This is a genomic window from Rhizobium sp. BK196 (assembly GCF_014193255.1).
Taxonomy (GTDB): domain Bacteria; phylum Pseudomonadota; class Alphaproteobacteria; order Rhizobiales; family Rhizobiaceae; genus Rhizobium.
Genome location: NZ_JACHZB010000003.1, coordinates 393,734 through 506,293, shown reverse-complemented (window position 1 = coordinate 506,293; position 112,560 = coordinate 393,734). Strand labels below are relative to the sequence as shown.

Genomic DNA, 112,560 nt, shown 5'->3' with positions numbered 1-112,560 from the left:
GACACCGATGCCGGTGATCACGGCGGCACTGATTTCGGCAAGGCCCATCTGCTCGCCGAGCAGGAAGCCGCCGCCGAGCGTGGCCAGCACCGGCGTCAGTGCTGTAAAGGCGGCAGCCTGTGTTCCGCCCAGGGTGCGCACCGCCGTGCCATAGGCGACCATGGCAACGAGACCGGAAAGAATGCCCTGGCTCAGCACCTGCAAGCCGACGTCCGGAAGCGAGGCTTGCGGCAGCGAGATGCCGAAGACCAGTGCCAGCGCAGCCATGATCAGGAAGGACCAGACCGCGATCAGCGCGCTCGCCTGAATGGCCGTCAGACCCGAGCGGCGGAAGGCATGGGTATAGCTTGCCCAGAGAACGGCGCCTGCCGGCAGCAGCACGAAGCTCGTCCAGGGCAGGGAAGCATCGGCAAGGCTGCGCACCAGCAGGATCAGCACACCGGCGACGATCGCTATTAGCCCGGCAATCCGCGTGGCATCCGGCCGTTCGCCGAAGAGCAGAATGCCGATCAAGGCGGTGGCGAGCGGCATGGAGCCGCCGAGCAGGATGCCTGACGAGGCGGCCGGTGTGGAATGAATGGCAAGCGTCGTCACCAGGAAGAAGATCGCGCCGCAGCCGGCGACCATGATCGCCAGCAGATGCAGCGGCAGGCCCTTCGGCAACAAGCCGGTTTTCATCCAGACAGGCGAAAGTGCGAGTGCCGGAATGCCGAAGCGGATGAGGCCGATATCGAGCGAGCCGAGCGGCGTCGCAGCGCTGTGGCGCGTCGCCAGAAACCATGTCGACCAGATCAGCACCGTCACGGTGCCGGCGGCATAACCCAGTCCCTGCGAAGGTGACTTCTCATTGGAAAATGCGATCGTGCTCATCGTTCTGTCCTTTCCTCCGTTCCGGATGTCGTCCGGTTGAAAAGAACATTAGCGCCAAGCGCCGAAGCATGTCCTTGCTATCTATGGCTCGAAAAACATGATACGCGCAATGTTCTGCCAATTCATGCCGGCGAGTTTCGCAATTATGCCAAATCTCGATAAATTCGATATCGCCATCCTGAAGTGCCTGCAGGAGGATGCGCGTGCCACCAATGTCGAAATCGCCGAGAAGGTGAACCTCTCGCCGTCACCTTGCCTGCGCCGCATCCGCAACCTTGAAAAGCTCGGCGTCATCCGCCGCTATACGGCCGATATCGACCGCAAGGAGGTCGGCCTTGGTCTCACCGTCTTCGTCGAGTTCAAGGTCGCCCGTCACAGCAAGGAGAATTCCGAGGCGCAGCAGGCAGCACTGCTCGCCATTCCCGAGATCGTCTCCTGCTTCCTGATTTCAGGCACGGCGGACTTCCTGGCGGAAGTGGTGGTCGAAGATCTCTCCGCCTACGAGCGGTTGCTGACGGAGACGCTGCTGACTCTGCCGAACGTCACGGATATCAGGTCGAATTTCGCTATCCGCAGCATCAAGACACATGGACCGCTGAAGCTGCCCGAAGGCAGTTGATGCCCCCGAAAGTCGACGCACCACCATCATGGTCTTCCACGATCTCGATCACGCCGCCGAATATGCCGACCACATCGGCATCGACGCCGTCGCTATGCGTTGAAGCGATGAGATGGAGCTGATCTTGCACAGAACGAACCGGATCAATGGCTCTCTGCATAGGATGCATAGGATGCATAGGATTTTTTGTACGCCGTGTGGGAAATGTCAGATGATGACATGACAGATGTGTATCCGACATTTCCTATAGAGCGTGTAAAACTGCCTATGCATCCTATGCATCCTATGCAGGCATTGAAGACCTCGTCCGAATTGCATCAGAACAAAGCTCTCGATGCGGAGGATTTCAGGCCGGCCGGCCTGAAATCTGAAGCCGGGTCTACAGCAGTGTCCCGCTGAGGATCAGCAGCGCCACCGAGAAGTAGATGACGAGCCCGGTGACATCGACCAGCGTGGCAACGAACGGAGCCGAGGCCGTTGCCGGATCGAGCCTGAGTTTCTGCAACAGGAACGGCAGCATCGAACCCGACATGGAGCCGAAGGTGACGATGCCGACAAGTGCGGCAAAGACCGTCAGGCTGACCAATTGCCAGTGCGGGCCGTAATCGTAGAGCCCGGCCGTCTGCCAGAAGATAACGCGGATCATGCCAACGAGCCCGAGGATGGCACCGAGCGTGACGCCCGTCGGCAGTTCGCGCAGCAGCACCCGCCACCAGTCGGAGAGCTTCAGTTCGCCGACGGCGAGCGCCCGGATGATGAGCGAGGTCGCTTGCGAGCCGGAATTGCCGCCGGAGCTCATGATCAGTGGAATGAAGAGCGTCAGCACGACGGCTTTTTCCAGCTCGCCTTCGAAATGCTGCATGGCGCTTGCCGTCAGCATTTCGCCGAGGAAGAGGGCGCAAAGCCAGCCCGCCCGCTTGCGGATCATGCCGCCGAAGGTGATCTTCATATAGGGCTTGCCGAGCGCTTCCATGCCGCCGAACTTCTGAGCAGCTTCGGTCGTATCAGCAATCATCGTGTCGATGACGTCATCGACCGTGACGATGCCGAGCACCATGCCATGGTCATCGACGACGGGCAGCGCCAGGAGGTCGTGCTTACGGATCAGCCGTGCGACATCCTCCTGCTTCATCAGTGCATTGGCCGAAACCGGCGTGCCCTTCTGAGCAACGGACAGGATCGAGGCATCGGGCTCGCCGGTGATGAGGCGGCGCAGCGTCACCACATGCATCAGCGTGCCGGAGTTATGGTCAAGGACATAGATGGCATAGACGGTTTCGCGCGAGCGCTCGACCTGCCGCACATGGTCCAGCGTCTGGGCAACGGTCCAGTCGTCGGGCACGCTGACGAATTCCGTCGTCATGATGCTGCCGGCCGTGCGCGGCGGATAGCCCATCAGATGCTGGATGGCAACGCGGACGGGTTCTTCTAGGCTGGAGAACAGGCGCACGCGGTCATTGACGTCGAGCTCCAGCAGGACGTCGGCGACGCGGTCGTTCGACATGCCGTGCAGCAGGCGGGCCGAATCCGTGCTGTCCATCAGCGCCAGAATGGCAGGCGCATTGCGCAGCTCAGGGCGGTCGAGAATGTTGACGGCATAGTCCTGCGGCATCCGCGAAAGGATGCGGCCTGCTTCTGCCGGGGCGAGCCCGTTCAGCGATTCCACGCGCTCGGCGATGGTCGCGACACGGCTGTTATTCATGAAGGCACGGGCGGCATAGCCGGCCCGCAGGGGGAAGCGATTGATATTCATTGGCTCGCCTTTCCGTCGATCCGCCGTAGCGTCCGAACGGGCGAGCCTGGAGCGTCCAGGTCAGCGCACGACGGCCGCGTACGGCAAAGGCAATCGACTGCTACTGTCGCTTGGCATCGTGATGATGGCTCCGTTGATATCCGTGCACGACATGCGTCATCCACGTGTCACACTAGGTGGTCCCGAATGCGGAAAAAGTCAAGTTGCTTAAATGCTTAACGCCAGAATGCCGCACCCTCGGCGCGGCATTATAAGTCAGCATCCTTTACGCAATATTTCGAGCGTCGGAAAAGGCCGGTTTTCGGCGTCAGAATCCGGCGAGAACCGCCTTGCCCTTCATCTTGCCGCTTTCGACCATCGCATGTGCCTTTTTCAGGTTCGCGGCGTTGATCGTACCGACGGTCTCCGACAGCGTCGTGCGGATCTTGCCATTGTCGACCAGCTCGGAAATCCTGTTCAGGATCTTATGCTGTTCGATCATGTCAGGCGTGCCAAAGAGCGGACGGGTGAACATCAGCTCCCAGTGAACCGAAGCCGCCTTGCGCTTGAAGGGAACGATATCGAAGGTCTTGGGATCGTCGATCAGCCCGAAACGGCCTTGCGGGGCGAGCACCTCGACAATATCGGCGACATGCTTGTCCGTATTCGTGGTCGAGAAGATGAAGCCCGGCGCGCCGGCTCCGAGCGCTGCAACTTGCGGCGCGATCGGCTGCGAGTGGTCGATAACGTGATGGGCGCCGAGTTCCCTGACCCAGGCTTGCGTTTCCGGACGCGAGGCCGTGGCGATGACCGTGAGGTCCGTCAGCGCGCGGGCGATCTGGATGGCGATCGAGCCGACACCGCCCGCACCTCCGATAATGAGCAGGGCAGGGGCCGCGCCCGAGACCGGATCAGACACGCGCAGCCGGTCGAACAGCATTTCGTAGGCGGTGATCGAGGTCAGCGGCAGCGCGGCCGCCGCTGCGAAGTCGAGGCTTTTGGGTTTGCGGCCAACAATACGCTCGTCCACGAGCTGGAATTCGGCATTCGAGCCGGGGCGATTGATGATGCCGGAATGGAAGACCTCGTCGCCCGGCTTGAACAGTGTCACATCCGAGCCGACTGCCTTGACGATACCGGCAGCATCGAAGCCCAGCACTTTCAACTGGTCGGCGGACGGCGCCGTGCTGGCGCGGACCTTCACGTCGACGGGGTTGACGGAGACGGCCTTGATTTCAATGAGCAGATCATGGCCCTTGGCCTCGGGTGTGGGCAGTTCGACATCGATCAGCGAGGTTTCGGCGGTGATCGGCTGTGGAATCTTATAGGCGACGGCACGCATCTTTTGAAACTCCTGTGTTCATTGCACGAGAGCTAGATGCGACCTATGTTCCGGCAACGCAAGAATGCACAAATTCTGTACGTAGTACCAAAAAGGATACTGTAAATGTCGCTGCCGCGCGCCAAGCTGGTCACGAATTTCCCTGGTTGCCCGGTCGAGGCGACGCTGACTTATCTCGATGGAAAGTGGAAAGGAGTGATCCTTTTCCACCTGATGGACAGGACTTTGCGCTTCAACGAGCTGAGACGCCACCTGCCTGCCATCACCCAGCGCATGCTGACGAAACAGCTGCGCGAGCTCGAAGACTCCGGTCTGATCTCACGAACAGTTTACCCGGTCGTTCCGCCGCGCGTCGAATACGCGATGACGCCGCTCGGCGCCACGCTGAAACCCGTCATCCGGGCGCTTGCCGCCTGGGGTGATGAATTCGTTTTCTGCAGCCCGGAAGGCCGGGAACTGCGTATCGCAAAGGCTCTAAACGAGCCGGCTGCGGAGCTCCAGGCGTAGCGAGGCCGCGAAAACGAAGAGGCCGAGGAAGGACAGGACGGCGCCGACATAGCCGGTCGCCGCAAAGCCATAGCCAGCTGCAATGACAAGACCGCCGAGCCATGCGCCGAGCGCGTTGGCGATGTTGAAGGCCGAGTGATTGGAGGCGGCGGCCAGTGTCTGCGCATCGGCTGCGACATCCATCAACCGCGTCTGCAGCGCAGGGCCGGCGGCAAAGCCGCAGCCGACGAGGAAGACGCAAAGCCCGAGCATGTAGGGGTTGGAAGCCGTTAGAGAAAACATCGTCAGCACAACGATATTATAGACCAGCGAGCCGCCGATCGTGCCGAGCAGCGACTTATCGGCAAGCCATGAACCGATGACATTGCCGGCATTCATGCCGACGCCGAAGAGCACGAGCATGAGCGCAACGGCCGTTTCCGGCAGCATCGCCACCTGCGTCGTCGTCGAGGCGATATAGCTGAACATCGCGAACATGCCGCCATAGCCGACTGCGGCGATGCCAAGCGTCAGAAGGATCTGCGGACGGCGGAACGCGCCGAGTTCACGCAATGCGCTTGCCCCTTCGGCAACCTTGTCATGCGGTACGTAGAACCAGATGAGGGCGACCGTCACGAGACCGATGATGCCGACAGTGAGAAAGGCCACCTGCCAGTCGAGCACCTGGCCGAAAAAGGTGGTCAGCGGCGTGCCGAGCAGGGTTGCGACCGTCAGGCCGAGCATGACGCGGCCGACAGCCCGCGCGCGGCGATGAACCGGCACCATGGAAGCGGCGACGAGCGCTGCGACACCGAAATAGGCGCCATGCGGCAGGCCGGTGACGAAACGCAACACTGCGAAGCTTTCGAATGTCGGCGCGACGGCGCTCAGGATGTTGCCGACAGCAAAGAGCATCATGAGGCAAAGCAGCAGCGTGCGCCGTGCCATCTTGGCGGCAAGCACGGCAATGACGGGCGCGCCGATGACGACGCCAAGGGCATAGGCGCTGATGACATAACCGGCCTGCGGGGTCGTGACCGAAAAAGTATCGGCGACGTTTGGCAGCAGGCCCATGATCGCGAATTCGCCGGTACCGATGCCGAAGCCGCCGGCGGCGAGCGCCAGCTGCACCAGTGCGACGGTCATGGCCGAGGGCAGGGCTGCCTCCGGTTCGGAATCGACGGAATCGTTGACGGCAACCTGGCTCACGGGCGGTCCTCGGAGGGTCTAAGCTTGGCAATGGCCGCTGGCGTTGAGCGCAGAACCGGTCATTTGGAATTGGCAGGCAGAAATGGCGGGAGGTGGAGGTCCTGTGACCTCCAGTTTTCCATTTATTGAACGCAAAGCTGAACGCGTCGAGTGCTTTTTTTGCAGTGCAGCGTCCTGCTATCCGCATACGTCCATTGCAATATTTACGTTTCGGCGATGTGACGGGGCAAACCGTCCGGCTTGAAATCGCAGGTGCATCAACCATCTCTTGAGGGCAGGGACAGAGAGGATAGGAAACAATCACCTCATGAGGCTCGTCGGCTTTTTCAATCGCGACGGCGGTACCTTCAGAACGACGGACATGCAGGCCTATGAGAAGCGCGCGGAGGAGGTCTTCCGCGATGCCGGGCATGATTTCGAGGCGATCGTCTTTTCCGGCAGCGAGATCGTTCCCGCCATGGAGCGTGCCGCACGGCGCGACGATATCGACGGTATCGTAGCCGGCGGCGGGGACGGCACGATCTCAGCCGCTGCATCCATCGCCTGGAAGAACGGGGTGGCGCTTGGCGTCGTGCCGGCCGGCACCATGAATCTCTTTGCCCGCTCGCTGAAAGTGCCGCTCGATATCTGGCAGGCCCTCGATGTGCTCGCTTTCGGTGAACTGGACAATGTCGATATCGCCAGCGCCAACGGAAGGCCGTTCATCCACCAGTTTTCCGCCGGTTTGCATGCGCGCATGGTGCGCTACCGCAATTCCTACAGCTACCGCTCCCGTCTTGGAAAAATGCGCGCCAGCACCCGCGCCGCCTTCGGCGTCGTGTTCAACCCGCCGGAATTCGAGGTGAGTTTCGAGGCCGCCGGTATGCGAGAAACCCGACGCGTCTCGGCGATCTCAGTCTCGAACAATCCCTTCGGCGAGAACGCACTGCTCTATGCCGACAATCTGCGCAGCGGCGAACTCGGCTTCTACACGGCAAAACCGCTGAAACCGCTCGGCGTCGCACGATTGGCGATCGACATGCTGCGCGGCAAGTTCCGGGAAAACGATGCGGTCATGGTCCTGCACCCGGCCGAGGTGCATCTGCACTTCCCGAAGCTGCGCGCCAAGGCGAATTGCGTGATGGACGGCGAGCTTCTGCCGCTGGAGCGTGATGTCACCGTCAAGTTGCATCCCGGCGAATTGAAGGTCCTTGTCAAGCAGGGATTGGCCGTACAGGAAGGCGAGGGAGAGCGGCGCGAGCCGGCGGCCTGACCCTCAGAGAGAGCGACGCCGGCGAATGACATGTGTCTGAATGCGGTTGCGGAGTTCTTCGGCAAGGTGCGGCTCTTGGCAGTTGATGCCAGAGGCCCGACCCTAGAGGCGCGCAAGATAGGTGCGATAGTCGAAATCCGACACCGTGCGCAGGTACGCTATTGCTTCCTTGTACTTCGTATCGCCATACAGCTTCCGATACTTATCGCCGAAGATATTGGCGATGAAGGCCGACTGCCGGAAGGCGTCTACCGCCGTCAGAAAATCATGGGTCAGACGCTTCGCGCCCGGTGGTGCATAGGCGGGCGTCGTTTCCTCGCCGGGATCGAGATCTCCGTCGATGCCGAGCAGCATGCCGCCGAGAATGGCTGCGAGCAGAAGATACGGATTGGCATCGGCACCCGCCACGCGGTGTTCGATGCGCGCCGCCGGCCCGTTGCTGTCAGGAATGCGGATTGCCGTGCCGCGATGCCCGCTGCCCCAGGTGAGGTCGGTCGGCGCGAAGGATCCCGGCTGGAAACGGCGATAGGAATTGGCAAAGGGCGCGAAGACAAGCTGCGCCTCCTGCATGGTCTGTAGCATTCCTGCCGTCACCGATTTTAAAAGCTTGGGCTCGTCGCCTTTGGCATCGAGAATATTGTTTCCATCCCTGTCGATGATGCTCGCATGCACATGCAGACCCGATCCGGCATGGTCCGAATAGGGCTTGGCCATGCAGGTGGATTTCAGACCGTGCTTGCGCGCCGCCTGCTCGGCAATGCGCTTCAGGTAAAGGCAGTCGTCGGCCGCAGCCAGCGCATCGGGCCGGTGCAGCAGGTTCACTTCGAACTGGCCGGGGCCGAACTCCGCCGTCGTCGCCTCCGCCGGCAGGTTCATCGCCTTGGCATAGGCACGCAGCGTCTGAAGATAGCTGTCGAGTGCATCGACAGCGCTCATGTCATACAGCTGGAAACCGTTCGGATCGCCGCGATAGGTAAGGCTTGCAGGCGGGGAGGGAATGCCCGTCTCACGCCAGTTCTCCTCGATCACATAGAATTCCAGCTCGGTCGCGACGACGGGCGTCAGCCCGCGTTCGGCATAGCGTTCAAGCACGGAAGCGAGAATGCCGCGCGGATCCATGAAGCTGCGGCTGCCGTCGAATTCGTGCATGGTGGCGAGCACCTGCATGGATCCTTCGGGCGCCCAGGGCACCGGAGTCAGGCTGCGCTTGTCGGGGATGGCATTGCCGTCGGGATCGCCGATCGTCAGCGACAGGCCGGTGATGTCGTCATTGTCGTCACCCCAGATATCGAGAGACTGCGTGGAGGTCGGCAGGCGGATATCGCCCGCCCAGACCTTCTTTTCGGCCGAGAGCGGAAGCTGCTTGCCGCGCAGATCGCCATTCATGCCGACAATCAAAATCTCGAAACGCGGATCGCCCGCTTCAGCCTCTTTGCCGTTGCTCGCCATGACCTTGAAAATCCTCTCGCAGAAGGCCAAGGTCGTAAACCATCAGTCAAAGCCTTTCAATCCGAAGGTCTAATCATGTCCGATACTTACCCGCTGTCCAATCTTGCTGCGATCGATGCCGCTCATCATCTGCATCCCTTCTCCGACATGAGGAAGCTGAATGCCGAAGGCACGCGCATCATCCAGCGCGGCGAGGGTGTGCATATTTTCGATAACCACGGCAGAAAGTATCTCGATGGCTTCGCCGGCCTCTGGTGCGTCAATATCGGCTATGGCCGCAGGGAAATTGCCGATGCCGTGGCCCGCCAGATGAACGAGCTTCCCTATTACAACACTTTCTTCGGCACGACTTCGCCGCCGGCGACCCTGCTGGCTCAGAAGGTGACGTCCAAGGCCGGGCCGCACTTCAACCACATCTTCTTCACCGGCTCAGGCTCGGAGGCGAACGACACCTGGTTCCGCATGGCCCGCGTCTATTGGGCAGCCGTCGGCAAGCCCCAGAAGAAGACGGTCATTGCACGGCGCAACGGCTATCACGGCTCGACGGTTGCCGGCGCCAGCCTCGGCGGCATGAAATACATGCACGAGCAGGGCGACCTGCCGATTCCTGGCATCGTCCATATCGGCCAGCCCTATTGGTATGGCGAGGGTGGCGATCTCTCGCCTGCCGAATTCGGCCTGAAGGTTGCCCGTGAGCTGGACGCCAAGATCGATGAGCTGGGCGAGGAGAATATCGCAGCCTTCGTCGCCGAGCCAATCCAGGGTGCGGCCGGTGTCATCATTCCGCCGGAGACCTACTGGCCGGAGATCGATCGCATCTGCAAGGCGCGCAACATCCTGCTGGTTACTGACGAAGTCATCTGCGGCTTCGGTCGCCTCGGCGAATGGTTCGGCCATCAATATTTCGGCGTCGAGCCGGATTTCGCGCCGATCGCCAAGGGACTTTCCTCGGGTTACCTGCCGATCGGCGGCGTGCTCGTCAGCGATCGCATTGCCGACGTGCTGATCAACGAGGTCGGCGATTTCAATCACGGCTTCACCTATTCCGGCCACCCGGTCTGCGCTGCCGCAGCGCTTGAAAACCTGCGCATCCTGGAGGAGGAGAAGCTGGTCGAGCGTGTGCGCGACGATATCGGCCCCTATTTCGCCAAGAAATGGGGCGCCCTTGCCGAGCACGATTTCGTCGGCGAGGCGCAAAGCATCGGCTTGATGGGTGGCCTGCAGCTCGCCGCTGACAAGAAGACCCGCACCCGCTTCGAAAAGGCCGATCAGATCGGCGCGCTGGTGCGCAATCATGCTCTCGCAAACGGCCTCGTTCTGCGCGCCACCGGCGACCGCATGCTGGCCTCCCCGCCGCTCGTCATCAGCCATGAGGAGGTCGACGAGTTGGCGCGTATCGCCAGGATTGCGTTGGATGCTGCCTGGAAGGAGTTGCGAGCCTAGGGATAGGCGACGGCGTAAGCGAACTGATAGGTGTCGCCAGGCCGACCGTAGATATAGGGCAGGCTGACGACGTGGATTTCCGGCTGCTTCAAGCCATTTTGCGCGATGACGTCCTTGAAATAGTAATCTGGCCAGGCAGGGGGCGTTTTGCCCTTGTCATCTCGCCAGACGAAAACGACGGGGTGTTTCGCATCGAGCTGGAACGTCGGCTTGAAGTCCGGATAGAAATAGGACTGCACCGGGGTGCCGGGCATCTGCAGCCGCATATTGCCGTCCAAATGCGGATCGTATCCGACGATGAGCCCCGGCTCGCCGCCGATGTCCTTCCGGATCGTCTCGGCGAAGCTCGCGTACGGGATGTTCAGCCGCTGATACTTGCCGAAGAGCGGGCCATAATAGGCGCGCATGGCGAGCACGGCCAGCACTGCACCCATGATGACACCACCGACAGCGATCGATTTGCGCAGCGGCGCCCCTGCATCGACTTCGGCACTTTCGGCCTTCATGCAGATATAGAGCGGCAGGATGAGGAACAGCGGCGTCAGCCATCGGTCGGCGACGTTGTCGACGCCTGCAAGCAGGATCATCAGCGCAATGGCGCCGATCTCGATCAGCAGGATGCGACCTGCAATTCTTGTCCAGTGGCTGGACGCACGCCACATTGCCGGCAGCGATTTGGCAAAGAGCGCCAGAAAGATGACGACCGAGAGGCCGGCGATGCCGATCATCGCGGAGATGAAGCGGAAAAAGCCGGTCGCTACCTGTGACAAAAAGCCATCTTCTTCACCGGTCATCTTGTGCAGCGTGCGATCGACGGCAAGGTCGAGATGTTGCAGGAACCAGAGCGCATGCGGCAGAACGATCGCGATTGACAAGACGATTGTCAGGATTAGCCGCCAGTCGAAGAGCCGCTTGCGGAAATCGGTGTCGACGAGGGCGGCGACCAGAGCGGCGGCGGGGAGAAGCGCGAAATTATACTTCGATATGATGCCGATGCCGGTCGCGATGCCGACGATGGCATAGGAGATTGCCGAGGGCGTCTTCAGCGTTCGGAAAAAGCCGTAGAGGAACAGCGAGCCGGCAAAGATCGTCGCCACCGAATGCGTCAGATCGCGCTGCGCCTCGAAGACGACCTGCGGCACGGTGAGCAGGCCGAGCGTCGCCACCACCACCAGGCTGCTGTTCTTCAATGTCAACCGCGCCGTCAGCCAGTAGAAGACGTAGGAGAGGAACAGCATGGTGCATTTGAGGAACGACAGCGAAAACAGCGACACACCGACGAGCGATGTCATGCCGTACTGCATCCAGTTGTAGAAGGGCGGCTGCGAATTATAGCCGAAAGCGAACCATTGCGAGAGCAGCATCTGCTCCGCCTCGTCGAGCTCCAGCGCATTGGGAATGCTGAGCCGCACGATCAGGTGGAGCAGAAAATAGGCTCCGAGTACCGCCAGGATCAGATGTGGCCGGCGGCTGAAAAGGCTCTTCACGTTCAGCTTTCTCGGGAGAAGATCTGGCGCACGATGTAATTCGGCGAGGCATCGTCGCGGTAATAGGTCCGGGCGATCATTTCAGACAGAATGCCGGTGGTGATCATCTGCACCGAGGACAAGAGCAGCACGACGCCGACCATCAGCATCGGTCGTGTGCCGATATCGTTGCCCATGATGAACTTGTCGAAGCCGAGATAGAGGAGGATCAGCGCTGCGAGGCCGCCGAGGCCAAGGCCGAGCGAGCCGAAGAAATGGCCCGGACGCGCCTTGTAGCGCATGAAGAACATCACAGACAGCAGGTCGAGGATCACGCGGAAGGTGCGTGAGATGCCGTATTTCGAGGTGCCGTGCTGCCGCGCATGATGGGTGACGGCCATTTCGCCGATGCGCGAGCTCGGCACCACTCCGGCAACCCAGGCTGGGATGAAGCGGTGCATTTCGCCCATCAGCTTAACCTGTTTGATGATCGAGGCGCGGTAGATCTTCAGGCTGCAGCCATAATCATGCAGCTTCACACCGGTGATGCGGCCGATGAGGTAGTTCGCGCACCAGGAGGGGATTTTGCGCAGCAGCAGCCCGTCCTGGCGGTTCTTGCGCCAGCCGACGAGCAGGTCGAGTTCGCGCCGTTCCAGTTCGGAGACCATCGAAGGGATATCCTTCGGATCGTTCTGCAGGTCGCCGTCCATGGTGGCGATCAGCCGTCCCTGCGCGGTATCGATGCCGGCCTGCATGGCGGCGGTCTGGCCGAAATTGCGCTGCAGCTCGACGATGCGCAGCGCCAGCCCTTCGCGGTTGACGAACTTGCGGGCATTGACGAGCGTTGCGTCCGTGCTGCCGTCGTCGACGAGGATCAGTTCCCAGCGATGCGGATAATCGGTCATGGCCGCGGCTATACGCTCGACGAGCGGGCCGATGCTGTCTTCTTCGTTGAAGACAGGAACGACCAGCGATAGTTCGAGCGGTTGTACCTGATCATTCGCACCGCGAATGGACTCTACCGTTGTCTGCAACTTTCATTTCTCCTAAAAGGCGCGGCAATGGAAGACCGATGAAAACCAGCCGCCGCAGCCAAACTTAGGAAGCCTGATACATGAAGACCCCGAGTGTTGAAAGCGGGCAATCCTGGTTTCTGCGCAATCGCATGAGCCTTCTGACGGTCGCAATCGTCGCAGCCTATGCGTTTTTCATCGAATGGTTCTGGGGCTGGCCGGTCATACTGGAACAATGGGCCGCTGTCGGCCCGCGTCCGGTCATCGGCGCACTGATACTCCTGACCAGCACCTATTTCCTGCGTACATGGCGCATCTACGATTATTTTCCACGGGAGACGGCGGGCCGTTTTGCAACGCTCTTCCGCGTCACCCAGATCCACAACCTTCTGAACATCATGCTGCCCTTCCGCGCCGGCGAGACCAGCTTTCCGGTGCTGATGCGCACGGAATTCGGCATTCCCCTGACGCGCGGCACTTCCGCCTTGCTGGTCATGCGGCTGCTGGACCTGCATGCGCTGCTCGCTGCCGCCGGCCTCGGCTTTGCTGTGGCCGCCTCCAATGCCGCGCTTGCCTGGCTCGTCTGGGTCATATTCCTCTTCCTGCCGGTCCTTGCCTTCGCTGCCCGCAAGCCGCTGCTGCGCCTCGGTGCGAAACTTCTGCCGCGCAAGGCGCAGGTGCTGCTTCACGAAATCGAGAATGGGCTGCCTTTCGATGCCGTTGCCTTCAGCCGCGCCTGGGCGATGACAATCGTCAACTGGCTGGTGAAGGTGCTGGTGCTCGCCTGGGCACTCGGTCTGATGGGTGTCATGCCGATGGCCGCAAGTTTTGGGGGCGCGCTGGGCGGTGAGCTTTCCTCCGTCCTTCCGGTCCACGCGCCCGGTGGCGTCGGCACCTATCCCGCCGGTATCACCGCCGGTGCGGTCGCCTTCGGCGCATCGAGCGAACGCATGGCGCTGGATGCGCTGGCCCAGGCAAGCGTCAACGCACATCTGCTCATCATAGTCTCGGCCCTGACCGGGACCGCCATCTCGCTTCCGCTCGGCCGCCGAAAAGCCTGACGACATCTCCGCAAATTCTGTCATATTAACAACGTGAGATTGCGATAGTTTCTGATTTCGCTGGAATTCCATGACGAGGGAGGGGCTTCATGGTGGATCTGCGGACTTTCGGAGAAGTTGAGAATGTCGTCCGCAGCCGCCTGCGACGGATGAAGCCGGAGATCGAGCGTTCGCTGACGCAGATCGCCGAGGGCAACCCGCTTGCAGCCGAGACCCAGACGACGAGGCGCATCGACAGACTGCAGGTCAAGGCCGGTCTCAGCCGCGAAGAAGCGGGATTGATATCGTCGGCGATCGACATGATCGCCAGGGATAAGGGTGTTCGCGCCGAAAAAATGCCGGGGCCGGAAGCCATTCTTGGATCGACGCTCGATTTCGTCGGCGTTTCCTTTCTGGAGCGGGGCCGCCGGGCCGCTGATGCGGTCGGCCGTATCGCCTTCCTGAACGAAGGACCGCAGGGAACCGGCTTTCTGGTCGCGCCCAACCTTCTGCTGACCAATCATCATGTGATTGAATCGGCCGCCGCTTCCGGCAAGTTTCAGATTCAGTTCGATTACGAGTATGACGTTGCCGGCCGGGCGCGCAATCCGACGTCTTTCCTGTTCGATCCCGCGCTTTGTTTCGTGACCGACGGTATCGAGGGGTTGGATTTTACGCTGATCGGCATCGGCGAACGACGATCAGGCACCCGCCGCCTCGAAGAGTTCGGCTTCATTCCGCTCTCCGATGCCAGCGACAAGCATATGCTCGGGGAGATCGCCAACGTCATCCAGCATCCCGATGGGCGGTTCAAGGAACTGGTGCTGCGCGAGAACCATCTCGTCGCCCGCGACGAGACCCAGCAGGTTCTGCATTATGTCGCCGATACCGAACAGGGCTCTTCCGGTTCGCCGGTCTTCAACAATGAATGGGAGCCGATCGCCCTTCATCACTGGGGTGGCCCCTGGCTGGAGGTGATGGGCACAGATGGCAAGCCGTTGGCGCGCGAGATCAACGAAGGCATTCGCATCAGCGCCATCGTCAGGTATTTGCGCGAAGCAAGGCTTGCCGGCGCCGCAGCAGAGGCTGTGCGCCGCGCGCTCGCTGCATGGGACAGTGCGCGGCGCCCGGAAACCAATGCGATAGGTGCGCCGCTGAAGTTGACGGAAGAGAGGATCCCGGAGGGTCCGCAGGCGGGTTCCATCCCAAAGCCGGAAGCACCCAATCCACGACACAATCCGGACGGCTCGGTAACCTGGACCTTTCCGATCGAAATCAGCGTGCGTGCGCCGCTGGCCGCCCCGCCTGTCGTGGAGCGGACGGGTGGCGGCCAACCTCGCCTGAAGACTGGTCCTTTGACGGGTGGTGCGGCCGAAGCCGCCAGCTGGGAGACGGAGGATTTCAGCGATCGCGGTGGCTACGAGCCGGGCTTCGTCCCGGGACACAGCATTCCGCTCCCCGATTTCAGCGGCACGGGATGGCGCCCCGCCAAGAACCAGATCCCGCCGGCTGGCGGCGATCCGAACGAACTGCCCTATCACCATTTCTCTATCGTCATGAATGCCGACCGTCGTCTCTGCGGTTTCACTGCCGTCAATATCGATGGCGGACGCATCAAGGCGATCAATCGCGAGGACAAGACCGTCATCGACGAGCCTTCGCTGAAGGATCTTGGCGTCGAATCCATCGGCGCGGATGGCGCAGAGGCAAGCGACGACTTCCGCCCGGACCGTCGCGTCCTGCTTGAGGAACAGATGAACCGCCCATTCTACGAGAAGCAGATCGTGAAGGGCTTTCTCGATACGAAATCGCCGGAGCGCACGGCGCGCATCTTCCAGAAAGGACATATCGTTCTGCGCGGCGACCCGGCATGGGGTTCGGAGACAGAAGCGTTGGCCGCGGAACGCGACACGTTCTTCTATACGAATGCAGCTCCGCAGGTTGGCTTCTTCAATCAGGGCAGCGCGCTCGACCGGCCAGGTTCCAAGGGCAAGCTGCGCTGGAGGGCCGTGGAAACATATGTGCTGCGAAACGCCGTGACCATGAAGCAGCGTGTGAGCGTATTTGCCGGTCCGGTCTTCGACGAAGCCGATCCGCCATATCGCTTCGCCAGCAAGGTGCCGCTGCGCTTCTGGAAGATCGCCGTCTGGAGCGATCGCGACAGCTTGCGCGCGATCGCTCTGCTTGCCGATCAGAAGCCGGTTCTGCAGATCATGCCGGAGGCGATCTCCGCCGAAGCCCTCGGACCGGAAGCCTTTGGCGATGAGGAAGAACTGGCGCGCGTTTCCGAATTCCTGTCGAGCGTCGAGGAGATCGAGGCATTGACGAAGCTCGATTTCGGCGATCAGCTTCGCACCGCCGATATTTGCGCCGGTCGGGCAGCCACACCGGCGATCACCCTCGACCCCGCTGATCTGGAGCCGGCACGCTCCGGAACATCATCAGGCAGAGGCCGGGCGGGCAGGGCGCGGCCGCGGCGCACGCGTTCGTCATAAGGAAGCCACGAGCTCTTCGATACGCCTGAGCAGAAAAACCCGCTCGGGTTCCTGCCGACAGAAGCTCAGCGCCGTCTCGTAAGCTTCGATCGCTTCGTCGCGTCGTCCGAGCCGCCGCAGAAAATCTGCCCGCGCCGAATGCGCGAGGTGATAGGTCGTCAGTTCCCCCTTGCCGATGATGGCATCGACGAGCTCCAGTCCTTTTTTCGGCCCTTCGGACATGGCGATCGCCACAGCGCGGTTGAGCTCGGCGATATCAGAGGGATGGGCGGCAATCAGCAGGTCGTAATAGAAGGCGATGCGCCGCCAGTCCGTTTCCTCTGATCTGCTGGTCTTCGCGTGCTCCGCCGCGATGGCCGCCTGGACCGTATAGATGCCGATCTCAGGCGCGCGCATGGCGCTTGCGAGCAGCGAAAGCCCCTCTGAAATCTTGCTTCGATCCCAGCGTGAGCGATCCTGATCGGCAAGCAACACCAATGCGCCATCGACATCCTGCCGGGCAGCGCGGCGCGACTCCTGCAGGAGCAATAGGGACAGCAGACCTGCGACATCCGGATGCGGCAGCAGGGTTGCCAGTAGCCGCGCCAGCCGGATTGCCTCGGCCGTCAGGTCGGCGCGCACGATCGTGTTGCCCGAGGATGCCGAATAGCCCTCGTTGAAGACGAGGTAGATCACATGCAGCACCCGGTCGAGCCGCTCCGGCAGCTCCGCCCCGACAGGCACTTCATAAGGGATTTTCTCGGTCTTGATCCGGTTCTTGGCGCGCACGATGCGCTGTGCGACGGTCGGCGCCGGCACGAGGAAAGCGCGCGCGATCTCTTCGGTCGTCAGCCCGCAGACCTCACGCAGCGCCATGGCGGTCTGCGCGTCCGCCGGAAGCGCCGGGTGGCAGCAGATGAAGATCAGCCGCAGCATGTCGTCCTCGATCGGTTCCATGTCGCCGATCTCCGTTTCCGTGCCACCAGGATAAAGCCCGTCCTCGATATGCTGCAGCGAGGCATTGAAGCGCGCCCGCCGCCTGAGATGATCGATCGTCTTGAAGCGGCCGGTTGACACCAGCCAGGCGACCGGGTTGTTTGGCATGCCATCGACCGGCCATGTCCGCGCAGCCGCCGCAAAGGCGTCGTGCAGCGCTTCCTCCGCCCGGTCGAAATCGCCGAGCAGGCGGATCAGCGTTGCCAATATCCGGCGCGAATGCTGCCGGTAGATATCTTCGATCACCTGTTCCAACGGCCAGCCCTCACTGCGGCAGGGTGAGCGTTCTTACCGGCCGCAATTCGATCGACCCGACCCGGACGCTTGGAATGCCCGCGACGACTTTGCGCGCCTGTTGGAGATCGGCCGCCTCGATGATGTAGATACCGGCCAGATGTTCCTTCGTCTCGACATAGGGGCCATCGGTCGAAGACAGAATGCCTTGGCGCACTCTCAGCACCGAGGCACTGTCCGGACCTTCCAATGCATCGGAGTGAATCATGATGCCCTCGCGCTCAAGCTCCTCGTCATAGTGGAAATGCGCCCTCACAAGTTCATCGCCTTCGGCCTGCGTGAGCGTGCCGTCCACATCGGCGGAATTATAGATGAGGCAGACGAAGCGCATGGCTATCTCCCATCCCTTATTGAATAGGCCGGCCGGATTTCGACCGATGCATATTTGAGGATCGGGAAGGTGGAAATGATCGACTGTGCTTCCGCCATATCCTCGGCCTCGATCACCACGAAGCCGCCGAGATGCTCCTTGATTTCGGCGAAGGGACCGTCTGTCGCGACAACGGTGCCGTTGCGAATCCTGAGCGTCACTGCCTGTTCCGGCTCGTAAAGCGCCAGCGCGCTCAGCATATGGCCACTGGCGCGCCAGTGATCATCGCTGACGATGCATTCCTGCGTGAGTGCATCCCACTCCTCGCGGGGGACGCGTTTGCTCTTCTCGGTATCGAACCAGATCTGACCCAGAAACTTCATGATATGACCTCCTCAGCCGAATTCGTGGATAGGGCGAACCTCGATCGCGCCGAGCTTTGCCAGCGGAATGCCGGCGGCAATACGGATCGCATCATTGAGGTCCTTGGCGTCGATCAGGATGAAGCCGCCGAGCGCTTCCTTCGTCTCGATGAAGGGGCCGTCGGTGACCGACATCTCGCCGCTGCGCACCCTGACCGTGACCGCTGATTGCGGCGACTGCAGCGCCTGGGCAACGATCATGTGACCGCTCTCGGCAAGATCGCGGTCATAGGCAAGCGAATCCCGATCGAGCTTGTTCTTCTCTTCCGGAGACATGGCCGACAGCGCCGTGCCGTCGAACCAGACCTGGCAAAGATATTTCATTGCTTATCCTCCACGCAGTGCTTTCACAGCCCTTGGACGAACAGCGTAAGCGCTTTTCGACAGGGAAGAAAAATATCTTTTTAGCGGCCTGCGTGTCGAAAGATCGAGACAACACTCGACAAGGCTCCGTCGAAACACATCGAGGAGATGGAGCAATGAGCATGCTTGAATTCGGAATAGCACATCTGATCGTCACACGCGGTGCACGCAAGATGCCGCCGCTCGAGAATGCCGAGGTGATGAAGGTGCTGGTCAGGACCGTGATCGCGCTCGCCGCGCTTGCCGGCCTTGTCCAGGCGCTGCAGCTCGCCGCAAGCGCCTAGATAAAAGGCAGCCCGGCTGCTGGGCTGCCCTCGATATCTTACTGGAATGCCGTTTCGAAGAAGCTGCGCAGCTTACGCGAATGCAGGGCTTCCGGCGGCATGGCGGCAAGCTTCTGAATTGCTCTTATGCCGATCTGCAGATGCTGGTTAACCTGCGTGCGGTAGAAGGCGGTCGCCATGCCCGGCAGCTTCAATTCGCCATGCAGCGGCTTATCGGAAACGCAGAGCAGCGTTCCATAGGGCACGCGGAAGCGGAAGCCGTTGGCGGCAATCGTTGCCGATTCCATGTCGAGCGCGATGGCGCGGGCCTGCGACAGGCGCTTCACCGGGCCGGCCTGATCGCGCAGTTCCCAGTTGCGGTTGTCGATCGTGCCGACCGTGCCGGTGCGCATGATGCGCTTCAGCTCGAAGCCTTCGTAGCCGGTGATCTCGGCAACGGCAGCCTCGAGCGCCACCTGCACTTCGGCAAGTGCCGGGATCGGCACCCAGACCGGCAGGTCGTCGTCGAGTACATGGTCTTCGCGCATATAGGCATGCGCCAGAACGTAATCGCCGAGCCGCTGGCTGTTGCGCAGGCCGGCGCAATGGCCGAGCATCAGCCAGGCATGCGGGCGAAGCACGGCCACGTGGTCGGTGATCGTCTTGGCGTTGGACGGGCCGACGCCGATATTGATCATGGTGATCCCGGCATGGCCCTTCTTCTTGAGATGATAGGCCGGCATCTGCGGCAGGCGGGCAAGTGTGGCATCCGTTTCCGGAACGCTTGCTCCTGCCAGCGTGACGATGTTGCCGGGCTCCACGAAGGCCGTGTAGCCTTCGCCACCTTCTGCCATCAGCTTGCGTGCCCAAGTGCAGAACTCGTCGATATAGAACTGGTAGTTCGTAAACAGCACGAAGTTCTGGAAGTGCTCGGCACCCGTCGCCGTATAGTGCGACAGGCGGGCGAGCGAATAGTCGATGCGCTGTGCGGTGAATGGCGCCAGCGGTGAGGGCTCGCCTGGAGGCGGCAGATACTCGCCATTGGCGATCTCATCGTCGGTCGTATTGAGGTCGGGCGTATCGAAGAGATCGCGCAGCGGAATATCGACGAAAGCCGCCGCAGACGCTTCCACGTGGGCGCCTTCGCCGAAAGCAAAATGCAGCGGGATCGGCGTCGAGGATTCGGACACGACGACAGGCACGTTGTGGCTCTTCATCAGGAGCAGCAACTGCTCCTTCAGATAATGCTTGAAGAGCCTCGGCCGCGTGACGGTCGTCGTATAGACGCCCGGTGCCGTAACATGACCATAGGAGAGGCGGGAGTCGACATGACCGAAGCTCGTCGTCTCGATGCTGACCTGGGGATAGAAGGCGCGATAGCGGCAGGTGATCGGCGCCCCTTGCGCAAGCTTAGTGAAGCTGTCGATCAGGAAGGAGGTATTGCGCTCGTAGAGCTCGGTCAAAGCTTCGACGGCTTTTGCCGGATCATCGAAGGCTTGCGGCTCGAAAGGGGGAGGGGACGAAATGTCAAAAACGGACAGGGGATAGATTCGTTTGCTCATGAGGCATTATAGAGAGTCATTTTTAACAAGCAAACGACGCGCGGAGGCTGAGACCCGGATTTTTCAGATATGCTTCCAGGTCTCAGCGGATGGCAGTGCAGTAACCGCCGCTGCTTTTCAGGCAGGTATAGTTCGCGCCGAAATGCGACTGCTGTGCGCCGCCGCCGCCGGTACGCACGACGACTGCCGAAAACGAAATCGCGAAGATCGCCGCAAACAGCGTTATGATTGTAAACCGTCTCGCCAGAATGAACACGTCCACGTCCTTACCCCGATATACGCCCTTCATGGTGCTGTTTTGCCATGATGCGGCTGAACGGGTGCTGAGATGGCGGTTCATTTTGCGTTCAGTTTCTGAGGCCGGCTAAGGTTCTCAGAGACTGAACGTTTCAGAGGCGAGTCCAGGTCTGCGTTTTGCAGAAGACCTGCATCACGCAGCCCTGCATCTTCAGCGAGCTGCCGGAGATGCTGCCCGAGCCGCTATAAGTCTTGTCGTCGGCCGGATCGGTGATTTCACCGCTATAGCTGCCGCCGGTGCCGGACAGCCTGCCGATCTTCTTGCCGGCATATTTGCCCGTCTTCAACGTGATGCAGTATGCGCCGCCGCAGGGCGCAATTGCCGCCGTATCGCCGGCGCGCGTCTTCCAATTGCCGACAATCGGCTCATCCGCCTGTGCAAGGCCTGCAACAAGTGCCAGCGTGCCGGCGAAAACGAGGGTACGGATCATCTCTTCCTCCATGAGATATGAATGGCGCGAAAATAACTGACGCGAACGTAAAGGTAAATACGCGGGGGAAGGGCCGAAAATCCGGCCTCCGGACAGGGTTTTCCTGCTGATCGCCTGATCGACGCTGATTTCATGGTGAACAAATCCTCAATTTCCAAGTCTGAATTTTTCGTAAAAGGCATGCGAAAATCCTTAATTCGCGGGGATTCCGATGTTTAACAAAAATCCAATTTTACCAAGCGTTTGCACTTTGTTTGCGTCAAATTAAGCATGCATTTTAGGCGTTTTTTGAAAGCCGTTTGGCATAGTGAACCCATCAAACGAGCGGGGTAAGCCCGCCGGACCGGAAAGGCCGGAAGCTACAGAAGATGGCAAGGCCCGAAGGTAAAACAGGGTACGTCTTAACAGGCTAAACAGGGATAGAACCGATGGCACGCTTTGAAATGCACAATGCTGAAATGGCCACCATGGGTGGCGACAACAACAGCGCCGATGTCTTCTGCGAAATGGGTCTGATGTATGCGACCGGCCGTGGTTGCGCGATCGATCTCGTCTCCGCTCACAAGTGGCTGAACATCGCTGCAATCAAGGGCAACGACCGCGCAGCCGAGCTGCGCGCCGATGTCGCTGCGACGATGAGCAAGATGCAGCTTGCCGAAGCGCTGCGCGCCGCCCGCGAATGGATGACGATCCACTAAAAATCGTCCCCTCCGGTAACAAATCGACAAGAGCAAAATAACAACCTCAAAAGAGGGGAGCTGGCGGGGCACCTTGGACGGGGCCGATGCCAGGAGAAGGAAACCGCGACCGGCTTGTCCTCTGCCGGCCGCGGTTTACCGTTCTGGCTTACTCGTTTTCAGCCGAGCTTCTTCAGCACCAGCGGCAGCGCCTCTTCGAGCAGCGCCATGTCCGCTTCAGGCCCGACGCTGACACGAATGCAGCGGTTGAGTGGCGCCACACCCGGCATGCGGATGAAGACACCGTGTTCCATCAATCCGTCGACGATCGCCCGCGCGTAAGCGCCATCGCGCCCGGCATCAACGGCCACGAAATTGGTGGCGGATACCAGCGGCTGCAAGCCATTCGTCCTGGCAATATCAGCGATCCGGTCGCGCGCGGCATGGATTTTCCCGATCACTTCGGAAAGATAGGCCTGATCCTTAAGGGCTGCGAGCGCTGCGACCGTCGCAAGCCGGTTCATGCCGAAATGGTTGCGGATCTTGTCGAAGGCCTGCGCCGTACCCGGCGTCGAAATAGCATAACCGATGCGGGCGCCGGCAAGTCCGTAAGCCTTGGAGAAGGTGCGGGTGCGCACGATATTCGGCAGGTCGACGAGGGACTGGATCGACGGCAGCGCTGAGGCCGGGCCGGTCTCGCTATAGGCTTCATCGAGGATCATCAGGCAAGTTTTCGGCAGGGCGTGCGCAAAGGCGACGATCTCTTGGGCATCCCACCAGCTTCCCATCGGATTGTCGGGATTGGCGAAATAGACGAGCGGTGCGTTCTCGCGCTTGACCGCATCGAGCAGCGCGTCGAGATCCTCGCGGTCGCCGGCATAGGGAACGGTGACCAGCCGGCCACCGAAACCGTTCACGTGGAAATTGAAGGTGGGGTAGGCGCCGAGCGAGGTGACGACGGTGCCGTCGGGCTCGATCACCAGCCGCACGATCTGCCCGAGCAATTCATCGATGCCGCCGCCGATGGCGATATTGGCCGGTGTCACGCCGAGATGGGCGGCGAGCGCCTCGCGCAGAGCGTAGTTTTCCGGATCGTTGTACTTCCAGATACCGCCGACCTGTTCCCGCATTGCGGCAATGACCGAGGGAGCCGGGCCGAAACCGTTTTCATTGGCGCCGATGCGCGCTTTGACCTTCAGGCCACGCTGGCGCTCGATGGCCTCGGGGCCGACGAAAGGAACGGTGGAGGGCAGGGCGCTGGCGAGTGGCGTGAAGCGCGAGAAGGCAGACATGCGAGGGTAATTTCCCGAAACTGTTGAAAAAGCCGCGCAACAATAGGCTCTCGCTTTGCCAAGGCAAGCAAGATTATTTCACGCTCGCGACTGCTCAGACGCGCTTGCCGTTGCGGCGCGCGTCGATCGCTTCGGTATTGCCGATCATGAAGTCGGCGCGCACTACCTTGCGCAGGACATCCAGTTCGATGAGGTTGATGAAGCGAACACCGATGCGTTCGTGATGGCGGTAGACCTCGGCACAGCCGATGCGATAGGCAAGCCCCAGGATGTTCAGGTAATAATGCTTGGGCAGGCCGGCCGTGGTGGACACGACGAAGGTCGCGCCGCCCTGGGAAATCTCGAGAATTTCGGCGCTGCGTATCGAAATTCCGGTCAGGCAGGGACGAACGGCGACGATACGGGCCGGCCGCTTGACGTTGAACTCCTCCCAGCGAATGTCGTAGACAGCCGACTTCACCGTGGCGAGGTGCGTTGCGCGGAGCATTTCCATTTCGCATTCTCCGTCAGACAGTTCAAATTTCGGGCTGTTCGACGGAGAGGCTCACACGAATGCTTTTCACATTCGTCAAATATAAAATTACAGTTTTAACGAGTTTGAGATTTGTGCGGTAGCGGCACATCTATTGTACCCTCTTGGGAATAAACCGGCGGACGTTAGGCCGGCATGCGAGCAATGGCCCTCAGCAGGCATCGGGCGCAACCGGAAAGGTTCGCCTAAACAATATCCACCAGAGGCTCATGGCGAGCGGCCAGTCCTTTCGTGTCGACAAACGAGGGATGTTGCAGGGGCCGTAAGCCGCGAGTCCCAAAATGGCACCATGGAGAAGCGCCAGGGAGGCATCCCTTTGCCTAATTGATCGCCGTAGGACGTGCGGGCGTCGAGGCAGCCGGCGCAGGCAGTGAGCGCTATCATCATCGTCTTCGATCTCCCGCTTTGTCCCTTCTGCGCTATGTCCTGCCTTCCGGATCGCGGTTGATTCTCTTTGGGCAGATTTTTCCCGAACTCTTTCAATTGCCGGGCGTTTTCTCTTAACGATGCGCTGCTTCCAATGATGAAAGCGAGGAAACTGAAATGACAGATGTCAAAGTTCCCTGGGAATCCTGGGTCGTCGTGTGCGATGGGGCAAAAGCCTTGATCCTGCAGAATGCAGGTGACGCCGAGCTGATGAACCTTCAGGTCCGTGAAACTCTCACACAGCCCAATCAGCCGACCCGTGAGCTTGGTACCGACAAGCCGGGCCGCGCCTATGCCCCGGACGGGCTCAGCGGCAGCGCCATGGAAGAGACCGATTGGCAGGACCAGGCCGAAGCCGACTTCCTGAGAGAAGTTGCGGTAAAACTCGATGAACTCGTGCATGAGAAGGAGGCAAGGCGCATCGTTCTGGTGGCGCCTCCGCGTGCGCTCGGCACGCTGCGTCCCAATCTCAGCGCCGATACGCAGGCAGCGATCTCAGCCGAGGTGGCGAAGGATTATACCAACCTTCCCGTCGATCAGATCGAGCGGTATCTTGCCGCCTGATCGCCGCAAGCTATCGCTCTTCCAGCGCGGGTCAAACGGCCCGCGCTTTTTATATGGCCGAAAATGAGGGAATCACAGGCTGGTTTCGAAACTCAGCCGCAGCACGTGATGCAGGAATTCGGGGTTCAGCAGCATGTTGAAGCTGATGGTCACGAACTCGTCTTCGCGCTTGACCACGGTCGCGCCGATCTCGTCATGGATGCCGAGGATTTCCAGGAAGAAATTCTGCGGCATTTCCAGGCTGGGGCTGACTTCCAGCAGCGCGCCGGCGAGCGTGATGGTGCGGATCAGGCAGCGCACTTGCGTGCCGGTGCTGAGATGGTGGCCGACGAAGATGATGTTGCCGGGCCGGTCGAGGTTGAACTCCCTGTAAGCCTCTTCGGGCTTGGGATGTTCTGTGTCGAGGTGCATCTGAAAGGCCATATCAGCCTCCGCTTGTTGTACGATCAGATTTTAACGCGTGAATACTTACATCTGCTGAACAACCATCTTAAAATTGAAAGCTTGTGCAAAACCTAACGGCATAACGCTTTTATTGCAGGCTATACTGTTCAGAATCCGCCCAATCTTCAGTTAAGCCTGCGCCATCATTGACTTGGCGTCCGTGGTCGCGCATAGAGAAGCCGGTTCGAGGCACCTGCTGCTCGCGGATGAAACATCCATGGTGAAGCCCTCGCGATCATGGTCACAGCCCCAATGCATGCTGACTGACGGCAATGCGAGCCCCCCCTGACAGTCGAATGGCATGCCTTTGAAAGGCTGAACCCGTGACTCGTACCACTATGACTATGACCTATCCACCGATCGACGAGCTGAAGGCCCAGGCAAAGCGCTTGCGCCAGGCCATGACCGAGCGCGGCAGCGAGATGAGCCATGCCGCCGCTCTCGAACTGATCGCCCGCCAATATGGCGCCCGCGACTGGAATACGCTCTCTGCCCTCGCTGCCAAGCCCAATGACAAACCCGCCTCGCCGATTTTCGTCGGCGCCCATGTCAGCGGGCGTTATCTGAACCAGCCCTTCACCGGCAAGGTTCTGGCGCTTGCGGCCGTCCCGGGCAGCGAATTCTACAGGATCACCATCCATTTCGATGAGCCTGTTGATGTCGTGACCTTCGAGAGCTTCTCGGCCTTCCGACAGCGCATCCACGCCCAGATCGACGAGAATGGCGTTTCGCCGCGCAAGACCTCCAACGGTCTGCCGCATCTCGTTCTCGATATCTGATCGCCAAATTGCTGCCCGTAGCACCCGGATTCCGTCCATGACCTCACGCTCTGAAACCAATGCCTTTCTGACCGGTCCGCTGCCTGCGGTTTTTGTCCGCACTGCGCTGCCGATCATTCTCATCACCACTATCAACGGCCTGTTCGCCGTGGTGGACGCCTATTTCCTCGGTGCCTATGTCGGGGCTGGCGCACTTTCCGCCGTCACACTGATCTTCCCCGGCCTGATGATGCTGGTCGCCCTCCAGTCGCTCGTCTCGAACGGTATGGCGAGCATCCTTGCCCGTGAACTCGGCGCAGGCAATCGCGATGCTGCCCGGCGCACGTTCGCGGCTGCCCATGTGCTGGCAATCGTGGTGGTGCTTGTTATCAACGTGATCTACTGGACGGTCGGCTGGACCATCGTCGCAAATGCGGCAAGTGGTGACCTCGCAGTTGCCGAAAATGCCCGCACCTTCATGGGTATCATGGCCGGTGCCGCGCCCATCGCCTTCTTCCTGTCGCTCAATATCGATGCCTTGCGCAGCGAAGGCCGGATCGGCTTCATGACCATGGTGATGCTTGCCGCCACGGCACTCAACATCGCCGCCAATTGGTTCTTCATGGCGATCCTTGGATGGGGTGTGGCCGGCTCGGCGGTGGGCTCGGTGCTCGCCCAGGCGATCTGCCTGGTTGCCGTGCTGATCTACCGCTGGCGCAACGAGCGCGCGCTCCGCCCGGCCACCCGCTTTCCACTTTCGGACTGGCGGCCGATCATGGCACTTGGCGCGCCGATGAGCCTCGGCTTCATCGGCATCTCGCTCTGCTCGGCAGCCGTGATCTTCAACCTGTCAATCTGGGGCGAGGGCGATTACGCCGCAACCGTCGGGGCGTACGGCATCATCACCCGTGTGATGACCGTCGCCTATCTGCCGCTGCTCGGCCTCAACATCGCCTTCCAGACGATCTGCGGCAACAATTATGGAGCCGGCCTTTCCGAGCGTGTCGGTCGCAGCCTGCAAGTTGCCCTGATCACAGCCCTCGTCTACTGCACCGGCGTAGAGATCACGGTGGAATTGCTGGCTAGTCGCCTCGGCCATGTCTTCGTTGCCGACCCCGTCGTCATTGCCGAGGTCTCGCGCATCCTGCCATGGACGATCGGCGCCTATTTTCTGTTCGGCCAGATGATGGTGCTGTCTGGCTATTTCCAGGCGATCGGCGATGCCAGACGCGCAGCGATCTTCGGCCTGTCGCGCGCCTATCTCTTCACGCTGCCGCTGACTTTCCTGCTGCCGCGTGCGTTCGGGGAGATGGGCATCTGGATGGTGCCGGTCTTTGCCGAGGCCTGCATGTTCCTGCTGGCCTTCACTGTGCTTGCGCGCAATGCAAGGCGGCTCGGCTGGCGCTATGGTCTGCTGCCCGCTTGAAAAGAAAAGCAAGAAAGGGCCGCACCTTGCCGGCGCGGCCCTTTTTCAATCCTTGCTGGCTGCGGGTGCGGATGCCGCAGCAGCCTCCGCTTCTCCGAGCGCCTGCGCACATTCCTCGCAACAGACTTCAACGGTCTTGCCGCCAAGCTTCACGCTGATGGCATCCGGCCCGAGTTCGCAGTCGCAGGCAGCGCATGTGGTCTTCTTCATCTTGTCATCCTCCGGTTGGGCCCCGTTTGGGGCAGGATCATGAGACCACTGCTCGCCTTTCGCCGCTGTCGAATTCTTTAGCGACTTTACGCCCGAAGCCGTGTCGCGCGCTGAAATTCCGCCGGCGTCTGGCCATAGGCCTGGCGGAAGGATGCGGTGAAATGGCTGTGGCTGGAAAAACCGAGATCGAGGCCGAGCGCCGTCAGATCCTCATACTCGCCAAGAAGATCGAGCGCGCGGGCAAGGCGAAGTCGAAGCTGATAGCGGTAAAGTGGCGTCGCCTCCACCTGCTGGAAGACCTGCGTGAGATAGACAGGCGAAACGCCGACTTCCGTTGCGATCTCGGCGAGCGTCCAGCGTCGCGCGAGATCGGAGGAGAGCACGAGCTTTGCCCGGTCGACAAGTTTCTGCCTTCCGGCACTCGCACCCGCTGCATGCGAGGTGCGTTCGCCAAGCGAACGGCGCACGAGAGTGAGCGCCAGCGTTTCCGCTTCCAGCGTCTCGGCAACACCCCGGCGCAACCCGTGGCGAAGAAGCGCGACAAGCGCCTGTGCGCGCGGATCGATACGCCTGCGCTGGCGTTTGAAACCGAACAACTCGCCGGCCTGCACCTGATCCTTGGGCGCAAGCTCGGCCAAAAGGGATTCTTCGATGGAAAGATCGATGCAGGCATCGCCGCCCTCGACGGGATGGCTGATGCGGTAGCCTTGCCCGACATTGAAGAAGAGCATCTGATTGGCTTCCGCCACCGTGTCGGCGCGCCCGACATGGCGCATGAAGACACCGCGATAGGGATAGACGAGGCTCGTCTTGTGGGCGCATTCCTCGTCGCTCTTGTGACGGCATTCCCCATTGCAGACAATGTCGCGGATCGCGACAGTCTTCGTCTTCAAGAGCAATGCGGTCGAAAATTGCGACATCGGTGTTTCCGGATTTTTGCGCGGCGAGCAGTGCCCGCCGCGGCACCTTATCACAATCCCTTGTTGCTCCAGTAGTGGCTTGAGATATGCACGTCGCTTTCGATCTGGCCGCGGGAAAGACCGATATCCTTCAACTGATCGTCGGACAGCTCCATGACGGCGCTGCGACTGCGCCGTTCGGCGAGCTTGCGTGCCATCAAACGAAAGCCCGTCACGATACCTGCAAGAAGCCGGGACTGTCTGGTTTCCGTCCGGCGGGTGGTCTGGGCATAAATTGTAAGGCTAGAGCCGCGCATGGTGTTTCCTCCATCCAGTGCGTTGGAATGGGAGGATTGAACCATTTGTGCGGCTTGCCCGCTGTCAGATTATTTAGCGATCTGCAGCTGCGTCAGGCTTTCAGCAGCCACTCATGTTCCGGCGCATTGTAGAACTTCCAGACACGCTTAGGCCCCGCCATGACATTGAGATAATAGAGATCGTAGCCATGCGTCGCCGCGCAAGGGTGATATCCCTTAGGCACCAGCGTCACGTCACCGTCTTCCACGACCATGGCCTCGTCAAGTGAGCGGTCATCGGTATAGACGCGCTGGAAGCCGAAGCCCTGGGGCGGGTTGAGGCGGTGATAATAGGTCTCTTCCAGCATGCTTTCATGCGGAAGATCGTCCCGGTCATGCTTGTGCGGTGGATAGGACGAGGTGTGCCCGCCGGGCGTGATGACCTCGACGACGAGCAGCGAATGCGCCGAGCTGTCGTCCTCAGGCATGATATTGTTGACGTAGCGCACATTCGTGCCCTTGCCGCGCGTCAGCGGCGGGTGGGTGCCCGGCGGAATGGCCTTCGCCTCATAGGTGCCGCCGCCGGGGGCAGAGCAGACGGCCAGCTCCAGATCAGTCTCGGCCGTCACCGACCATGTCGATTCCATCGGGATATAGAGAGCGTGCGGTGCGCCGTCGAAAGGGCTCATGCGCTCGCCGAGCGTACCAAAATCCCTGGTGCCGGCCGAAGCCTTGCCCTTGCCGCTCACCCAGACGAGGCAGACCTCGCGTTCGCCGGTCTCGCCCGATACCGTCTCGCCCGGCTTCAGGCAGTACATGTCGAAGCCGACATAGGTCCAGCCGGCGCTTTCGGGTGTCACATGCGTGACGCGGCCATGCGTGCCTGACGGTTTTACCTTGAGGTTTGGCATTGGTATTCTCCTCCTGAATTGGTGCGTGCGGCCCCCTCATCCGGCTGCCGCCACCTTCTCCCCGCTGGGGAGAAGGTGCCCGGAGGGCGGATGAGGGGGCTCCGCGCTCCGACGCTAGCTTCAATCTCTCCCCACTGGGGAGGGGTTTTTCTCTTCCGTTACCCCTCCGGAAACCCTTCCGTCTCCACCGTATAACCAGCAGCCGTCATAACCCGCATCAATTCGGCATGACCGATCTCGGCCATCTTCTGCGGCGGCGCCTTACGCGGATCCTGTTCGGCTTCGACGACGAACCAGCCTTCATAACCATAATCAGCAAACCGCTTGACGATCGCGCCGAAATCGAGCGAGCCGTCGCCCGGCACGGTGAAGGCGCCGAGCGCCACCGCGTCGAGGAAGGATTGCTTGCTGCGATCCAGGCCATCGACGACGGACTTCCGGATATCCTTGACGTGCACATGGTTGATACGGGCGTGGTGATTGTCGATCGCGCGCAGCACGTCACCGCCGGCAAAGGCCAGATGCCCGGCATCGAGCAGCAGCGGAATGCCCGCGCCCGAATTCTTCATGAAGGCATCGAGCTCCGGCTCGGTCTCGACGACAGCTGCCATATGATGGTGGTAGGAAAGCGGTATGCCCTGGTCGGCACACCATTCGCCGAATTCGGTGACGCGGCGTCCATAGGCCTTCATCTCGTCATCGCCAAGCCGCGGCTTGGTCGCGAGCGGCTTGGAGCGATCACCCTGGATCGAGCGGCCGACTTCGCCATAGACGATGCAGGGGGCATTGACCGCTTTGAACAGCTCGATCATCGGCGCGATACGGTCCTTATTGGCCGCAAGTTCCTCGTTGACCAGCGTGCCGGAGAACCAGCCGCCGCACAGTGTCACGTCGGCAGCGCGCAGGATGGGCAGCATTTCTTGCGGGTTGCTCGGGAAACGGCGGCCCTGCTCCATGCCGGTAAAGCCGGCGGTGCGGGACTGGCGCAGGCATTCCTCGAGGGAAACGTCGTCGCTGAGTTCGGGAAGGTCGTCATTCCACCATGCGATGGGCGACATGCCGAGTTTGGCCTTCATGAATGGTCTCCTTGAAAATAGCGTGGAGGAGCGCTTCCGCTCCTCCAGAAAATCATAGCAATCGATCAGCCGACGCGCTGGGCAGCGCGCGCTTTGACATAGGCCTCATGCGCCTTGTTGACCTCGCCGCGCGGGCTGACTTCCGGCACCGCGACATCCCACCAGTGGCCGCCGGCGTCGGTGGTAACAAGCGGATCGGTGTCGATCACGAAGACCGAGGTGCGGTCATTCTTCTTCGAATCGGCGATCGCCTGTTCCAGTTCGGCGATGGAGGAAACCTTGACCGCGATCGCTCCCATCGCTTCGGCATGCGCCCGGAAATCGATCTCGGGCATGACCTCGTGATAGGCGTCCTTCAAGAGATTGTTGAAGTTGGCGCCGCCGGTGGCCATCTGCAGGCGGTTGATGCAGCCATAGCCGCGGTTATCGAGCAGCACGATATTGAGTTTGAGACCCAGCATGACCGACGTCGCAAGCTCCGAATTCAGCATCATGTAGGAACCATCGCCGACCATGACGACGACATCCTTTTCCGGATGCGCCATCTTGGTGCCGAGACCGCCGGCGATTTCATAGCCCATGCAGGAGAAGCCGTATTCCATGTGGTAGCTGCCGGGGACGGTCGCCGGCCACAGCTTGTGCAGCTCACCCGGCAGACCGCCGGCAGCGCACAGCAGCACCGTCTTCTCGCCGCCGATCGACCGGGCGACTGCGCCGATGACCTGCGCATCGGAAGGCAGGGCGGCATTGGTGGTGCCCATCGCCTTGGCGGCGGCTTCCATCCAAACGTTCTTTTCCTTTGTTGCCTTTTCGGCAAGGGCAGCCGGTGCCTTCCAGCCGGAGAGCCCAGCCGAGAGTGCCTTCAGACCCTCGCGCGCATCGGCAACCAGCGGATGGCTATCATGTTTCAGCGCGTCATAGGCCGCGATATTCAGGCTGAGCAGCTTGAAGTTCTCATTCTTGAAGAGCGCCCAGGAGCCTGTTGTAAAGTCCTGGCAGCGCGTGCCGACGGCAATCACCAGGTCGGTTTCCTCGGCAATCGCATTGGCAGCCGAGGTGCCGGTCACGCCGACGGAGCCGAGCGCCAGCGGATGACTTTCGTCGATCGCCGACTTGCCGGCCTGGGTGACGACGACGGGAACGCCATGCGCTTCCGCAAAGGCGGCAAGTTCCTTCGTCGCCTGCGAATAGAGAACGCCACCGCCGGCAACGATGACCGGCTTCTGCGAGGCCTTGATCAGCGCAATGGCATTGGCAAGTTCATCGGCATCCGGCTGCGGACGGCGCACCGTCCAGACCTTCTCTTCGAACAGGCTTTCCGGATAGTCGAAGGCTTCCGCCTGAACGTCCTGGCAGAGCGACAGCGTCACCGGGCCGCAATCGAGCGGATCGGTCAGAACCTGCATGGCGCGCTTCAGCGCCGTGATGATCTGTTCCGGCCGGGTGATACGGTCGAAATAGCGCGAGACCGGGCGGAAAGCATCATTGGCCGAAACCGTGCCGTCGCCGAAATCCTCGATCTGCTGCAGCACCGGATCGGGCGCGCGGTTGGCGAAGATATCGCCGGGCAGGAAGAGTACCGGGATGCGGTTGACATGTGCCACGCCAGCGGCCGTCACCATGTTCAGCGCGCCGGGGCCGATGGAGGTCGTGCAGGCCATGAAACGCTGGCGGAAGCTCGCCTTGGCGTAAGCGATTGCAGCATGGGCCATGCCCTGTTCGTTATGCGCGCGATAGGTCGGCAGTTCCTGGCGGACCTGATAGAGCGCTTCGCCCATGCCGGCGACATTGCCGTGGCCGAAGATCGCCCAGACACCGCCGAAGATCGGCACTTTCTTGCCGTCCACGATGGTCATCTGCACTCTAAGGAAATGCGCGACGGCCTGCGCCATCGTCAGTCTTACCGTCTTGCCCATCGGGCGCCTCCCAAATTCACTCTACTTAATTGAGACCGCGCGTTTTCAGCCAGGCCTCTGTCAATTGCTTGAAGCGGCCGGCCATATCGGCAATCGCTTCCTCGTCGTTGAGCTTGCCCGAAAGCCAGCCGCGCGCCGCATCGGCAAAGATCGTGCGGCCAACCGCAAAGCCCTTGACCGAGGGCGCCGCCAATGTCGCCTCGAAACCCTTCACCAGTTCGTCGGCGGGAGCCTCAAGCCCCAGCAGCACGATACCGCGGCACAATGGATCATTTTTGGCAATCACGGCATCGATCTTCTTCCAGGCGCCGGTTGAGGCCTGCGGCTCCAGCTTCCACCAGTCCGGCTTGATGCCGAGCGCGTAGAGCTCTTCGAGCGCCGTCGAGACAGTATCGTCGGTCAGCGGCCCGTTCTTGCTGGAGATGATCTCCACCAGCAGCTCGCGGCCAACCTTGCGCGCGGCTTCAAAGAGCGTGCGCAGCTTCTCCTGCTGTTCCGTCTTCAAGTCGGCCGGATCGTCGGGATGGTAGAAACACAGGCACTTGATGCAATGGTCGAGCGGCCATTCCACCAGCTGTGAGCCGATATCCTGGCTGAATTCGAAACGCAGCGGCTTGGAGCCCGGAAGCTCGACCGGCCGGCCGATCCAGGTGAAATCCTTCTTGGCCGCGTCGAAGAAGGCGTCACGGCCGAAGCGCTCGTCGATCAGCATGCCATAGCCCGTCCGGCCATTGGCAACGCGGGCAGCGGCTTCCACCGCCAGTCGCTTGAAGGCGACGATCTGCTTGTAATCGATGTTGAGCTCGTCGCAGACAGCGGTTAGCTGCGAACGGTGGTCGATGGCGAGCGCCATCAGTAGCGGGATCTCGCCCTTGCGGGTCGAGGCCCAATGGATGTGGTTGATCGCCTCGTCCTTGCGCAGCGCGCGGTGTTTGCTGCCGTTCTTCAGGAAGAAGTCGAGCTCCGCCCAGGTCGGATATTCTGGTGAGCAGAGCAGGCGGGAAACGGCAAAGGCGCCGCAGGCATTCGCCCAGGTGGCGCAGGTCTTCAGCGGTTCATCCTTCAGCCAGCCACGCAACAGGCCGGACATGAACGCATCGCCCGCGCCGAGCACGTTGAACACCTCGATCGGAAAGCCCTGGCCGACAATGCCGTCTTCCAGATTGTCGCTGATCGGGCCGTCATAGACGATACAGCCCATGGCTCCGCGCTTTAGAACGATGGTCGCAGGCGAGAGGCGTCTGATCTCCTTCAACGCACCGAGAACATCATCGGCACCCGATGCAATCAGGATCTCTTCTTCCGTACCGACGATCAGATCGCAATCCGGCAGCGTCTCCTTCATCTTCGATGAGACGCGGTCCGATTTCACATAACGCTCGAAGCCCTCGGCATGGCCGGCAAGGCCCCAGAGGTTCGGCCGGTAGTCGATATCGAAAATCACCTTGCGGCCGTTCGCCTTGGCAAGGCGGATCGCCTTGCGCTGCGCGGCCTCCGTATTCGGGCGGGAGAAATGTGTGCCCGAAACCAGCACCGCCCGCGAGGACTTGATGAAATCCTCGTCGATATCGCCTTCATCGAGCGCCATGTCGGCGCAGTCGGACCGGTAGAAAATCATCGGCGAAACGCCTTCGGCCTCGACCGCCAGCAGCACCAGCGCCGTCAGCCGGTCCTTGTCCGTCTTGATGCCTTTCGTCTCGACGCCTTCGCGCGCCGACTGCTCGATGATGAAGCGGCCCATCTGCTCGTCGCCGACGCGGGTAATCAATGCCGATTTCAGCCCGAGCCGCGCCGTGCCGATCGCGATATTGGCAGGGCAGCCGCCGACGGATTTCGCAAACGAACCGATATCTTCCAGCCGCGAACCGATTTGCTGACCGTAAAGGTCGACGGACGAACGGCCGATGGTGATCACGTCGAGTGTCGGCTCCGGCTGTGAGCCCGGATTCGATTGTGCCATGATGTCCTCCCGCTAGATTTTTACGCGGCCTGGACCGTCCGCGAATTTTGAATAATGAAACATTGGTTCCGTCTCTTTGTCAATTCGGAATGTTTATTCCATTTTGGTCTTCACGGGTTTTGAGTGCTGTAATTTGCGTCGCCGCTCCGCAATGGCAACCGGCAGCGCCATGGTGAGCGCCATGGAGGCCGACAATGAACGGAAGCCGGCGAAATCGGCCTCCGCTACTTCGAACCAGTGCGTGGCGCAGGCAGCGAGCGGCGAGAAGGCCGAATCGGTGATCGCAATAACCGGCACACCGCGATCGGCAAGCTCCTGGCTCTGGATAAGGCTGTCGGCCGCATAGGGAGAAAAGCTCGCCGCAATCGCCGCATCGCGCGGCGTGGCGAATTGTACCATCTCCGGATCGACGCCGTTTGGCGAGGCGACGATCTGATGGCGGATGTTCAGCTTGGAAAAGGCGTAGGTCATGTGCGCCGTCAGCGGATAGGAGCGCCGCTTGGCGATGAGATAGATGGTCTCCGCCGCCGCCAGGATATCGACGGCCTTCGCAAAAGTGTCCGTCTGCACCGTCGCCGCAAGCCGGTTCACCGACTGACTCGCAGCGGAAATAAAGCCTGTCAGCAGCGTTGCATCCTCATCATCCCCGCCGGACTGCTCCAGCGTAACGAGGCGTTCCTCATAGCTCAGCGTCCGGTCACGCAGCCGCTCGCGAAAAATGCTCTGGAGATCGGAAAAGCCTTCATAGCCGAGGTGATGGGCAAGGCGCACCAGCGTGGAGGGCTGCACATCGGAGGCCGCGGCAATGCTGGCCGTTGTGCCGAAGGCGATTTCATCGGGATTGCCGAGCGCAAAGGCGGCCACCTGCGCCAGCCGCTTCGGCATGTTCGCCTTGCGCTCGATAATGGTACTGCGCAGGCTTTCGAAATCGCGTGGCACGCGCGCTCTTTGGGGATCATTATCCATGCTGACGGCTCAGAAGATGAAACAAATATTCCATATTTCGGAGCATAAACGATTTCGATGAAGGCGCCTAATTGTTTTTAATAGGCTGAAAATCAAGGGTTTTGGACAGTTTAGAGAAGGCCGGGCCGAATTGATGCGGCGGGACATGCTTGTCAAAATGATCCAAATATTCCAAAAATTCCTCCGGAGTTGAGGAGGAGACCCTGCAATGAAGCCACTCGGCATCGGTTTGATCGGCACCGGTTATATGGGCAAGTGCCACGCGCTGGCATGGAATGCGGTAAAAACCGTCTTTGGCGATGTCGAGCGGCCGCGCCTCGTGCATCTTGCAGAGGCGAATGCGGACCTCGCAAGCGCCCGCGCTGCCGAATTTGGCTTCGAGAAGGCGACGGCCGACTGGCGGGCGCTGATTGCCGATCCCGATGTGGATGTCGTCTCCGTCACGACACCCAACCAGTTCCACGCCGAAATGGCGATCGCCGCCCTCGAGGCGGGCAAGCATGTCTGGTGCGAAAAGCCGATGGCGCCCGCCTATGCCGATGCCGAGCGCATGCTTCAGATTGCCAGGCAATCCGGCAAGGTCGCCGTGCTCGGCTACAACTATATCCAGAACCCGATCATGCGGCATATCAAGACGCTGATCGGCGAAGGCGCGATCGGCTCCGTCAATCATATCCGCATCGAAATGGACGAGGATTTCATGGCCGATCCGGACGGTCTCTTCTATTGGAAGAGCGAATTGTCGGCCGGTTACGGCGCACTCGACGATTTCGCCGTCCATCCGCTGTCGCTGCTCTGGTATCTATTCGGCCATGTCGAAGCCGTCACCACGGATATGGTCAAACCCTATGCCGACCGTCCTCTGAAGGAAGGCGGCAGACGCGCGGTCGAGAATCACGATGCGGCCAATGTCCTGATGCGCCTCGGCGGCGGTATCTCGGCGGTGCTGATGGCAAACCGCGCCGCATGGGGCCGCAAGGGCCGCATCGCGCTGCAGATCTACGGCTCGAAGGGGTCGCTCCTCTATGATCAGGAGCGGATGAACGAATTCGAACTCTATCAGGCCGAAGGACGGGGCTCGGAGCGGGGCTTCCGCAAGATACTGGCGGCACCCGCCCATCATCCCTATGATCGCTTCATCCCGGCCCCCGGCCACGGCCTCGGCTTCAACGATCTCAAGATCATCGAATGCCGCGAGCTGATCCGGACGATTTCCGGGGAGCCGGCGTCGATCGTGACATTCGAAGACGGTCTCAGGATAGAGAAGTCGGTTCACGCCATGGCACAGTCCTTCCATGAGCGCCGTTGGATCGAGATCGGCTGAAGCAAGCCTTCGCTTCCGTTGACGGCGTTTGGGGCAGGGGATAGGCCTTATCCCTGTTGAATGGCTGATATTCGGGAGTGGTATCGTGACGGACAGACTGGTGATCATCGGCGCGGGGCAGGCAGGCTTCGCATTGGCAGCCAAGCTGCGTGCGCTGAAGGATGAGCGTCCGATTACGCTGATTGGCGCCGAAGACGTGCTTCCTTACCAGCGCCCGCCTCTGTCGAAGAAGTATCTGCTCGGCGAAATGGCCTTCGACCGCCTGCTGTTCCGCCCCGAGCATTGGTATCCAGACAATAATGTCGAGATCCGCCTTTCGACCTGGGCCGAGCAGATCAAGCGCGATGCGAAGCAGGTTCTGCTGCAGGATGGCTCCACTCTCGACTATGGCACGCTGGCAATCGTGACGGGCTCGACGCCCCGCCGCCTGCCTGCGGCCATCGGCGGCGATCTCGAAGGCGTCTATGTCGCCCGCGATAAGCGTGATGCCGATCTGCTGGCAGGGGAAATGCGCCCCGGCCGCCGTGTCCTCATCATCGGCGGCGGTTATATCGGTCTTGAGGCTGCCGCCGTCGCCCGCCATCTCGGTCTTGAAGTGACCGTTATCGAGATGGCCGACCGTATCCTGCAGCGTGTCGCCGCCAGGGAAACGGCCGACATCATGCGCGCGATCCATAAGAGCCACGACGTGACGATTCGCGAAAAGACTGGCCTGAAGCATCTTGTAGGCAAGAATGGCCGGGTAACCGGCGCCGAGCTTTCCGATGGCAGCATCATCGATGTGGATTTCGTCATCGTCGGCATCGGCGTGGTGCCGAACGATCTCCTCGCCAAGGAGGCAGGGCTCGAAGTCGGCAATGGAATCATCGTCGATGAATTCGCCCGCACGTCTGATCCGTCGATTTATGCGGCGGGAGACTGCGCAAGTCTGCCGTGGCAGGGCGGTCGAATACGGCTCGAATCGGTCCAGAACGCCGTCGATCAGGCGGACGCCGCCGCCGCCGTCATCGCCGGCGGAAACGAACCCTATGACCCGAAACCCTGGTTCTGGTCTGACCAGTATGATGTGAAACTGCAGATCGCCGGCTTCAATATGGGCTACGACGACACGCTGCTGCGCCCCGGCGCCCGCGAAGGAGCAAGCTCCGTCTGGTATTTCCGCGAGGGCAAGCTGATCGCCGTCGACGCCATCAACGATGCAAAAGCCTATGTGACGGGCAAGAAGATGTTGGAATCAGGCATTAATCCGGATCGGGCGATGCTCGCTGATCCCTCCGTCGATCTGAAGCAATTGCTGGGCTAAGGCGGAGCCAGCTCGCTTGGCTCTGCAGGCAGTTTCAGTTTTGAACCGTCACAATCGCGTTTGCCACCTAAATAAAGGACGTGTGAAAACTGCAAAAAAAGCTTGATCGTGCCGGTGAATACCCATATCAGGGCTCCCACCGGAGAGGTGGCCGAGTGGTCGAAGGCGCTCCCCTGCTAAGGGAGTATACCCGAGAGGGTATCGTGGGTTCGAATCCCATCTTCTCCGCCATTATAATTCCCTTACAGACCCTGGAAACACTGGCATATTAGTGATGCCTTACGTTTGAAAAACCCTTCAGACCCATGCGCTGTCCCATGCGGTCCAATGGACGACAGTAGGCTACTGTGGACGACATTGACTAAATGTCGCACCCTTAGCGTCAGCGATGCCGATATTTTCTTGTTGAAGCTAAAAACGATTCGAGATTGCTCACTCATCTATCTGCCACTTTGCTGTTATCTGTCGTTGGCTTCTTCGGCGTCGCTTTCATGATCTACGGCGTTCCGAATAAAAGCGAACTGCCGATGTTCTATAAGCTGGGGGCACTTACCTGCTTCCCGTTCGTGCTTACTTGCATTACCGGCGTACTCACTTCTGACACGGGCCGAACGGCCTAGCGCGCCGCACGGTCGTGAAAGTGCTTTCCAAGATAATCCGCATTCGGCGCGCTCTGGCGAGCATTGTTGCTGACGCCAAGGCCGAAGCTGAAAACTAGCTTTGCGCGAGTGCCCGGAGATGGAGGGGATAGGAACGGCAAGGCTGGCGGCCGAGGATTGCGCCTAGCCCGGCTAATGACCGCCGAGCGCGTGGGCCAGGAGTCGGCCACAGCTTCGGAGGGAAGTCCCACACAGTGGCGTGCACAAATGCATCAAGCCTGGCCCTGTCCCAGCTATCGGCAATTGCATCGGCGCAGTCCCACCCCGTTGGGCAGTTCCGCGCCGCGCTTCCAGTCATCAAGCATCAACGGCATGTCAGGCCATCAAATGTCGTTGTCATCGACTGCGGCAGAAATGGGCACCAGCACCGACATTGGAGCCGCCCGGCGCTGCAACCACGTCGGAACCTTCACGCCAGCGTCAACGTGCGCGATACGCAGCCCTTCCAGTTTGGCTTGGATATTGTCAGTCCAGCCCGGAAGATCCGGCCAGCCGACCGAATTGCCAATTGCGATACTGGCGGCCGGAATGATGCCCCGAGCGACAAGACCCGGAATGTCCAATTCCACCATGTCCAGGCGCTCCGCCAGATCGGCCCGCGTCAATGGCCGGCTCTCGATTGGCACGAGCGCCCGCAACTCGCCAGACCAGCGGGAGAACATTGCAGCGCCGGTTTCGGCATGGCCGAGCAATTCGAAAGAGACTGCGATAGTTCCGAGAATGTCGGATAGCGCCGTGAGAGCGCCGCTAACGTCAGGCTGCTTTGTCGAATATATTGGGACGCTCATAACGTTCTTGCGAACGCCTTCAACGCGGGCATTGATCGCAGCGGCATCGAGCTTAGCCATTTGCGCGAGCCTCCTTGGTGGCGGTTGCCTTGGCCGCGCGAACGATATCGCCGCCGTCGCCATGGGCGTAAACGGGCAGGCCGTGCGCCGCCAAATCGGCAGCATCAGCAGCGCGCATCCTTTCAATCCACGCCGACACGTCGCCATTATGCCAGACGACACGACGGCCGCAACGGATAGGGCGTGGGAATGTGCCATCCGCGCACCAGCGGCCGAGCGTGCGCTTGCTGACAGGAACGCGGGCCAGGACGGCCGCCAAGTCAATAAGTCGGGAAGTCATTGCGAGGGGTTTCCTTTCGATCTCGATCCGAGGTAATCGCCCCGGTGAATCTACTCATACGGGCCAACAGTTGGCACGAACGACACGTCGGCCATACAGGGCAGAGCAAGCCAGCATCGGCACCGCCCAGGATCGAGGGTAGAGCTATTCCCGGCAATAAGCCGAGGATCGCCGCCACAGATCGGCGGAAGATACCGCAAGGCCACCGGCAGGAAGGTATCCATCCGGCGTAGGCCGTGGCGCTTATGATTTCGGGTCGTCTGTCTGTGTTCCGGCGTGCAAATTTATTTGACCCCCTTGGCGGGGTAATCGGCGTCCAATTTTGGACGCCGATTGACAGCCATAAACAGCCCGCAGATACCCCATCGGTTGCTCGTCAGTGGCCCGACGACTGCTCAATGACGCCAATCACGAGAAGCGGGTGCGAGAACCTGCTGTAGGGGAACGCCCCCGGCTAATCCCAAACTTAGTGAAAGCCGTCAGTCGTCATCAAGAACGACCGCCGATCATCGTTTCGGGCAGCGACTATCAATGCGAGAGCTTGCAGTCGTAAGAAGTTGTAGACAATATAAGGTAATGCTAAATAACATCGGGAGGTGATCACCGATGGAAACTAAACCGTTGCAGTTAGCGCTGGCGATATTCGGCTTTGTCACAGCATTTGCCACCACCATCAATAATTTCGTAACTGTGAGCGGTTTCATTCAAGGTCATTTTGCCACTGTGTTCACTATAGCATCAGGTCTTGCAATAATCGGCGTATGGCCACAAACGAGAACCCAACAACCTGTCGGATTTAATCGGCGAGTTCAAACGGCCGGACTACGTCGAAGGTACAGATTCGTAATTATATTAGCGTTAACCTATCTTGTAGTAATGATTTATTTCTTTTGGGAGACAAAATACCGTGTTGTGCCAGGAGCATGGCCTTATCCATCTCCAAGCCAAGAAATTGGTGGATTGATTACTCCGGCTTTGGCAGGAGATATGGCCGAACAGCCTCAGTTGACACTTGTCCGTTTTGGACTTGCGTCCGCAAGAACGACGTTTGTTGAGACCAGCGAGCAAAAGAGCTTCTCTACGAAAGAATTCGAACCCGGATTTATCAAGACTTTCATGATGGATCGCCGCTGGTTCACGGAACGAAAAGGAGGCGAGTGCATGGAGCAGGTCGACTCGATGTTCGATGGCGATATGGCTGACGCGGATGTACACACGGCGCGTGCTTGGAAAAAGTTTTTAGAGACAAGTGGAAAGCAAACGCTCCTACCGTACATAGACATCTCGGTAAATCATGGATTTGTCGGAAAGCGACCGGATATTGTCCGTAAGATGATTCCAAGCGAGGCCGAATGGAAAGAGCTTAAAGCGCAAGGTCCCGATGGTACACGTACTGCAAAGATACTATTGAACTGGATTAAATACTGCGTGGGAATTCGTTATCCAACGTTTGAATTTATTGTACAAAATCAATCAAAAGACGTTGATGTGATCATTACAAAATTAAGTTATGATGTGCAGTCGATCGGCGGATATAGGGGAGGCGAGCCGGGTGTGGTTGTACCCCTCTATACATATGACTTCGACCTTCCTTATTCAGTCGGTTCATTCGAGCAGAACCTCGAGCCTGCTTTCGTGGTTCCCGGAGGCAAAGTGGGCTCATTCTTGTTGAAGTTGCATAGTTCGTATCCAGATCTCGGACTCGGTTGGAGAATGCGAATTGGATTGGTTTCCGCGTCGGGCACTGTATGGACAGACCAGTTTCAACTTCTGATGTCAGGGGAGCCGAAGTGGGCAGAAGGTGATATTAAGTAATCGATCTGGACCGGATGATCGCAAGTCCTCAGTCACCCGCCGCCAGAAGCCCGCAGCCCTGCTTGTGCCGTCCAATGTCCTCAGAAGTCTTCGTTCGCTTCTGCGCCGGGTTCTAGGCCACTCTGGTCGGTATCGCCCCGCCTGAGAGTTCGTGCTGCCTCCACTCGTATCAGTCCAACTGCGGCGACTCTTTTCAGAGCCTTGGAGTTGGGCCATTCCAAGACCGTGGCAGGAAGTCGAGGACGGAGCGCCGCAGCCGTCTATGCGACATGCCGGCAGTCGCGCCATGGCTCACCTTTTCCACGACTATCCCAGCGGCCTTTTCCCCTTGATCATCAAAAAGCCGTCCTGAAACCGCTTGGCGTGGTAAACCCGGCCTCCTTGGTAGGACGCCGGGTTATACTTCGCTCGAAATGGTCATGCTTGTTTCTGTGCCTAAGTTTTCCCGAACTTAGGCACAGCTTAGTTGCCCCTCACCACTTGACGTTTTTACCCATCAGCACATCGGCAGTGGAAACCTTGCCGCCTTGTAGGTAGCGCAATTCCGCGTCAAGGATACGGTTCAAGGCAACGGACGGCAGGCCGGAAACCATGCCGATGCCAGCAATGATGGTTTCCCAATCGGAATTTTTTATCTTCCGGCCGGTGAACTCGCTGGTAGCGACATTCCAGACGCCCTTGATGCCGCGAACACCGCCAGACAGGACGGAGCCATAAGCGCCGCCGTCGCCGTAGCCCTGGAAGCCGCCAGACATATCGCGGAAGAAGGGCAGATTGCCGAGCGCCGCAAATGCCGTTTCCTTCGCGAGGTATTCGGTCCAGCCTTCGTCCTTGCCCTCCTCCTCGCCCAGGCCGCGATTCAGAACCCAGCGGGCGGATTTCTTAATGGCCGCTCCTGCGACCACATGTCTTGCGATGTAATGTGGCCGACCCATGTCAAGGAACATGGCGAATTCCCGGCAAGCCACCCCACGAAAGTTATTCGCGATGCATGCCTAGCTGTCGCCGCCTAGGTCATCGACGGCGGGAAGGCTTGATCTTTCACGGTATCCCGGCATGTGGCCGGGATATCGGGCAAGATCGCTCACCACACATAAAACGCGACCTTTGGAGGCAGAACTATGAGCCGCTACGTGCGAAAAGATCCGAACACTTACCTGCATCGCATCCCCTTGAACGCTGGAGGGTACGCTAAATCTGGCGTCCACTGGGGGGCAGGCGAACCTCTTTGGTGCGTACAAGTAGATGCACCGGGCAACTTTGAAGGCTGGTACCTGAGAGCGCCCAACCGCGATGCAGCGAAAGCTGCCACGCTGGAGAGACGCCCGGACGCCGTGTTTTTCCACTAGGATTTTCCCGGCAATAGGCCGAGGGAAAGAAATCGCGACACACCAAGACAAAAACCCGCCCAATTGTGGCGGGTTCTTAATGTGTAAAATCGGCCTATCATGCAGCAAAATACAGGACTGGAGCTGGGATCAGCAAAGCGCCCCCAAGGAGCCTTTGCACGACAGGCGACATAGCCCACAGCATAGAGGATATTAATCCTCAGTGCGCAAAAAGTTGGTTTTGGGAAATCCTCGGCGGCCAAATCCAGCAATGACGCCAGCCTTGCCTCTACGTCCGGAACGTCTCCGAGTGAGATTAGGTTAATCGATCTGTCCATGAGGAGCAACAGCGACAGAAAGATGGAAGCCGCAGCGGCGCGGGAAAGGGACGAAGGTGCGCCGCATGCCATGACCGTTGCCACTTACCCGCCATTCTTGCGTTTCGGTCTGAACGGTTCCGAGCCCTCGACCATCTGCCGGGATTTCCTTCCCGCAATCTCCGCCTATCATCTATTTAGGAAAAGATCGTTTCCAAATATGGTTTTGTGATGTTCTCGCTTCTCCTGCCTACTCAGGACCAAAATTAGCCGATCCGTTAGCCCTAACGCTGATGGGAAAATGAACCGCCATGATAACCGCGAGAGGCACCGCCCGCAGAGACTGAAACGACGTTGCGGATTAGATAGTGAAGGGCAAGCACACAACTTTAAGGAAACATAGAAAGCATAGTGAGCATAGGGCGCGCCAGAGCTTCCTAGAGAACTGTCAGTTCTCAATATATCAGATATATCTAATCTGACAGTTTCTCACGTAGATAGGAGACAGTCTATGTTTCCTATGCTTTCTATGTAGAAAATTACGATAGCGAAAACACAAAATACAACCTTAATGACTGGTTTGTTCGAAAGTTTCTGAAACCGACCAAACTACCTATGAACCTAGGGGATTCGGAGCCGCCGGCCGCTCCGACGCAGCCGCCTCGCGACGCCCGGCCGAGGCTAGGCCAGGTCACGAGCGGGGCGCAGTCCAAAGTAGATTGCGCCCAAAATCGTGCAAACGAGCGGGAAATGGAGAAATCCGACGAGCCACATACCGCCAGCTGCTATGCCTCCATGAACATATGCGTAATCATAGGGAACGACCAAAAGAAGCCACCCAATCGCTGTCCACAAAAAGGCCCGCGCTGGTTTGTTAGCCTCCCAGGCTTCCCACCCGATCGAAAAGAAGAATCCGACAACCGTCAGCCAGATAAGCATCCCGATAATCAAAAGTATAAAGGTCATGTTCGGTCCCCCTGTCGGATCAAAACACATCCAAGAGCAAAGAAAAAGGGCGCCTAAAGCGCCCCAGTTCGTCGCAAAATCCGGAAAATCAGGGGCCGAGAGCCGTTTCTTATTCTCGGAACTGCCGCCCTGGGGCGGGGATTTTTAACGCGGACGATTACGATATCGTCGCTGAAATGTGTGTCAGAAGCTAATAAATCAGCCATGATCCACCTATCGCGCTAAAATATGCCAATGAGTGCCGCGATGATCAAGAAGTAGAGAAATCGACCGGTCACGATCAGATCCCCAATCCGAGGTAATAAACCTCGTTTTTGCCTCGGATATCGAGCTCGAACGGGAATGTACCCGACAGCTCCTTCATCAGTTTCGTGAATTTCGTCACGTTGACGCGAATCGCATTGCCCGTCGCGATCGAGAACTGCCAATACTGGGTGTGCAGATCCGCGAGAGCGATACTGTGCTCGGCACCCCACTTCAGACCCGTGCCTGTCGAGGTGAGGAAGTGACGAACCGAGTTGTTGTCGGCCGCCGACCGCTCACTCATCTGCGGCTCGAAACTCTGGCTGCCGACCGGGCTTACGGTGACGAACATCCGGCTCGACAATCTCGTGGTGCTGCGCCACCTCTGCAATACCGGGGGCATCGGAGTTGCCAAGATCGGGGCGCCTATTGTGCGCAAAATCGTGATGAGCCCGAGGCTAGCCTGGAACTTGGCCGCGTAATCAGCCATTGGCGATCGGGATAGGCGGATCTATATGATTGATGCAACTTTTGGCTGGAGACATAGCTAGCGCGGGACAAGCCTCGAGGTGTTTACTGCCCGCGGTAAGGGTGTATCTGCGCTCTCCGTTGACGAGGCAATACTGGTAGCGTAGCGCTTCTGCACCATCAAAAGTGAGCTGAGAATGCCAACATATCCTAGAGCCCCTATTGTCGAAGCTGTCATCGAGGTGCAGTTCGCTGACTCACCCTTGACCAAACGGGATATGGAACGGTTTGTAAAAAAAGTCGACCGCAAGTATCCGCACAATCAACTTATGCAGGACTACAATGTGGGCTTTGAGTTCAGCGGTGGTCAAGCAAGGGGGCTGCCGGGAACTTTACGGCAAGAATGGTTCAGATGCGTCGGACAGGATGCTGCAGACATCTTGGTGATCCGTCCCACAAGTTTGGTCACGGCAAGGACAGCCCCCTATTACTCCTGGGAGCTTTTATTTGACTCCTTCGTCAAAGATTTTGACGTGCTCCGGAAACTGTTCGGCTTCAAACGTGCGACACGTATCGGCGCCCGTTATATCAATCGTATTGATGTTCCATCGCCTAAATCTGCTCGCGTAGATTCGCGACGCTTTATCAATATTTACCCGAATCTTCCTTTCTCTGATTATCCAGTCTTTGATGGGAGCTTTTCCTCGGTTGAATTTCGTGACCGCGAAGGCACGAATGTAATCATTCGGGCAGGTTTGGCGGATCCGGTTCTGATAAATCACACCTCATTGTTACTAGACATCGATGTTTTTGTTCTCGAGGATCTTCCCTTAAAGGTTGATTCCGTCCTAAACTTGTACGATAAGCTGCGCGATAAAAAGAATCAGCTTTTCGAAGCCTTGATTACAGAAGAGGGAAGAGCGCTATTCACATGATCGAGGCCTCAGTCGACCACGTTGTCGGCCCAAGCGGTCGAAATTACTTGAGTGGATCCACCAACGGTTCCCATAGCACTATGCGGGGATCAGCGGCCTACAACCCTGAAACCATGCTTCCTAGTCGCGCGATGGACTTGAAAGCTGCCACAGGCAACTATGCGATGTACTTATCCTCCGAGGATAGGGCGCGATTGTTCGCGGAAATCGATTACCTGTTGAATCCAGATGGATGGGCCGAGGACGACGCAATTCCACTACCGGAGCCCTACGTAAATTTTCTAAAGTGGCTTCTTGAGGCGAAACGCCTTGATTGGTCGTCGCTTGGTTTGGATGCGGATGGAAACCTACTATGTGCCTACGTAGGCAAAAAAGGAGTAGTCACCGCCGCATTCCAGCAGACACCGATAGTCCATTGGACCAGCAACCTAACGACCGAAGACGGGGTCGAGCTTTCGGCGGGGCAATCCCCGCTGCGATCTTTCGTGACGACGGCTGCGCTTCTTCTCGAGAGAATCTAATGCCAACGATCCCGGACCCTCATCATGTTGCCCGAGTGTGTCCTAGGAATCGCGTTATTAGAGATAGGGAAGGGAGCGCTGTAGGCGTCCACCCACAGCTCTACAAGCTAAGAGAAGCCACTCCGACTCGTAAGAGGGAGACTTATCTCTCGGCTTCTTACATGGAGTATTTTCAGGGTGATCGCGCTGAATGCCTAAAAGGCTGCATAAAAGCCTCAGCCTTTCCAATCGCGTCGACAGACTTCATGGTCGTCTTGAATGTAGGCAAGGTTAAGCAGATCGGCGTCCGGTATAACTTGAAACTTAAGGCCGTTCACGACACTGCTAACAAAAAAAATCCAGCATACGCAAAGATCGAAGGTACGCCACCGGACCCCGCCCACGCCCTACTCGGAGCTCTAGCGGCGAGCGGCGTATCGGCCTTATATGCGGTCAAGGATATCGCCGGCGAAGAGTGACATGCCTATTTTGACGAATACGTGCTGCAGATCCGCACTTTGGACGATGTTCTGATCCGGGAAGAGCACCTGGACCGCACCTACTACATCTACGAATATTCTAACAACAAGGTGGATGGCGGCGGCACCGCCACGCCGTGCCTTCAAAGCCGCCGTCGGGACCAAGGATCAATTCGTGTCGGACTTCGTCGAGGTGTCGGTCAGCAACCCGGCGCCCGTCGCGCCGACGACGCAGAATGTCGAGCTTCTCTACGAAGCTGCGGTTGTCCACTACAGGTGCCGCCGATCCGGGACTTCCGCGGGGTCATAGTCCACGCCTTGCTTGAAGATGGTTTTGAGCCTGACGACGACAATGTTGTCTACAAGGGACCAAAACAACCACATCGCGATCCCACTCGACGTCGGCAAATGGTACTTCAAGATCGCGCTCTATGACCTCTTCGAAGAGGGTGGACTGAACTACGGCAACCAGATGTCGCTCGTGATCCCGGTTCCGAGCGGTGGGGTATGCGGCGCACATCGGCGGCGGCGAGGCGCATGTAAAAAAGGGCGCTAACGCAGCGCCCTTGGATCCAGTCAAAACACGTCTTCAATTCGCTCCGGTTCCGCGTCCGGTTTGGCGAAGCTTTCGATATACCAACGAACCCGATTGAAATTGTCCTTCTTGCCAGCCTTAAAACAAAGGTCGCCGAGAATGCGGCCGTCAACGCGCTTGAGGTACTTCCCCAGCTTGCCGCTCTCAAGCCTGCCCTGCCGATCCATGAACGTGATAACAGCTTCAGCCAAGCCGACAGATTGCTTGTCTTTGTCCGCCTTCTGAAGATCACTTTCCAGCGCCTTGCCAATATCGCTAACGGTCCACTCTCTGCTACCCTGCCACTTATGCATCGTGGTCAAGAGCGTTTGCAGCTTGTCGCGCTCGCTGTCATTCGCCTCGATTTCCTTGCTGTTGCCAAGAGGATCAGCCCAGCCGCACCAGATGATTGCCGAGCGAACCAAATCCGACCACGCTTCAAACGAGCCGAGCGCTGGACGGATTTTTGGCCCACCCTGCACCACGAAAGCCCGCAGCACGGTTAGCGCCGCAATGACCAACTCAGGGCGTCGGGATTTGGCGACCGCGATCACGTCGAATGCAAATGTGCGCTCTTCTGGCCTTTCGCAGTTGGCATTGAGATTGATTTGAACGGCCCGCCGCGTCATGTCGCCATCGAATTTCAGATTGTTGCCGTTCGCGCAGAATGTGACGTTTGTCGGCAGATCAACGTTCTTGCTTGCCCCAAGGACACGCATAGACATCTTCGGTTGCGTCAACACGCTGCACATGAAGTTACCGGCAACGGGGCGAGTGACGTTATCGAGGGAGATAAATTGATCACCAGCCATCAGCGAAGAGCCGATTTGCTTCTGAATTTCCTCTTCATTTGCGGGGTACGTCGTCGCGACGGCATGGCGACCTGTAGCAAGGATGCAGACAGTATCCACAAACTTGCCTTTCCCGGTTCCGGGTGTCGGCGCATTAATGCCGAAGATCGGCGAAGACGGCAGACATGGGCGGACGATAGCGGTCAAGATAAGCGCCAGACCTGCCGACTTATCGACGGCCGAGACGAACGGAAATTCTCTTACAAGGCTAAACAGCTTATCGAGCCCGGCTTTTGCGTCTTCCATCGTCGGGCGCTCCGGCACGCTTGGCCAGTTGGTATAGCTTACGAACAGTAGGCCCGTTTCGGTGTCGTACCCCGGAGCGCTCAAAATCGAGCCGTCCGGCCGCATCGTCGGCGCGGTGACAATCCCGGCAATGTCATAAAACGGGAGCCCATCGCCATCACGGTCAAGCATGGTTTCAGCGACCACGGGAGGGCAGGCAATCGGCTTATTACTGCCGGATCGCCCGTCATACTTCTCCCATTGCGCGTGGTGCGTCAGGCGTTCCCGAAGGCGTAGCTTCCCCCAAGGCTTTAGCTTGGCCGTCACTTCACGGAATTTGTGCGGCTCCTTGTCGGATGCATTAATGTTCCGTTCTGCTACCGGTTGGACAAGCATGGAGCCGCGCTTATAGATCGGCGCGCCGCCCTCCATTGCCGCCGCCGCCGCAGACTGGATAACCGCGCCGAGCTGGCTTTCCTGATACTCTATCTTTGGGCACTTCGCTTTGCGCTCCAGTTCGTCCTTGTCGCCGAGCAGGGAATAAACGGCGGTTTCCACCCACAACCCGGCTCTCATATCGGCCAGCGTGTCAGCCCGTGCTTGGGCCAGTGCTGCGCTGGGATCGCGGGCGAGCCTTGCCTCGCCTTCTTCCATTGCCTCCCTTGCCGCCTCTTCCCATTCGGCATCTGTACGCGGCCGGGCATCGTCCAGATAGGCAGGCATTTCACTGATATCGACATCGTGAGCAAGGTATTCCGACCGGTCCGAACCTTCGACGGCATCGACCGGGCACGGCACCGGATCGGAACCCGCTGCCGGATTTTCGGGATTCCGTTCTGCCGGTTCAGCATCGGCAGCGGCAGGTGACGACACGACCCGATCGGAAACAGGGCCAGGGACCTCGCCAGACGCCTCGACCGGCTCAGATGGAGCATTCACTCGCTCGACAGGCGCGGGCGTGCTGGCGACCGTTTTCGGGGCCATATGGCTGATGAACGCGACAAGGTCGCGGGAAATTCCCGGCGACGCAAGTGCGTCAATCGCGCCCCAGCCGTCCCGAAGTGTCGAGGGCACCTTGCCGTCATTGCTCCAGCGGGTGAGATCGACGCGCCGCACGTCAGCCGCCAATCCATGGAGCTTGCCGCAGACGTCCAAGCCGAGCAGCACCGCCGCCCGATCCTTGCTGTAGGTAGGCCAGACAATAACGTCGCGACCGGCCAGCGCCGACCAGTTGAAGACATTCACATCGCGGTCATGGGAAACGACATTCCAGCCGGTATTTGCAGCCAGCACGTCGCGGTTCTCTCTACCCTCGACAACGACGACGGAGCCCGAGGGCTTAACAGTGTCGATACCGAAGAGCGGCGATGGTGGATTTATGACGGGAGCCAAGGAAAGCATCTTTCATGTTGCGCCGTGCGTCTCTTGCATCGTCCGCAAGCAGGGGTTTTGGAACGGCTGTTGATTGGTTATTGCCGTCGCGGGGTTCCTGTCCCCTGCGACGGCGTTTCTGTTTCTGGCCGCCGAGTGTGTGGACGAGCTACTTGGCCCGGCATAATTGAAGATCGAGGGAAAGCCCGAGCCCGGTTAATGCAGGGCGAACGCCATGCACCTGTCCCCGCTCTCTTTTGGAATGCCAGCCTGTTCCGCTTCTTGGCTCGTCATCATCCGAGCGGTTCGGGTGACGAAAGAGGCATACCGCATGGCAGCAGGATCGCCGCCCCGGTCAACGACCATGATCGCCCAATCCATTTGATAGGCAACACGGCCGAGCGCGAGAAGATCGCGGGCCGTGATGCTGGCGCTATCGATCACGACAACGTCAGGCGCAATGCCCAGGTCGCGCAGGGAGTAAATCAGATCGGCGATTGCATAGCCGCGAATGCGCTTGTCGCCCTTGCCCTTGAGTGGACCCGCGCCGGGCTTCATGAAGAACAGCCATTTGGCCAGATCTGATTCGATTGCTTCGATGTCGTAGCCGCACGCCGAAGCGGTCACTTGAAGGCGGCCGACGAATTCTTTTTCGCCGATTACTTCAGACCAGAGCACGACTTTAAGCCTGCTCACCGGCCGCATAGAGCCGTCAGAGCAAAGGTCGTTGCCCATCGCCATAGCGAAGCCGTCACTAATCATGACCGCAGTCGGATCAACGCCGGGCAGCGAGACGGCGACGGAAACGGCTTCAGTCGCCAGAAACTTGCCGTAAACGAATTTGGTCAATCCCGGCGCCAGGATATCGAGCAAGTGCCGCGCCGGTTGCGGCATGAAGAAGCCGTACATGCGATCCGTGCTGGCTTCCGACATAGCGAAGTCTTCGCGCTCTTTTTCGGTCCAGCCGAAGCGCATAGCGTCAGCAATCGTGAAGCCAGCCGGGCGAGCGTCGCCGCGCTCCCAGTCGGCGAACGTGTAAGACGTGGTGTCAGCTTTCTTGGTAGTTTCAATATTCATTGTCCTGCCCTCTCAAAATGGAATGCTACGCGGCCCGCGCCGTTGCCTTCAGGCGCGCGATTGCATCCATGAGATCGCAGACGGACCAGCGAGACGCCGAGCCGATCTTGATTTGCTTTGGGGCGCGGCCGTCGCCGACCATCGTCCAGAAGGTCGCGCGGCAGACGCCGAAGACGGCAGCGGCTTCGTTGACCGTGAGAAGGGCGTCAGGAGTTGCGGGGCGGGGGAGCGCTAGTTTTTCAGCGTGCATCGCTGTGGTTTCCTTTTCGGTTTCGATCCGAAGCAACCGCCCCGGTGAAACACAGAATGCCGGTCAATGGTTGTCACGAGCGACACGGTGGCCATACATGGCAGAGCAAGCCAGCAGGCCGGTCATTGACGTTCAGAACTTGCGGATGATTCGTGCGCCGCGTCAGCGCACACCGCTGCCTGATCCTCAGCGACCCAGGATCGAGCGCAGACCAATCCGAGCCCCTCGACCGACTGCCGGGACAACCAGCGCCACGAACACGCCGAAGCGAGGATTTGGAAATTGCGAGCGGCCGAGAACCGTCGACCAGATCGCAAGGAAATCGGGCAGGGAGCCACACCAGCGAGCGCCAGCTTGTGGCCGACCGGTTGTTGACCCCGGCAGCGTGGAAGATCGTGCAGAGCGCCGCGCCAGATCGACCACCTGAAACGAGAAAGCCAGCAGATGAAGGCGGACCCGAGCGCACATGTAGAAAGTGAGAGAGGACTGGTGGGCCTCATCCGGAAGGACGCGACGGGCATTGGCGATTGTCAGTCTTCACTCAAACGTACCTGATTGACTGTCAGTACGCCGGGTTGAACGCTGCGAGGTCCGTGTACTGGCTGGCTGATGGTCGGATGCACGCAGTCTGCATCGTCACCTGCGCGGGCGCCGAGTGGGTGCTGGACTGCCGCGAAAGGCGGCCCGTTAAAAAGTAGGACACGGGATGCCTCAGTATCCCCGCCTCGTGGCGAACAGCAGGTGGCAAGCGGCAAGTCCTTTCGCGGGGAGCCGGCTGCAACGCAGTGAAGCTGGGCGGGAGGCGGCTTGCTGCGCGCGCAGGGCAGCGCCTTAGCAATGACGAAAGTCAGCGTGATAAAAATTACGCAATTAATGGTCGAGCGATGCTCAACAAAAAGTAACCAATCGAGCTTAGCTTTCGCGCTCAATGAAGCCCCTTGCATATCGGGTGGGCATTTTATTCGAGTGGGGCGGATGCAGGCGGTTCAAGACTATCTCAAAGACGTGGCGCGGAAATTTGCCAAGGGCAACGCTACGGAACACACGTACCGGGAATCGTTGGTTGCGCTGTCCGACGCGCTTCTCAAAGATAAATTCGAGCTGACCAACGAGCCGAAAAGACAGGCATGTGGAGCGCCGGACTACATTCTCGAAGATGGGGACGTGCCGATTGGTTACATCGAGGCCAAAGATGTCGGCGTGCCTCTTGATCGGACCGAAAAGTCCGACCAAATGCAGCGCTATCTGCACAGCCTCGATAACCTCATCCTGACCGATTATCTGGAATTCCGTTTCTACAGGAAGGGGATACTTGTCAACACGGCCCGGATCGGCGAGGTGAAGGGCGGAAAAATCGTTCCGGTTCCAGCCGAAATTGAAGCCTTCTGCGCCTATTATATTGAGTTTTCTACCTACCGCACGCAGAGCATAAAGAACTCACTACAGCTGGCCGAGATGATGGCAAAGAAAGCTGTATTGGTAAAAGACGTCTTCCGGCGAATTCTTGCAAGCGAAGAGCAGTCTAGCCTCCATGACCAGTTCGACGCTTTCCGCCAGGTTCTGCTTCACGATGTAACGCGGGAAGAATTCGCCGACATTTACGCCGAGACCCTTGCATACGGTCTTTTTACGGCACGTCTGCATGACAAGACGCTGGACACGTTTTCTCGCGGTGAAGCGTACAACCTTATCCCGCGTAGCAACCCGTTCCTCCGCGAGTTGTTCGCTTACGTGGGCACAAAGCTCGACGAGCGTGCTGAGTGGATTGTGGACGAACTCTGCGACGTTTTCCGAGCAACTGACGTCAAAAAGATGCTTGGGACCTTCAATAAGGGGACCGGGCGCAGCGATCCCTATCTGCATTTCTATGAAACGTTCCTTGGCCAATATAACCCGCAGAAGAAAAAAGCTCGTGGCGTCTGGTACACGCCGGAGTCTGTCGTCGGCTTCATCGTCCGTTCTGTAGACCAGATCCTTCAGGACAAGTTTAAGCTTGAAGACGGGCTTGCGGACATTAGCACAACCACGATCAAGGTAGACGCGCAGCGGGGATCTCGACGCGGTAAGGCGCCCGTAGTGAAGGTGGACAAAGTCGTCCACCGGGTGCAAGTGCTTGACGTTGCCACCGGCACCGGGACGTTCTTGGCCGAAGTCATCTCGCAAATCCACGAAAAGTACAAAAATCAGCAGGGCATGTGGAGCAGCTATGTCGAGGAGCATTTGATTCCTCGCCTCCACGGCTTCGAGCTTTTGATGGCAAGTTATGCGATGTGCCACATGAAGCTCGAAATCCTTCTGGACGAAACGGGCTACAAATCTAAGTCGAAGACGGCCCCGCGCCTCAACGTCTACCTCACAAACAGCCTTCAGAAGCCAGACGAAGAGGTGGACAAGCTCCCTCTCATCGAGTGGTTTAGCCGCGAAAGCAACGAAGCTAGCTACATCAAAAAGAATGCGCCGATCATGGTTGCGATCGGCAATCCGCCGTACAGCGGTATTTCCAGCAACATGGGCGACCTCATTGTTGATATTGAGGATTACAAATACGTCGATGGCGAGCACTTTGGTGAAAAGAAGCACTGGTTACACGACGACTATGTAAAGTTTATCAGGCTGGGTGAACACTTCGTCGAGAAGAACGGAGAAGGGGTGATGGGCTACATCACCAACCATAGCTACCTAGATAACCCGACCTTCAGGGGAATGCGCTGGCACCTGCTGCGAACGTTCGACGAGATCTATGTTCTCGACCTGCACGGCAACGCCAATCGCAGGGAGGTGTCACCGGACGGATCACCTGATAACAATGTTTTTGATATTCGCATGGGCGTTTCCATTTTGCTGTGCGTCCGGAAAAAGCATGCCGGGAAGAAAAAGACCCTGGCGAAAGTCAGTACCGCCGAAATCTGGGGCACACGGGATAGCAAGTACACCTATCTGGAAGGCAATGACTTCCGCAGCGTGCCATGGAAAGAAGTAAAATACGGCGCGCCGTTCTACTTTTTCAAAAGCCAGGACAACACCGGCGAAGACGAATACCGAAAGGGCTTCAGCTTGACCGATTTGCTGCCGATCTACACCACCGGGGTGCAGACCGGCAGTGAGGAGCGCCTCACTGCGTTTACCAAGGCTGAATTGCAGCGGAAGCTCACCCAGCAGGGCGCTACCCATGCCGGTGCAGATGCTGTGGCGCCTTATCTCCATAAGGCGTTCGATACGCGCTGGATGGGCTTCTTCGAGACACACGGCGCCGCGAAGAAATTGGGGATCGATGTCCCGCTGTCGTACCGATCGCGGTACGATATCTCCAAACACATGGCCATTGGGGATAACCACTCGCTCATTGTTGGACGGAGCAACAAGTCGAAAGTCATGGACCACTTCTTCGCCTCGGATACGTTCTCGGAGGTGAAAAGTGGCGAGAGCAGCACCGGATCGGTGTTCTTCCCCCTCTACATTGAGGAGGAAGGCGGGCTTCTCGCCAAGCAGGTTAACTTCGACCCTAAGATCTGGAAGAAGATCAAAGCTGCGGGTGGCAAGGCCGCTGAAAGCGAATTGGCGGTATTCGACTACATCTACGCAGTGTTGTTCGCACCATCCTATCGTTCGGCCTATGCAACCTTCTTGCGGAGCCATTTCCCGACGATACCGTATCCCAAGAGCCCGGAATTCTTCTCAGCAATGGCCAAGCATGGTGAGCTGCTTCGCTTGCTTCACAATTTGAAAGCGGATGCGAAAGAACTGCCAGTCGGTCACGCATCCTATCCGGTTGACGGCGATCATTTAGTTGAGAAGGCCGTGCTGGATGGCGCGAAGGTCCTGATTAATGACGACCAGTATTTTGACAACGTGCCAGAGGAAGCGTGGGAATTCACGATCGGTGGATACTCTCCCGCGCAGAAGTGGTTGAAAGATCGTCGGGGACGGAACCTCGTGCTGGCCGATATCAAACACTACCAAAAGATCATAGCGACCATAGTGAAGACACTCGATGTGATGGGTGAGGTGGAGAAAACCTATGCGCCGTAAGGGAACTCCGGCACACGTTGGGGCGCCTTAATCTCTTGCCAGAGTTTCTAGGGTGCGCCATCGTCTAAGGGTGAATGTCCCGTTACCCCCTTCGTAGATAAACGCCCTCAGGGTGTATACGGGAGGAGGCAGACTTCGTTCTTGCCGAGCTGGCTGACGGAACCTCCCTCCGCCGCATATGTGAGATGGAAAAGGGCAAGGCATTCGAGCCAGCCCCCAAGCCGTCTACCATTCGTCAATGGGTTTACGATGATGTCGATAGCTTCGCCGCCCGATACGCGCAGGCGCGGCGGGCTTCAGGCCCGGCGAGCCGCCAAGGGAATGACGTTGCTGCCAACACCAGAGCAGTAATTTGCCCAATCGGCCATCATCGGGCGGCGCTTTTCAACGGCCTGCTCGCGTCGATATGCCCTCTCCGTTGTATCGCCCACAGCGTGGGCCAACGCTTCCTCGCACAAATCGCGCGGGTAATGGGTTTGATTGCCCGACCAATCGCGAAACGCCGACCTCATGCCGTGCGTTGTAATGTCGCCGCAATGGCCCGCCGTTTCCAAACGGCGAATAGTCATGTCCATGGACATGGGCGAAAGCGGCTTTCCTTCCTTCGTTCCGGGAAAGATGAAATCCGTTTTTTTGCATTGCTTCGGCTTCATTTTCTGTAGCAGTTCAATTGCTGGGTCGGAAAGAGGAACGGTATGCTCTATTCCCATCTTCATTCTTTCGGCGGGAACGGTCCACGTCGCTGTGTCAAAGTCGATCTCAGACCAGACCGCGCCGAACGCCTCGCCAGATCGGGCCGCCGTGAGAATCGTAAATTCAAGGCATCGTGCCGCAGTTCCAACGCGGCCCCGCAGCGCCGTCATGAAAGCGGGCATATCGCGGTAGGGGATAGCGCTGTGGTGCCCACGTTTCTGTTTCCCGCCGCCGAGCCGCCCCTTGACCAAATCCCACTCGGCGGGATTGTCTCCAGTCCTCAGCTTACGAGCCTTCGCTTCAGTGAGGGCGCGAGCGATCCGGCCGAGAATGCGGGATGCCGTTTCGCGCGTCTCCTCCCACATGGGCTTAACCGCCGCAATCACGTCGTCATCTGTGACGCAATCAATGCGGATCTTGCGCAATGACGGTATGTATGTGTCCGACATGGTGGTTTCCCACTGCGCAGCATGCTTGGCATTTTTCAGGTCCGGCTTGATCGTCTCAGCTACCCAGTCGTCCACGAATTCGCCGAAAGTGGGAATAATCGGCTCGACAACCTCGACACGAGCGCGAGCGGCCGCGCGCTCCGCTTTGGGGTCTTTGCCCATCGCCAGCCAGTCGCGACATTCCGCCGCGAGCGCGCGCGCTTGTTTCAGGGTGACGAACGCGACCTTAACGCCTTCCTTCTGGTCTTTGACGCCGATGTAAGGCCCGAGGCCCAGCTCGACCGTCTTCGACGGTTTCCCGTTCGGCTGTTTCTGCCGATAGATGAATGCCCAGGATCGCGAGCCTGTTTCCTTGACCACGAGCGCGAGGTTGCCGCCGTCGCCATACCGGCCCGCCTTCACTTTCGCGGCCACTTCCTTCTCTGACATCGTACCGATCGGATTTGCCATTTCGCCCGCCTTTTACCTGTAGACCCATGCAGCGACCCATGCGCTATTCGTGGACTGATGTAAACTCCGAATGGACAAGCGTGGACGCGAGCCCCCGGAACATCGAGCAGAGCAGGCGATTCAGAATGTGGCGATGGACGGCGGCAGACCGGCTTGGACGAGAGTATGTCGGACATCTTCTCCGCCATCTGTCTAATAGAGTCAGATGAATGCCAGCCGATATCGATCCAGCCATACCACTTGCCACAGCAGAATTTCGCCTGCCTCAACGGGGCTTGCCGCACCCTGCGACATGGCGGACAAGTGTCACCGGTTAGAACCGAAAATACAAGGTCACTCCTGACCGCGGACGGTAACCGTAATAATCGCGATAGCCGTAATAATCGCGATCGTAATACCGCGGGTATCTGTAACCGTAGCGCGGATATCCGTAGCATCTGCCATAGTATCTGCAGGAACGGTAGGCGTACCGGTGGTTCCAGTGGCGATCCGCGCGCCAATGCCGATGGCTCCGATGTCTGATCTGCTCGACGTTGCCAATCTGCACTTGCTCTGCTCTCGGCACGAAGATCGGCGCCGCGTTCAGCGGTGGGACGAAAGATGCAGCCAGGACGACGGCTGCGAGTGCTGGTAATAGCTTTCTCATCGACGTATCCTCTCAGGTCTTCAGCTTGAGCCCCCAGGCGTGAACCTCCGATGAACAGCGTCATCGATCGAATCGCCTGGAATTGCCCTCCAGCCGGCCACATGCCTCGTTCTCGAATCGCGATGATTGCCGGGCGAATCGCATACGGAAACCGATCGCCGCTCGTCCGCTAACGCTGAATGCGGTTTCGATTTTCTGATTGGCGAGCTCCACCGGTCGCTGGCCGGTTTCTCAAAAAAGTGGAATCGGGCAGAAAAATGGTGCCGATCTGGCACAGAGGAACGCGCTGCCCTCTCATGAAAGCGCAATAAATATCGGGAAAATAAGCACTTTCTTAATAAAGCCTAAACACGCTGCGACCCCGCTGCCCAATTTGTGGCCTTTCAGCAACAGGGTTTGGGTAAGGCTTTCGTAAACCCCTCTCGAACACAAGTTGGTGATTGCGTGACAGCCGCCGTCTTGTATTTTCAGCCTCGGAAGCAAGGGCTTGACCGCCCGACTTCTTCACACCGGGGGTAAGGCAGGGAAACGCCGTAAGGCGTGATCTTACCTCCGATCGAAACTTGAATTGGAGGTCATTATGAACATCAAGAGCCTTCTTCTTGGCTCTGCTGCCGCTATGGCAGTAGTTTCCGGCGCTCAGGCTGCTGACGCTATTGTTGCAGCTGAACCGGAACCGGTCGAATACGTTCGCGTCTGCGACGCTTACGGCACCGGCTACTTCTACATCCCTGGCACGGAAACCTGCCTCAAGATCAACGGCTACATCCGTTTCCAGGTTGATGCTGGTCCGAGCGCTAGCTCGATCAGCGCCAGCGGCGGTGGTTTCGTTGATAACGACTCGAGCTGGGACGCCCGTACGCGTGGTCAGGTTCAGTTTACGGCCAAGAGCGACACCGAATACGGCCCGCTCACAGGCGTGATCGTTATCCAGGCGAACGCCGACAACGCTACGAACCAGAAGACGCAGCTTGACTCTGCTTACCTGGACATCGCCGGCTTCCGCGCTGGTCTGTTCTACTCCTGGTGGGACGATGGTCTCTCCGGCGAAACGGACGACATCGGCTCCCCGGTTACCCTGCATAACTCCATCCGTTATCAGTACGAAACCGGCGACTTCTACGCTGGCATCAGCGTCGACGAACTGGAGGACGGTCCGTTCTACAATGGCGAAGAACCTAACAACTTCGGTGTAGCTGTTGGCCTCGGTGGCAAGGCTGGCGCCTTCACCTACCAGATCACCGCTGGTTACGACACTGATAACGAAGAAGGCGCTGTTCGCGCTATGGGTACCGTTGCTATCGGTCCGGGCACGCTCGGCCTCGCAGCTGTCTACTCCACTAACCCGAACGCCTACTACAACAAGTCTGAGTGGGCTATCGCTGCTGAATACGCGATCAAGGCGACCGACAAGCTGAAGATCACCCCGGCTGTTCAGTACTACGGCAACTATGGCGTAGTTACCCCCACGACCGACGCAGACTTCTCGGACAACGACGCCTGGAAGGTTGGTGTAACGGTTGACTACCAGATCGTTGACAACCTCTCCGCTAAGGTTTCGGTTCAGTACCTCGATCCGGATCACGCTGACGACGTAACGTCGGGCTTCTTCCGCCTGCAGCGTGCATTCTAATCTGATCTGACTTCGGTCATTCAGAGAAGCCCGGCTTTCGAGCCGGGCTTTTTCATTTTTATACCGGAGGGCCGATGCATATTGGCAATCTGAAAATAGGTGAAGTCAGACGCGAACGATTTCAGCCGCAGGATCAGCCGAGTTTGCTGACAAACCTGCCGATCGTCTCCGGAATGTCTCCTAAATGCAGAAGCGGCGCGTGACCTTGGCCTTTCGCCGTGATCTGCACTATCCGCGGATGCCGCTTCGTCATCTCGTCGGTCGTCTGCCGCGATAGCAGATTGGAATTCTCTCCCCTGATAACCAGTAGCGGTATGGAGCGCAGACTTTCGAATTGCGGCCAGAGGTCAGGGAGAGGGTTGCTGAAATCGACTGCTTTCAGCTGCTCGGCAATGGCGGGGTCATAATCGGCGACAGGTACGCCATTCTGTTCCCGATAGATGGCATTCGCCATGCCCTCCCAATCGGTGAAACCAAGTGCGGGAAAGTAAGCGCCGTGATTTTCCTTGAGGATATCGACCGCCTCACTCCAGCTCTGAGGTCTGCGGGCACGATTGAGGTAGTCCCTGATCGCCATAAGCCCGGCTGCCTCGATGACCGGGCCGATATCGTTTAAGATGACGCCTGCAAGCCGCTCCGGCTTTATTGCCGCCAGCAGATGCAGGATCAGCCCGCCGCGCGAAGTCCCGATGAAGATGGCTCGGTCGATGCCGAACGCAGCGCAGGCGGCAATCACATCGCCGCATTCGACAGCGAGATTGTAATTTCCTTTGTTATCATCCCGATCAGACAGGCCGCGTCCGCGATAGTCCAATGCAATGACACGCCGCGGGAAAGCTGCGTCCCGTGCCAGAAGCAATGCGATTTCGTGGAAATCGCGGGCATTGCGCGTAAGGCCCGGCAGGCAGACGATCGGCAGCCGACCGGCGTCTCCGCCGGTCGGCTGGTAATGGCGGGCGTAGAGCTTCAGCCCATCGGTCGATCCATAGAATTTTTCGGTAAACCCGTTCGTGACCGCCTCGCCCATGACATCCCCATCTCGTCTGTCAAAATGAGATGTAGCGTGCTTTCGGTAGGTCTGCCAGCCGGGCTCAGGTCGCGCTGCGACCCCCGATGAGGTCGCGCTCGATGTCGGGCGTCTGCCCCAGACGGGCCTTATAGACCTCATAATTCTCCATCACCCGCTGAACGTAGTTGCGCGTCTCGGGAAAGGGAATACGCTCGATCCAGTCGACGATCTCGTCAACCGGCTTGCCGCGTGGATCGCCATAGCGGCCGATCCATTCCGGCACGCGCTTTGGGCCGGCATTATAGGCGATGAAGGTCAAGATATAGGAGCCGCCGAAGGCTTCGATCTGCTCGCCGAGATAATGCGCGCCGAGCGTCGCATTGTAGCCGGCATCGGCCGTCAGCTTTTCCTTGGAATAGGTAATGGCATGCCGCTTGGCGACGGCCTGAGCCGTGCCCGGCAGGAGCTGCAGGAGTCCTCGGGCATTGGCTGCGGAGACGGCAGCCGGGTTGAAAGCGCTTTCCTGTCGGGCAATCGCGTAGGCAAGGGCCTTGCCCGAGCCGGAAATATTGGCGTTCGCAGGAATGACGCCGACCGGGAAGGCAAGGGCTGCGACATCGATGCCGCGTCCATAGGCGATTTTGCCGATCTGCAGTGAAAGATGATGGTCGCCCGCCTGCTCGGCCTTGGCCGTCAGGATCGCAAGCTCGCCGGGGCTCTGGAGCTGGTCGGCGAGCGCCAGATAGAGGGCTGTCGCGCGCCAGCCATGACCTGCGGCCTCCAACCGTCCGATCGCCTGCACGGCTTCGCGCTGCTGGAGGTTCTGACGGTCGGCTGTTGTGGGCGATGGATAGGTGACGTTCAAGATCTTCCGTCCAAGTCGCTCGGCCGCCAGTTGTCCGTAAAAGGTGCCCGGAAAATTTGCGGCCTTGGCGAAAAATTCGCTGGCCTTGCCCGGCCCGCCGGCTTCCGCCGAACGCCCGAGCCAGTACCAGGCGCGGGAAACGGAAAGCGGCCCGTTCGAAACCTGCAGGATCTTGCGGAAATGCGACTCGGCCGTCGTCGGATCCTGCAGTCCGCGCAACGCATACCAGCCGGCATGGAACTGTGCTTCGACGATATCCGTCGGCACTGTTGCAACGGAGGCGGCGACGATCTGATAGGCCGCCTTGAATTGTCCCTGGTCGACGAGGCCTCGGCTGATGATCCGCTGCTCGTTCCACCATTCGCCGGAATTCATCAGTTCGCTGCGGTCGCGCGGTATCTGCTGCAAGAGCTTGGCAGCTTCGAGATACTTGTCCTGCTTGCGCAGATATTCGATGCGCGCGAAGAGAAAGCCCGGATCGCTGCGCCACTTGGCATCGACCGCATTCAGCAGTGCGCCGGCGTTATCCGCACTGGCGTCGACGGCGGCCCATGCCTTGTAGAGCGACTGCGCCTGACCCATATCGCCGAAGCGCTTGGCCTGTGCCACGCGACCGCGATACATCAGGTAATCCATCCGCGTCTTATGGTCGGCTGCGGTTAGCAGGCCGGCAAATTCGGCGAGGATCTTGTCTTCGGTTGCCTTGTCGAGCACCTGTCCGCGCCAGATTCCGCCGATATATTTCGTCGCCTGCGCAGACTTGCCGGTCGCCACGAGCGCACGTGACACAATCATCGCACCCTGCGGCGTCTCGGGCGCCGTATCTCCGAAGGCGTTCAGCACGGCGGCAGGAGCAGGGTTCTCGTCATAGAGCGCGCGCTCGGAATTGCTGCGCAGACGCTCCAGACCCGGCCAGCCCTTCAGTTCGTCTGAAGCACTGGCGATCTCATAGGAGGGCACGCCCTTCAGGCCGGAGGTCGCGATTGCCCAGGTCAGGATGTGGCGATCGAGCGTTCCCGCTGCCATGGTGTTGCGGATGGCCAGCGCCTGTTGCGGATCCTTGTCGGAGAGCGCGTCGAGACCAGCCTTCAGATCGCTGTTGACAGGTGCGATCACTGGATTGCGCGGGATGGCGCCGGTCGTGATCGACTCAGGGAAGGATGCGGTCTCCGGTACGAAAGCCAGCGGCTTGACGGCGGGGAGGGGCGCGCCTTCGCCGGGCAGCTGCGATGCAGCACTGCCCCAGGCCGCGGCCACCAGACCGAAGACGGACAGGATCAGAACGGCTCTCTTCATCCGGATGACTCGCAACGAAAATACGCCCTTCCATTTGGCTGCAGGCACATTAACGAAACCTTACCAAACCAGGTAAAATTCATTCACATTTGCTATCGGATTTTGCCCTAAACCGATCTATGCGCGCTTGTCGCGGCCATATTGCCGCTCTATGGTGCGCAACTCTTATTTATGGAATGCGGCTGAAGCAAGGATATCGGCCGTGAGGAGCTTTGCATGTTCAATGGGTCCATCCCCGCGCTCGTAACCCCCTTCACCGATGCAGGCCTGGTCGATGAAGACAGCTTCGCCGCTCATGTCGTCTGGCAGATCGGGGAGGGCAGCAGCGGCCTCGTGCCGGTCGGCACGACCGGCGAGTCGCCGACGCTGTCGCATGCCGAGCACAAACGGGTGGTGGAACTGTGCATCGAAGTGGCGGCCAAGCGTGTGCCCGTCATGGCCGGCGCCGGCTCGAACAACACGCGCGAAGCGATCGAGCTTGCCCAGCATGCCGAGAAGGTCGGCGCGGACGCGGTTCTGGTCGTCACGCCTTATTACAACAAGCCGACACAGAAGGGCCTGATCGCTCATTATTCGGCGATCGCCGAAGCCGTTGACCTGCCGATCTACATCTACAATATCCCCGGCCGTTCGGTCATTGACATGACGCCGGAGACGATGGGCGCGCTTGCCAAGGCGCACAAGAACATCGTCGGCGTCAAGGATGCGACCGGCAAGATCGAGCGTGTCTCCGAGCAGCGCATCACCTGCGGCAAGGAGTTTCAGCAGCTTTCCGGCGAAGATGCGACGGCGCTTGGCTTCAACGCCCATGGCGGTGTTGGCTGCATTTCGGTCACTGCCAATATCGCCCCGCGCCTCTGTGCAGAATTCCAGGCGGCGACGGCCGCAGGAAACTACGCCAAGGCGCTGGAATTGCAGGACCGGCTGATGCCGCTGCACAAGGCAGTCTTCATGGAGCCTGGCGTCTGCGGCGCGAAATACGGCCTGGCGAAGCTCGGCCGCATGAGCCGCACCGTGCGCTCACCGCTGATGTCCTCGCTGGAGCCCTCGACGGAAGCGGCAATCGACGCCGCAATGCGTCACGCTGGCTTGCTGAACTGAGGCTGCAAACCGGCGCTCGTGTCTTCACAAGACCGGGCCGTTCTCTTACATAGATGACAGGAAATGAGGGCGCGGCATCGCGCCCCTCTAATGGAATTATCATCATGGCCCCCAAAGGCAGCCAGCGCATCGTGAAGAAGGTTGTTGCGGAAAACCGCAAGGCTCGCTTCAACTACGAGATCATCGATACCTATGAGGCGGGCTTGGTGCTGATGGGCACTGAGGTCAAGTCATTGCGCGAAGGCAAGGCCAATATCGCCGAATCCTACGCTTCGGATGAGGATGGCGAAATCTGGCTGATCAATTCCTATCTGCCGGAATATCTGCAGGCGAACCGCTTCAACCACGAGCCGCGCCGCCGCCGCAAGCTGCTCTTGTCCGCGCGTGAGATCAACCGATTACGTGCGGGCATCAATCGTGAGGGCATGACGCTGATCCCGATGAAGGTCTACTTCAATGATCAAGGCCGCGCCAAGCTCGAGCTGGCGCTCGCGAAGGGCAAGAAGCTGCATGACAAGCGTGAATCCGAGAAGGAGCGCGATTGGAACAGGCAGAAGAGCCGTCTGTTGAAAGACAACGGCTGACCATTTGCCGCTATCGGTAAATAAAAGGCCGATATTCGCGGTTAAAGGCTCAATCTTCGAAATCGCTGGCAGGTGCCACTTCGGCGGGACGCGGCGGACGTTCGGAAGGATCCCGGCCGATCTCGGCTTTCAACGACAGAAGATCGATGAAGTGATCGGCCTGGCGGCGCAGGTCGTCGGCGATCATTGGCGGCTGGGTCGACATGGTCGAAATGACCGAAACCTTGCGCCCTTTGCGTTGCAGCGCTTCGACCAGATTGGTGAAATCGCCGTCGCCGGAGAAGATGACGAGATGGTCGACCGTTTCGGACTGTTCCATGGCATCGATTGCGAGCTCGATATCCATATTGCCCTTGATCTTGCGCCGCCCCATGGAGTCGGTAAATTCCTTGGCGGGCTTCGTCACGACCTTGTAGCCGTTATAATCAAGCCAGTCGATGAGCGGACGGATCGAGGAATATTCCTGGTCTTCGATAAGCGCGGTATAGTAGTATGCGCGCAGCAGGTATCCACGTTTCTGAAATGCTTTCAAGAGTTTGCGGTAGTCGATATCAAAGCCCAGACTCTTGGATGCAGCGTAAAGGTTGGCGCCGTCTATGAAGAGTGCAATTTTTTCGCGTGGGTCAAACATCGCTTACCAATCCAAAGAGAGTAATCGAAATCCATAAGCCACTAAGCCCAATAAAAACAGCGGCTTGTGGATGTGGTGTCGAGCTGTTCCGTACTTTATGAATTATTCATATATGAAAGATTTAGGGCACGATTCGGGATATTCCAAGCAACCTTCGGTGGAAATGTCATCTTGTGCATGGAAATTTAGACCAGCCGCGGATAAAGGCGAGGGAACACGAACGAAAAACTTGAATTTGCCCGGTTTTAATTGTATCGGGCGTTCTAATCCCGAAAAGACGACCGCAAAGGACAGGCAATGGCCCGTGTCACAGTAGAAGATTGCATTGACAAGGTAGAGAACCGCTTCGAGCTGGTTCTGCTCGCCAGCCATCGCGCCCGGCTGATTTCTCAGGGTGCGTCGATCACCATCGATCGCGACAACGACAAGAACCCGGTTGTGGCTCTGCGCGAAATCGCCGATGAGACCCTGTCCCCCGATGATCTGAAGGAAGATCTGATCCACTCGCTGCAGAAGCATGTGGAAGTGGACGAGCCCGAGCCCGATCCGGCGAGCCTGATCGCTGCCGGCGCTGCAGCATCTGCCGACAGCGAAGAGCAGGACGACCTGCCGGAAACAATCACCTTTGACCAGATGTCGGAAGAAGAGCTTCTGGCCGGTATCGAAGGTCTTGTCCCGCCGGAAAAGAGCGACGATTACTAAGCGCATCCCCGGCCTTTGAGCGGTCGGGGTTTTCCTGCGCGGCGAAAGATCGACGATTACCAATCATCAATCTTGCGCCTGTAAAGCTTAGGCATAATATTGCCCATGTGTGCGCCAATCTACGATTGGCGCGCTTTTATTTTATTGGAGTGGCCTTGGAATGATGCGGCAGTACGAGCTCGTGGAACGGGTTCAGAAATACAAGCCCGATGCCAACGAAGCTCTGCTGAACAAAGCCTATGTCTACGCCATGCAGAAGCATGGGCAGCAGAAGCGGGCGAGCGGCGACCCTTACATCTCGCATCCGCTCGAAGTGGCCGCCATCCTGACCGACATGCATCTCGATGAATCGACGATTGCGGTCGCCCTCCTGCATGACACGATCGAGGATACGACGGCGACGCGCGCCGAGATCGACGAACTCTTCGGCGAAGATATCGGACGCCTCGTCGAGGGCCTGACGAAGATCAAGAAGCTTGACCTCGTCACCAAGAAAGCCAAGCAGGCGGAAAATCTGCGTAAGCTGTTGCTTGCGATTTCCGACGATGTGCGCGTCCTGCTGGTCAAGCTCGCCGATCGTCTCCACAACATGCGCACTCTCGACCATATGTCGCAGGAAAAGCGCGCCCGCATTTCCGAAGAAACGATGGAAATCTATGCGCCGCTCGCCGGCCGTATGGGTATGCAGGACATGCGCGAGGAGTTGGAGGAGCTCTCCTTCCGGCATATGAACCCGGAGGCCTACGAGACCGTCACCAAACGCCTCGAGGAACTGTCGAAGCGCAACGAAGGCTTGGTCAAGAAGATCGAGGCCGAACTGCGCGACCTGCTGATCGCCAATGGATTGACGAGTGCCTATGTCAAGGGGCGGCAGAAAAAGCCCTATTCGGTGTTCCGCAAGATGCAGTCGAAGTCGCTCTCCTTTGAGCAGCTTTCCGATGTCTACGGTTTTCGCCTCATCGTCGAGGATATTCCTTCCTGCTACCGTGCGCTCGGTATCGTGCATACGCGCTGGCGCGTCGTGCCCGGCCGCTTCAAGGATTACATCTCGACGCCGAAGCAGAACGATTACCGGTCGCTGCACACCACCATCGTTGGCCCGTCGATGCAGCGTATCGAACTGCAGATCCGCACTAAGCGCATGCATGAGATCGCCGAATTCGGTATCGCCGCTCATACGCTCTATAAGGATGGCGCCACCAATGCCGACGGCGATATCCTCTCGCGCGAAAGCAACGCCTATTCCTGGCTCCGACACACGATCGAAGCGCTCGCCGAAGGCGACAGCCCCGAAGAATTCCTTGAGCACACCAAGCTCGAGCTGTTTCAGGATCAGGTCTTCTGTTTCACGCCGAAGGGCAAGCTGATCGCCCTGCCGCGCGGCGCCACACCCATCGATTTCGCCTACGCCGTCCACACGAATATCGGGGACACCACTGTCGGCGCAAAGATCAACGGCCGCATCATGCCGCTGGTGACCCGTCTCAACAATGGCGATGAAGTGGAGATCATCCGCTCCGGCGTGCAGGTGCCGCCGGCCGCCTGGGAAGAGATCGTCGTGACAGGCAAGGCGCGCGCCGCCATCAGGCGTGCGACGCGAATGGCGATCCGTAAGCAATATGCCGGTCTCGGCCACCGCATCCTGGAGCGCACTTTCGAGCGCGCCGGCAAGATCTTCTCGCGTGATGCCATGAAGCCTGCCCTGCATCGTCTGGGGCAGAAGGATGTGGAAGATGCGATCGCGGCCGTCGGCCGCGGCGAGATGTCCTCGCTCGACGTGCTGCGCGCCGTCTACCCCGATCATCAGGACGAGCGCGTCACGGTCAAGCCGGCCGGCGACGAAGGCTGGTTCAACGTCCGCAGCGCCGCAGGCATGATCTTCAAGATCCCCGGCAAGACCAAGGCCGATCTCGACGGCGGGCGCGCCTCCACCGAGAGCGATCCCGATATCGTGCCGATCCGCGGCCTCTCCGGCAATGTCGACGTCAAGTTCTCGCCGGCCGGCGCCGTGCCCGGCGATCGCATCGTCGGCATCATGGAAAAGGGCAAGGGCATCACCATCTACCCCATCCAGTCGCCGGCGCTGCAGCGCTTCGATGATCAGCCGGACCGCTGGATCGACGTGCGCTGGGATCTCGACGAGGCCAACAAATCCCGCTTCATGGCCCGGATCATGGTCAACGCGCTGAACGAGCCCGGCACGCTCGCCAAGGTGGCGCAGACGGTCGCAAGCCTGGATGTCAACATCCGCATGCTGAATACGGTGCGTGCGGCGACCGACTTCACCGAAATGGTCCTGGAGGTGGAGGTCTGGGACCTGCGGCAGCTGAACCAACTTCTCGCCCAACTCAAGGATCTGGACTGCATCGCGACGGTCCGGCGCCTTTACGATTAGGATTCTATTAAAGTCTTGCGGACTGCGAATTGCGTTTTGCATATTTTGTGATCATTTCACGGCCAAAAAGGCATATTGAAATGGCAAGCCATGCGCAATGTGCATGGCTGTGCTCAGGTTACAGCGGTGGTAATTAATCATTGCCGGGACTATCTTCTGGTCATCGAAAAATGAAACGAAGATGAGGCAAAGCAATGTTTGAACCGATCAGGAAGTTCGCCCGCGCCCTTCGCGCTCCGACCGCTCAGGAACGTGAAATGGCATATCTCAATGGCTCGCAGGATCGTATTGATCTTGAATATCGTCAGCGTCAGGTCGATCGCGGTATCTTCCGCAATCGCTAATCGCTGAGATATACTTGAAGTAAGGAAGGGGGCGTTATGCATGATTTATGCCCCTTGGAAAAAAGAAAATAGACGGCCTGTTTGTGAAGCGGTTCCATTTGCCGCTCTTGTCATGGTCATGTGCGCTGCACTAAATACGCGCCATGTTGTTTCGCCGTCGCAAACCCGCGGGTTTTAGGGAAAAGCTGCGAGAGCTCGTATGGCCTCGTAAAGGTTTTCTGCGCCCGCCAAAATATCTGATGATGCGCATCCTGCGCCTGACTGCCTCGCCGCATGCCGTCGCGGTGGGCGTCGCTGCGGGTGTCTTCGTTTCGTGGACACCCTTTATCGGCGTGCATTTCGTCATGGCCTTCGTCATCACCTATTTCCTGTCGGGGAATATGGTGGCGGCAGCGCTTGGCTGTGCGGCCTTCGGCAATCCGCTGACCTATCCTTTCATCTGGGGCATCACCTGGGAAGTCGGCCACCTGCTGCTCAGCCGGCAGGACCAGATGGCGGGGCAGACGATCGATCTCGCCGAACTCTTCCATAAGCTGCATTTCACCGAACTCTGGAAGCCGGTGCTGGAGCCGATGCTGATCGGTGCCATCCCGCCGGCAGCCGTCACCTCGGTTGCGCTTTATGTACTGACATTCTACACCGTCAGGGGCTTTCAGGCGCGCCGTCGCGCCCGGTTGGTGGAGCGTGCGCGGCTACGGCTCGCCGATCCGGCTGCTGAGATGCCGACCGTCTGAGCCCGAAGCAGTTCTTTCCCGAAAGGCCTCTTGCATGATCATCGGCATTGGCAGCGACCTCATCGACATCAGGCGCGTGGAGAAATCTATTGAGCGCTTCGGTGATCGGTTCACGCATCGCTGTTTCACCGAGATCGAGCGCGCTCGCTCGGATCGCCGCGCCAACCGGGCTGAATCCTACGCCAAGCGCTTCGCCGCCAAGGAGGCCTGCTCCAAGGCGCTCGGCACCGGACTTTCGCAGGGCGTCTTCTGGAAGGATATGGGCGTCGTCAACCTGCCGAGCGGCAAGCCGACGATGCAGCTGACGGGCGGTGCCGCAGCCGTTCTTCAGGCCATGCTGCCGACCGGCCATAGGGCCGCCATTCATTTGACAATAACCGATGATTATCCCTTGGCTCAGGCTTTTGTGATCATCGAAGCGCTGCCGGATGTCGTATGATAGCGGCCTCTCGTCGCTTTTCATGCGGTCGTTATTGCCGCCATCGGCCGAAGCCGCTAGAGAGAACATCAGAAAGAAATGCGCCTTGATGGCGTTTTGAAGGAATAAGACTGCGTGTCCGAAAAAGTCCAAGCCAAGCCGAATGCCCTCTGGGAAAATATCAAGGTCATCATCCAGGCTCTTGTCCTGGCGATGGTCATCAGGACCGTACTGTTCCAGCCCTTTACCATTCCCTCGGGCTCGATGATGCCGACCTTGCTGGTCGGTGACTATATCTTCGTCAACAAGTTTGCTTACGGCTATTCGAAATATTCGCTGCCTTTCTCGCCCGACATTTTCAGCGGTCGCATTTTCGGTTCCGATCCGAAGCGCGGGGATATCGTCGTTTTCCGCTTCCCGCCGAATCCCGATGTCGACTACATCAAGCGCGTCGTCGGCCTGCCGGGCGATCATATCCAGGTAACCGACGGTATTCTCTACATCAACGGCAAGCCGGTTCCGAAGGTGCCTGATGGTGCCTTCAATTCCGACTACAAGCTCGACCCGGGCCAGGACGTGCCTGTGTTCCGCGAGACGCTTGATGATGGCAAGACCTATGATACGCTCGACCAGTCGCCCGTCTCTCGCGGTGACAACACCCGTGAGTTCATCGTTCCGGAAGGCCATTACTTCATGATGGGCGATAACCGCGACAACTCGCTCGACAGCCGCTTCGATGTCGGCTTCGTCCCGGCGGAAAATCTTGTCGGCCGCGCTAGCGTCATCTTCTTCTCGCTCGGCAACGACACTTCCTTCCGCGAAATCTGGAAATGGCCGACCAACATGCGCTGGGATCGCCTCTTCAAGGTTGTTGAATGAGCAAGGCGCAGGCGCTCTCAGCGGCGGACCGCGCAAAGCTTGAAACCCTGATCGGGCATGAATTTACCGAGAAGGAACGTCTGGACCGCGCGCTGACCCATGCCAGCGCGCGTACCGACAAGGGCAATTACGAGCGGCTTGAATTTCTCGGTGACAGGGTTCTCGGCCTCTGCATCGCCGACTTGCTGTTCCGTACCTTCGGGACTGCGGCGGAAGGCGAACTTTCAGTGCGCCTGAACCAACTCGTCAGCGCCGAAACTTGCGCGGCAGTTGCCGACGAACTCAATCTCCATCTCTATATCCGCACTGGCGCCGACGTGAAGAAGCTCACCGACAAGCGCATGATGAACGTGCGCGCCGATGTCGTCGAAAGCCTGATCGCTGCGCTTTATCTCGATGGCGGCCTGGAGGTCGCCCGCCGCTTCATCTTGCGCTATTGGGAGGGCAGGGCGGTGCGCGCCGATGGTGCTCGCCGTGATGCAAAGACCGAGTTGCAGGAATGGTCGCATGCCAAATATGGCGTCACGCCCGTCTACCGGGTTGAAGAACGCAGCGGACCGGATCATGATCCGCGCTTCAAGGTGACTGTAGAAGTCGCTGGCGTCGCACCGGAAACAGGCATAGAGCGCTCCAAGCGCGCCGCAGAACAGGTCGCCGCGACGAAAATGCTCGAGCGCGAAGGCATTTGGCAGGCAGCATCTGCCGGAAATTGACGGGATCAATGACAGAAGAAAACGAAATGGCGGCCGAGAACGCCGCCGAAAGCAATCCGACGCATTCCGGCTTCGTCGCCTTGATCGGCCCCACCAATGCCGGCAAGTCGACGCTGGTCAACCGCCTCGTGGGCGCCAAGGTGTCTATCGTCAGCCACAAGGTGCAGACCACGCGCGCCATCGTGCGCGGCATCGCCATTCATAACAATGCGCAGATCGTCTTCATGGACACGCCCGGCATCTTCAAGCCGCGCCGCCGCCTCGATCGCGCCATGGTCACATCCGCCTGGGGTGGCGCCAAGGATGCCGATCTCATCATGCTGCTGATCGACAGCGAGCGTGGCCTGCGCGGCGACGCGGAAGCCATCCTCGAAGGCTTGAAGGACGTTCCCCAGAGGAAGATCTTGGTTCTCAACAAGATCGACCGCGTCAACCGCGAATTGCTTCTGGCGATCGCTGCCACTGCGAACCAGAAGGTCGACTTCGACCAGACCTTCATGATCTCGGCGGAGAACGGTTCGGGCTGCGACGACGTGATGGACTATTTGGCAAAAACCCTGCCGGAAGGCCCGTGGTACTATCCGGAGGATCAGATCTCCGATCTGCCGATGCGCCAGCTGGCCGCCGAAATCACCCGCGAGAAGCTCTTCCTTCGCCTGCATCAGGAGCTTCCCTATTCCTCGCATGTCGAGACGGAAAAGTGGGAAGAGCGCAAGGATGGCTCCGTGCGCATCGAACAGGTCATTTATGTCGAGCGCGATAGCCAGAAGAAGATAACGCTTGGCAAGGGCGGCGAAACGATCAAGGCGATCTCGTCGGCGTCGCGCCGCGAACTCTCTGAAATCCTCGAGCAGCCGGTCCACCTCTTCCTGTTCGTCAAGGTACGCGAGAACTGGGGCGATGATCCTGAGCGCTTCCGTGAAATGGGCCTCGAATTTCCGCGCTAAGGCATGTCGCGCAAAAGTGCGCAGCGTTTTAAAAAATCGCGACGCGCTTTGGTTTGGCAAGAAAATTGACAAGGCGCACTCAGCCCTTTGTTTTTTTATAAAAATCGCTGCCTGTTCGAAGGAACAAATCGGCCTGCTGGCGCATTGATATGGCAACGGCGCTGCACCCTGCAGCGCCGATTTTTGCGACGGCGGGGGCAAGATGGCGACGGCAAAACCCACCCATTCCTTCAAGACGCCCTGTGAGCAGTGTCCGCTGCGGCCATTGCCGCATTTCCGGGAGTTCAGCCGCGATGAGCTGGACTTCGTGTCCAGATTCAAGAGGGGCGAACTGGCCGTCGATGCGGGTGCGACTATCCTGGTCGAAGCTGCGCACAGCGCCCATCTCTTCACGGTGCTCTCAGGCTGGGGCTTTCGCTATAAGATGCTGGAGGATGGCCGCCGGCAGATCCTGAACTACATCATGCCCGGCGATCTGATCGGTCTGCAGGGCACGATCATGGGCGAGATGCAACATTCGGTGGAGGCTTTGTCGCCGGTAACGCTCTGCGTCTTCGAGCGCGACAAACTGATGACCCTTTATAACAGGCACCCTTCGCTCGCTTTCGATATTACCTGGATCGCGGCGCAGGAGGAGCGCATTCTCGATGAACACCTGTTGAGCATCGGCCGTCGCACGGCGCTCGAAAGAGCCGCATATCTCATCGCCTTCCTTTTTGAGCGCGCAAGGAAGCTAAGCCTTTTCAACGGCCGCAATGTCATCCCGATAACGCAGCAGCATATTGCCGACACGCTCGGTCTCTCGATCGTTCACACCAACAAGACGCTGAAAAAGCTTGCGGGGCGCAATCTGATCCGCTGGCAGGAACGCGGCTGCGACGTGCTGGACGGAGAGGGACTGATGCAGGTGGCTGGCTGGGAAGGAATGCGCGAAGGAAAGCGTCCTTTCATCTGAAGCATGCCCGCAAAAGCGTGCAGCAGTTATTTTGCGATAACGACATGCCTCAACCAAAACTTAAAGCGTGGTGGGGATCAGGATCGCATGCGCTTTTAGAGCGCTGTGCGCCATTCGGACGCACAAAAGACGCTCCAACTCATTGAATCTCCCAACTGGCTTTCCGAAAATCGATTCCGATTCTCGAGCCGATACTGTAGAATCTCTCCTGTTCGGATTGCTCAGCCTTGATGTCTTTTTTAAATGCAAACTGACTTCGGAAAAAATAGAGTCGCGTCATCTTTTCCGACGACTTTCGTTTTTATCGACCGGAGGCGAAAATGTGGCTATTCAGTTGTGGTGAGCAATCGCCGTCAACGGTCGAGGTGGGGCAACGGCGGAATGATGTTTGCAAAAAGGCCGAAGCGCCGCATAGTCTGCGCTTCACGAGGGGCATGGAGATCATGAACGCAAGAACCCGTGTTCTGGTCCTTGAAGACAGTCTTATCATCGCAATGGAGGCGGAGGATATCCTGCGTCTCGTTGGTGCCGATACTATCGATATTGCCAATAGCGTCGATCAGGCCAGGGACGCAATCCGGGTCGCAGATTACGATTTCGCGCTTCTCGACGTGAATCTGGGAGAGGCGATGAGCTTCGATTTCGCGCGGGATCTGTCGCTGGCGAATATTCCGTTCGGCTTCGTCAGCGGCTATTCCGATACGCAGGATTTCCCGACCGATCTTCAGGATGTGCCCCTTCTCGTCAAACCTTTCGACGAGAATGCGATGCGCGACTTCCTCCAGAAGCTTTTCCCGTCGCCGGCGGAATGACATAGCTCGAACCGTGCTTTAAAATGAATCGGCAGGCTGAAGGACGGTTTTCCGATGCAATGGCAGGATCAGGCGATCATTCTTGGCGTCAAGCGCCATGGCGAGACGAGCGTCATCGCCGAGGTGATGACGCGTGAGCGCGGCCGTCATCTCGGTCTCGTCCGCTCCGGCCGTTCGCGCACAATGCAGCCGATGCTGCAGCCCGGCAATGAGGTGGAGATCACCTGGCGTGCCCGGCTGGATGAACATCTCGGTGAGTTCCGCCTTGAACCGGTAAAGCTGCGTGCCGCGCGGCTGATGGAGACGGCAACCGCCGTCTACGGTGTGCAGGCCATGGGTGCCCTTCTGCGCCTGCTCCCCGAACGCGATCCGCATCCGCATCTCTTCGAGGCGCTGGAAGTCATCCTCGATCATCTTCACAACCCCACCGATGCCGGCGAGCTTTTCGTACGCTTCGAGCTTGCAGTGTTGAACGACCTCGGCTTCGGGCTCGATCTTACCGAATGCGCGGCGACCGGAACCCGCACCGATCTCGCCTATGTCTCGCCGAAATCCGGCCGCGCCGTGAGCCGCGGTGCCGGAGAGCCTTGGGCCGACAAGATGCTGCTTTTGCCAGCTTTCCTGAATGCAGGGGAAAACCACGCGGCCGATTTCGAAAGCCTCGCGGCAGCATTCCGTCTGACAGGATTCTTTCTGCATCGACATGTCTATGAACCGCGTGGTCTGGAGGTTTCGGCAGCGCGCGAGGGCTTTGTTCAGGCAGCACTCAAGGCGCTGAATCCGGCTGCGCGGGCGCTTTTGCGGCCGGATGAACTTTCTGCCTGAGGGCTTTTCATTCCTGCAAAATAGTCTTCAGTTTTGGCGGTTTACCCTTATGCGCCGCACCCCTATCTCTCCGTCGATCAGGAAGTCCCTAGCGCTCAAGGAGGAAGCCATGCTGACCAGGCCCGATACATCGACCACTATCACGCTCTGGAACGGACAGGAGATTCCCCGCCTCGGCATGGGCTGCTGGGCGATCGGCGGTCCGTTCTTCGCCGGCGACACGCCGCTCGGCTGGGGTGAGGTGGACGACAATGAATCCATCGCCGCGATCAATCGCGCGATTGACCTTGGCATTCGCTTTTTCGATACGGCCTCGAATTACGGTGCCGGCCATTCGGAAGAGGTTCTGGGACAGGCGATTGGTAATCGCGCCGATATCGTCATCGCCACAAAATTCGGTTTTGCCACCAATTCGGAAACGAAGCAGGCGACCGGCGCTTTTGCCGATCCGGCATTCATCCGCCAGTCCGTCGAGACCTCTCTCCGCCGTCTGAAGCGTGAGCGTCTCGATCTCCTGCAATTCCACATCAACGATTTTCCGCTGGAACAGTCCGACGCAGTTTTCGATTCGCTGGAGGCTATGCGAATTGAGGGCAAGATCGATGCCTTTGGCTGGAGCACGGATTTCCCCGATCGCGCCGCCCGCCATGCCGGCCGGCCGGGTTTCGTCTCGATCCAGCATACGATGAACGTCTTCGAGCCCGTGCCTCAAATGATCGATATCGTCGAAAAGAACGGCCTCATCTCCATCAATCGCGGTCCGCTTGCCATGGGCCTGCTGACAGGTAAATTCACGCCGGACAAGGCCGTCGGCGCCAAGGACGTGCGTGGTGCAGCGCTCGAATGGATGGTTTATTTCAAGGATGGACGCATGGCGCCGGAATTTGCCGCAAGGCTGGACGCAGTGCGCAGCCTGCTGACCTCTGGCGGACGTACGCTGACGCAGGGTGCGCTCGCCTGGCTCTGGGCGCGTTCGCCTCGCACCTTGCCTATTCCCGGTTTCCGGACGGTGGCGCAGGTCGAGGAAAATGCCGGCGCGTTGGAAAAGGGACCATTGCCGGCCGATGTGATGACGGAGATCGATGCGGCGCTGGCTCGCGTCTAAGACAGCGTTTAGGCTCGGGCGCGCACCTTGAAGGTCCAGCCTTCCGGCCGCGCGTCGATGATCTTCACCTCGTCGCCGATTGCGACCCTGCCTGTCCCGCGCGGGGTTACGTTCCAACCGAAAAGCGGGCCGGGCACACGCCGGTCGCCCGACATGCGGATGCGGCCCATGGCGGGCATGGGGTTCGCGACATCGCGCGACCCCGTCAACTGGTCCTGCGTCGTCATGATGCAGCGGGCGCAGGGCTTGACGAGGTCGAAGCGGATGCCAGCGATCTCGATCGCAGCCCAACGGTCCTCTGCCCAGGCCTCGTCCGTGTCGATGACAATATTCGGCCGGAAGCGCTCCATCCCAACGCCGCCTTCGGCATGGGCTGCGAGATCGGCGTTGAGTGCCTTCAGCGATCCAGTCGTTGTCACCAGGATTTGGTAGCCGTCGGAAAAGGTCACCGGCGTGCCTTCGCCCGCCCATTCGGCATTGGCCGTTCGTTGAGCCTGACCGTCGAAGAAGACGAGCTTTACCTCGCGGCCGAGCCATTCCGAAAGCCTGCCGTTGCTGTCATCATCGGCAACGGCAGCGTTGACGACCGATTTCCAGACCGTGACATCGAGCCGCCGGTCCGGATGTGGCGGCGGTACGGCGATGTCGGACTTGCCCTGCATCAGCAGCCGGAAGGCGCCGGCTTCGGGCCGTACGTCGATGCGGGCAAGGGCTTGGAGCTCGCGTTGCGTGATAAAATGTCCGTCCGCGTCCGTCACCATGGCGCGCCGGTCGCCGGGCAGGCCATAGGCATCGATCTCGGTAGAGGCCAGGGCGATGCCGCGGGCACTCTTGAGTGGATAGATGAAGAGATCGCTGACACGCATCATAGGCTCCTAGATTTCGTCCATAAATGCCGCGAGGAAGTCGCGCAGGCTCCTGTCACGGGCGGCGGCCAGTTCGCGGCCAGTGCGGGTCTGGAAACCATCGGCCAGTTTGAACAGCTTCGTCTGGAAGTGGTCAACCGCATAACGCTTGTCATCGAGCGCCCGATCCTTGGCAGAAGGATCGAACGGATCGTAGAGGCCCGATCCGAGCCGTCCCGCTATATAGAAACAGCGCGCCGCGCCGACCATGCCGATGGCATCCAGCCTGTCCGCATCCTGCAGGATTTTCGCCTCCAGCGTTTCCGGTGGCACGTTCGCCGAGAAGCTATGCGCAGTCACCGCATGGGCGACATAGGCGATATCCTCGGCGTCCCATCCAAACTCTTTCAATATTCGCGAAGCCTTCTCGGCGGCGAGCGCCGAGGCATGGGCGCGCAGCGGCGAGTTCTTCTCGACGGCGACGCAATCATGCAGCAGTACGGCAGCCGCGAGCACGTGGCCTTTGCCGCCTTCCGCAGCGTGGATACGCATGGCGTTGCGGAAGACACGCAGGATATGGGCAAGGTCATGAGACCCGTCGTCACCCTCGGTCGCATGCGGAATGAGCTCGACCGCCAGAGACTCGTGGGGAAAGAAGGCTTCGGCCTTGAACATCGTCGTCACCGGTTTTCAAAGGGTTCGCATACAGTCGATAACGGCTTGGCCGGCGAGTCGCAACGTGCCGAGATCAGTGCCGGCGCTTGGCGAACGGCGTAGTGCCATTCTTCTTTGCCGGCATGGACAGCATGTGCGCCGCATCGCCGAACGGTTTTGGGGGGCTGATATGATAGCCCTGGATCTCGTCGCATGCCTCGCGTTCGAGTAGTGCCATCTGTTCTGCGGTCTCCACGCCCTCCACGGTCACGCGCATACCGAGCGCATCGCCGAGCAGGATGATCGCGCGCATGATCGCATGCGCTTCCTTATGATCGACGATATCGTTCACGAAGGACTTGTCGATCTTGATCTTGTCGAAGGGGAAGCTCGATAGATAGCTCAGCGACGAATAGCCCGTTCCGAAATCGTCCATGGAAATGCGGATGCCGCGCTCCTTGAGCGCATGCAGGATCGGCAATGCCTCATCGCGATTTTCCATCAGCACGCTCTCGGTGATTTCCAGTTCCAGACGTGACGGCGAGAGTTCTGCGGCTGCAAGCGCCTTGTTGACATCCTGCAGCAGGTCGCTGCTGCTGAACTGGATGGCCGAGACATTCACCGCGATCTTGACATCTTCGGGCCATCGCGCTGCATCGTTACAGGCGCGGTGCAAAACCCAGCGGCCGATATCGACCACGAGGCCGACCTCCTCCGCAAGCGGGATGAACTCCATCGGCGGGACGCGACCGCGCACCGGATGATTCCAGCGGATCAGCGCCTCGAAGCCGCAGATGCGATGCTGCGCCAGATCGTAGAGCGGCTGGTAGTGAAGCTCGAATTCCTCGTTCTGCACGGCGGCGCGCAGATCGGCCTCCAGCGCATGGCGGGCCTGCATCTTTTCGTCCATCTCGTCGGTGAAGAAGCGCTGGTGCCGGCGTCCGTCCGCCTTGGCGTGGGAAAGAGCGACCGCCGCGTTGCGCAGCAGCTTATCGCTTTCGGCAGCATCGTCTGGAGCGATCGAAATGCCCATGGAAACACTGAGTTCCACCTGCTTGTCGCCGCGGAAGAAGGGTTCGCTGAGCTCTCGTCGGATCTGATCGGCGAGTGCCGTGATATTCCACGGCTGCTGGCGGTGTGTCTGCAGGATCGCGAATTCGTCCGAGCCGAGACGGGCAAGAATATTCTCCGAGCCGGCCGAGGCGCGAATGCGCTCTGCGACCTGCTGCAGGATCTTGTCGCCGGCCGAGACGCCCAGCGTATTGTTGATCGACTTGAACCGGTCGAGATTGAGATGCACAAGGGCGATCTGCTCGTCTTGCCTGCGCTCGGCAAGAGCCGCATCGAGCTGTTCGCGGAAGCGAATGCGGTTCGGCAGGCCCGTCAGCGGATCGTGGTGGGCGAGATAGGTAATGCGTTCGGCAGCCTTGCGGTCTTCGGTAATGTCGGCATGAATGGCGATATTGCTGCCGTCGGCAAGAATGGTGACGACGCTCTGGATGATGCGGCCGTCATCCATCAGCCATTCGCGCCGGCGAATGCGCCTGGTCTTCGAGGAGGCATCCTGGCCTTCCTTCCTGCTGCGTGTCCTGGCACTGGTTTGCTCAGTGCCGTGCGTCTTGTGCATCAGGTCGGCAATCCTCGTGCCGGGCGCAACATCGCCGTCGCTAAAGCCGAAGAGCTGGCGGAAGCGCAGGTTGGAAAGGGTCAGCCGCTGGTCCGCATCGAACACGCTGAGCCCGAGCGGCAGATTGTTCAGGACGATTTCGAAGAGCTTGTGCTGTTCTGCAAGCGCCTGGGCAGTGGAACTGATGGTGTCCCGAAGTTCGCGATTTTCGGTAAGCAGCATCTCGGCGCTGCGCTCGATCTCATCATATCCGCTTTCATGGCTGCGATAGGTCGCGATGACGAGCTCCATCAGATGCTCTGCATCGATAGATCCGTCCTCATTGACGGCCTGCGTGCACTGTTGCCAGAAAAGCGCCTCAGCTTTCATGCGCACAGGTCCCCTCGCGGGACGGTTGCGATGGAAGCATGGCAAAAGGCGAAGACGTCTTCGATTGGCAAAGGTGCCATATCGCGCCTGGCATAAAAAAGACCTTTCTAAAATGAATATGAGAATCAATTTTTTGTAGCCTGCAAATGGCCATTTACGGCAACCTGCATGCGGCATCTTCTACCGCTCCGATTAATAATCGGTTGCAACCGGGCGGCTCTTTATACCTGGCCGGCAATTTGCTCGTATCTCACAAACTACTGAAATGACGAAGAAACCTGGCTTATCGAGCTAAAATGAAACTGCCGTCGCGGCAGGCAGTTACGCTTTGTCAACTATGGTTAATCGAGAGTTAACAGCTTATTGACCGAGGCTGCAAATCAGTTTAACCAGCAAGTCAGTCTTTGATATTTTCCACCGGCGTACTGCGTACAGACCCTCACCGTAGGAAGCGGTGAATGGAGATTTGTATGACTGCTCTTTCATCAGTTCCAGACATCTCTTATGCATATTTGGCAACGCTCTCGCGCCTCGATGCCAATGGCGACGGCGTGTTGAGCCGCACCGAGCGCGCGGCAGATGAAAAGCCCGGCATCATCAGGGAATTTCTCGAAGACGGTGATGTCGACAATTCGGCGCCGAAATATCCGAGCAGACTCGTCGCGCTCATGATGGAATACAGTGACACCGGCTCGGCGAGCGGAACGGCCGTTCCCTATGCGCTGCAGCAGCTTGCCCCTGATGCCGATGACCAGGCGATGCAGATCTATCGCAATACCTACGGCGAGTTCGATCTCGGTGCTGCCGCCTGACCGTTTCGTCAGCATGCTTGGTCAGCCGGCCTCGCGGCCGGCTTTTTCTTGCCTTTTATGCAGACCGGAACACCTTCCTTTGTGAGGCGTTGGGACTCAGTCCCCGAAACGGAAGGAATCCCGATGAAAATCATAGGCATCATCGCTGTCCTCGGCATGCTTGGGGCGGCTTCCCAAGGTTTTGCCCAGGACAAGCAGACGGCGACGGCGAATTTTATCGGCCCCGACGGCAAGGAGGCAGGCCGCGCCACGCTGACCGCTGCCGCCAATGGCGGCGTTTTCATCGAGGCGGAAATTTCCGGCCTGCCGGCCAATAAGTGGGTTGCCTTTCATATCCACGAAACGGGCCGCTGTGACGCGGCATCCCATCATGAATCAGCTGGCGGCCATTTCAATCCGACCAAGGCCGAGCATGGTTTCCTGGCGGCCAAGGGACCGCATGCAGGCGACATGCCGAACCAGTTTGTCGGTCAGGACGGCATCCTGCGCGCACAGATCTTCGACACCATGATCTCGCTCGATGGCAAGGAGGATGGCGTGCGTGGCCGGGCGCTGATGGTGCATGCCGATTCTGATGATTATCGAAGCCAGCCATCCGGCGGCGCCGGCGACAGGATCGCCTGCGGCGTGATCAAATAGGTTCTGGCTGCGTCTGGTCGGCGCCGGCGGCCGTACCGGATTAGGCCGAGCGGCTGATGGGGCTCGCCATCACCCAGACCGGCTGTTCCGCGTGCTCGTCCAAGCCGGATGGAGGAGGGGGCGAGGAGCATCAACCGTTTGAATTGTCCCTGACGGGCAGCACGAAAGGTGCGTTGCCATTAGCCTCCGCACCACGGCCGATGGCTCTCACGGCATCGACGAGCCGGCCGCGCCGGTTAAGCAGCGCATCGCCGATTTCGACGATCCGCGCATTTGGTGTCGCATAGGGCGAAGCGGTTCGCAGCCGATGGGCAAGCGCCATATCCTCCTGCTCGGGCGCGAGCGAGAGAGCCGCGATCAGCGCCGCGGCAGGCGAGCGCGATACACCCATCCAGCAATGGACGAGCAGTGGTGCCTCCTGTTGCCAGCCGGCGGCAAAATCGATGATCGCCCGCACGTGCTTTTCGTCAGGCGCCACGAGATCACCCGTACCCTTGAAGACAATATCGTTCATGTTGAGTAGCAGATGCCGGTCGGCCTGGATGACGCCCGGCCGGTGAAAGGCCTGCTCCTTCGCCATCAGGCTGATCATCTCGCGCGCCTTGTACCGCACGGCCATTTCGCCGATACGCGCCAGGGGAGAAACCACGATCACGGTCACGCGCCAGCGCTCCGCTTCGCCTCGATCTCGGCAAAGCGCTTGCAGAAGAGCCGCTGCGCTTCGAGCGCGGGGACGGGGTCGATCGCGAGCATGTCTCGCGTGATCCCGCGCGGCTGGCCGAAGAATTTCTGCGCTTCGGCCGGCGTGAAGCCGGCAAGAACAGTCGCCTCGAAATAGGCGGCGATCGTATCGGCCTTCTTGATCTTGTCCTTGAGCTCGCGGGAGGGGTGCGGCGGCAGGCCGAAGCGCAGATGCACAGCCGCCTCCAGCCGTTTCTCGACGGTCTTGTACCCACCGCCGACGACCGCCTTGAAGGGGGAGATCATGTCGCCGATCACATATTCGGGCGCGTCGTGCAGCAGCGCCATCAGGCAATCGGCGGGTGTGGCTTCATTGAAATGCCGGAAAATGGATTCGACGACAAGGCAGTGTTGCGCCACGGAAAAGGCGTGGTCACCCGACGTCTGGCCATTCCAGCGGGCGACGCGTGCAAGTCCGTGGGCGATATCGCTCAATTCGACGTCGAGCGGCGAGGGGTCTAGCAGATCGAGCCGCCGGCCGGACAGCATGCGTTGCCAGGCACGTGGAGCCTTCGCATTCGTCACGCGCTGGCCTCGTCCGAGGAAGTCGGAAAGCTCAGCCCGGACCAGGAAGGCAGGCTGAGCGTCACCGAAACATCGCCGGCAAGCAGAGGCGTGCCGGATGCCATGGCTTCGCCGGCGCGGTCGATGCGCACGATTGCCAGTCCGCTCGTCCCCTCGACGGATCCGAGCGTGCCGACCGGCTTGCCATTGGCGGTGATTTCGGTGCCGCTGGCAGGCAGCGCGGCGCCCGCCGAAACGGTCACGACGCGACGCCGTGCCGTGCCGCGATGCTGCATGCGGGATACCACTTCCTGGCCGACATAGCAGCCTTTCTTGAAGGAAAGGCCGCCGTTGAAATCCATCAGTACGTCATGCGGAAAAGCGTCCTGCAGCGCATAATCAGGCCCTGACGTGACGATGCCATTTTCGATGCGCAGCGCATCGTAGAGCGCAGCATCGTCGCTGCCATGATGACCGATACGACGCAAAACAGTGACATTGGCTTTGGCAAAGCGACTGTCCTTGACGCCATCTTTGGCATCCTCGCCCCAGGAAACGGTCACGCCGTCCTCGGCAACCGGCGTCAGCGTCACCGGCGCACGCAGGCGATACATGATCAGCCGCTTCAAGAGGGCTTCTCGCTGGGCCGCATCCGTTTCGATGATGAAGCCGTCGCCGTCGCGCCAGATCATGAAGTCGAACAGGATCTTGCCCTGCGGCGTCAAAAGCGCGCCCGGCCTCGCCTCGTCCGCACCCAGCGAAACGATGTCGGTGGTAATGAGATTCTGTAGAAAAGCTTCTGCTTCCGTGCCGCCGACGGCAATGAGCGAGCGGTCTTTCAGGAATACGGCTGGCATGGCGAAACCTGTCGCGTTGATGGTCGCTCAGAGGTAGGTCTTTGACGCTGAAGGTGCAAGCGCTGCGACGTCAGTCGCCGGCCGTGAAGAACTTCCATTTACCGTCAGGCGCGATGCCGACGCGATAGAAATTATAGCCGCCGAATTCCTGCATATCCGAGAGATCGCCCGCGGTCACGATGCGCAGCAGCTCCACGCGTTCCGGCGGCGTCAGCGTTTTCAGGTCTTTTTCGGCAAAATAAGGCCAGACGTACATTTCGTCGGGCGTGCCCTGGCCGACATGCACGAAGCCGGTCGAGATGACGTCGAGCATGATAGCGAGGATCTCGTCGCCATCGGGATCGCCCGAGAGATCTTTCAGTGTGCCGATCGGATCGTCCGTGGGTTCGCCGACAGTCACCTGGGTCTGGCCGGTGCCGGTTCCCATCAGCGGGCGCAGGCGTTCGAGATCGCCTGAAGCGGCGGCCTCGACGATCTGTTCGCGCATCTTGCGCACTGGTTCCGGCGCCTTGCTGATGTCGTAGATCACTTCGACGGGCTTGGAATCGTCGGATGCACCTGGCGTCTTGTCGACGCTCTGGCCGCTCTCTTTGTTGACGAGCGGATCCGGTTGGGGAACGCCGGAAGAGCCGTTCTGCGGTGCAGCCGGCGGCTGCGGGCTCTGCTGCGCCGTGGCCCGCGCATCGGGCTGCCCCGGGATTTTCTGAAGTTCGGAAAGCGCGTAGGCGGAAGAAGCAGACAGCATGCTGCCTGCGGCGATGCCAATGGCAAGCAGGACCGGCGCGAGCGGGATTCGCGGGGAAAGATCTTTACCGGTACGCATGAGACTCTCTTTATTGCCCTTATTGCAGGGTCCTGTTGGTGGAAAACTCACCTGCCAGCATGCGGTCGCGAAGCGAATCGAGCAAGGCCTCGGCGCTACCTTCTCCATGCAGTCTGATCGTCTCGCGCAGTGCATGTGCAATTGCAGCATCGGCAATGATTTCAGGCTCGATGCCATCGGCCATGCCATCGGCCCAAGCCTCGTTCTGGTATTCCAGAGCCGCCTGCATCTTTTCGTGGACGATCATGTCGTCGATGTCGTTGAGGCTTGGTTCCATTATCTTTTCCTCAGAACTTCTCATGTCTTACCGCTACGTTAACAACACTAACAGCCTTTTCCCAAAACGACACGTGCGCATGCGAAAACAGGTTAATTAAACGTTAATTTCCAAAGCGCGAAGTAATTTCTGTGGCAAGTGTTGCACCTTCGTTACGGTAGCGCTCTTCCGCCACGATGGCCGCCTGCGTGCAAACCGTGTAAACCGAAGCGAACGCCCGGTAGCCGCGATTGAAGGCTGCGGTCAGTTTTTCCTTGCGCTGCGGTTCTCCATCCGTTTCGGAATCAAGCAGTTGCTGCATGTCGGCCCGCCATTCGTCCGCCCCTGGCGCCTTGCAGAGCGTGCGCAGATAATGCACCGAACCTAGAACCTCAGCCAACCGCGCCAGCTTGTCGTCATAGGGGACGATCGCAACCTGCGGCACTATTTCCTCCGGTGGCGGAGGCGCATTCTTACCGCCCTGCACCCCACTTTGCGCGCCCCCTTGCGCCATTGTGGCACCGGCCCAGACGAGCCCGCCAAAAACAAGAGATGACAAGACGACGCGTCGAACGGGAATCATGCTTCCAGTTGATACATGGAGCATGACCGGAACAAGGCGCATGCGGCAGTTTCCACTTCTATTCCGCAAACTATTCCAGCAGTACTTTTATTCGCCGGCCGCGAGCCGCTCGGCGCATTCGAGCACGCTTTGCGGCACCGGCATGCGTCGGATCTCCTCCACACTGTACCAGCCGATCGCTGCCGCATCGTCGGCGGCTTCGGCCACCAGATGGCGGTCCGCTTCGACGCGGAAGACGGAAAGGAAGAAATGGCTGCTGATGCTGCCATCGGGCGCATGCGTTTTCAGGTCATAGGTGGAAAACAGAAGCGGGTTTCGCGCCTGAATGCCGGTCTCCTCCAGAAATTCGCGCAATGCCGTTTCCTCAGGTGTCTCTCCGGGTTCGCCGCGCCCTCCCGGAAAAGCATACATGTCGGCAGAAGGCGGGTTTCGCCGAAGCACGAGAAGGAATCGGCCATCACGTTCAAGAATGGCGGAAGAGGCGGGTTTGGCTTGGGAGATCATCGCTTCGCACGCTTTGCTGTGATGCCGCCTTATCCCACGGGCGGCTCACCTTGCGCAACCGTCGGCATTGCGTGGAATATGGCTCATGATTCCTGCGAGACGCCCTTGACCTACCTGATCTACACCTTTGCCGCCCTCTTCGAAATTGCCGGCTGCTTCGCCTTCTGGGCTTGGCTTCGACTGGCAAAGCCCGTCTGGTGGCTGGCGCCGGGCGTGGTATCGCTGGCGCTCTTTGCGTGGCTGCTGACGCTGGTGCCGAGCGAAGCGGCAGGCCGCACCTTCGCGGCCTATGGCGGCATTTACATCGTCGCCTCGCTGCTGTGGCTCTGGTTGGTGGAGAATCGCGTTCCCGACCACTGGGACGTCGGCGGTGCGCTGGTCTGCCTTGCCGGCACGGCGATCATCCTCTTTGGGCCGCGCGGTTAGAACATTCCGCAAAAGATGTGCAGCGCCTGCCATTTGCAATTGCACGACGGCAAACCGCCTTGACCCATCCGGGGCAGGATGCAAAGAAACCTTTATGTGTGGACGTTTTGCCCTGACAGAGGTAGTCAAGGATATCGCCGAAGCTTTCAGCCTTGCCGAGTTGGAAGGCTTTCCGGCGCGCTACAACATCGCGCCGACACAGCCGATTCTGGTCGTCATCGCCGGCGAGGGGCAGGAGCCGGGCAGCAACCTGCCTGATCGCCGCGCTCTTCTGGTGCGCTGGGGTTTCACCCCGGGCTGGGTCAAGGATCCCAAGGAATTTCCACTGCTGATCAACGCGCGCGCCGAAACCGCGATCGGCAAGGCCTCCTTCCGCGCCGCCATGCGCCATCGCCGCATCCTCATCCCAGCCTCCGGCTTCTATGAATGGCATCGCCCTTCGAAAGAAAGCGGCGAGAAGGCACAGGCCTATTGGATCCGGCCTCGCCGCGGCGGTGTTATCGCCTTTGCCGGCTTGATGGAAACATGGTCCTCGGCCGATGGTTCTGAGGTCGACACCGGCGCCATCCTGACGACGAAGGCAAACGGCGCGATCTCCTCGATCCATGACCGCATGCCCGTCGTCATCCAGCCGGAAGATTTTTCCCGATGGCTGGATTGCAAGACGCAGGAGCCGCGCGAGGTTGCGGGCCTGATGCAGCCGGTTCAGGAGGATTTCTTCGAGGCGATTCCGGTTTCCGACAGGGTCAATAAGGTCGCCAACATGGGGCCGGACCTGCAGGATCCAGTGCCGCTTGAAAAGGCGCCGAAGCCGCCGCAGAAAAAAACACCAGATGACGGCCAGCTCAGCTTCTTTTGAAACCCAGCTCCACTGTCACGCTAAATGGAATCGGGTGATGTCTGCTGGCCCCAGTTTTGGCTAACAGATGTGTCGCTTGCAGCCCTTTCGCGAGATACGCCGCATGGCAAGGTCCGATGTCATGATCGGCATCGTCAGGAGCTTGCAGGCGATCAGCCTCCTCGTCGGGTTTTTCGCGCCCGCTTAGGCTGACTTCTTGACCGGTGCCGGCTTTGCCATCATCGAGGCCGCAGCGACCGCTTTGAGTCCGAGCGGGCGGTAGTTGGTCGCGAGATCCGGCTTGGCTGTCTGCTGCTGTTCCGTTGTCTTCTTCGAGGTCACGATACTCTCCTTACGTGTTTTCCTAGAATTTTATCTGTCCTGTTCTTTTGTCTTTAATAGCGACAAAAGAGAGGCATTGCCGATCAGGAAATGTAAACACGAACCATAATTCGCGAGGCTTAACCGAAGCCTGCGTTCGTTAATACTTACTTAATAAAGTGGATGCTCAGATGTGACGACCGATGTCGTCCTCGCCGATACCGGGTTCCTCGATGGTCAGCGTGCCATATTTGCGCTTCCACTTTCGCGCGCCGAAGGGCAGCGAAACGAGGTAGGCGCAGACGGTGAAGACCATCACTTCCCAGGTAAAGCTCATCAGCATCGCGACATAGAGCACGACGCCGAGCATCGCCGGTAGCACGAGATCGCGCCGCATCCGGCTTTCGGATTTACCGGACCAAACAGGCAGGCGGCTGATGAGCAGGAAGGCGATGAGGACCGTGTAGCCCGAGGAGAGAAAGGCGAAGATCCGGTCGGTGGTGAGGCCGAGAAAGCCGAGATAGACAGGTAGAAGCACGAGCATCGCGCCGGCCGGGGCCGGCACGCCGACGAAATATTCCGATTGCCAGGGCGCCCGGTTCTCGCGCTCCGACATCACGTTGAAGCGCGCCAATCTGAGGCCGGCAGCGATCGTGTAGATGAGCGCGGCGATCCAGCCCAGCGAACGCGCCTCGTCGAGCGCGTAGACATAGACCACGAGGGCGGGGGCGACGCCAAAATTGACGATGTCGGCGAGCGAATCCATCTGCGCGCCGAATTTCGACGTGGCCTTCATCAGTCGCGCCACACGCCCGTCGATGCCGTCGAGGAAAGCGGCGACGAGCACCATGGCGACAGCCAGCTCATACCGGCCTTCGAAAGCAAGCCGGATGCCGGTCAGGCCGGCGCAGATGGCAAGGATGGTGATGAGGTTCGGAACGACGAGCCGGATCGGAATCTCGCGCAGGCGCGGCCCGCGGGCGGAATCGTCCTTCGGGCCGTTCGGTTCGAAGGGCGGAAAGGGTGGTTCCATATCGCGCTCTCCTGAAAGTTAGCTGCGACGGCTGATGACCGGGCCTTTTGCCGAGGCGAATTCGGCGATAACCGTCTCGCCGGCAACCGCTGTCTGGCCGAGCGAGACGCGTGGTGCGGCACTAGCCGGCAGGAAGACATCGAGGCGCGAGCCGAAGCGGATAAGACCGAAACGTTCGCCGGCATCGACGGGTTCATTGACGTGCGAGAAGCAGAGGATGCGCCGTGCGACGAGGCCGGCGATCTGCACCACGCCGATCTGGCCGTGGCTGGTCTCGATCACAAGACCGTTGCGCTCGTTCTCTTCGCTCGCCTTGTCGAGTTCGGCATTCACGAAGGTGCCGGGGCGGTAATTGATGCTGACGATGCGGCCCCGCATCGGCGCGCGGTTCACATGGCAGTTGAAGACGTTCATGAAGACGGAGATGCGCAGCATAGGCTCGTTGCCGAGGTTGAGCTCGGCAGGGGGCGTGACTACCTGTATCGAAGAAACCTTGCCATCGGCAGGCGAAATGACGAGATCATCGTCCTGCGGCGTCACCCGCTCCGGATCACGGAAGAAATAGGCGCACCAGAGAGTGAGGATAAGCCCGACCCAGAAGAGTGGCTTGAAGAGCCAGCCCAATACGAGCGACGCGACGAAGAAGGCGGCGACGAAGGGGTACCCCTCCTTGTGCACCGGTACGATCGTGTTGCGAACCGTATCGAACAAGCTCATGAATGCCGGTCTCCTGTCGTTTTTCGTATCCGCTGGTTACAGAAAAACGACCTGATGAGCAATGGCGCGGATCTCAGGCCGCTTTCGTTGCATCGGTTCTAAACAATAAAACAGACAGTTCCGCCTGTCTGCAGCACTAGCTTGCCGGCGCCAGCCGGTTGACGATGCCGAGTTCGTCACTCTCGCGGACCTGCTTGAGATGTTCTTCGGCCTGCGTAGCCTCGCGCTGACGGTTCCACATCGACGCGTAGAGCCCGTTCTGTTCCAGAAGGACGGCATGCGTGCCGCGTTCGGCGATCTCGCCGCTCTTCAACACGATGATCTCGTCCGCGCCGATGACGGTGGACAGGCGGTGGGCGATGACCAGCGTCGTGCGGTTCTTGGAAACGACATCGAGTGCGGTCTGGATTTCCCGCTCCGTCGTCGTATCGAGCGCCGAGGTCGCCTCATCGAGGATCAGGATCGGCGGGGCTTTCAGGATGGTGCGGGCGATTGCCACGCGCTGCTTCTCGCCACCGGAAAGCTTCAGTCCGCGTTCGCCGACCTTGGTTTCGAACCCCTCCGGCAGCATTTCGATGAAATGCCCGATCTGGGCGATTTCAGCCGCCTGCTTCACCTCGGCTTCGCTGGCCGAGGGCCGGCCGTAGCGGATGTTATAGGCGACGGTGTCGTTGAACAGCACCGTATCCTGCGGCACCATGCCGATCACCGAACGCAGGCTCTTCTGGGTGACCGTGCGGATGTCCTGCCCGTCGACGGTGATGGAACCGCTCTGGATATCGTAGAAGCGATAGAGCAGGCGCGACAGCGTCGATTTACCGGCTCCCGACGGACCGACGACGGCAACCGTCTTGCCCGCGGGCACCTCGAAAGAAATGCCTTTCAGGATCGGCCGGGCCGGATCATAGGCGAAATGCACGTCCTTGAAGGAGATGGCGCCCTGGCCGATGGCGAGCGCCGTCGCGCCGGGCGCGTCCAGAACCTCGGCCTTCACTTCCAGAAGATCGAACATCTGCTCGATATCGATCAAGCCCTGGCGGATTTCACGGTAGACGAAGCCGATGAAGTTCAGCGGCACGGAAAGCTGCAGCAGCATGGAATTGACAAAGACGAAATCGCCGACCGTGTGCTCGCCGCGCTGGACCGACCAGGCCGAGAGGACGAGCATGATCGTCGTGCCGATGCCGAAGATCACGCCCTGGCCGAAGTTCAGCCAGCCGAGGGAGGTCCACACATCTGTCGCCGCCTTTTCATAGCGCTCCATCGACTTATCGAAGCGCTTGGCCTCCATCTCCTCATTCCCGAAATATTTCACGGTCTCGAAGTTGAGGAGCGAGTCTATTGCCTTGGTATTGGCATCCGTATCGCTGTCGTTCATCGCCCGGCGGATGGAAATGCGCCAGTCGGAAGCGCGGATGGTGAACCAGATATAGGCCCAGACGGTGAAGGCGGTGACGGCGAGATAGGAGAAGCCATAGCCCCACCAGAAGATCGCCGCCGTCAGCAGGAATTCGATGACTGTCGGGATCGAGTTCAGGATCGTGAAACGCACGATCGTTTCGATACCCTTGGTGCCGCGCTCGATGATGCGCGAAAGTCCGCCCGTCTTGCGCTCCAGATGGAAGCGCAGGGAAAGCTCGTGCATGTGCACGAAGGTGCGGTAGGCAAGCTGACGCACCGCATATTGACCGACGCTGGCAAAGAGCGAGTCCCTGAGCTGGTTGAGGCCGAGTTGGATGAGACGGGTTAGGTTATACGCGATGACGAGAGCGGTGGCACCAATCAGCAGAGGCGGCAGCGTGCCCTGCAGGTCCATCCTGCCGTTCAGCGCATCGGTCGACCACTTGAAGAAATAGGGCACCAGCAGCAGCACGAATTTCGAGATGAGCAGGTAGACCGAGGCCCAGACGACCCGCATCCTCAGATCCGGCCTGTCCTTCGGCCACATATAGGGCCAAAGATTGTAGAGCGTTCCCAATAGGTTGGAGTCTGAAACTGTCTTGCCGTTTGCCATGCTTGTCTCCAGCCCGGCGGGCCGCTGTCGCCGCGGCCTGTCGCCGCCCCCGCGAGATATGCCACCGGCTGGCGGATTACAACATTGATAGGGATTTTATCGGCGAGGTATTGCGCGCGGTCCTAACGAAAACGGCGGCCGATGGGCCGCCGTTTTTTTGAATCAGAGGTGTCCGCCCGAGAGCCGCTTGCGGTGCAGCTCCTCCGCATTCGGAAGCGCATCCTTCGGCAGGCCGAAGACCTGACCCGGACGGATGCGGTCCGGATTGAGGATCTTGTCCTCGTTGGCGATGTAGATCGTCGTATAGCGCACACCAAGGCCATAGGTACGCCGGGAGATCTGCCAGAGCGTATCGCCACGGCGAATGATGACAGCGTTGTTGTTTGCCGTCAGCGGCGCCTGCTCGATCGTCTTCGGCTGGCCGGCCGCCGATGCCTCGTTTGACGGCATCGGCGCGACATTGGCGCCGGGAACCGTCAGTTCGGCAATGATCGCGCCGAGCTTGTCGAGCGCCGCGCCGACCGACTTGGCATCCTTCGGCAGGCTCTGCAGCATCGTCAGCGCGTTCGCCGCAACCTGAGAGGCCGAAGCCGATGCCTGCTTGAAGGCGTCGGTCGCTTCGATGCCCGGACGGAAGTCGACGAGCGCGCGCAGCGCGAACTCGGTGGCCGAGCGGGCTGCTGCGAGCTGCTCCGCACCCGGTAGCTTGCCGTCCGCGAACAGGCCCTTCAGCAGGCTGAAGGCTTTCGTCGCATCGCCCTCGAGCTTGCCGAGCTGGCCCTCGTCGAGCGGCACCATCGCCTGATTGGCATTATTGCCCGACTGCGCGGCAACCGTCACCTGATTGCCTTCCGGACGGTTGAAATTGACGGTCGCGCGAATGAGGACCTTGCCCGAGCCATCGACGACATCGACACGGATCTTGTGATCGCCGACCGAGAGATTCATTGCGCCGCTGATAACGAAGTGACCGTCCGGCTCCGCCGTATCCTGGCCGATCAGCGCATCGTCGGCGTAGCCGACGACCTTGGCATTGCCACGAGCCGTGCCGGCCACGAAGATCTTGTTGCCCTCGATCTCGACTGCATTGATCATCACATCGGCGGCAGCCGCGTTGCCCTGCTGGGTGCCGGGAACGATCGCATTGTTCGATGTTGCGGGCGTGTTCGGCGTCTGCATCGCGACCTGGTCATTCGGAGCGCCATTTGGGGCAGGCTGCGTGTTGTCGGTCGTCTGGTTGCCGGCGGCTGCCACGGCCGCGTCATTGGCAGTTGGCGTCTGGGCGTCGGCGACCTCGGCCTTCGGCGCGGTAATGATGCGGCTGGCCGTGCCGGGCTTGGAAACCATGGCGAGCAACTCGCTGCCGCTCCCGTCCTTCGGCACGGAAACGGTCGCAACTTCTTCAGACAGCGTGGTCTTGCCATCCTTCCCGGTTACCTTCAGCACGAGCTGGTGATCGCCGGCCGGAAGCGGGTTGTCGAGAACGGCTGCAAAATCGCCGGTGCCGTCGACATCGGTCGTCACGACCACTTTGTCGCCGTCGAGCACTTCCAGCTTGCCATTCGGCTCGGCCGAACCGGCGATGACGGTCGAACCGTCTGGCTCGACGCGAAGCACGTCGAATGCCGGGATCTTTGGACCGCTGTTGGACGCGGTATCGGCAGCAGTCTGGCCATTGGCTGCGGCCGGCTGGCCGGCTGGCTCCGACGCACCAGTCAGCGCGGCTTCGGCGCGTGCGAGGGCGGCCAAAGCATCGGCGGTATTTTCAGGAAGATTCTGGATGATGTCGCGGGCCTTGCCGGCACCATCCTTGGCCTTGGAGACGAGGCCGGCAGTGGTCGTGTCGAGACCTTCAGGGGCAGCGAAATCGACGATCGCGGTCAACGTGTTCACGGCTGCGGTCTTTGCGCCCGCAAGCGCATCGGCGGCGGGCACCTTGCCGTCGGCAAACAGCGCCTTCAGGCCGGAGAGGGACCGGACGGCATCGGCAGTGAGGCTTCCGATCTTCTGGGCGGCTTCTGCGGCATCCGCGACAGCGGAACGGGAAGTCTTGGATGTTTCGTTAACCGTATTGTTGACCTCGGTGCCAGCCTGGTTGATGGCGTCACCGACCTTCGCCACATCAGAACCGAGCCGGGGCATGACGAAAAACACCATCAGTATGATTGCGATTACGAGCACTGCTAGGGCCAGCAAGCCGGCACGGTTTTTCATCATTGCGTCTCCAAAGGCGGCAAATTGCCGTAGTATTCAGAAATTGCTAGCGATTCCCGTTGCTTTGCACAAGCATTCAAAGCAAATACTCAAGCTCCGGACGTCGCTTTTCAGTCAATTTTCTTGACTGCATTGAAATGGAATAGTTGTTTTTCCCTTATGACCGAACAATCTGTACCGATTCGATCCATTTGCGTTTACTGCGGCTCTCGGCCGGGACGCGATCCTTCCCATATGGCTGCCGGCCGCGCGCTCGGAAAAGAGATTGCGGAATATGGCCTTCGCCTGATTTATGGCGGCGGCACAAAGGGCATCATGGGCGCTGTGGCCAGCGGGACCTTATCCAACGGCGGCCAGGTGACGGGCATCATTCCCGAGTTCCTGATCGACATGGAAGCGACTCGCCATTCGCTCGGCCAGCTCAACGAGCTTATTGTAACTCCTGACATGCATGCGCGCAAACACACGATGTTCGAGCGTTCGGACGCCTTTGTGGCCCTGCCGGGCGGTATCGGCACGCTAGAAGAGATCGTCGAGATCATGACCTGGGCGCAGCTTGGCCGTCACGAAAAGCCGATGGTCTTTGCCAACATCAACGGCTTCTGGGATCCGATGATGGAGCTCTTGCGCCACATGACGGGCGAGGGTTTCGTGCATACCGCCCATCGCGTCCAGCCGCTCGTCATCGACGAGATCTCCGGCGTCATCCCGGCCATCATGGCGCAGGCGGCAGAGCTTGCCGCCGACCGTGACGGCGAGGATGAGGTCATTTCGAAGATGTAGGCTTCATGCGATTCCAGCAAAGCGTGCGGCGGTTTGCGTCCGGAATTGCGTAGGAAACACGCCGGCTCTAACGTCCGCGCGTCGTCCTCAACATCGACCAGCTGTAGAAGAACAGGCCTGCCCAGATGAGCGGGAATGCGATCATACGTGCCGTACCCATCTCTTCGTGAAACACGAAAACGGCGATGAGGAAGATCATCGTCGGCGCGATGTACTGCATGATGCCGATGGTCGAGAGCCGGAGCAGCTTGGCGCCGTTAGCGTAGATCATCAGCGGTACGGCGGTAATCAGTCCGCAGCCAAGCAGCAGAGCGGTATCGCTAAAGCCCGTGCGGTAGAAATGTCCTTCGCCGCTGACGAATTCCAGGTAGAGGATGTAGAGCAGGGCGGGCAGGCTGAGGATCAGCACTTCCAGGAAGAAGCCCTGGTTCGGCCCGAGCGGCAGCGTCTTGCGAAACAGGGCATAGAAGCCCCAGCTGAACGCCAGCGTCAGCGCCACCCATGGAATGCCGCCGCTGTCGAAGGCGAGGACGACGACCGCAAGGCCGGCAAGGCAGATCGCCGCAATCTGCAACGGCTGCAGTTTTTCTTTCAGGAGCACGGCGCCGAGGAAGATGCTGAAGAGCGGATTGATGAAATAGCCCATGGCCGCATCGAGCGAATGGCCGGCACCGATCGCCCAGACATAGGTGCCCCAGTTCACGGTGATCAGTGCCGCGGTCATCATTGCCATGGCGAGCATGCGCGGAGAGCGCAGCGCGACCTTGATATCCTGCGTGCGTCCGAGCACCAGAAGCACGATGCCGGCAAGCGGCAGCGACCATAAAATGCGATGGGCGATGACTTCGGCAGGCGAAATATGCGCGACCGCCTTCATGTAGATCGGCAGAAAGCCCCACAGAAGATAGGCCGTCAGCGCGAAGGCAAAGCCGCGCGGACTGTCTTCGTTCTTGATAAAGGAGGCGCTTGCATCGGCAGACATCGGGTGTTTCCATCTTTGTTCTGTTTCTGATCCGCATTAGCTTAAGCGGCGTGAATAGGCCAATTCATTTCATTGAATGGAACCGCACCTGCACTGCCGCGAAGAGAGGCAAGCATGGACGAAACCGAACTGGCGGTCTGCCGGCAAGCCTATGCCGCCCAGATGCTGGCAAAGATGGGTGTCGCTGATGACGAGCGGCTGCGGCAGGCCTTTGCGACGGTGCCGCGGGAGGATTTCCTGGGCCCGCCGCCGTGGCGTATGCCAAACGGGTCCGGCTATCAGGACATGCCATCCACCGACCCCGTCATCCTCTATCAGGATGTCCTTATTGCGCTGCAGGAGGAACGGCAGGTCAACAATGGCAGCCCTTCGCTGCATGCGCTCGGCCTCCACTGGCTTGCGCCGCAGCCGGGAGAAACGGCCTGCCATATCGGTGCCGGCGGCGGTTATTACACCGCCATGCTGTCGCATCTAGTCGGAAGCGCCGGTCATGTCGTGGCGATCGAATATGACCGGGCGCTTGCCGCCCGCGCCACCGTTAACCTGGCTTCCTACGGCAATGTCGAGGTGATCTGTGGTAATGGCCTGGAATGGCCGCAATCGCCGGCGGATGCGGTCTATGTCAATTTCGCGGTCCATAGGCCCGCCGAAGCCTGGATCGACAATCTCGCCGTTGGCGGCAGGCTGATCTTTCCACTCTGCGCACCCTCCCGTGACGGCAACGAAAATCTGCGGCCACGCAGCGCCCGCGGCGGTTTCTTCCTGATCCAGCGCATGCTCAACCACTATCGCGCCCGCTATCTCAGCCCCACCTTCTTCGTCTGGGGTCATGCCGCATCAGGCACGCTCGAGACCTATAAGGCGCTGGAATCCGCATTCCGGCATGGCGGCATGGAAAAGGTCACTCGGCTGCGCTGGAAGACGCCAAGAGATGAGGACGAATGGTATTCGGAGCAGGACTGGGGCCTCCGATAGAGCATTTTCCGTTTTTTCGCATGGAAATGCTCTATCTCTTTGTTTTCACGCGATTCCGGACGTAACAGCACTCATTCGGCTGCGATCTTGCCAGCAAGCTGCCGGTTCTTCATCAGCTTGTAGATGACCGAATCCATCAACGCCTGGAAGGACGCGTCGATGATGTTTTCGGAAACGCCGACCGTCCACCAGCGCACGCCGCTGGAATCAGTGGATTCGATGAGAACGCGGGTGATGGCCTCGGTGCCGCCATTGAGGATACGCACTTTAAAATCGGCGAGCACGAGATCGTCGATCTCATGCTGATACTTGCCGAAATCCTTGCGCAACGCGAGGTCAAGCGCATTGACCGGGCCTTCGGCTTCCGCGACCGACATCAGCGTCTGCCCGTCGATGGCGATCTTCACGACGGCTTCGGAGACGATCTTTATACGCCCGTGGGAATCGAAGCGCCGTTCGATCATCACCCGGAAGCCGTCGATCGAGAAGAAGTCCGGGATGGTGCCCATGGTGCGGCGCGCCAGAAGCTCGAAGCTCGCATCGGCACCCTCATAGGCATAGCCGGACGCCTCGCGCTCCTTCACGATCGAAATCAGGAGATCGAGCTTCGGATCGTCCTTGGCGACGTCGATGCCACGTCGCCTCAGTGCATTGATGAAGTTCGCCTTGCCGCCCTGATCCGAGACCATGACCTTGCGGAAATTGCCGACACTTTCCGGCGGCACGTGCTCGTAGGTGCGCGGATCTTTTACAAGCGCCGAAGCATGGATGCCGGCTTTGGTAGCGAAGGCAGACGCGCCGACATAGGGCATCTGATGATCCGGCGAGCGGTTCAGGAGTTCGTCGAAGGCGTGCGACAGGCGGGTGAGGTTAGTCAGCCGCTCTGCGTCGATCGCCGTTTCGAAACGCGTGTTGTAGGCGCTCTTCAGCGCAAGTGTCGGGATCAACGTCACCAGATTGGCATTGCCGCAACGTTCGCCGACGCCGTTCAGCGTACCCTGGATCTGGCGCACGCCTGCCTCGACCGCGACGAGCGAATTGGCGACCGCCTGGCCTGTATCGTTATGCGCGTGGATGCCGAGACAGTGGCCCGGCACGCCGAAGGCGATCACGGCTTCGACGATGGCGCGCACTTCCGGCGGCTGCGTGCCGCCATTGGTATCGCAGAGCACCACCCAGCGCGCGCCGTTCTCATAGGCGGTCTTCGCACAGGCGAGCGCATATTCCGGATTGGCCTTGTAGCCGTCGAAGAAATGCTCGCAATCAACAAGCGCTTCCTTGCCGGCGGCAACAGCGGCTTTGACGCTTTCGGCGATGCATTCAAGGTTTTCCTCGTTGGTGCAGCCGAGCGCCACCTGCACGTGGTAATCCCAGCTCTTGGCGACGAAACAGACGGCGTCGCTGCGCGCCTGCAGGAGGCCTGCGATGCCCGGATCGTTGGAGGCGGAAACACCCGGCCGCTTCGTCATGCCGAAGGCGACGAAGGAGGCCTGGCTGGTGCGCTTCTCGGCGAAGAAGGCGGTGTCGGTCGGATTTGCGCCCGGATAGCCGCCCTCGACATAATCGAGCCCGAATTCGTCCAGCATGCTCGCAATCGCAATCTTGTCCTCGACGGAAAAGTCGATGCCGGGCGTCTGTTGCCCGTCCCGGAGCGTCGTATCGAAGAGGTAGATTCTTTCGCGTGCCATAGTGATGTTTCCTGTCGCCGCTTGCGGCTTTATTGTTTGCCTGCAAACCGGTCCGTCGCCCGGATCAGCTGGTCGAGAATGCCGGGTTCCGAAAAGGCATGCCCGGCCCCTTCGATCAGGTGGAACTCGGCCCTTGGCCATGCCTTGTGCAGCAGCCAGGCATATTTGGCCGGGCAGGGCATATCATAGCGCCCGTGGACGATTACGCCGGGAATGTCCCTTAGCTTATAGGCATCGCGCAGCAGTTGGCCTTCATCCATCCAGCCGGCATGGACGAAGAAATGATTTTCGATGCGCGCAAAGGCATAGGCGAACTCGGCTTCCTCGAACTTGCCGCTGGTCGATTTTTCCGGCAGCAGCGTGATCGTCTCGCCCTCCCAGATGCTCCAGGCTCGCGCGGCTTCGAGAGCAACGGCGCGGTCCGAGCCGGTCAGGCGGCGGTTATAGGCGAGCATCATCTCGTGGCGCTCTTGCGCAGGAATGGGTGCCACGAAGCGCTCCCACTTGTCCGGGAACATCTCGGAGACACCGAACTGATAATACCAGTCGAGCTCGGCCCGCGTCAGCGTGTAGATGCCGCGCACGATGAGTTCGGAGACGCGCTCCGGGTGCTTCTCGGCATAGGCAAGTGCCAGCGTCGAGCCCCAGGAGCCGCCGAAGACCTGCCATTTATCGACGCCAACCATTTCCCGTAGCCGCTCGATATCGGCAACGAGGTGCCAGGTGGTGTTGGCTTCAAGGCTCGCATGCGGGGTCGACTTGCCGCAGCCACGCTGGTCGAAAAGCATCACATCATAGAGCTTTGGATCGAACAGGCGGCGATGAACGGGCGAGATGCCGCCGCCGGGACCACCATGCAGGAAGACTGCCGGCTTGGCGCCTGATGTACCGCAGCGTTCCCAATAGATCACATGGCCATCGCCGACATCGAGATGGCCGGACGCATAGGGTTCGATTTCGGGATAGAGCGTGCGCAGCACTTCGGTCATATCTTCACGCCTTTCGCGGGCCAGACGGCGGTATCATGGTCGGGGTGCTGGAAGGAGATGATCGCTTCCTGCCGTGCATAGAAATCCGGATCCCTATGCACGGGCGCTTCAAAGATCGTCTCGACCCAGGGCAGGCGTGCATCGTAATTAACCTGGATCTGCGGGGCGAGATCACTGCGGTCATCGAATGTGCCGATCGCAAGTTCCAGTCCGCCCGGATGTCGATAGGTCATCGGCGTGCCACAATCCCGGCAGAAGCCGCGCTCGATATTGACCGAGGACTGGAAATAGGCGGGCTCGCCGCGGCTCCACTCCATGCCTTCTTCCGGCGCCGTCACCAGCGCGGAAAAGAAACCGCCGAACTGCTTCTGGCACATGCGGCAATGGCAGATGGATGGGCGTCCGAGCTTGCCTGTGATACGGAAGCGCACGGCGCCGCACTGGCAACCGCCTGTTCTCGTCGTCTCTGTCATGGAGAAGCTCCTCAAGGCCAATGGGATGTATCGTGGTCGGGATGCTGACGGTTGCTCGCCGCAATCCTGTTCTCGCGATCGTTTGTTTCCGGTTCCGGCTCGACAGGCAAGCCATCGAGCGCATGAAACCAGACCATTTTGCTGTCGAGATTGGACTGCATGACCGGCTTTACCGTCTGCGGATCATCGAGCGATCCGAGCGTGATGTTGATGGAGTCGGCATCGGGACTGTCGTAGAAAAGCGGCGTGCCGCAATCGCCGCAAAAGCCGCGCCGCACGAGACCGGAAGAGTGGAACCATTTCGGCTCTCCGCGCGTCAGCTCGAAACCTTCACGCATGGCCGCAGCAAGCGGCAGGAAATAATTGCCGGCGGCCTTCTGGCACATGCGGCAGTGGCAAATATGCGGATAGCCGAGTTCGCCACGCGCCCGATAGCGAACTGCGCCGCACTGGCAACCCCCAGTTTGCTCCACCGTTTCCATCAGGCGTGATCCTCCGGCGGCCAGACCGGCGTATCGTGGTCCGGATGCTGATAGGAGATGATCTCGCGGAGGAAGGAGCCTGCGGCGACATCCGCCTCGGTCCGTTCGCCCGGCAGTTCATGCAGATGATCGACGAAGCCGATCTTGCCTTCCACGCCCCACTGAATAGTCGGCGGCAGCAGAGAAGGATCATCGAACGCGCCAGCCGCGACGGCCATACCGTCAGGCGCCTCGTAGGTCAGCGGCGTACCGCAATCGCCGCAGAAGCCGCGACTGACGAAATTCGAGGATCGGAAGGTCTTTCGCTGCCCTCTGGTCCACTCGAATTCCATCCCGCGTACGGAAACCAGCGGCGCGTAGTAGGCGCCGAACGCCTTTTGGCACATGCGGCAATGGCAGATCGAGGAGCTCGGGAGCGTACCCCGCACCCGGAACCGGATCGCTCCGCATTGGCATCCACCGGTATAGGTGTTCATTTCTTCACCTCCCACGTCGTCACGCGTTCGCCCGTTGCCGGATCCTTGCCATCTTTGAGCTGGATACCCTCGGCAGCAAGCGAATCGCGGATCTTGTCGGCTTCGGCGAAGTTCTTTGCCTTGAGCAACTCCAGTCGAGCCCTGACGCGCGCATCGATCTCGGCCGCCACCGCCTCATCAATTTCCGTCTTCTTCGGCAGCACGCCGAGCAGGGCCGCACTGGCCGCAAAGACCGCGTCGTTGCCGGATTGGGCGAGCGCATGCAGCGCCTGGACAGCTGCGACCGTATTGAGATCGTCGGCGAGCGCGTTCAGCACGGTCTCATCCGGCTTGGCATCACCAGGTTCGGCCGCCGGCCATTTGGCTAGCAGACGTTCGGCTTCCTCCAGCCGCTTGACCGAAAAGTCGATCGGCTCGCGGTAATGCGTCATCAGCATAGCAAGGCGAAGCACTTCGCCCGGCCACTGACGGCCAGCGAAAGTCTCCGTGTGCAGCAATTCGTAGATGGTAACGAAATTGCCTTCGGACTTCGACATCTTGCGGCCTTCGACCTGCAGGAAGCCGTTATGCATCCAGACATTCGCCATCACGTCAGTGCCATGGGCGCAACGCGACTGGGCGATCTCGTTCTCGTGGTGCGGGAAGATCAGGTCCAGCCCACCGCCATGGATATCGAAGACGTCGCCGAGATAACGCCCGCTCATTGCCGAGCACTCGATATGCCAGCCCGGACGGCCGCGGCCCCAGGGGCTTTCCCAGCCGGGTTCGTTTTCGTCTGAGAGCTTCCAGAGCACGAAGTCGCCAGGGCTCTTCTTGTGCGCATCAACGGCGACGCGGGCGCCCGCCTGCTGCTCATCGAGATTGCGCTTCGAAAGCCGGCCGTAATCGGCCATCGACTTCGTGTCGAACAACACTTCGCCTGATGCCTGATAGGCATGGCCGCGCGCAATCAGCCGCTCGATGATCTCGATCATCTCAGCGATATTGTCGGTCGCACGCGGCTGCACTGTCGGCTCGAGCGACCCTAGTGCCAAGGCATCGTCGAGAAACTGTTTCTCGGTCTTTTCCGTCACCGCCCGGATCGCCGCGTTCAGCGGCAGGCCCGGATAGTCGCGCAGCGCCCGCGCGTTGATCTTGTCGTCGACGTCGGTGATGTTGCGCGCATAGGTGACGTGGCTTTCGCCATAGACATGGCGCAACAGGCGGAACAGCACGTCGAAGACGATGACCGGCCGCGCATTGCCGATATGGGCGAAATCATAGACCGTCGGGCCGCACACGTACATGCGGACGTTTTCGGCATCGATCGGCTTGAAAACCGATTTCTCCCGCGTCAGCGTGTTGTACAGCTTCAGTTCCGGCGTACCGCCCATTTCACTCTCCCGATATGCATAAGCACAAAATACTGCCACCGGCAGGCCGGGGCGTTTCGCATCTTGGACATTTGGGAGACGAAAACGGCCAGGCCAGCTTTGGGCTAGCGAATAATCTTCCGGCAAATAATGCAGGTAACCGTTTTCATGACGCGTTTTATGGCGCGGGATCGGAGTTTGGTCAAGAGGGCAAGGACCCATCCGGAGGGAGTTCGCTCGGCGCCCGTGATGTGCTGACCACAGGGGGCAATGTCCGGCGAAAATATAGTGCATGCTCTGAGGCTTCCGCCATTCTCGCGGCGCAAATCGCAGTTAACCAGCGGACGCTGCTATAAATTGTTGGGGGAACGAGTGGGAAGATTGGTCCGGTGGGCGATCGGAGCGGCTGCAATTCTGATAGTCGCATTCGCTGCATATTTCGCATACGATTTTGGAATGCTTCGCTTCAACAATCCGTCACTGGCCCGTTATCCGATCCAAGGCATCGATGTCAGTCATCACCAGGGTGTCGTTGATTGGAAGACCGTGGCTGCCCAGCCGAACGTGCGTTTCGCAATCATAAAGGCGACCGAAGGCGGCGATCACCGGGATTCCCGGTTCGCAGAGAACTGGCAGCGTGCCGGAGATGCGGGGCTGGTGAGGGGCGCTTATCACTTTTTCACCTTCTGCCGCCCGGGCAGGGATCAGGCGCAGAATGTCCTGGCAGCCGTGCCGAAAACGCCGGATGCCTTGCCCATCGCCATCGACCTGGAATTTGTCGGTAACTGCGACAAAATACCGACGCTCGATGAAATGGCGATGGAAGTGAACGCCTTCGTTGCCGAGCTGAAGAGTGGTTTTCCGGAAAAGCCGATTTTTTACGTCACACAGGAATTCTTTGACCAATATCTGAAAGGTAATGAAAGCCGCTTTCCCGATCATTACCTCTGGCTGCGAAGCATATTCAGGGAGCCTGCGCAGGAAAGCTGCAGTCGTTGGTCGATCTGGCAATTTGCCGACAATGGTACGGTGGACGGCATTAAGGGGGCAGTGGACCTTAATGCACTGTGCCCATCAGAAACGGGCTTTGCACGTCTCTTCCCAGCCGTTGCTACAAACTGAGAACTCAGCCTATCCCGGCAGCCGGTAATCCACCAGCTTGTTCTCGCGCACGATGAACAGTTTGCCCGTTTCGGTCACACCAGGCCCGAGCAGCGGCAGGATCGCCTTCGCCACTTCGGAGGGATGCGGCAGGCTCATCGGATCTTCGCCGGGGACGGCCTGCGCGCGCATGGCAGTGCGGGTTGCGCCCGGATCGACGCTGGTGATGCGCAGTGGCGTTGTCTGCGTCTCGCCAGCCCATGTGCGCGTCAGAGCCTCGACGGCTGCCTTCGATGCCGAATAGGCGCTCCAGAAGGGGCGGCACTTATGGGCCGCGCCCGAGGACATGATGACGGCGCGGCCGGCATCCGAGCGGTTCAGCAGCGGATCGACCGAACGGATCAGCCGCCAGGTGGCGTTGACGTTGATGTTCATCACCTTTTCGAAGATCTTCGCTTCGATATGGCCGATCGGCGAGATGACGCCGAGCACGCCGGCATTGGCGACGAGGATGTCGAGCTTGCCCCAGCGCTCGAAGATCGAGCCGCCGAGACGGTCGATCGCTTCCATATCGGCGAGATCGAAGGGGACGAGGGTCGCGGAGCCGCCAACGGCCTTGATGGCGTCGTCGAGTTCTTCCAGGCCGCCGACCGTGCGGGCGCAGGCGATCACATGCGCGCCGGCCTTGGCGAGTTCGAGTGCCGTGAAGTAGCCGATGCCGCGCGATGCGCCGGTCACCAGCGCGATCCTGCCTTCAAGATTGATGTTCATCTGCCGCGGCTCCGGATATGCTTGAAAAGGTAAGGGGCGCAATAAGCGCCCCTGATCGGAAAGTCAAAGTCGAAGCGGATTAGCCGTTGCTGGCGAGCATGGAAATCTTGTTGCCCATGGACTCGCCGTTCTTATCGAGAAGGCGGGTCGGATAGTCACCGGTAAAGTAGTGGTCGGTAAACTGCGGCCGGGCCGGGTTGCGGTCCTCGCCGCCGACGGCGCGATAGAGGCCGTTAATCGACAGGAAGGCCAGCGAATCCGCGCCGATATACTTCGCCATGGCTTCGACATCAGCATACTGGTTGGCGAGCAGCTTGTCGGCATCGGGAGTGTCGATGCCGTAGAAATCCGGGAAGAAGATCATCGGGCTGGCAACGCGGATATGCACTTCCCTGGCGCCGGCCTCGCGGATCATCTGCACGATCTTCAGCGAAGTGGTGCCGCGCACGATGGAATCGTCGACCAGCACCACGCGCTTGCCTTCGATCATCGCCCGGTTCGCGGAATGCTTGAGCTTCACACCGAAGGCGCGGATCTGCTGCGTCGGCTCGATGAAGGTGCGGCCGACGTAGTGGTTGCGGATGATGCCATATTCGAACGGAATGCCGCTTTCCTGTGCATAGCCGAGCGCGGCCGGCGTGCCGCCATCGGGAACGGGCACAATCACGTCGGCATCGACAGGCGATTCCTTGGCGAGGTTCATCCCCATGTTTTTGCGCGTCGTATAGACGTTGCGGCCGCCGACGACTGAGTCCGGACGAGCGAAATAGACATATTCGAACAGGCAGAGGCGTTCGGGCTGCTGCTTGCTCGGCTTGCGCGCATCGATGCTGATCGAACCGTCGGGCTGGATTTCGCAGATGACGACTTCGCCATTCTCCACGTCGCGGATGAACTTCGCGCCGATAATGTCAAGCGCGCAGGTTTCCGAGCAGAAGATCGGCTTGCCGTCCAGTTCGCCCATGACCAGCGGGCGGATGCCGGTGGGGTCGCGCGCTGCGATCAGCTTGGTGCGCGTCATGGCGAGCATCGAATAGCCGCCTTCCATCTGGCGGATGGCGTCGATGAAGCGATCGGCCGTGGATGTATGGCGGGAGCGGGCGATGAGGTGGAGAACAACTTCGGTGTCGGATGTCGACTGACAGATCGCGCCAGTCGCGATGATCTGGCGGCGCAGCGTCAGGCCGTTGGTGAAATTGCCGTTATGGGCAATGGCGATGCCGCCCTCTTCCAGTTCGGCAAAGAGCGGCTGCACGTTGCGCATCGCCACTTCGCCTGTTGTGGAATAGCGCGTATGGCCGATCGAGATGGTGCCGGGCAGGCGGGCAAGCGTCATCGGATTGGTGTAGTGGTCGCCGACCAGGCCCATATGCCGTTCCTGATGGAAGCGCTTGCCATCGAAGGAAACGATACCGGCTGCCTCCTGCCCGCGATGCTGAAGGGCGTGCAGGCCGAGCGCCGTCAGTGCTGCGGCATCGGCATGTCCCAGAATTCCGAAAACACCGCATTCTTCATGCAGCGTGTCTCCGTCGAGCGGATCGTCGGTCGGGAAGGAATGGGACTGGTTCATTTCTGCGGGCCTTTGCTCTCACAAGAATGGATCGGCATTTCCAGTAGTATGATATCGGAAATCTTGCAGCTTTCCGATAGTTTCATGCTGAACGACGTCTGTTTCAAAGCCCGCCGGCTCTGAAACAGCTGAGGTCCGGCAGAGCGGAATGCCCGGCCGGACCTTTGTTCTTACGTCCCGCTCAAATGGCAACTGCCAGGCCGCGGGTCAAGCTAGTGAACACTGCGTCAATTCGATGGCTGCTGTGCGCCATTGTTAGGCGCGGGTGCTGCGTCTTCTGCCGGAGCCTGATCGTTGGCTGGCGCATTTTCATCCGTGGTCCGCGCGCCACCAAGCTTCTCGGTAATGCTCTTCTGGATCATTTGAGAAAATTCTTCAGGCAGGACTGCCTGCAGGCGAACGACGAGGGAATCCAGGAATGGCTTCGACTTGGCATTGTTGACCCAGGCCGGGCGATGATCTGCATCGACCAGCCAGTTCCAGAAGGCAACGGCGACGACGAGCAGAAGTATGCCGCGCGCCGCACCGAAGAGGAAACCCAAAGTGCGGTCGAGCGCGCCGATACGGCTGTCGATGATGAAATCGGCGATCTTCATCGTGATGAAGGAGATGACGATCAGCGCGATGAGGAAGACGACGGCAGCCGAACCGACGATCGCGATACGGTCATCGTCAGTATATTTCTTCGCATAAGGCACGAGATAGGGGTAGAGATAATAGGCGGCAGCCGCCGAGCCGCCCCAGCTCGCGATCGAGAGAATTTCGCGCGAGAAGCCGCGGACCATTGCCAATACGGCGGAGAAGAGCACGACGCCGATGACAATACCGTCGAAAATCGTAATGGGCATATAAATTCCACTCCAGACTGCCGCCTTGCGGGCCGCGTCGCGCCTTGTTTGGCAGATCCTATAGCATCCCCGCTATCGGTGATGAAGGATCAAACGTCTTCTTCCACACGCTGCAGCGCCCCTTTCGAGCCGGCAATGCGCGCGACCAGATCCGGCAGGCTCTCGATCTCGCTCCAGCGACCGCTGCCCCTCGGCAGTTCGGCGGAGCCGGACGGTAGCAGAGCTGCCGAAAACCCCAGCTTTTCGGCTTCTTTAAGGCGCTGGGCGGTTTGCGCAACCGGCCGGACGGCGCCCGACAGACTGACTTCGCCGAAATAGACGCAATCTGCCGGAAGGGCAATACCGGCCAGCGAGGAAACGAGAGCCGATGCGACGGCCAGATCGGCTGCCGGTTCGGAGATGCGGAAGCCGCCGGCAATGTTGAGATAGACGTCATGCTGGCCGAGCCGCACGCCGCAATGGGCCTCCAGAACCGCAAGGATCATCGACAGGCGGGCTGAGTCCCAGCCGACGACCGCACGCCGAGGCGTGCCGAGTGAAGTGGGGGCAACCAGCGCCTGCACTTCGACGAGAACAGGCCGCGTGCCCTCCATGCCGGCAAAAACCGCTGCACCCGGTGATTTCTCGTTGCGCTCGCCGAGGAAGAGTTCCGAGGGGTTAGCGACTTCGCGCAGGCCCTTGTCCGACATTTCGAAGACGCCGATCTCGTCCGTCGGTCCGAAGCGGTTCTTGACCGTACGCAGGATGCGGTAGTGATGGCCGCGGTCGCCCTCGAAATAGAGCACCGCATCGACCATATGCTCGACCACGCGCGGGCCGGCGATCTGGCCGTCCTTGGTCACATGACCGACGAGCACCATGGCCGCACCCGTCTGTTTGGCAAAGCGGATCATCGACTGCACGCCGGTGCGCACCTGTGTGACCGTACCCGGTGCGGATTCGGCGAGCTCGCTCCAGAGCGTCTGGATGGAGTCGATAATGACGAGGTCGGGGCGCTTGCCTTCCGCGAGCGTCGCGAGAATATCCTCGACATTGGTTTCAGCAGCAAGCAGCACATCGGTATCGGCTGCCGCCAGCCGCTGCGCCCGCAGCCGCACCTGCGCTACCGCCTCTTCGCCCGAGACATAGATGATCCGGTGCCCACGCCGCGAAAGGGCAGCCGCTCCCTGCATGAGCAGCGTGGACTTGCCGATGCCGGGGTCACCGCCGACGAGCACGGCCGAACCGCGCACGAAGCCGCCGCCGGTGACGCGGTCGAGTTCGGAAATGCCTGTATGGATGCGCGGCGCTTCCTCGATTTCACCGGAGAGAGCCGTCAATGCGACCGGACGGCCCTTCTTCGGCGTCTTGGCGGGGCCGCCGCCGATGCCGCCCATCGGGTCTTCTTCGACGATCGTATTCCACTCGCCGCAATTGTCGCATTTGCCCGCCCAGCGGTTATGCACCGCGCCGCAGCTCTGGCAGATGAATTGTGTCCTGGCCTTGGCCATCAATGACTGCTTTCACGTAGAGCCGCCTGGGCGGCCGAATCGGTTTCGCCCTAGATAATGGCTTCCTGCACCGATCAAAACTAATGATTTTCCTATCAGTGGCCGGGCTGGCAGCATCGGAGGGCTCTCAAGGGATAGGCCATGCTCGATTATTCGCTCGCTCACTGGATCGGTTTTTTGACCGCGGCGGTTCTTCTAAACATCTCGCCCGGTCCGGACATGGCCTTCATTCTCGGCCATACGATGAAGAGCGGCACGCGCGCCGGCTTCTCTGCCGTCTTCGGCATCTGGACCGGCGCCTGCATCCACGTGCTTCTCGCCGCCTTCGGCCTGTCGGCGATCCTTGCCGCCTCGGCAATCGCCTTCTCCACCGTCAAATGGGTGGGCGCGATCTATCTCGTCTGGCTCGGTATCCAGGCGTTGCGCTCGAAAGGCGAGGGCGGCTTCGTGCGGGCGGCAGGCGAAACACTCGGCTGGCGGCGCATCTATCGGCAGGGCATGCTCGTCTCGCTGCTCAATCCGAAGGTAGCGATCTTCTTCCTCGCCTTCCTGCCACAATTCGTCGTCGAGGGCGCAGGTCCGGCCTGGCTGCAGCTTGCAGTCCATGGCGGTCTGATCATTGTCGTAGCCGTCTTTATTGAGTCGCCGCTGATCCTTGCGGGAGGGCGCCTTGCTAATGCCTTCAAACGGAATGCAAAGATTGGCCTGTGGCTAGACCGCGGCCTCGGCGTGCTGTTCGTGGCGCTCGGCGTTCGCCTCGCGTTCACGACACGCTAAGTCCCTATTCCTCGTCCATCTCGTACTTGCGCTCGTGGCGCAGGCCGATGCTCGTCAGCATCTCGTAACCGATCGTACCTGCGGCCTTTGCCGCATCGTCGACGAGGATGTTCTTGCCGAAGAGTTCGATATAGTCGCCGGCGCGAATGGCACCTTCCGGCAGGTCGGTCACGTCGAAAATCGTCTGGTCCATGGTGATGCGACCGGCGACCGACACCTTTTGGCCGGCAACGAAGCCCTGTCCGCCCTGCGGCACGGCCTGGCGCAGCGGCACGCCGTCGCTCGACTGGCTGCGCATATAGCCATCGGCATAACCGGCCGAAACGATCGCCAGCCGGCTGTCGCGCTTGAGCTGCAGTGCTCGCCCGTAGCTGACGGATTCACCGGCCTTGACCGTGCGGATCTGGATGATGCGCGCTTCGGCCGTCGCCACCGGTCGCATCGGGTTCGCCATGCCATTGACGGCCTGCCCGCCATAGAGCGCGATGCCCGGCCGGGTGAGATCGAAGTGATAGTCATCCCCGAGGAAGATGCCGGCGGACGCCGCCAGGCTTGAATCGATACCTTCATAAGCAGCGCTAACCCTACGGAATGATCCAAGCTGCTGCTTGTTCATCGCAGAGGAGTGGTCGTCGCCGCAGGCCAGATGGCTCATGACGAGAGCAGGCGCGAAACTCGCGGGCCGCGACACGTCGTCGGCAAGAGCGAGCGCCTCGTCTACCGTCAGGCCCAGCCGGTTGAAGCCGGTATCGACGTGGAGTGCGCATGGGTAGTCGCCGTAATCGGCAAGCACCGCCATCCAGAATGCAAGCTGCTCTTCCGAGGAGATGATCGGCACGAGATCGTTTTCGAAGAAGCGCCGCTCGGTGCCTGGCCAGATGCCCGCCAGCACGAAGATGCGTGCCTCAGGCGCAAACATGCGCAGGGTGACACCTTCATCGACGGTCGCGACGAAGAAATCCCGCGCGCCGGCAAGATAGAGCGCTTCGCCGGCATCCTCGATCCCCATCCCATAGGCATCGGCCTTGACGACGGCAGCCGTACGCGCCTTTCCCGAGCGTCGGGCCATTTCCCGCCAGTTGTCGGTCAGCGCCGTCAAGTCGACGGTCAGCCGCAGGCCGGCGGAGGCGAAAAGGTCGTCGTCTTCAAAGGGAATGGAAAAATCTGTCATGAATCGCCGCGCTGAAAGGGAAAGGAAAATCGCTGCAAACACTCTAAAGAGCATTGTGGCAAAGAGAAAGCATGAGAGGCGACATACCAGCCTTTCCCACATGCGATCACTTTTGTTCAAGACGGACAACTGGCGGCGCGCTAATCTGACGGGATGCAGAACGTTTCGCAAAAAGAGGCGGCAGACGCCATGCCGCTTGCCAAGGTGGAATCGGCCCGCTTCTGGCGGGACAGCCGTTTTCGCGACATGGAGTGTCTGAGCGCCAGTTTTCTTACGCATGAATACGCGCCGCACGCCCATGACACCTTCAGCATCGGCGCGATCGAAAGCGGCAGCCAGATCGCGACCCTGAGCGGAAAGCGGGAAGAAACCGGACCCGGAGACCTCTATCTGATCGATCCCGGCGTCGTGCACGACGGCGCTCCGGGTGGGGAAGGGTATCGCTACCGGATGATCTATCCGGACACCAAGCTGTTCATCGACATTCTCGAAGACGTCACCGGCAAGGCTTTCAACGCCACTCCGTCCTTCGCCGGGCCTCTGCCGCGCGATCCGCAGCTCGCCAAAGCCTTCCATATCGCCCACCGTACGCTTGAAAGCAGAGCAGGCGCGCTGGAATCCGATGAAAACATGTTTTCGGTGCTGGCTGCGATCTTCGCCCGCTATGGCAGCACCATCGTCGTGCCCATCGATACCAAGGAGCGCAGTGCTGTCGCCCGCGCCCGCGACTACCTGATCGAGAATTTCGAAATTGATGTGGGACTGGAAGAACTGGCCAAGGTGGCGGGGCTCAGTCGCGCCCATTTAATTCGCGCTTTCCGCAGAGAGTATCACATCACCCCGCACGCCTTCCTGACGGACCGCCGTGTTCTTGTCGCAAGGCGGCTGCTGAGGGAGGGACACATGCCCGCCGATGTTGCGCTTCAGTGCGGCTTCGCCGATCAGGCACATTTCACACGCCACTTCAAATCCCGCACTGGCGTTACTCCCGGCCAGTTCCGTGTCGGTTGATCACTTTCGTTCAATACAGCCCTTAGCGGCCTCGGCTACCTCTCCGCCGTCTTGATGTGGAGGTTGCCGATGTTGCAACAGAGTAAGCCAGTCGGCAAAAGTCTGATCCGCGAATTTCTTGGCGGAGTGCGCGCCATTCTTCCCCTGATCGTCGCAGTCCTGCCGATTGGCCTGGTCTTCGGCGCGGTCTCGGCCACCAAAGGGCTTTCGACACTGGAAACGACGCTGATGAGTGCGCTCGTCTTTGCCGGCGGTTCACAATTCGTGGCGATGGATATCTGGACGCATCCGGCAAGCTGGATCGGCGTCGGCTTCGCGGCCCTGCTCGTCAATATCCGCCATGTACTGATGAGCGCCTCGATCGGCACGAAGATGCAGTCCTTCTCCGGCATCAAGCGCTATATTGCCATGCTGTTCCTGGCCGATGAGCTCTGGGCCATGGCGGAATTCCGCGCCGGAACGACACGGCTCACACCCGCCTGGTATGCCGGTATCGTCACGCCCTTTTACCTGACCTGGGTCGGTTCATCGCTTGCAGGAGCGTTGCTCGGCGCCTTTCTCGGCGATCCCGCCGTCATCGGCCTCGACTTCGCCTTTCCGGCCGTCTTCGTCGTGCTGGTGATGGGCTTCTGGAAGGGGGCGGAAACCGGCGCGGTGCTTGCCGCAAGCGGAATTGCTGCGGTTGCCGTCCACCAGCTCGTGCCGGGGGTCTGGTATATCGCAGCCGGCGCGCTGGCAGGACTTGCAATGGCTGTCTGGAGAGGCAGAATGCGGGAGCAGGCGGCATGACGCTCGATTTCAGTACTTTACTCGCCATTCTTGCTATGGCCGCGGCGACCATTTTCACCCGCATCAGCGGCCTCGTGCTGATCCGCTATGTGGAGATTGACGAACGCCGGAAAACGGCGATCGAAGCCATTCCACCCGCGGTATTGATGGCTGTGATCGCCCCGACCGCCTTTGCGGCCGGTTGGGCGGAAACGTTGGCCTGTGCGGTAACGGCAATCGTTGCCAGACGCCTACCGATGCTGGCAAGCGTCGTCATCGGCGTCGCGACAGTGGCCTTGTTGCGGGCAGCTGGTTTCTGAAAGAACATTGACGCGGAAAGCCCGCGTCAATGTTCCTCATACTGCGTGAAGGACGGATCGGCGAGATCGGCAAAGCGTGTGAATTCCGACTGGAAGGCAAGTTTTACCGTGCCGGTCGGTCCGTGACGCTGCTTGGCGATGATGACATCGGCCGTGCCCTTGACCTTGTCGAACAGCGCTTCCCATTCCGGATATTTTGGATCGTGGATATCGCGCGGTTCCATGTTCTTGACGTAATATTCCTCGCGGAACACGAACAGCACGACGTCGGCGTCCTGCTCGATCGAGCCCGATTCACGAAGGTCGGAAAGCTGCGGGCGCTTGTCTTCGCGGCTTTCGACGGCACGCGAGAGCTGGGAGAGCGCGATGATCGGCACGTTCAATTCCTTGCCGAGTGCCTTGAGACCCGTTGTGATCTGGGTGATTTCCTGAACGCGGTTATCGCTGGATTTGCCGGAGCCGGTCATTAGCTGCACGTAGTCGACGACAAGCACGTCGAGCCCGCGCTGGCGCTTGAGGCGGCGGGCGCGTGCCGAAAGCTGGGCGATCGAGATACCGCCGGTCTGGTCGATATAGAGCGGCACCTTCTGCATCATCATCGAGCAGGCGACGAGTTTTTCGAAATCGGCATCGTTGATGTCGCCGCGGCGGATCTTCGAGGAGGAGACTTCCGTCTGCTCGGAGATGATACGCGTGGCGAGCTGTTCGGACGACATTTCGAGCGAGTAGAAGCCGACGACGCCGCCGTTCTTGGCCTTCATGCTGCCGTCCGGCTGCACTTCGCCTTCATAGGCGGCTGCGATATTGTAGGCGATATTGGTCGCGAGTGAGGTCTTGCCCATACCGGGACGGCCGGCGAGCACGATCAAGTCCGAGCGCTGCAACCCGCCCATCTTGGAATCGAGTGAGTGAATGCCGGTGGAAATGCCGGAGAGACCGCCGTCTCGCTCCTTGGCAACGGCTGCCATGTCGATGGCGAGCGCTACGGCATCGTTGAAGGCCTGGAAGCCGCCGTCATAGCGGCCATTTTCGGCAAGCTCGAACAGACGGCGTTCGGTGTCCTCGATCTGCGCTTGCGGCGGCATGTCGAGCGGCGCGTCATAGGCGATGTTGACGACATCCTCGCCGATGGTGATCAGCGCGCGGCGGATGGCCAGATCGTAGATCGCCCTTCCATAGTCTTCGGCGTTGATGATGGTGACGGCGCCGGTGACGAGGCTTGCGAGATACTTGGAAACGGTGATGTCCCCGACCTTCTCGTCGGCCGGCAGGAAGGTCTTGACCGTGACCGGGTTGGCGATCTTGCCCATGCGGATGATGTCGCCGGCGACCTCGAAGATCTTCCGATGCAGCGGCTCATAAAGATGGATAGGTTTGAGGAAGTCCGAGACGCGGTAGTAGGCGTCGTTGTTCATCAGGATGGCGCCGAGCAGCGCCTGTTCGGCCTCGATGTTGTTCGGCGCTTCTCGATAGTGCTGCTCTGCGGGAGCACCGGCGGCAATCTTTCGTGCAGCTTCGTTCATCGTCATCCGTACTGTCTTTTTCCAAAACCCGGATTTGCAGGGCCGTCTACGTAAAATCAAGTGCTTCGCAGCAACAGCTTTCAAGCGGTCATCAAATCGGTGGTACTGTGCCCGTTGTTCGACTTCTCCACAGTCGGAGGGCCAGTGGATAGAAAATATCCGAACTGTCACCTGTAGGACACGCCGCCTTTGGCGACTCACTTCTGCATTTTTTCATTTTAACGTTCCCGGCTGCAGGGCGCAGCAAAAAAGCCCGGCGCGAGCCGGGCTTTTCGGTCTGTATCCCCTGGGAAACAGAAGTTATGCCTCGTCTTCGTCGATGCCGTCGGCTTCCGGATCGAAGAAGTCTTCCGGACGCAGGGCGTCTTCGTCAACGCCGTAGATGGCATCCACAGAGGTGAGCTCTTCGCCCTTGGACTGACGCTCGGCTTCTTCCGCAGAACGGGCCACGTTCAGCTCGATGCTGATCTCAACTTCAGCATGGAGCTGCAGCTCGACCTTGTGCAGGCCGATCGCCTT

At 59.6% G+C, this 112,560-nt stretch carries 110 protein-coding genes, 1 tRNA gene and 2 pseudogenes (2 of these 113 only partly in view); 45 read left to right on the top strand and 68 right to left on the bottom strand.

The window, feature by feature from the left end; all coding sequences use genetic code 11:
* On the bottom strand, positions 1–870 hold the 5' portion of the coding sequence (locus FHT78_RS13625; RefSeq protein ID WP_183744533.1) for a DMT family transporter. The gene continues 36 nt to the left of window position 1, outside the view; 870 of the gene's 906 nt are visible here — the first part of the coding sequence; the start codon lies at positions 868–870; its stop codon lies off the left edge, out of view.
* A gap of 97 nt (positions 871–967) precedes the next feature.
* Here FHT78_RS13625 and FHT78_RS13620 point away from each other — a divergent pair, with 97 nt between their 5' ends.
* A complete protein-coding gene (locus FHT78_RS13620) occupies positions 968–1,489 on the top strand; it encodes an Lrp/AsnC family transcriptional regulator (RefSeq protein ID WP_183744530.1) in 522 nt (173 codons plus the stop codon).
* 379 nt (positions 1,490–1,868) lie between these two features.
* Here the strand turns inward: FHT78_RS13620 and mgtE are convergent, their stop codons facing one another.
* Together mgtE and FHT78_RS13610 are read right to left on the bottom strand one after the other, a co-directional pair.
* Complete coding sequence (gene mgtE, locus FHT78_RS13615; RefSeq protein ID WP_183744527.1) at positions 1,869–3,242, bottom strand: magnesium transporter; 1,374 nt, start codon at positions 3,240–3,242, stop codon at positions 1,869–1,871.
* A 307-nt stretch (positions 3,243–3,549) separates the two neighbouring features.
* The gene (locus tag FHT78_RS13610) at positions 3,550–4,563 is read right to left on the bottom strand and encodes a zinc-binding alcohol dehydrogenase family protein (RefSeq protein WP_183744524.1); all 1,014 of its coding nucleotides are present in this window, start codon (positions 4,561–4,563) and stop codon (positions 3,550–3,552) included.
* A 105-nt stretch (positions 4,564–4,668) separates the two neighbouring features.
* Here FHT78_RS13610 and FHT78_RS13605 point away from each other — a divergent pair, with 105 nt between their 5' ends.
* Positions 4,669–5,070 carry a helix-turn-helix domain-containing protein gene (locus FHT78_RS13605; RefSeq protein WP_183744522.1) on the top strand — a complete coding sequence of 134 codons (402 nt, stop codon included), beginning with the start codon at positions 4,669–4,671 and terminating at the stop codon, positions 5,068–5,070.
* Here the strand turns inward: FHT78_RS13605 and FHT78_RS13600 are convergent.
* Positions 5,038–6,258 carry an MFS transporter gene (locus FHT78_RS13600; protein ID WP_183744520.1) on the bottom strand — a complete coding sequence of 407 codons (1,221 nt, stop codon included), beginning with the start codon at positions 6,256–6,258 and terminating at the stop codon, positions 5,038–5,040. The genes FHT78_RS13605 and FHT78_RS13600 overlap by 33 nt on opposite strands.
* A 307-nt stretch (positions 6,259–6,565) precedes the next feature.
* Between FHT78_RS13600 and FHT78_RS13595 the strand changes: the two genes are divergently transcribed.
* Positions 6,566–7,510, top strand: a complete 945-nt coding sequence (locus FHT78_RS13595) for a diacylglycerol kinase family protein (protein ID WP_183744518.1) — start codon at positions 6,566–6,568, stop codon at positions 7,508–7,510.
* 102 nt (positions 7,511–7,612) lie between these two features.
* Here FHT78_RS13595 and FHT78_RS13590 read toward each other — a convergent pair whose 3' ends face one another.
* Complete coding sequence (locus FHT78_RS13590; RefSeq protein ID WP_183744516.1) at positions 7,613–8,959, bottom strand: glutamine synthetase family protein; 1,347 nt, start codon at positions 8,957–8,959, stop codon at positions 7,613–7,615.
* Positions 8,960–9,034: 75 nt separating this feature from the next.
* Here FHT78_RS13590 and FHT78_RS13585 point away from each other — a divergent pair, with 75 nt between their 5' ends.
* Positions 9,035–10,402 carry an aspartate aminotransferase family protein gene (locus FHT78_RS13585; RefSeq protein ID WP_183744514.1) on the top strand — a complete coding sequence of 456 codons (1,368 nt, stop codon included), beginning with the start codon at positions 9,035–9,037 and terminating at the stop codon, positions 10,400–10,402.
* Here the strand turns inward: FHT78_RS13585 and FHT78_RS13580 are convergent.
* Together FHT78_RS13580 and FHT78_RS13575 are read right to left on the bottom strand one after the other, a co-directional pair.
* The gene (locus FHT78_RS13580) at positions 10,399–11,889 is read right to left on the bottom strand and encodes a glycosyltransferase family 39 protein (protein WP_183744512.1); all 1,491 of its coding nucleotides are present in this window, start codon (positions 11,887–11,889) and stop codon (positions 10,399–10,401) included. The genes FHT78_RS13585 and FHT78_RS13580 overlap by 4 nt on opposite strands.
* A 2-nt stretch (positions 11,890–11,891) precedes the next feature.
* The gene (locus FHT78_RS13575) at positions 11,892–12,902 is read right to left on the bottom strand and encodes a glycosyltransferase family 2 protein (protein WP_183744509.1); all 1,011 of its coding nucleotides are present in this window, start codon (positions 12,900–12,902) and stop codon (positions 11,892–11,894) included.
* An 80-nt stretch (positions 12,903–12,982) separates the two neighbouring features.
* Here FHT78_RS13575 and FHT78_RS13570 point away from each other — a divergent pair, with 80 nt between their 5' ends.
* Both FHT78_RS13570 and FHT78_RS13565 read left to right on the top strand, forming a co-directional pair.
* Positions 12,983–13,942 carry a lysylphosphatidylglycerol synthase domain-containing protein gene (locus FHT78_RS13570; protein WP_183744506.1) on the top strand — a complete coding sequence of 320 codons (960 nt, stop codon included), beginning with the start codon at positions 12,983–12,985 and terminating at the stop codon, positions 13,940–13,942.
* A gap of 89 nt (positions 13,943–14,031) precedes the next feature.
* Entirely contained in the window at positions 14,032–16,416 is a 2,385-nt protein-coding gene (locus tag FHT78_RS13565) for a DNA/RNA non-specific endonuclease (RefSeq protein WP_183744504.1), read from the top strand.
* Here the strand turns inward: FHT78_RS13565 and FHT78_RS13560 are convergent.
* The 4 genes from FHT78_RS13560 to FHT78_RS13545 are packed head-to-tail and all read right to left on the bottom strand — an operon-like array spanning position 16,411 to position 18,741.
* On the bottom strand, positions 16,411–17,646 hold the full coding sequence (locus FHT78_RS13560; protein ID WP_183744501.1) for an RNA polymerase sigma factor: 1,236 nt from the start codon (positions 17,644–17,646) through the stop codon (positions 16,411–16,413). The two genes, FHT78_RS13565 and FHT78_RS13560, sit on opposite strands and share 6 nt — an antisense overlap.
* Positions 17,647–17,656: 10 nt before the next feature.
* Complete coding sequence (locus FHT78_RS13555; protein ID WP_183744499.1) at positions 17,657–18,016, bottom strand: YciI family protein; 360 nt, start codon at positions 18,014–18,016, stop codon at positions 17,657–17,659.
* Between the two features lie 2 nt (positions 18,017–18,018).
* Entirely contained in the window at positions 18,019–18,378 is a 360-nt protein-coding gene (locus FHT78_RS13550; protein ID WP_183744497.1) for a YciI family protein, read from the bottom strand.
* Between the two features lie 12 nt (positions 18,379–18,390).
* Positions 18,391–18,741: a YciI family protein gene (locus FHT78_RS13545; protein WP_183744495.1), complete on the bottom strand. Its 351-nt coding sequence runs from the start codon at positions 18,739–18,741 to the stop codon at positions 18,391–18,393.
* Between the two features lie 155 nt (positions 18,742–18,896).
* On the opposite strand from FHT78_RS13545, the gene FHT78_RS13540 reads away from it, so the two are divergent.
* The gene (locus FHT78_RS13540) at positions 18,897–19,064 is read left to right on the top strand and encodes a hypothetical protein (protein ID WP_183744493.1); all 168 of its coding nucleotides are present in this window, start codon (positions 18,897–18,899) and stop codon (positions 19,062–19,064) included.
* Positions 19,065–19,102: 38 nt separating this feature from the next.
* On the opposite strand, the gene amn is transcribed toward FHT78_RS13540, so the two are convergent.
* The 3 genes from amn to FHT78_RS13525 all read right to left on the bottom strand — a co-directional run bounded on the left by amn (position 19,103) and on the right by FHT78_RS13525 (position 21,333).
* Entirely contained in the window at positions 19,103–20,605 is a 1,503-nt protein-coding gene (amn, locus tag FHT78_RS13535) for an AMP nucleosidase (RefSeq protein WP_183744491.1), read from the bottom strand.
* An 82-nt stretch (positions 20,606–20,687) separates the two neighbouring features.
* Positions 20,688–20,867, bottom strand: a complete 180-nt coding sequence (locus FHT78_RS13530; RefSeq protein ID WP_183745351.1) for a hypothetical protein — start codon at positions 20,865–20,867, stop codon at positions 20,688–20,690.
* Between the two features lie 127 nt (positions 20,868–20,994).
* On the bottom strand, positions 20,995–21,333 hold the full coding sequence (locus FHT78_RS13525; RefSeq protein ID WP_183744489.1) for a DUF2147 domain-containing protein: 339 nt from the start codon (positions 21,331–21,333) through the stop codon (positions 20,995–20,997).
* 428 nt (positions 21,334–21,761) lie between these two features.
* Between FHT78_RS13525 and FHT78_RS13520 the strand changes: the two genes are divergently transcribed.
* Positions 21,762–22,031, top strand: coding sequence for a sel1 repeat family protein (locus FHT78_RS13520; protein WP_183744487.1), 270 nt, complete (start codon positions 21,762–21,764; stop codon positions 22,029–22,031).
* Between the two features lie 158 nt (positions 22,032–22,189).
* Here the strand turns inward: FHT78_RS13520 and FHT78_RS13515 are convergent, their stop codons facing one another.
* The 3 genes and pseudogenes from FHT78_RS13515 to FHT78_RS29785 all read right to left on the bottom strand — a co-directional run.
* Positions 22,190–23,302 carry a pyridoxal phosphate-dependent aminotransferase gene (locus FHT78_RS13515; RefSeq protein ID WP_183744485.1) on the bottom strand — a complete coding sequence of 371 codons (1,113 nt, stop codon included), beginning with the start codon at positions 23,300–23,302 and terminating at the stop codon, positions 22,190–22,192.
* A 94-nt stretch (positions 23,303–23,396) separates the two neighbouring features.
* Positions 23,397–23,795, bottom strand: a complete 399-nt coding sequence (locus tag FHT78_RS13510) for a PilZ domain-containing protein (protein ID WP_183744483.1) — start codon at positions 23,793–23,795, stop codon at positions 23,397–23,399.
* Between the two features lie 241 nt (positions 23,796–24,036).
* Positions 24,037–24,141 (bottom strand): annotated as a pseudogene (locus tag FHT78_RS29785) (DUF2177 domain-containing protein); the annotation flags it as partial.
* A 236-nt stretch (positions 24,142–24,377) separates the two neighbouring features.
* On the opposite strand from FHT78_RS29785, the gene FHT78_RS13505 reads away from it, so the two are divergent.
* The gene (locus tag FHT78_RS13505) at positions 24,378–24,824 is read left to right on the top strand and encodes a host attachment family protein (protein WP_183744480.1); all 447 of its coding nucleotides are present in this window, start codon (positions 24,378–24,380) and stop codon (positions 24,822–24,824) included.
* 72 nt (positions 24,825–24,896) lie between these two features.
* Here FHT78_RS13505 and FHT78_RS13500 read toward each other — a convergent pair whose 3' ends face one another.
* Positions 24,897–25,235 (bottom strand): hypothetical protein, encoded by a 339-nt coding sequence (locus tag FHT78_RS13500; RefSeq protein ID WP_183745347.1) that lies wholly within the window; start codon positions 25,233–25,235, stop codon positions 24,897–24,899.
* Between the two features lie 371 nt (positions 25,236–25,606).
* Between FHT78_RS13500 and FHT78_RS13495 the strand changes: the two genes are divergently transcribed.
* Together FHT78_RS13495 and FHT78_RS13490 are read left to right on the top strand one after the other, a co-directional pair.
* On the top strand, positions 25,607–26,047 hold the full coding sequence (locus tag FHT78_RS13495; RefSeq protein ID WP_183745343.1) for a glyoxalase superfamily protein: 441 nt from the start codon (positions 25,607–25,609) through the stop codon (positions 26,045–26,047).
* Between the two features lie 37 nt (positions 26,048–26,084).
* A complete protein-coding gene (locus tag FHT78_RS13490) occupies positions 26,085–27,452 on the top strand; it encodes an MATE family efflux transporter (RefSeq protein WP_183744477.1) in 1,368 nt (455 codons plus the stop codon).
* Between the two features lie 45 nt (positions 27,453–27,497).
* On the opposite strand, the gene FHT78_RS13485 is transcribed toward FHT78_RS13490, so the two are convergent.
* The 8 genes from FHT78_RS13485 to FHT78_RS13450 form a co-directional block, all read right to left on the bottom strand.
* Positions 27,498–27,662, bottom strand: a complete 165-nt coding sequence (locus tag FHT78_RS13485; protein WP_183744474.1) for a hypothetical protein — start codon at positions 27,660–27,662, stop codon at positions 27,498–27,500.
* Positions 27,663–27,748: 86 nt separating this feature from the next.
* The gene (locus FHT78_RS13480) at positions 27,749–28,582 is read right to left on the bottom strand and encodes an AraC family transcriptional regulator (RefSeq protein ID WP_183744471.1); all 834 of its coding nucleotides are present in this window, start codon (positions 28,580–28,582) and stop codon (positions 27,749–27,751) included.
* 50 nt (positions 28,583–28,632) lie between these two features.
* On the bottom strand, positions 28,633–28,878 hold the full coding sequence (locus FHT78_RS13475; RefSeq protein WP_183744469.1) for a DUF1127 domain-containing protein: 246 nt from the start codon (positions 28,876–28,878) through the stop codon (positions 28,633–28,635).
* A gap of 92 nt (positions 28,879–28,970) precedes the next feature.
* On the bottom strand, positions 28,971–29,768 hold the full coding sequence (gene iolB, locus FHT78_RS13470) for a 5-deoxy-glucuronate isomerase (RefSeq protein WP_183744466.1): 798 nt from the start codon (positions 29,766–29,768) through the stop codon (positions 28,971–28,973).
* Positions 29,769–29,926: 158 nt separating this feature from the next.
* Entirely contained in the window at positions 29,927–30,844 is a 918-nt protein-coding gene (gene iolE / locus FHT78_RS13465; protein ID WP_183744463.1) for a myo-inosose-2 dehydratase, read from the bottom strand.
* A 65-nt stretch (positions 30,845–30,909) separates the two neighbouring features.
* On the bottom strand, positions 30,910–32,760 hold the full coding sequence (iolD, locus tag FHT78_RS13460) for a 3D-(3,5/4)-trihydroxycyclohexane-1,2-dione acylhydrolase (decyclizing) (RefSeq protein ID WP_183744460.1): 1,851 nt from the start codon (positions 32,758–32,760) through the stop codon (positions 30,910–30,912).
* A gap of 25 nt (positions 32,761–32,785) precedes the next feature.
* Positions 32,786–34,720 carry a 5-dehydro-2-deoxygluconokinase gene (gene iolC / locus FHT78_RS13455; RefSeq protein ID WP_183744458.1) on the bottom strand — a complete coding sequence of 645 codons (1,935 nt, stop codon included), beginning with the start codon at positions 34,718–34,720 and terminating at the stop codon, positions 32,786–32,788.
* Between the two features lie 93 nt (positions 34,721–34,813).
* Positions 34,814–35,686, bottom strand: coding sequence for a MurR/RpiR family transcriptional regulator (locus FHT78_RS13450; protein ID WP_183744456.1), 873 nt, complete (start codon positions 35,684–35,686; stop codon positions 34,814–34,816).
* 208 nt (positions 35,687–35,894) lie between these two features.
* Between FHT78_RS13450 and FHT78_RS13445 the strand changes: the two genes are divergently transcribed.
* From FHT78_RS13445 to FHT78_RS13435, 3 genes are all read left to right on the top strand, one after another.
* A complete protein-coding gene (locus FHT78_RS13445; protein ID WP_183744454.1) occupies positions 35,895–37,010 on the top strand; it encodes a Gfo/Idh/MocA family oxidoreductase in 1,116 nt (371 codons plus the stop codon).
* Between the two features lie 85 nt (positions 37,011–37,095).
* Positions 37,096–38,313: an FAD-dependent oxidoreductase gene (locus FHT78_RS13440; RefSeq protein ID WP_183744452.1), complete on the top strand. Its 1,218-nt coding sequence runs from the start codon at positions 37,096–37,098 to the stop codon at positions 38,311–38,313.
* A gap of 141 nt (positions 38,314–38,454) precedes the next feature.
* A tRNA-Ser gene (locus tag FHT78_RS13435) sits at positions 38,455–38,544 on the top strand.
* A 751-nt stretch (positions 38,545–39,295) separates the two neighbouring features.
* On the opposite strand, the gene FHT78_RS13430 is transcribed toward FHT78_RS13435, so the two are convergent.
* Entirely contained in the window at positions 39,296–39,820 is a 525-nt protein-coding gene (locus tag FHT78_RS13430; protein ID WP_183744450.1) for a hypothetical protein, read from the bottom strand.
* Entirely contained in the window at positions 39,813–40,100 is a 288-nt protein-coding gene (locus FHT78_RS13425; protein WP_183744448.1) for an AlpA family phage regulatory protein, read from the bottom strand. Before FHT78_RS13425 ends, FHT78_RS13430 begins: the two co-directional genes overlap by 8 nt.
* Positions 40,101–40,706: 606 nt before the next feature.
* Here FHT78_RS13425 and FHT78_RS13420 point away from each other — a divergent pair.
* A complete protein-coding gene (locus tag FHT78_RS13420; RefSeq protein WP_183744445.1) occupies positions 40,707–41,915 on the top strand; it encodes a hypothetical protein in 1,209 nt (402 codons plus the stop codon).
* 473 nt (positions 41,916–42,388) lie between these two features.
* Here FHT78_RS13420 and FHT78_RS13415 read toward each other — a convergent pair whose 3' ends face one another.
* The 3 genes from FHT78_RS13415 to FHT78_RS13405 all read right to left on the bottom strand — a co-directional run bounded on the left by FHT78_RS13415 (position 42,389) and on the right by FHT78_RS13405 (position 45,259).
* Entirely contained in the window at positions 42,389–42,862 is a 474-nt protein-coding gene (locus FHT78_RS13415) for a hypothetical protein (protein ID WP_183744442.1), read from the bottom strand.
* Positions 42,863–44,241: 1,379 nt separating this feature from the next.
* Entirely contained in the window at positions 44,242–44,526 is a 285-nt protein-coding gene (locus tag FHT78_RS13410) for a hypothetical protein (RefSeq protein ID WP_183744439.1), read from the bottom strand.
* Positions 44,527–44,806: 280 nt separating this feature from the next.
* Positions 44,807–45,259 carry a hypothetical protein gene (locus tag FHT78_RS13405; RefSeq protein ID WP_183744436.1) on the bottom strand — a complete coding sequence of 151 codons (453 nt, stop codon included), beginning with the start codon at positions 45,257–45,259 and terminating at the stop codon, positions 44,807–44,809.
* Between the two features lie 175 nt (positions 45,260–45,434).
* On the opposite strand from FHT78_RS13405, the gene FHT78_RS13400 reads away from it, so the two are divergent.
* The 3 genes from FHT78_RS13400 (at position 45,435) to FHT78_RS13390 (ending at position 47,707) form a co-directional block, all read left to right on the top strand.
* Positions 45,435–46,172: a TIGR04255 family protein gene (locus FHT78_RS13400; protein WP_183744433.1), complete on the top strand. Its 738-nt coding sequence runs from the start codon at positions 45,435–45,437 to the stop codon at positions 46,170–46,172.
* Positions 46,173–46,692: 520 nt separating this feature from the next.
* On the top strand, positions 46,693–47,151 hold the full coding sequence (locus FHT78_RS13395) for a hypothetical protein (RefSeq protein ID WP_183744430.1): 459 nt from the start codon (positions 46,693–46,695) through the stop codon (positions 47,149–47,151).
* 352 nt (positions 47,152–47,503) lie between these two features.
* Entirely contained in the window at positions 47,504–47,707 is a 204-nt protein-coding gene (locus tag FHT78_RS13390; protein WP_183744427.1) for a hypothetical protein, read from the top strand.
* A 20-nt stretch (positions 47,708–47,727) separates the two neighbouring features.
* Here the strand turns inward: FHT78_RS13390 and FHT78_RS13385 are convergent, their stop codons facing one another.
* From FHT78_RS13385 to FHT78_RS13375, 3 genes are all read right to left on the bottom strand, one after another.
* Positions 47,728–50,193 (bottom strand): hypothetical protein, encoded by a 2,466-nt coding sequence (locus FHT78_RS13385; protein WP_183744423.1) that lies wholly within the window; start codon positions 50,191–50,193, stop codon positions 47,728–47,730.
* Between the two features lie 195 nt (positions 50,194–50,388).
* The gene (locus FHT78_RS13380) at positions 50,389–51,147 is read right to left on the bottom strand and encodes a hypothetical protein (RefSeq protein ID WP_183744420.1); all 759 of its coding nucleotides are present in this window, start codon (positions 51,145–51,147) and stop codon (positions 50,389–50,391) included.
* Between the two features lie 127 nt (positions 51,148–51,274).
* The gene (locus FHT78_RS13375; RefSeq protein ID WP_130743441.1) at positions 51,275–51,499 is read right to left on the bottom strand and encodes a DNA-binding protein; all 225 of its coding nucleotides are present in this window, start codon (positions 51,497–51,499) and stop codon (positions 51,275–51,277) included.
* A gap of 807 nt (positions 51,500–52,306) precedes the next feature.
* Between FHT78_RS13375 and FHT78_RS13370 the strand changes: the two genes are divergently transcribed.
* Positions 52,307–55,528, top strand: coding sequence for a type ISP restriction/modification enzyme (locus FHT78_RS13370; RefSeq protein ID WP_183744417.1), 3,222 nt, complete (start codon positions 52,307–52,309; stop codon positions 55,526–55,528).
* Positions 55,529–55,824: 296 nt separating this feature from the next.
* On the opposite strand, the gene FHT78_RS13365 is transcribed toward FHT78_RS13370, so the two are convergent.
* Complete coding sequence (locus FHT78_RS13365; RefSeq protein ID WP_183744414.1) at positions 55,825–57,120, bottom strand: tyrosine-type recombinase/integrase; 1,296 nt, start codon at positions 57,118–57,120, stop codon at positions 55,825–55,827.
* A gap of 313 nt (positions 57,121–57,433) precedes the next feature.
* A complete protein-coding gene (locus tag FHT78_RS29345) occupies positions 57,434–57,766 on the bottom strand; it encodes a hypothetical protein (protein WP_246715271.1) in 333 nt (110 codons plus the stop codon).
* 580 nt (positions 57,767–58,346) lie between these two features.
* Here FHT78_RS29345 and FHT78_RS13360 point away from each other — a divergent pair.
* Positions 58,347–59,399 (top strand): porin, encoded by a 1,053-nt coding sequence (locus FHT78_RS13360; protein WP_183744411.1) that lies wholly within the window; start codon positions 58,347–58,349, stop codon positions 59,397–59,399.
* A gap of 133 nt (positions 59,400–59,532) precedes the next feature.
* Here the strand turns inward: FHT78_RS13360 and FHT78_RS13355 are convergent, their stop codons facing one another.
* Positions 59,533–60,426 carry an alpha/beta hydrolase gene (locus tag FHT78_RS13355; protein WP_183744408.1) on the bottom strand — a complete coding sequence of 298 codons (894 nt, stop codon included), beginning with the start codon at positions 60,424–60,426 and terminating at the stop codon, positions 59,533–59,535.
* Between the two features lie 64 nt (positions 60,427–60,490).
* Positions 60,491–62,569, bottom strand: coding sequence for a lytic transglycosylase domain-containing protein (locus tag FHT78_RS13350; RefSeq protein WP_183744405.1), 2,079 nt, complete (start codon positions 62,567–62,569; stop codon positions 60,491–60,493).
* 216 nt (positions 62,570–62,785) lie between these two features.
* On the opposite strand from FHT78_RS13350, the gene dapA reads away from it, so the two are divergent.
* Both dapA and smpB read left to right on the top strand, forming a co-directional pair.
* The gene (dapA, locus tag FHT78_RS13345; RefSeq protein ID WP_183744402.1) at positions 62,786–63,670 is read left to right on the top strand and encodes a 4-hydroxy-tetrahydrodipicolinate synthase; all 885 of its coding nucleotides are present in this window, start codon (positions 62,786–62,788) and stop codon (positions 63,668–63,670) included.
* A gap of 104 nt (positions 63,671–63,774) precedes the next feature.
* Positions 63,775–64,254: an SsrA-binding protein SmpB gene (gene smpB / locus FHT78_RS13340; protein WP_183730785.1), complete on the top strand. Its 480-nt coding sequence runs from the start codon at positions 63,775–63,777 to the stop codon at positions 64,252–64,254.
* A gap of 49 nt (positions 64,255–64,303) precedes the next feature.
* Here the strand turns inward: smpB and FHT78_RS13335 are convergent, their stop codons facing one another.
* Positions 64,304–64,885, bottom strand: coding sequence for an NYN domain-containing protein (locus tag FHT78_RS13335; protein WP_007820126.1), 582 nt, complete (start codon positions 64,883–64,885; stop codon positions 64,304–64,306).
* 297 nt (positions 64,886–65,182) lie between these two features.
* Here FHT78_RS13335 and rpoZ point away from each other — a divergent pair, with 297 nt between their 5' ends.
* The 12 genes from rpoZ to FHT78_RS13275 all read left to right on the top strand — a co-directional run bounded on the left by rpoZ (position 65,183) and on the right by FHT78_RS13275 (position 75,714).
* On the top strand, positions 65,183–65,587 hold the full coding sequence (gene rpoZ / locus FHT78_RS13330; protein ID WP_183730782.1) for a DNA-directed RNA polymerase subunit omega: 405 nt from the start codon (positions 65,183–65,185) through the stop codon (positions 65,585–65,587).
* A 160-nt stretch (positions 65,588–65,747) separates the two neighbouring features.
* Positions 65,748–67,982 (top strand): bifunctional (p)ppGpp synthetase/guanosine-3',5'-bis(diphosphate) 3'-pyrophosphohydrolase, encoded by a 2,235-nt coding sequence (locus FHT78_RS13325; RefSeq protein ID WP_183744399.1) that lies wholly within the window; start codon positions 65,748–65,750, stop codon positions 67,980–67,982.
* Positions 67,983–68,176: 194 nt separating this feature from the next.
* Complete coding sequence (locus tag FHT78_RS13320) at positions 68,177–68,326, top strand: DUF3563 family protein (RefSeq protein ID WP_183744396.1); 150 nt, start codon at positions 68,177–68,179, stop codon at positions 68,324–68,326.
* Between the two features lie 143 nt (positions 68,327–68,469).
* Complete coding sequence (locus FHT78_RS13315; RefSeq protein ID WP_183744393.1) at positions 68,470–69,060, top strand: DUF2062 domain-containing protein; 591 nt, start codon at positions 68,470–68,472, stop codon at positions 69,058–69,060.
* A gap of 34 nt (positions 69,061–69,094) precedes the next feature.
* A complete protein-coding gene (gene acpS / locus FHT78_RS13310; RefSeq protein WP_183744390.1) occupies positions 69,095–69,499 on the top strand; it encodes a holo-ACP synthase in 405 nt (134 codons plus the stop codon).
* Between the two features lie 114 nt (positions 69,500–69,613).
* Positions 69,614–70,357 (top strand): signal peptidase I, encoded by a 744-nt coding sequence (gene lepB / locus FHT78_RS13305; protein ID WP_183744388.1) that lies wholly within the window; start codon positions 69,614–69,616, stop codon positions 70,355–70,357.
* Positions 70,354–71,070: a ribonuclease III gene (gene rnc, locus FHT78_RS13300; protein ID WP_183744386.1), complete on the top strand. Its 717-nt coding sequence runs from the start codon at positions 70,354–70,356 to the stop codon at positions 71,068–71,070. The genes lepB and rnc overlap by 4 nt, the downstream gene beginning before the upstream one ends.
* A gap of 8 nt (positions 71,071–71,078) precedes the next feature.
* Entirely contained in the window at positions 71,079–72,017 is a 939-nt protein-coding gene (gene era / locus FHT78_RS13295; protein WP_183744383.1) for a GTPase Era, read from the top strand.
* A gap of 202 nt (positions 72,018–72,219) precedes the next feature.
* Positions 72,220–72,972: a Crp/Fnr family transcriptional regulator gene (locus FHT78_RS13290; protein WP_183744380.1), complete on the top strand. Its 753-nt coding sequence runs from the start codon at positions 72,220–72,222 to the stop codon at positions 72,970–72,972.
* 320 nt (positions 72,973–73,292) lie between these two features.
* Complete coding sequence (locus FHT78_RS13285; protein ID WP_246715269.1) at positions 73,293–73,784, top strand: chemotaxis protein CheY; 492 nt, start codon at positions 73,293–73,295, stop codon at positions 73,782–73,784.
* A 54-nt stretch (positions 73,785–73,838) separates the two neighbouring features.
* Positions 73,839–74,609: a DNA repair protein RecO gene (gene recO, locus FHT78_RS13280; RefSeq protein ID WP_183744374.1), complete on the top strand. Its 771-nt coding sequence runs from the start codon at positions 73,839–73,841 to the stop codon at positions 74,607–74,609.
* 109 nt (positions 74,610–74,718) lie between these two features.
* The gene (locus FHT78_RS13275) at positions 74,719–75,714 is read left to right on the top strand and encodes an aldo/keto reductase (protein ID WP_183744372.1); all 996 of its coding nucleotides are present in this window, start codon (positions 74,719–74,721) and stop codon (positions 75,712–75,714) included.
* 8 nt (positions 75,715–75,722) lie between these two features.
* Here the strand turns inward: FHT78_RS13275 and FHT78_RS13270 are convergent, their stop codons facing one another.
* From FHT78_RS13270 to FHT78_RS13260, 3 genes are all read right to left on the bottom strand, one after another.
* Positions 75,723–76,580, bottom strand: a complete 858-nt coding sequence (locus FHT78_RS13270) for an MOSC domain-containing protein (RefSeq protein WP_183745340.1) — start codon at positions 76,578–76,580, stop codon at positions 75,723–75,725.
* A 9-nt stretch (positions 76,581–76,589) separates the two neighbouring features.
* A complete protein-coding gene (locus FHT78_RS13265; protein WP_183744369.1) occupies positions 76,590–77,234 on the bottom strand; it encodes an HD domain-containing protein in 645 nt (214 codons plus the stop codon).
* A 73-nt stretch (positions 77,235–77,307) separates the two neighbouring features.
* Positions 77,308–79,209 carry an EAL domain-containing protein gene (locus FHT78_RS13260; protein ID WP_183744367.1) on the bottom strand — a complete coding sequence of 634 codons (1,902 nt, stop codon included), beginning with the start codon at positions 79,207–79,209 and terminating at the stop codon, positions 77,308–77,310.
* A gap of 470 nt (positions 79,210–79,679) precedes the next feature.
* On the opposite strand from FHT78_RS13260, the gene FHT78_RS13255 reads away from it, so the two are divergent.
* Positions 79,680–80,021, top strand: coding sequence for a hypothetical protein (locus FHT78_RS13255; protein WP_183744365.1), 342 nt, complete (start codon positions 79,680–79,682; stop codon positions 80,019–80,021).
* 123 nt (positions 80,022–80,144) lie between these two features.
* Entirely contained in the window at positions 80,145–80,660 is a 516-nt protein-coding gene (locus FHT78_RS13250) for a superoxide dismutase family protein (RefSeq protein WP_183744362.1), read from the top strand.
* A gap of 130 nt (positions 80,661–80,790) precedes the next feature.
* On the opposite strand, the gene FHT78_RS13245 is transcribed toward FHT78_RS13250, so the two are convergent.
* From FHT78_RS13245 to FHT78_RS13215, 7 genes are all read right to left on the bottom strand, one after another.
* Positions 80,791–81,321: a tyrosine phosphatase family protein gene (locus FHT78_RS13245; protein ID WP_183744360.1), complete on the bottom strand. Its 531-nt coding sequence runs from the start codon at positions 81,319–81,321 to the stop codon at positions 80,791–80,793.
* Positions 81,318–81,926, bottom strand: a complete 609-nt coding sequence (locus FHT78_RS13240; RefSeq protein WP_183744357.1) for an HD family hydrolase — start codon at positions 81,924–81,926, stop codon at positions 81,318–81,320. The genes FHT78_RS13245 and FHT78_RS13240 overlap by 4 nt, the downstream gene beginning before the upstream one ends.
* The gene (locus FHT78_RS13235; RefSeq protein WP_183744354.1) at positions 81,923–82,762 is read right to left on the bottom strand and encodes a folate-binding protein YgfZ; all 840 of its coding nucleotides are present in this window, start codon (positions 82,760–82,762) and stop codon (positions 81,923–81,925) included. Before FHT78_RS13235 ends, FHT78_RS13240 begins: the two co-directional genes overlap by 4 nt.
* A 70-nt stretch (positions 82,763–82,832) precedes the next feature.
* A complete protein-coding gene (locus FHT78_RS13230; protein WP_183744351.1) occupies positions 82,833–83,585 on the bottom strand; it encodes a hypothetical protein in 753 nt (250 codons plus the stop codon).
* A 19-nt stretch (positions 83,586–83,604) separates the two neighbouring features.
* Positions 83,605–83,862 (bottom strand): hypothetical protein, encoded by a 258-nt coding sequence (locus tag FHT78_RS13225; protein ID WP_018115578.1) that lies wholly within the window; start codon positions 83,860–83,862, stop codon positions 83,605–83,607.
* A 103-nt stretch (positions 83,863–83,965) separates the two neighbouring features.
* Positions 83,966–84,448 carry a TIGR02301 family protein gene (locus tag FHT78_RS13220; RefSeq protein ID WP_183745337.1) on the bottom strand — a complete coding sequence of 161 codons (483 nt, stop codon included), beginning with the start codon at positions 84,446–84,448 and terminating at the stop codon, positions 83,966–83,968.
* 63 nt (positions 84,449–84,511) lie between these two features.
* Positions 84,512–84,928, bottom strand: a complete 417-nt coding sequence (locus FHT78_RS13215; RefSeq protein WP_183744348.1) for an NUDIX domain-containing protein — start codon at positions 84,926–84,928, stop codon at positions 84,512–84,514.
* A gap of 105 nt (positions 84,929–85,033) precedes the next feature.
* Here FHT78_RS13215 and FHT78_RS13210 point away from each other — a divergent pair, with 105 nt between their 5' ends.
* Together FHT78_RS13210 and FHT78_RS13205 are read left to right on the top strand one after the other, a co-directional pair.
* Positions 85,034–85,354, top strand: coding sequence for a YnfA family protein (locus tag FHT78_RS13210; RefSeq protein ID WP_183744345.1), 321 nt, complete (start codon positions 85,034–85,036; stop codon positions 85,352–85,354).
* 94 nt (positions 85,355–85,448) lie between these two features.
* Positions 85,449–86,213 (top strand): SOS response-associated peptidase, encoded by a 765-nt coding sequence (locus tag FHT78_RS13205; protein ID WP_183744342.1) that lies wholly within the window; start codon positions 85,449–85,451, stop codon positions 86,211–86,213.
* Between the two features lie 183 nt (positions 86,214–86,396).
* Here the strand turns inward: FHT78_RS13205 and FHT78_RS13200 are convergent, their stop codons facing one another.
* From FHT78_RS13200 to FHT78_RS13180, 5 genes and pseudogenes are all read right to left on the bottom strand, one after another.
* Positions 86,397–86,534 (bottom strand): hypothetical protein, encoded by a 138-nt coding sequence (locus tag FHT78_RS13200; protein WP_183744339.1) that lies wholly within the window; start codon positions 86,532–86,534, stop codon positions 86,397–86,399.
* 166 nt (positions 86,535–86,700) lie between these two features.
* Entirely contained in the window at positions 86,701–87,546 is an 846-nt protein-coding gene (gene pssA, locus FHT78_RS13195; RefSeq protein WP_183744336.1) for a CDP-diacylglycerol--serine O-phosphatidyltransferase, read from the bottom strand.
* Positions 87,547–87,564: 18 nt separating this feature from the next.
* Positions 87,565–88,266 (bottom strand): annotated as a pseudogene (locus FHT78_RS13190) (phosphatidylserine decarboxylase); the annotation flags it as partial.
* 133 nt (positions 88,267–88,399) lie between these two features.
* Positions 88,400–90,277 (bottom strand): ABC transporter ATP-binding protein/permease, encoded by a 1,878-nt coding sequence (locus FHT78_RS13185; RefSeq protein ID WP_183744328.1) that lies wholly within the window; start codon positions 90,275–90,277, stop codon positions 88,400–88,402.
* 162 nt (positions 90,278–90,439) lie between these two features.
* Positions 90,440–92,494: a LysM peptidoglycan-binding domain-containing protein gene (locus FHT78_RS13180; RefSeq protein ID WP_183744325.1), complete on the bottom strand. Its 2,055-nt coding sequence runs from the start codon at positions 92,492–92,494 to the stop codon at positions 90,440–90,442.
* A gap of 156 nt (positions 92,495–92,650) precedes the next feature.
* On the opposite strand from FHT78_RS13180, the gene FHT78_RS13175 reads away from it, so the two are divergent.
* Entirely contained in the window at positions 92,651–93,274 is a 624-nt protein-coding gene (locus tag FHT78_RS13175; protein ID WP_183744322.1) for a TIGR00730 family Rossman fold protein, read from the top strand.
* Between the two features lie 67 nt (positions 93,275–93,341).
* Here FHT78_RS13175 and rarD read toward each other — a convergent pair whose 3' ends face one another.
* Positions 93,342–94,256 carry an EamA family transporter RarD gene (rarD, locus tag FHT78_RS13170; RefSeq protein WP_183744319.1) on the bottom strand — a complete coding sequence of 305 codons (915 nt, stop codon included), beginning with the start codon at positions 94,254–94,256 and terminating at the stop codon, positions 93,342–93,344.
* 114 nt (positions 94,257–94,370) lie between these two features.
* Between rarD and FHT78_RS13165 the strand changes: the two genes are divergently transcribed.
* On the top strand, positions 94,371–95,231 hold the full coding sequence (locus tag FHT78_RS13165; RefSeq protein ID WP_183744316.1) for a methyltransferase domain-containing protein: 861 nt from the start codon (positions 94,371–94,373) through the stop codon (positions 95,229–95,231).
* A gap of 71 nt (positions 95,232–95,302) precedes the next feature.
* Here the strand turns inward: FHT78_RS13165 and cimA are convergent, their stop codons facing one another.
* The 6 genes from cimA to cysS are packed head-to-tail and all read right to left on the bottom strand — an operon-like array spanning position 95,303 to position 100,712.
* Entirely contained in the window at positions 95,303–96,919 is a 1,617-nt protein-coding gene (gene cimA / locus FHT78_RS13160) for a citramalate synthase (protein ID WP_183744314.1), read from the bottom strand.
* A 29-nt stretch (positions 96,920–96,948) separates the two neighbouring features.
* Positions 96,949–97,908, bottom strand: a complete 960-nt coding sequence (pip, locus tag FHT78_RS13155) for a prolyl aminopeptidase (protein ID WP_183744311.1) — start codon at positions 97,906–97,908, stop codon at positions 96,949–96,951.
* Positions 97,905–98,381 (bottom strand): GFA family protein, encoded by a 477-nt coding sequence (locus FHT78_RS13150; protein WP_183744308.1) that lies wholly within the window; start codon positions 98,379–98,381, stop codon positions 97,905–97,907. The genes pip and FHT78_RS13150 overlap by 4 nt, the downstream gene beginning before the upstream one ends.
* Before the next feature lie 11 nt (positions 98,382–98,392).
* Positions 98,393–98,863 (bottom strand): GFA family protein, encoded by a 471-nt coding sequence (locus FHT78_RS13145; protein ID WP_183744305.1) that lies wholly within the window; start codon positions 98,861–98,863, stop codon positions 98,393–98,395.
* Complete coding sequence (locus FHT78_RS13140; RefSeq protein ID WP_183744302.1) at positions 98,863–99,339, bottom strand: GFA family protein; 477 nt, start codon at positions 99,337–99,339, stop codon at positions 98,863–98,865. Before FHT78_RS13140 ends, FHT78_RS13145 begins: the two co-directional genes overlap by 1 nt.
* Positions 99,336–100,712, bottom strand: coding sequence for a cysteine--tRNA ligase (cysS, locus tag FHT78_RS13135; RefSeq protein ID WP_183744298.1), 1,377 nt, complete (start codon positions 100,710–100,712; stop codon positions 99,336–99,338). The genes FHT78_RS13140 and cysS overlap by 4 nt, the downstream gene beginning before the upstream one ends.
* Before the next feature lie 351 nt (positions 100,713–101,063).
* Between cysS and FHT78_RS13130 the strand changes: the two genes are divergently transcribed.
* Entirely contained in the window at positions 101,064–101,813 is a 750-nt protein-coding gene (locus tag FHT78_RS13130; RefSeq protein WP_183744295.1) for a GH25 family lysozyme, read from the top strand.
* Positions 101,814–101,822: 9 nt separating this feature from the next.
* On the opposite strand, the gene FHT78_RS13125 is transcribed toward FHT78_RS13130, so the two are convergent.
* From FHT78_RS13125 to radA, 4 genes are all read right to left on the bottom strand, one after another.
* On the bottom strand, positions 101,823–102,563 hold the full coding sequence (locus FHT78_RS13125) for an SDR family NAD(P)-dependent oxidoreductase (RefSeq protein ID WP_183744292.1): 741 nt from the start codon (positions 102,561–102,563) through the stop codon (positions 101,823–101,825).
* 79 nt (positions 102,564–102,642) lie between these two features.
* Positions 102,643–104,133, bottom strand: coding sequence for an amidophosphoribosyltransferase (gene purF, locus FHT78_RS13120; RefSeq protein ID WP_183744288.1), 1,491 nt, complete (start codon positions 104,131–104,133; stop codon positions 102,643–102,645).
* Positions 104,134–104,360: 227 nt separating this feature from the next.
* Positions 104,361–104,981, bottom strand: a complete 621-nt coding sequence (locus FHT78_RS13115) for a CvpA family protein (protein ID WP_183744285.1) — start codon at positions 104,979–104,981, stop codon at positions 104,361–104,363.
* An 89-nt stretch (positions 104,982–105,070) separates the two neighbouring features.
* Positions 105,071–106,471 (bottom strand): DNA repair protein RadA, encoded by a 1,401-nt coding sequence (gene radA / locus FHT78_RS13110; protein WP_183744282.1) that lies wholly within the window; start codon positions 106,469–106,471, stop codon positions 105,071–105,073.
* A 141-nt stretch (positions 106,472–106,612) separates the two neighbouring features.
* Here radA and FHT78_RS13105 point away from each other — a divergent pair, with 141 nt between their 5' ends.
* A complete protein-coding gene (locus tag FHT78_RS13105) occupies positions 106,613–107,248 on the top strand; it encodes a LysE family translocator (RefSeq protein WP_183744279.1) in 636 nt (211 codons plus the stop codon).
* A gap of 4 nt (positions 107,249–107,252) precedes the next feature.
* On the opposite strand, the gene alr is transcribed toward FHT78_RS13105, so the two are convergent.
* The gene (gene alr / locus FHT78_RS13100; RefSeq protein ID WP_183744276.1) at positions 107,253–108,419 is read right to left on the bottom strand and encodes an alanine racemase; all 1,167 of its coding nucleotides are present in this window, start codon (positions 108,417–108,419) and stop codon (positions 107,253–107,255) included.
* Positions 108,420–108,608: 189 nt separating this feature from the next.
* On the opposite strand from alr, the gene FHT78_RS13095 reads away from it, so the two are divergent.
* From FHT78_RS13095 to FHT78_RS13085, 3 genes are all read left to right on the top strand, one after another.
* Positions 108,609–109,430, top strand: a complete 822-nt coding sequence (locus FHT78_RS13095; protein WP_183744273.1) for an AraC family transcriptional regulator — start codon at positions 108,609–108,611, stop codon at positions 109,428–109,430.
* A gap of 69 nt (positions 109,431–109,499) precedes the next feature.
* The gene (locus FHT78_RS13090; RefSeq protein WP_183744270.1) at positions 109,500–110,219 is read left to right on the top strand and encodes an AzlC family ABC transporter permease; all 720 of its coding nucleotides are present in this window, start codon (positions 109,500–109,502) and stop codon (positions 110,217–110,219) included.
* Complete coding sequence (locus FHT78_RS13085; protein WP_183744267.1) at positions 110,216–110,518, top strand: AzlD domain-containing protein; 303 nt, start codon at positions 110,216–110,218, stop codon at positions 110,516–110,518. The genes FHT78_RS13090 and FHT78_RS13085 overlap by 4 nt, the downstream gene beginning before the upstream one ends.
* A gap of 26 nt (positions 110,519–110,544) precedes the next feature.
* On the opposite strand, the gene FHT78_RS13080 is transcribed toward FHT78_RS13085, so the two are convergent.
* Together FHT78_RS13080 and rplI are read right to left on the bottom strand one after the other, a co-directional pair.
* The gene (locus FHT78_RS13080) at positions 110,545–112,041 is read right to left on the bottom strand and encodes a replicative DNA helicase (protein WP_183745334.1); all 1,497 of its coding nucleotides are present in this window, start codon (positions 112,039–112,041) and stop codon (positions 110,545–110,547) included.
* A 300-nt stretch (positions 112,042–112,341) separates the two neighbouring features.
* Positions 112,342–112,560: the 3' end of a 50S ribosomal protein L9 gene (rplI, locus tag FHT78_RS13075; RefSeq protein ID WP_183744264.1), read on the bottom strand. It continues 360 nt past the right edge of the window; 219 of the gene's 579 nt are visible here — the last part of the coding sequence; its start codon lies beyond the right edge, outside the window; its stop codon occupies positions 112,342–112,344.

Coding starts and splice junctions, on each gene's coding strand:
- FHT78_RS13565 (WP_183744504.1), top strand. CDS start 14,032: ATGGTGGATCTGCGGACTTTCGGAGAAGTTGAGAATGTCGTCCGCAGC.
- FHT78_RS13175 (WP_183744322.1), top strand. CDS start 92,651: ATGACCGAACAATCTGTACCGATTCGATCCATTTGCGTTTACTGCGGC.
- recO (WP_183744374.1), top strand. CDS start 73,839: ATGCAATGGCAGGATCAGGCGATCATTCTTGGCGTCAAGCGCCATGGC.
- FHT78_RS13230 (WP_183744351.1), bottom strand. CDS start 83,585: ATGCGTACCGGTAAAGATCTTTCCCCGCGAATCCCGCTCGCGCCGGTC.
- FHT78_RS13080 (WP_183745334.1), bottom strand. CDS start 112,041: ATGAACGAAGCTGCACGAAAGATTGCCGCCGGTGCTCCCGCAGAGCAG.
- FHT78_RS13095 (WP_183744273.1), top strand. CDS start 108,609: ATGCCGCTTGCCAAGGTGGAATCGGCCCGCTTCTGGCGGGACAGCCGT.
- FHT78_RS13085 (WP_183744267.1), top strand. CDS start 110,216: ATGACGCTCGATTTCAGTACTTTACTCGCCATTCTTGCTATGGCCGCG.
- FHT78_RS13355 (WP_183744408.1), bottom strand. CDS start 60,426: ATGGGCGAGGCGGTCACGAACGGGTTTACCGAAAAATTCTATGGATCG.
- acpS (WP_183744390.1), top strand. CDS start 69,095: ATGATCATCGGCATTGGCAGCGACCTCATCGACATCAGGCGCGTGGAG.
- iolE (WP_183744463.1), bottom strand. CDS start 30,844: ATGAAGGCCAAACTCGGCATGTCGCCCATCGCATGGTGGAATGACGAC.
- FHT78_RS29345 (WP_246715271.1), bottom strand. CDS start 57,766: ATGAGAAAGCTATTACCAGCACTCGCAGCCGTCGTCCTGGCTGCATCT.
- FHT78_RS13285 (WP_246715269.1), top strand. CDS start 73,293: ATGTGGCTATTCAGTTGTGGTGAGCAATCGCCGTCAACGGTCGAGGTG.
- FHT78_RS13515 (WP_183744485.1), bottom strand. CDS start 23,302: ATGTCTGCCTTCTCGCGCTTCACGCCACTCGCCAGCGCCCTGCCCTCC.
- pssA (WP_183744336.1), bottom strand. CDS start 87,546: ATGGAACCACCCTTTCCGCCCTTCGAACCGAACGGCCCGAAGGACGAT.
- FHT78_RS13500 (WP_183745347.1), bottom strand. CDS start 25,235: ATGCACCTCGACACAGAACATCCCAAGCCCGAAGAGGCTTACAGGGAG.
- pip (WP_183744311.1), bottom strand. CDS start 97,908: ATGACCGAAGTGCTGCGCACGCTCTATCCCGAAATCGAACCCTATGCG.
- FHT78_RS13410 (WP_183744439.1), bottom strand. CDS start 44,526: ATGACCTTTATACTTTTGATTATCGGGATGCTTATCTGGCTGACGGTT.
- rnc (WP_183744386.1), top strand. CDS start 70,354: ATGAGCAAGGCGCAGGCGCTCTCAGCGGCGGACCGCGCAAAGCTTGAA.
- FHT78_RS13475 (WP_183744469.1), bottom strand. CDS start 28,878: ATGCGCGGCTCTAGCCTTACAATTTATGCCCAGACCACCCGCCGGACG.
- iolB (WP_183744466.1), bottom strand. CDS start 29,768: ATGCCAAACCTCAAGGTAAAACCGTCAGGCACGCATGGCCGCGTCACG.
- FHT78_RS13260 (WP_183744367.1), bottom strand. CDS start 79,209: ATGAAAGCTGAGGCGCTTTTCTGGCAACAGTGCACGCAGGCCGTCAAT.
- FHT78_RS13225 (WP_018115578.1), bottom strand. CDS start 83,862: ATGGAACCAAGCCTCAACGACATCGACGACATGATCGTCCACGAAAAG.
- FHT78_RS13360 (WP_183744411.1), top strand. CDS start 58,347: ATGAACATCAAGAGCCTTCTTCTTGGCTCTGCTGCCGCTATGGCAGTA.
- FHT78_RS13335 (WP_007820126.1), bottom strand. CDS start 64,885: ATGTTTGACCCACGCGAAAAAATTGCACTCTTCATAGACGGCGCCAAC.
- FHT78_RS13510 (WP_183744483.1), bottom strand. CDS start 23,795: ATGGAAATGCTCCGCGCAACGCACCTCGCCACGGTGAAGTCGGCTGTC.
- FHT78_RS13275 (WP_183744372.1), top strand. CDS start 74,719: ATGCTGACCAGGCCCGATACATCGACCACTATCACGCTCTGGAACGGA.
- purF (WP_183744288.1), bottom strand. CDS start 104,133: ATGAACCAGTCCCATTCCTTCCCGACCGACGATCCGCTCGACGGAGAC.
- FHT78_RS13325 (WP_183744399.1), top strand. CDS start 65,748: ATGATGCGGCAGTACGAGCTCGTGGAACGGGTTCAGAAATACAAGCCC.
- FHT78_RS13215 (WP_183744348.1), bottom strand. CDS start 84,928: ATGATCTCCCAAGCCAAACCCGCCTCTTCCGCCATTCTTGAACGTGAT.
- iolD (WP_183744460.1), bottom strand. CDS start 32,760: ATGGGCAAGACGGTAAGACTGACGATGGCGCAGGCCGTCGCGCATTTC.
- FHT78_RS13420 (WP_183744445.1), top strand. CDS start 40,707: ATGGAAACTAAACCGTTGCAGTTAGCGCTGGCGATATTCGGCTTTGTC.
- FHT78_RS13555 (WP_183744499.1), bottom strand. CDS start 18,016: ATGCGCTTCGTCTGCCTCATCTATAATTCCGCCGATGTGGACGGCACG.
- FHT78_RS13585 (WP_183744514.1), top strand. CDS start 9,035: ATGTCCGATACTTACCCGCTGTCCAATCTTGCTGCGATCGATGCCGCT.
- iolC (WP_183744458.1), bottom strand. CDS start 34,720: ATGGCACAATCGAATCCGGGCTCACAGCCGGAGCCGACACTCGACGTG.
- FHT78_RS13485 (WP_183744474.1), bottom strand. CDS start 27,662: ATGAAGAAGACCACATGCGCTGCCTGCGACTGCGAACTCGGGCCGGAT.
- FHT78_RS13365 (WP_183744414.1), bottom strand. CDS start 57,120: ATGGCAAATCCGATCGGTACGATGTCAGAGAAGGAAGTGGCCGCGAAA.
- FHT78_RS13090 (WP_183744270.1), top strand. CDS start 109,500: ATGTTGCAACAGAGTAAGCCAGTCGGCAAAAGTCTGATCCGCGAATTT.
- FHT78_RS13205 (WP_183744342.1), top strand. CDS start 85,449: ATGTGTGGACGTTTTGCCCTGACAGAGGTAGTCAAGGATATCGCCGAA.
- FHT78_RS13115 (WP_183744285.1), bottom strand. CDS start 104,981: ATGCCCATTACGATTTTCGACGGTATTGTCATCGGCGTCGTGCTCTTC.
- FHT78_RS13150 (WP_183744308.1), bottom strand. CDS start 98,381: ATGACAGAGACGACGAGAACAGGCGGTTGCCAGTGCGGCGCCGTGCGC.
- FHT78_RS13290 (WP_183744380.1), top strand. CDS start 72,220: ATGGCGACGGCAAAACCCACCCATTCCTTCAAGACGCCCTGTGAGCAG.
- FHT78_RS13220 (WP_183745337.1), bottom strand. CDS start 84,448: ATGCTCCATGTATCAACTGGAAGCATGATTCCCGTTCGACGCGTCGTC.
- FHT78_RS13605 (WP_183744522.1), top strand. CDS start 4,669: ATGTCGCTGCCGCGCGCCAAGCTGGTCACGAATTTCCCTGGTTGCCCG.
- FHT78_RS13525 (WP_183744489.1), bottom strand. CDS start 21,333: ATGATCCGTACCCTCGTTTTCGCCGGCACGCTGGCACTTGTTGCAGGC.
- smpB (WP_183730785.1), top strand. CDS start 63,775: ATGGCCCCCAAAGGCAGCCAGCGCATCGTGAAGAAGGTTGTTGCGGAA.
- FHT78_RS13350 (WP_183744405.1), bottom strand. CDS start 62,569: ATGAAGAGAGCCGTTCTGATCCTGTCCGTCTTCGGTCTGGTGGCCGCG.
- FHT78_RS13185 (WP_183744328.1), bottom strand. CDS start 90,277: ATGGCAAACGGCAAGACAGTTTCAGACTCCAACCTATTGGGAACGCTC.
- FHT78_RS13380 (WP_183744420.1), bottom strand. CDS start 51,147: ATGCGCTTCGGCTGGACCGAAAAAGAGCGCGAAGACTTCGCTATGTCG.
- FHT78_RS13145 (WP_183744305.1), bottom strand. CDS start 98,863: ATGGAAACGGTGGAGCAAACTGGGGGTTGCCAGTGCGGCGCAGTTCGC.
- FHT78_RS13270 (WP_183745340.1), bottom strand. CDS start 76,580: ATGCGTGTCAGCGATCTCTTCATCTATCCACTCAAGAGTGCCCGCGGC.
- FHT78_RS13405 (WP_183744436.1), bottom strand. CDS start 45,259: ATGGCTGATTACGCGGCCAAGTTCCAGGCTAGCCTCGGGCTCATCACG.
- dapA (WP_183744402.1), top strand. CDS start 62,786: ATGTTCAATGGGTCCATCCCCGCGCTCGTAACCCCCTTCACCGATGCA.
- FHT78_RS13610 (WP_183744524.1), bottom strand. CDS start 4,563: ATGCGTGCCGTCGCCTATAAGATTCCACAGCCGATCACCGCCGAAACC.
- FHT78_RS13490 (WP_183744477.1), top strand. CDS start 26,085: ATGACCTCACGCTCTGAAACCAATGCCTTTCTGACCGGTCCGCTGCCT.
- FHT78_RS13520 (WP_183744487.1), top strand. CDS start 21,762: ATGGCACGCTTTGAAATGCACAATGCTGAAATGGCCACCATGGGTGGC.
- FHT78_RS13250 (WP_183744362.1), top strand. CDS start 80,145: ATGAAAATCATAGGCATCATCGCTGTCCTCGGCATGCTTGGGGCGGCT.
- FHT78_RS13620 (WP_183744530.1), top strand. CDS start 968: ATGATACGCGCAATGTTCTGCCAATTCATGCCGGCGAGTTTCGCAATT.
- FHT78_RS13125 (WP_183744292.1), bottom strand. CDS start 102,563: ATGAACATCAATCTTGAAGGCAGGATCGCGCTGGTGACCGGCGCATCG.
- cysS (WP_183744298.1), bottom strand. CDS start 100,712: ATGGGCGGTACGCCGGAACTGAAGCTGTACAACACGCTGACGCGGGAG.
- FHT78_RS13550 (WP_183744497.1), bottom strand. CDS start 18,378: ATGAAGTTTCTGGGTCAGATCTGGTTCGATACCGAGAAGAGCAAACGC.
- FHT78_RS13165 (WP_183744316.1), top strand. CDS start 94,371: ATGGACGAAACCGAACTGGCGGTCTGCCGGCAAGCCTATGCCGCCCAG.
- era (WP_183744383.1), top strand. CDS start 71,079: ATGACAGAAGAAAACGAAATGGCGGCCGAGAACGCCGCCGAAAGCAAT.
- alr (WP_183744276.1), bottom strand. CDS start 108,419: ATGACAGATTTTTCCATTCCCTTTGAAGACGACGACCTTTTCGCCTCC.
- FHT78_RS13415 (WP_183744442.1), bottom strand. CDS start 42,862: ATGTTCCTTGACATGGGTCGGCCACATTACATCGCAAGACATGTGGTC.
- FHT78_RS13540 (WP_183744493.1), top strand. CDS start 18,897: ATGAGCATGCTTGAATTCGGAATAGCACATCTGATCGTCACACGCGGT.
- cimA (WP_183744314.1), bottom strand. CDS start 96,919: ATGGCACGCGAAAGAATCTACCTCTTCGATACGACGCTCCGGGACGGG.
- FHT78_RS13430 (WP_183744450.1), bottom strand. CDS start 39,820: ATGGCTAAGCTCGATGCCGCTGCGATCAATGCCCGCGTTGAAGGCGTT.
- FHT78_RS13265 (WP_183744369.1), bottom strand. CDS start 77,234: ATGTTCAAGGCCGAAGCCTTCTTTCCCCACGAGTCTCTGGCGGTCGAG.
- amn (WP_183744491.1), bottom strand. CDS start 20,605: ATGAGCAAACGAATCTATCCCCTGTCCGTTTTTGACATTTCGTCCCCT.
- FHT78_RS13255 (WP_183744365.1), top strand. CDS start 79,680: ATGACTGCTCTTTCATCAGTTCCAGACATCTCTTATGCATATTTGGCA.
- FHT78_RS13505 (WP_183744480.1), top strand. CDS start 24,378: ATGACAGATGTCAAAGTTCCCTGGGAATCCTGGGTCGTCGTGTGCGAT.
- FHT78_RS13595 (WP_183744518.1), top strand. CDS start 6,566: ATGAGGCTCGTCGGCTTTTTCAATCGCGACGGCGGTACCTTCAGAACG.
- FHT78_RS13425 (WP_183744448.1), bottom strand. CDS start 40,100: ATGACTTCCCGACTTATTGACTTGGCGGCCGTCCTGGCCCGCGTTCCT.
- rarD (WP_183744319.1), bottom strand. CDS start 94,256: ATGTCTGCCGATGCAAGCGCCTCCTTTATCAAGAACGAAGACAGTCCG.
- FHT78_RS13445 (WP_183744454.1), top strand. CDS start 35,895: ATGAAGCCACTCGGCATCGGTTTGATCGGCACCGGTTATATGGGCAAG.
- FHT78_RS13545 (WP_183744495.1), bottom strand. CDS start 18,741: ATGAAATATCTTTGCCAGGTCTGGTTCGACGGCACGGCGCTGTCGGCC.
- mgtE (WP_183744527.1), bottom strand. CDS start 3,242: ATGAATATCAATCGCTTCCCCCTGCGGGCCGGCTATGCCGCCCGTGCC.
- FHT78_RS13590 (WP_183744516.1), bottom strand. CDS start 8,959: ATGGCGAGCAACGGCAAAGAGGCTGAAGCGGGCGATCCGCGTTTCGAG.
- FHT78_RS13320 (WP_183744396.1), top strand. CDS start 68,177: ATGTTTGAACCGATCAGGAAGTTCGCCCGCGCCCTTCGCGCTCCGACC.
- FHT78_RS13395 (WP_183744430.1), top strand. CDS start 46,693: ATGCCAACGATCCCGGACCCTCATCATGTTGCCCGAGTGTGTCCTAGG.
- radA (WP_183744282.1), bottom strand. CDS start 106,471: ATGGCCAAGGCCAGGACACAATTCATCTGCCAGAGCTGCGGCGCGGTG.
- FHT78_RS13180 (WP_183744325.1), bottom strand. CDS start 92,494: ATGATGAAAAACCGTGCCGGCTTGCTGGCCCTAGCAGTGCTCGTAATC.
- FHT78_RS13390 (WP_183744427.1), top strand. CDS start 47,504: ATGTTGTCTACAAGGGACCAAAACAACCACATCGCGATCCCACTCGAC.
- FHT78_RS13375 (WP_130743441.1), bottom strand. CDS start 51,499: ATGCACGCTGAAAAACTAGCGCTCCCCCGCCCCGCAACTCCTGACGCC.
- FHT78_RS13140 (WP_183744302.1), bottom strand. CDS start 99,339: ATGAACACCTATACCGGTGGATGCCAATGCGGAGCGATCCGGTTCCGG.
- FHT78_RS13105 (WP_183744279.1), top strand. CDS start 106,613: ATGCTCGATTATTCGCTCGCTCACTGGATCGGTTTTTTGACCGCGGCG.
- rpoZ (WP_183730782.1), top strand. CDS start 65,183: ATGGCCCGTGTCACAGTAGAAGATTGCATTGACAAGGTAGAGAACCGC.
- FHT78_RS13235 (WP_183744354.1), bottom strand. CDS start 82,762: ATGCCAGCCGTATTCCTGAAAGACCGCTCGCTCATTGCCGTCGGCGGC.
- FHT78_RS13570 (WP_183744506.1), top strand. CDS start 12,983: ATGAAGACCCCGAGTGTTGAAAGCGGGCAATCCTGGTTTCTGCGCAAT.
- FHT78_RS13400 (WP_183744433.1), top strand. CDS start 45,435: ATGCCAACATATCCTAGAGCCCCTATTGTCGAAGCTGTCATCGAGGTG.
- FHT78_RS13495 (WP_183745343.1), top strand. CDS start 25,607: ATGACTATGACCTATCCACCGATCGACGAGCTGAAGGCCCAGGCAAAG.
- FHT78_RS13480 (WP_183744471.1), bottom strand. CDS start 28,582: ATGTCGCAATTTTCGACCGCATTGCTCTTGAAGACGAAGACTGTCGCG.
- FHT78_RS13450 (WP_183744456.1), bottom strand. CDS start 35,686: ATGGATAATGATCCCCAAAGAGCGCGCGTGCCACGCGATTTCGAAAGC.
- FHT78_RS13315 (WP_183744393.1), top strand. CDS start 68,470: ATGTTGTTTCGCCGTCGCAAACCCGCGGGTTTTAGGGAAAAGCTGCGA.